This is a genomic window from Microvirga medicaginis (genome assembly GCF_052658925.1).
Map to the genome: position 1 here is coordinate 342053 of NZ_JBQWEL010000002.1, position 97754 is coordinate 439806.

Genomic DNA, 97754 nt, shown 5'->3' on the forward strand with positions numbered 1-97754 from the left:
CGATGCCGGCACGGACGGCGGTTTCGGCTTCCGCACGAGAATCCTTGCCCTCATGGCGCGGGTCGAAGCGCGTGTAGAAGAGCTTCACGATGTTTTTCGTGATGTCGGGATGACGGGCCAGCGTGCTCGCCAGGTAATCCTGCGCGTAAGCCACCTGGATCTGACGCAAGTACCGGCCGAGCGTCCTCACCATCGCCACATCGCGCCAGCCGAGGCCCGCTTCGAGCACGAGCCGGTTGAAGCCGTCCGATTCCGCAAGGCCGCGGAACAGAGCCAGCAGAGCCGCTTCGATGAGCGTCTGGATCTCGTCGATCTTGATCGCGCCGCCGGCCGAGCGCTCCAGCGCCATGTCATGGAGCCACACGCGATCCATGCCGGTCACACCGGCCGAGACCACGCGATAGGTTCGCTCGTTCACGACGCGGAAGCCGAGATTTTCGAGCAGCGGCACACGGTCGGAAAGCGGCAGCGCCGCGCCGCGCGAGAACACCTTCAGGTTGACGCGGATCTCGTCATCGCCTTCGCGGCGATAGAGATCGACCGCACGGGGACGCGCCTCGGAGAGCTGCTCCAGGAGTGCGATGTCCTTGATCGCGTGCTCTGCTCCGAAGGCCTCGCGATAGGCGGCGCTGAAGGCATCGGCATAGCGGGCGGCCAAGGCACGGGCGCGAGCGCCGCCGATGGTTTCGTCGAGCTCATCACGCAGGGCGTCGCCCCAGGTGCGCACGATGCTCGAAATGCCTTTTTCCAGCGTTTCGCGGGGAACCTGCGGGGTCTGACCTTCGTCGCGCCCGATGATGTAATGGGTGCGCGCCAGCGGGCCTTCCGGATAGGCCGGATAGGAGGCGGAGACGCGTCCCTCGTAGATGCCGGCGAGGAACTGGCCGATGCGCTGGCGCACGCCCGTGTCGTAGCGGTCCTTCGGCACGAAGACCATCACCGATACGAAGCGATCGAATTCATCCGCACGCGCCAGCGCCCGCACGCGCGGACGCTCCGACAGACTCATGATGTCGATGGCGAAGTGGTAGAGCGTTTCCTCGTCGATCTGGAACAGCTCGTCGCGCGGATAATTCTCGAGAACGTTGAGAAGCCCGCGTCCCGAGTAGCTCGAAGGATCGAAGCCGGCACGGGCAATCACCTTCGCCACCTTGTGGCGCAGATACGGCACTTCCGCCGTGGTGTTGGTGTAGGCGCTTGCCGTGAAGAGGCCGACGATGCGCAGCTCGCCCTGCAGCCTGCCGTCCGCATCGAAGAGTTTGACGCCGATATAATCGAGGTGCGCGCGGCGATGGACGCGGGATTTGACGTTGGCCTTGGTGATGATGAGCGCCTTGGGCTGCGCGAGAAAGGCGCGGATTTCCGGCGTCATCGCCACAAGCTCGCGGCCGCGGCGCAACACGCGCACGCTCGGATCGCGCAGGAGGCCGAGGCCCGATCCTTCCACGGGATCGGCAGCCGTGTCGTCCTTCGGCAGGCGATATTCGCGAAGTCCCAAGAAAGTGAAGTTGTCGCGGGCGATCCAGTCGAGGAAAGCCACCGCTTCCCTCACCTCGTCGTCCGGCAGCGGCGGCGGGTTGAGGCGGTAGTTCTGAACGATTTCGGTGACGCGGGCGCGCATGCCGGGCCAGTCGTGCACGGCGAGCGATACGTCCTTATGGACGCGGCGCATGGCCTCGATCAGGCGGCTGCGGGTCTCGGCATCGTCGATGCGCGGCAGATGAACGTGAATGAAGCTCTCGCGCTTCACGCCATGGCGCACAGCGGCCGTGGCCTCGCCGACGAGGCGAACGAGGCCGCCACTGGCATCGCGCTCCACCGCGAGAATCGGGTGCGCCACGAGATAGGGGTCGTAGCCCTCATCGACCAGCTCGGCGAGGGTCGAATCGAGCAGGAAGGGCATGTTGTCGTTGACGATTTCGAGAATCGTCACATCGCGGCGGCGGCCCTCGCGCTCGACCTCCAGGTCGATGAGGCGGATATCCTCGCCGCCGCCTATACGCGGCGCCCTGAGATGTTCATAGGCCGCAGCAGCCAGTTCCGCGAGAGCCGCGGGCGAATAGGCGGCGAGATCTTCGGATGGCACGCGCCCATAAAGATCGCGGACAAAGGTGGGGGGAATGGCTTTGTGCCCGGCTTCCAGAACCGCAACGGCCTCGGCCGTCAGTTCGCTTCCGCTGGTCGGCGTTTCCAGCTTCATGCGCGTATCCTCTTATGATCGTTGCGCGAGCGTTGCCACAGAGTGACAGGCCGCGCAACAAAACCGTGCGGTTCTGCACATGGCAGGGTTAAGTTTCTGCAGAACACAGCAATTTTATGCTGCCTCGGCCTCTTGCGACGACAGATTCGTGTCTCCCCAATGTTTTAGGGCCAGGAGCACGGGCTCCAAGCTTTGCCCCCGCGTGGACAGCGAATATTCGACTCGCGGCGGGACCTGCGCGTAAACCACGCGGACGATCAGCCCATCGGCCTCCAGCTCACGCAGCTGATGAGTGAGCATGCGCTGCGTCACGCCGGGAATGAGGCGACGCAATTCGTTGAAACGCAAGGTTCCCCGCAGCAGCTTGTAGAGAACCACGATCTTCCACTTCCCGTCGATGAGGCTCAGGGCCCGCTCGACGGAACAGCCGGTCGAGGCCTGGGCCTTCTTCACGACGCGGGGCATCACGGTATCCTTTTTGACACTATGGGCTTTAATTGTGCGTTCTTGCGAGCTTAAACCCTATGCTCAACTATGTCCCTACCAAAAAGGAGACATGCCATGCGCGCTGTTGGTTACCAGCAATCCTTAGCCATTACGGACGAAGCTTCCCTGACCGATATCGAGCTGCCCCGCCCGGAACCCGGCGCACGGGATCTTGTGGTCGAGATCAAGGCGGTTTCCGTGAACCCCGTGGATACCAAGGTGCGCATGCGGGCGGTGCCCGAGCCGGGTGCCTACAAGGTCCTGGGCTACGACGCCTCCGGCATCGTCCGGGCAGTCGGATCGGAGGTTTCGCTGTTCAAGCCGGGCGATGAGGTGTTCTATGCGGGCGCCATCACCCGCTCGGGCACCAATGCCGAATTTCATCTGGTGGATGAGCGGCTCGTGGGTGCAAAGCCCAAGTCCCTGAGCTTCGAGGAAGCAGCCGCCCTTCCGCTGACCACTCTCACGGCCTGGGAAACCCTGTTCGACCGCCTCGACATCAAGCGCCCGGTGAAGGGCGCCGCCAACGCCATCCTGATCGTCGGCGCAGCCGGTGGTGTGGGCTCCATCGCCGTGCAGCTTGCGCGCAAGCTCACGGACGTGACGGTGATCGCCACCGCCTCGCGCCCGGAGACCCAAGCATGGGCCCGCGAACTCGGCGCGCATCACGTGATCGATCACTCGAAGCCCATCGCCGAGCAGGTCGAGGCTTTGGGGATTGGCGCTCCCGCCTTCGCCTTCTCGATCACGAATACGGATGTGCATTTCCCCGAAATCGCGAAGGTCATCGCCCCGCAGGGACGCTTCGCTCTGATCGACGATCCGAAGACGCCGATCGATATCAGCCTCTTGAAGGGCAAGAGCGTGTCGATTCATTGGGAATCCATGTTCACACGCTCGACCTTCCAGACGGCGGACATGGAGCGCCAGCATGAGATCCTGAGCGAGGCCTCGCGCCTCGTCGATGCCGGCACGATCAGAACGACGCTCGCCGATGTGCTGGGTCCGATCAATGCGGCCAATCTCAAGAAGGCGCATGCTTTCATCGAAAGCAACCGCGCCAAGGGCAAGATCGTTCTGTCGGGGTTCTGAAAAAGAAAAAGGCCGCCTGGAAAGGCGGCCGATGTCTCGAGGGTTGGTGGCCCGGCTCTCCAAAAGCCTGGAGGGCTGGGGGGCTGACGTGTCCAAGCCGATGGTCGAACCGGGCCGTCGAGGCAACTTGAGTATTTACCGTACCCAGTGAGGCACCTTAGGGGCGTGATTGCGGCAGGAATAAGATTTGCAAAAGAAGCGGTGATTCATTTGACCGCGACGGCTTGATCGATTCCTTAGCCGGACCCATCATCAGGTTTAAGTGAACCACGGATGGGAGATTTCATGAGCGAGGGTGACGTCTCAGAGCCGCTGCGCGGCGGCTCGATGCAGGGCTCGGCTCACATCGTGCCCTTCCCCGCCGCGCCGAAACAGGTGGCCTTCGACCGTGCCGAGTTGCAGACCATTCTCAATCTCTACGGCCGCATGGTGGCCGCCGGCGAATGGCGGGATTACGCCATCGATTTCACGCCCGACAAAGCGGTTTTCTCGATCTACCGACGCACCTCGGAAATGCCTCTCTATCGCATTGAAAAGGATCCCAAGCTCGCGAAGAAGCAAGGCGCCTATTCGGTGATCGTCTCGACAGGCCTGATCCTCAAACGCGGACACGAACTCGATCGTGTGCTGCGCGTGCTCGACAAGCCGAAAGTGGTGTCGAATTAAGTCTCCACATCTCGAGGCATGGCAAGAAGCCGCAGGCTCGAAGCGAAACGCCGAAGGCTCCGATCCAGAGAATCGGCCGGATGCCGACGAGATCGGCCATGGTGTGAAACTATCTGATAGGCCGGGTGGGCGGCTCGGTCGTGCCACGTCCGAGGGGGCGCTGCATGAGCACGGTGGAAAGCCAGCGCCCATGCTTGTAGCCGATGCCCTTGATGATGCCGGACAGCTCGAAGCCGAGGCTCCTGTGCAGGCCGATGGATCCCTTCGATTCCTCATCGCCGATCACGGCCACCATGAGCCTGAAGTCCCGCGCCTCGCATTCCTTGATCAGCTCGGTGAGCAGCGCACGCCCGACGCCCTGCCCTTGAGCGGACGGAGCGATATAGATCGAATCCTCCACCGTGGAGCGATAGGCAGGCCTCGTGCGGTAAGCGCCTGCATAGGCATAGCCGAGGATCTCGCCATCGCGCTCAGCCACGAGATAGGGATAGCCGCCCACGAGAACAGCCGCGCGGCGGCTGGCCATCTCCTCTTCGCTGGGCGGCTCGAGCTCGAACGAGGCCGTGCCGTTAAGCACCGCATAGGCATAGATGGCGGCAATGGCGGGAATGTCGGTTTCAACCGAGGGGCGGATGAGGAGGCTCATGCCCCATTGGTAGGATGAAGCCTTGCCGTAGGCAATCCATCAATAAAAAGCCCCAGCTTCGGGGCCGGGGCTTGAAGATCATGCGATCGGTTCGCTCTTACTCGTTGCGGTTGCCCAGCAGCGAGAGGAGGAACTGGAACATGTTGATGAAGTCGAGGTACAGCTGCAGCGCACCGTAGACCGACACCTTGGCGGCGGCCTCGGTGTCATAATTGCCGTACAGGTACATCTCCTTCAGCTTCTGCGTGTCGTAGGCAGTAAGGCCTGCGAAAAGCAGAACGCCGATCACGGAAATGCCGAACTGCATCGCGCTCGAGGCAACGAAGATGTTCACGATCGAGGCGATGATCAGACCGAACAGGCCCATGATCAGGAACGAGCCCATGCCCGACAGGCTGCGGCGGGTGGTATAACCCCACAGCGACAGCGCGCCGAAGGACGCCGCGGTGATGAAGAACACCTGCACGACGCTCGCGCCCGTATAGCGGAGCAGAAGCGTCGAGAGCGAGGCGCCCATCACCGCCGCGAAGGCGAAGAAGGTGCCGCGCGCCGTGGCGGCCGACATGCGGTCCATGCGGAACGAGAAGAAGAAAATGAAGGCCAGCGGCGCCAGCGCCACGACCCACATCAGAGGGGTGCCATACAGAACGCGTCCAAACTCGGTGAGCGCCATGCGGCCAGCGCCGTCCGTGGTCACAGCCAGCATGTTCACGCCCAGCGCGACGAGAGCCGAGATGGCCAGACCCAGGATCATGTTGTTGTAGACGCCGAGCATGAAGGCGCGCAGGCCCTGATCGACCTGTGCCGCCGTCCGGGCAAAGCCGGTGCCATAGGCGGTTTGGTTTTGCTCATACGGTTGCATCGGAGTCCTTTCTCACGGTGTCCCGTTGATGTTCCCTCGAAAGGCTGGGGAGTCAGCCCTTGGCCGCCGCGATTCCCGGCGACAGAGAAAATATGAGAGGACGGCCCCGGCTTCGCAAGGGGCAACGTCAAGCTTCAAATATTTGTGAAAAGAATTTTCAAGGAGCAGAGTAGATGCTGCTCCTCATTCGTTTTCCGCCGCTCCTTTATGACGCTGGACTTGGCCCGAACCGTTAAAGATTTCTCAAGTATTGCGCCGGTTTTTGACTGAGGATGCGCCACGTTCCCATCAGTCCCAGGCCGACCGTCACCAGAACGGCCAAGGCTGATGCCAGGAGCGCACCCGACAAATCTAAGCTAAAGCTTAAATTCATGAGGCGGGTCACGATGAAATAGGATGCGATCCCGCCCGCCAGGAGCCCGAACACGGCCGTCGCCAGGCCCAGGAGCCCGTATTCGAAAGCATAGGCCGAGAGCAGCCGGGACCGGGTGGCGCCCAGCGTCTTCAGCACCACGGCGTCATAGAGGCGCACCCGGTGACCAGCCGCAAGCGCACCCGCGAGGACCAGAAGGCTCGCGATCAGCGCAATCGAGCTTGCGCCCCGGATGGCCATGATGAGCTGCGAGACGACGTCGTTCACGGCCTCGAGCGCATCCTTCACCCGCACGCTCGTGACCATGGGAAAGGCTTGGGCGGAACTTCGCAGGATCCTGGCGTCGGTCGCCGCATCGGACCCGTTCGGGAAGGTGACGGTGGCCAGATGCGTGTGCGGCGCCCCGGCAAAGGTGTTGGGCGAGAACACCATGACGAAGTTGATGCCGAGCGAACGCCATTCGATCTCGCGCAGATTCGCGATGGTGGCGGTGATGTTGCGGCCGAGCACGTTGACGGTGATCTCGTCGCCCATCTTGAGGCCTAAGCCTTCGGCGATCTTGTGGTCGAAGGAGACGAGCGGCTTGCCGCGGTAATCGTCAGGCCACCACTCGCCCTGCACCAGCTTCGAGCCCTCGGGCGGCGTCTTCGCATAGGTGATGCCGCGATCGCCCTCCAGCACCCAGGAAATGTCCTCAGGGGCCTTGACCTCGGACACGGGCCGCCCGCCGAGCGTCACGAGGCGTCCGCGCATCATGGGCACACGCTCGATCTGTGCATCTTTCGCCTGTTGCTTCAGGAATCCTTCGAACGCATCCGCCTGCTGGTTCGGAATATCGAGGAAGAAGAAGCTCGGCGCGTGTTGCGGCAGGCTCTGGGTCAGCTGCTTCGTCAGGTTGGTGTCGATGAGCGAGAGCGTCACAAGGAGCGTGATGCCTAAGCCCAGCGAGAGCACGAGGGACGGCGTGAGCGCACCGGGACGGTGGATATTGGCCAGAGCCAGACGCAGAGCCGTGCGGCGGGGGCGCGGGAGACGGCGAGCGAGCGCCATCAGCCCCAGCGCCACGATGCGCAGCAACAGGAAGGAGCCTGCCGCAGCCGCCACGAACATCAATGCGATGCGCCGGTCATAGGCCGCGACAACCGCGAGAGCCACGAGGGCGACGACGGAAACGCCGAGCGCCGCGAGATAGCGCCTGCGCGGCCAGCGCCGCTCGGGATCGATCTGGTCGCGAAACAGGCCGGACACCGGCACGTCATGCGCGCGACCAAGCGGTGCGATGGCAAAGACGAGAGCGGTGAGCACACCATAGAGAAGCGCGATTCCAAGTTCCGCCACGGCGATGACCGGCTGGATCGGAATCGGCAGCAGATGACCGAAGAGGGCGGTGATGATGAACGGCAGGGCCGCGCCGATCGCTAGACCGATCGCGATGCCGAGGGCCGCGATCAGCATCACCTGCGTGAGATAGAGCATCACCACCTGCCCGCCGGGCGCGCCAAGGCTCTTCAGCGTGGCGATGGAAGCGCGCTTGCGGTCCACGAAACCGCGCACCGCATTGGCGACGCCGACGCCGCCGACGAGCAGCGCCGTGAGGCCGACGAGGGTCAGGAACTGCGTGAAGCGCTCGATGTTCTTGGCAAAGCGGGGATCGGCATTGAGCCGCGTGCGGATATTCCAGCCGGCCTCGGGCAGGGTGCGGTTCGCCTCGGCCTGGATCTCAGAAAACCCCTCTTCCGTGGACAGGGCCTGCGGCAGGGTCAGCCGGTAGGTCCAGCGCACGAGGCTGCCGGGCTGGATAAGGCCGGTAGCCTTCAGGGCCTCCTGCGACACCATCAGGCGCGGCCCGAAACCGATGCCGTCCGCGATCTTGTCGGGCTCGGAGACAAGGCGCGCGCGCAGTTCCACCGTCGCGCCGCCAATCGTGACCCGATCACCCACCTTCAGGTCCAGGCGCGCCAGCAGCGCCGGATCGACGGCTGCGCCGAAAGCGCCCTCGCGCTGGGCGAACACGTCCGAGGGTGACAGCTGAGGATCCGTTTCGAGCGTGCCGACCGTGGGGTAGCCCGCATCGACCGCCTTCAGCTCGACGAGGCCGGAGCCCTTCTCGCCCGCAACCGCCATGGCGCGCATGGTGGCAACGACATTGATTTGGCCCTTGGAGGCCAGGAACGCCCGCTCAGGCGCGCCCGCCTCCCGCTGGAGAAGCGAAAAGGCCATGTCGCCGCCGAGAATCCGGCGGCCCTCGCGGGAAATCCCCTCCGTCAGCGAGCGCGAGAGGGAGGAGACGCTGGCAATCGCAGCCACACCAAGCGCGATGCAGGCGAGAAAGATCCCAAAGCCCTTCAGGCCTCCGCGCAGCTCACGCAAGGCAAGGCGAAGAAGAAGCGGCAGGGAGGAAGAAGGTGGCTTGCGCCGCTGCGGCGTCGTCAGGGTGCCGTGCATGGGACTTGCCCCCTTCAAGCCACGGCCGAGGCTGCGTCGGCCTCTACCTGACCCGAGCGCAGGCGCACCATGCGGTCGCAGAGGCGGGCGAGGTTGAGATCGTGCGTCACGAGCACCAGGGTCGCACCGCGGTCGCGTTTCAAGGCAAAGAGCAGGTCCACGATGGACTGCCCCGTAGTCTCGTCGAGATTGCCGGTGGGCTCGTCCGCCACGAGGATCGCGGGGTTCGGCACGATGGCGCGGGCAATCGCCACGCGCTGCTGCTCGCCGCCGGAGAGCTGCGCTGGGTAGTGATGGAGACGAGAGCCTAGGCCGACCGCCTTGAGCTCGGCTTCCGCCCGCTCAAAGGCATCGTCCTCACCGGCCAGCTCCAGGGGCAGCGCCACGTTCTCGAGCGCCGTCATGGTGGGCACAAGGTGGAAGGACTGGAACACGATGCCGATGCGCCGGCCTCGAAAACGGGCGAGCGCATCCTCATCGAGGCCCGACAGATCGGTGCCGTCGACGATGACCTTGCCCGAATCAGGGCGCTCGAGACCCGCCATGGTCATGAGCAGGGTGGATTTTCCCGAGCCCGAGGGGCCGACGAGACCAACCGCTTCTCCCCTGTCGACGCCGAGCGAAATCCCTTTGAGGATATGCACCCGCGCGGCCCCGCGCCCGAGGCTCAAATCGACATCGTGAAGCGCGATGGCCTTGTCCTTCATGCCCGTTCATCCGATCTGTTGGAGACTTGTCGAAGACGTTGTCTAGTCCTGCATAGATGGGAAGCCTATCAATGAAGCGCCAATCAGGCCCGTTCATGACGATCATTTTTGCGTGTGCGGCGGCCCTTGCCGCCATGATCGCCCCCTCCACCGCGCCTGCTCAGAGCAAAACGCTGCACCTCGTGGCCTTGGGCGACAGCCTGACGGCCGGCTACGGCCTGCCCCAGGAAGCCGCCTTCCCGGTGGTATTGGAGAAAGCCCTCAAAGCCAGGGGCTACAAGGTCGAGATCGCCAATGCGGGCGTCTCGGGCGACACCTCGTCCGCAGGCCTCGACCGGCTCGACTGGTCCATCCCCGACGGCACGGATGGGGTGATCGTGGAGCTTGGCGCCAACGACATGCTGCGCGGTCTCGATCCGGCCGTCACGCGGAAGTCCATCGAGACCATCGTGGAGCGTTTGAAGGCCCGGAACATCCCCGTGATGCTCGCCGGCATGTATGCCTCCCGCAATCTGGGTCAGGACTACATTCAGAAATTCGATACCATCTATTCCGACATTGCGAAGAAGCACGACCTTGTGCTCTATCCCTTCTTCCTTGACGGGGTGGCCGGCGAGCGATCCTTCATCCTGCCCGACGGCCTGCACCCGACGGCGAAGGGAGTGGAGATCATCGTCGACCGCATTCTGCCCACAGTCGAAAGCTTTCTCACCCGCCTGACCCAGCGCTGATCGTCGTCAGCGCCTCGAATTTCCCACAAACGCGGTGGCCTCATCCGCCGCGAGGAGCCTTGAACATGGAATATCGCCGCCTCGGCCGCACCGATCTCAATGTCAGCCTCATCTGCCTCGGCACCATGACCTGGGGCCAGCAGAACACCGAGGCCGAGGGCCATGAGCAGATGGATTATGCCCTCGACCAGGGCGTCAACTTCTTCGACACCGCCGAACTTTACTCGATTCCCCCGCGGCCTGAGACGCAAGGCTCAACGGAGCGGATCATCGGCTCCTGGTTCAAGTCGCGCGGCACCCGCGACAAGGTGATTCTCGCCACCAAGGTGGTGGGCCGTTCCGACAGCACCTGGTTCCGGAACGACGGCTCCAAGGCCGAGCTTTCCCGCAAGCAGATCGAGGAGGCGGTGAACAAGAGCCTGAAACGGCTCCAGACCGATTATATCGACCTCTACCAGATCCACTGGCCCGACCGCCCCATGACCTGGGGCGCGAACCCGACCATCTACAGGCACCAGGAAGGCGATTCGCACCCGATTGCCGAGACCGTCGAAATCATGACGGACCTCGTGAAGGCCGGAAAGATCCGCCATTTCGGCCTCTCCAACGAGAGCGCCTGGGGCACCATGACCTTCCTCAAGCACGCCGAGGCCAAGGGCCTGGCGCGGGCGCAATCGGTGCAGAATGCCTACAACCTGCTCAACCGCACCTACGAGGTGGCGCTCGCCGAGGTGAGCATGCGCGAGAATGTGAGCCTGCTCGCCTATTCGCCGCTGGCTCAAGGCTATCTGACCGGCAAGTATCTCGACGGCGCCCGCCCACCGGGAGCACGCACTACGCTCTTCGAGCGTGGCCAGCGCTATGAGAACACAACGGCGGAAGCGGCCATCCGCAAATATCTGGCACTCGCCAAGGAATTCGGCCTGGATCCTGCGCAGATGGCGCTGGCTTACGTGAATTCCCGCCCCTTCGTGACGTCCAACATCATCGGCGCGACGTCCATGGCGCAGCTGAAGACGGACATCGCCTCCATCGCGGTCAAGATCACGCCGGAGCTGGAAAAGCGCATCGACGCCATCCACATCGAGCACTGCAATCCCTGCCCTTAAGCCTTTTGCCTCCGAAGGACAGCCGGAACAAAGCCGGCTGGTCCTTCGTCTGTTTCTCAAGGCGTAAGCCAAAGCTCGGGAGGAACCGCATGCCACGTCTGTTTACCGGCATCGAGATTCCCGCAGAGATCGGCTTGGCGCTGTCCACCTATCGCGGCGGGTTGCCGGGCGCGCGCTGGGTCGATCCTGAAAGCTATCACATCACCTTGCGTTTCATCGGCGATGTGGACGAGCGCGTGGCCGATGACGTGTACTCGATCCTCGGCGATTCCCGCTGGCGCGAGCCTATCCCGATCACCATCGACAGACTCGGTACCTTCGGTGGATCCAAGCCCCGCACCGTGTTCGCTCATACCTCCGACAACGGCGAGCTCGCCGATCTGCAGGCCGAGCAGGAACGCATGATGCGCCAGATCGGCCTGCCCCCCGAGGCCCGCAAGTTCACGCCGCACGTCACGCTGGCGCGCCTGAAGAACGTGTCGCCCATCCATGTTGCGGATTACATGGCGACCCGAGGCCATTTCCAGAAGCTCACCTTCACCGCGAGCCGCTTCGTGCTCTATTCGTCGAAGGCGTCCGTGGGCGGCGGACCATATATTGTCGAAGCGGCGTACCCCTTAAGCTAGCTCGACGGCGACGCTCCGAACCGCTACGCCAAGGCTCATGGCAGCCCTCATCTTTCTCACTCATCCCGAAGTCGCCATCGATCCGCAGGTGCCCGTCCCCCGCTGGCCCTTGAACGACACGGGCCGCCAGCGCATGAGCCGCTTCGCGGATGCGCTCTCCGGCACGCGGCTTTCCTCCATCCATGCCAGCACGGAGCAGAAGGCGATGGATGGGGCCGCCATCGTCGCGGAGCGTTTCGGCCTGCCCTATCAGACTCACGAGGATGTCGGTGAGAACGACCGTTCGGCGACGGGCTATATCGCGCCGCCGGAATTCTGGGTGGTGGTGGACGCCTTCTTCGCCAATCCTCACGAGAGCATCCGCGGCTGGGAGCGCGCCATCGATGCACAATCGCGCATCGTCGATGCCGTGAGGCGGATCGCGGCGGAGGATGACGGCCCCGGCGATACCCTCGTCGTCGCCCATGGCGGCGTCGGCTGCCTGCTCATGGCTCATCTGCAGCAGGTGGAGATCGGGCAGGAAAGCCGCCCCCGGCATTCCGGCGGCGGCTGTTTCATCGTGGTCGACCGCGAGACGCTTTCGCTCAGGCAGGATTGGCGCACCATCGAGGAAGCCGCCTTTCCTTTGGGCTGACATTTTAGACTTTGATCTTGCTTCGCGACGGGCTGAAGGATAGCCGTCCCCTTCATCCATGACATGAAGGACAAGAGCGATCCGATGAACGGCGCGCGCCTGGCAAAAATCATTCCCGGAACCGCCTTGTGCTTCAGCGTCTCTGCTGCCGCTCTCGGCCTGCAGATGCTCGAAGAGCACTGGACGGGCCGCCCCTGGATCGAGGCGCTCGTCATCGCGATCCTCATCGGCACGATGTTGAGAACCCTGTGGACCCCTGATGCCCGATGGATTCCCGGCATCGGTTTTTCCGCCAAGACATTGCTCGAGATCGCGGTGATGCTGCTGGGTGCATCCATCAGCTTTCAGGCGGTGCTGGAAGCAGGTTTAAGCCTCATTCTCGGTATCGCCGTGGTGGTGGCTCTTGCCATCGGCGCGAGCTACGGCCTGTGCCGCCTTTTGGGCTTGCCTTGGCGCATGGCGATCCTGGTCGCCTGCGGCAACTCGATCTGCGGCAACTCTGCCATCGCGGCCGTGGCGCCCGTGATCGACGCCAAGCCTGAAGATGTGGCTTCCTCCATTGCGTTTACCGCCATTCTCGGCGTGATCGTCGTGCTCACCCTGCCCCTGCTGATGCCTCTGTTCGGGCTTTCCCTCACCCAATACGGTGTGCTTGCGGGCCTCACCGTCTACGCGGTGCCGCAGGTGCTCGCGGCGACCGTGCCGGTGAGCATGGTCAGCACGCAGATCGGCACGCTGGTCAAACTCGTGCGCGTGCTGATGCTGGGACCTGTGGTGATTGCACTGTCGCTGAAAATGGGCCGGGAAACGGCCGCGAAGAGCCTGCCCCTGAACCGATTCGTGCCCTGGTTCATCATCGGGTTCCTGGGACTGGCGGCGCTCCGCTCGCTCGGCGTGATCCCTGATGCGATCCTCGGCATCGTCACGCCGACGGCGACCCTGCTCACGGTGATATCCATGGCGGCCCTGGGGCTCGGCGTGGACCTGAAGATCCTCGGCCGGGTCGGCGGGCGTGTGACCCTGGCGGTGACGCTCTCGCTTCTCGTGCTGATCACGATCAGCTTAGGGCTCATCCGGCTGCTTGGGCTGGCCTGAGGGCTTGAAACATCTCACGCGTGCTTCATCACTAAGCCATCCGTCATTCAGAAACGAAGCCGCCATGCCCCGCTTGACCGAACCCGAACGCCAGGAGCTTCTCTCCGCCCTCGACGGCTGGACCCTCGTGGAGGGCCGGGATGCCATCCATAAGCGCTTCGTGTTCGACGATTTCAACGCGGCGTTCGGCTGGATGACCCGCGTCGCGCTCATCGCCGAACAGAAGAACCACCATCCCGAATGGTTCAATGTCTACGACAAGGTGGACGTGACGCTCTCGACGCATGATGCAGGCGGCCTCACGCGCCGCGACATCGAATTGGCGCAGCGCATGGACCAGCTGGCAGCGGGCCTGACGAAGAGCTGAAGCGCCCTATTTCGGCTGCATGCGCAGCGCGCCGTCGAGGCGGATGCCCTCGCCGTTGAGCATGTCGTTCTCGATGATGCTCTTGACGAGCTGCGCATATTCCTCCGGTCGCCCGAGGCGCGAGGGGAACGGCACGTTGGCTTCCAGCGCCTTGCGGTAATCCTCCGCGATTCCTTCGAACAGCGGCGTGTGGAAGAGGCCCGGCATGATCGTCATCACGCGGATGCCGAATCCCGACAGATCGCGCGCGACCGGCAGCGTCAGCGCGAGCACACCGCCCTTGGAAGCGGAATAGGCCGCCTGCCCGATCTGGCCATCCTGGGCTGCGACCGAGGAGGTGTTGACGATGACGCCGCGCCCGCCGTCCGGCGTCGCGGGTTCGAGCGCCGCCATGGCGGCGGCGGATTTCGAGATCATCGCATAGGTGCCGATGAGGTTGATCTCCACCGTCTTGCGGAAGCTCGCAAGATCATGCGGGACGAGCTCACCCGTCTCGCGCTTCTTCGTGACCGTGCGGCGGCCGGGCGCGACACCGGCGCAGTTTACGAGAATGCGTTCGACGCCGTTCTTCCCGCGCGCCATCGCGAGGCCGGCATCGATGGAAGCCTCGTCCGTCACGTCCACGCGGGCGAACAGACCGCCGATTTCGCGGGCAACCGCCTCGCCCCGCTCCGCGTCCCTATCGAAGATGGCGACTTTCACGCCCTGTGCCGCAAGCATGCGCGCCGTGGCTTCACCGAGGCCCGAAGCGCCTCCCGTGACGACGGCTGCCATCAATTTGTCGAGCTTCATGGGTTTTCTCCTCCCTTGAGGATGCTTGTAGGCAATCCTTACATAAGTGGATACCTAGACTGTCGAAGGAGCGGAGGAGCATGAGCGAGCCTTTCATCAAGCCTTTCACCAGGGCCGAGATGGACGCCATGCGCGCGGCCACCCATCAAGAGGAGAGCCTGAGACGGCGGTTCTGGGACAAGCTGAAGCGCGTCGCGGGCAAGATCCCCTTCGCGGAGGACCTTGTGGCCGCCTTCTATTGCGCCACGGACCCCAAGACCCCGAGCCGCGTGAAGCTGATCCTTTTGGGTGCCATTGGCTATTTCGTTCTGCCGCTCGATGCGGTGAGCGACCTGTTGCCCCTCATCGGCTTTGCCGATGACGCCGCCGTGCTGGCTGCGGCCATCACGCAGGTCGCAGGTTCCATTACGGAAGAGCACCGGGCCAAGGCGCGGAAATCCCTAGGGGAAGTTACCTCCGAGCAGGGATGAACAGTGGACGTCAATGAGATTATATTCATAAGAAAGAATATTGGCTTATTGCAACATTATATTTTTTCACTTAGAAGAGACTTGTTCATCAGAAGTTATTTCAACATCTCGCTTTTGAACAAAGAACAGCCTTTTCAAGGACAACTCGGCGGGCCGCTTGCGGCCCATTATTTTTGGTCCCGAGAAATGCCGCGTTTCGACGCATCGCCAACGGACGGGGACCGGGCTACGGCATGGTGAAGAGTTCTTAACCATCCTCCATTATTGTCCGCCCCATGACGACAGCATCCCTCCAGCGCGGCATCGCCGCAGGCATCCTTTCCGCCATTCTCGTCCTCGGAACCGGGCCTGCAGCTCTGGCTCAGCCCCGCCCGGCGCAGAAGCCTCCTGCGGCCAAGACGGCTCCTGCGGCCAAGCCGGCCCCTGCCAAGCCGGCGGCTGCGGCATCGAAGGCCAAGCCGGCGGCCACGACCAGCAAGGCCACTTCGGCCGCAAAGCCGGCCGCTGCAGCCGCTGCAGCGGGAGCTGGCGCCGCGGCAGTTGCGGCCAAGCCTGCCCAGGCCGCCACGGGTCCGGGCGGAGCCTCGTTGGTGACGTCCTACGGCGACTGGGGTGTCTACACGGCCCAGGCCGGACGCTCGAAGATCTGCTACGCCCTCAGCCAGCCCCAGGACCGGATGCCGAAGAACCTGAACCGGGATCCGGCCTATCTCTTCGTGTCCTTCCGCCCGGCGGAGAACGTGAAGAACGAGGTCGCCCTGGTGCTCGGCTTCGCCGCCAAGGAGAACGGCCCGGCGGAAGCCGCTGTCGGCAACACGTCCTACGCGCTGATCACCAAGGCCTCCAATGCCTGGCTGAAGAACCCCGCCGAGGAAGGCCAAGCCATCGCCTCCATGGCCCGCAGCGGGACGATGATTGTGAAGATGCAGTCCGTCCGCGGCTCCAGCTTGACGGACCGTTATTCGCTGAACGGCTTCAACAAGGCCCTGGAGCACGCCCGCAAGGAATGCGGCGTCTAAAGCCCGTATGCCCTTGCAAATTGTGCCAACGATGAGCATTTCCCGGGCCTCGCGCCCGGAATTCTGCTTTTCGGCTCACGGTTTCGGCGCAATCGTGCTATAGGCACGCCCGATCCCAACAACGAGGCTTGAGATTTCCCATGGCGACGGCGCTCGACATCGCCAAGCGTAACCCCAATGCGGCTCCTGTGGCCGTGAACGATGCCGCACGCGCGGCCGGGTCGACCGCTTTGTCCATCGAAAAGACGGCTGAGATGCATGTGGCGGCGGGAGCCGCCCCCGGCGGAGCCTCGCTCGTCGGCCTCACCCGCGACCAGCTGAAGGATTCGCTTTCAGCCATCGGCGTGCCCGAGCGCGAACTGAAGATGCGCGTCGCCCAGCTCTGGCACTGGATCTATTTTCGCGGGGCCAAAGACTTCTCCGAGATGACCAATGTGGGCAAGGAGCTGCGCGCCAGATTGGCTGCCGCCTATACGCTCGCCCGGCCGACGGTCGTCTCCGAGCAGGTGTCGAAGGACGGCACCCGCAAATGGCTGATCCGCATGCCCTCCACCGGCCCGCTCGACAAAGGCGCGGAGATCGAGTGCGTCTATATTCCGGAAGTCGATCGCGGCACGCTCTGCGTGTCGAGCCAGGTCGGCTGCACGCTGACCTGCTCCTTCTGCCACACGGGCACGCAGCGCCTCGTGCGCAATCTGACCTCCGCCGAGATCGTGGCGCAGCTCATCGTGGCGCGCGATGCCATCGGCGACTGGCCCGGAGCCATCGCGCCGGAAGGGGCCTTCGTTCCCACCGATGGCGGACGCTTCGTGTCCAACATCGTGTTCATGGGCATGGGCGAGCCGCTCTACAACATCGACAACGTGATCGACGCCATCGGCGTCCTGTCGGACAACGAGGGCCTCGGCCTCTCGCGCCGCCGCATCACCGTCTCCACCTCCGGCGTCGTGCCGCAGATGGAGCGGCTCGGCGCGGAAGCCAACACCATGCTGGCGATCTCGCTCCACGCGGTGCGCGACGACCTGCGCGACGTGCTGGTGCCGATCAACCGCAAATACGACATCAAGCAGCTGCTCGATGCCTGCCGCGCCTATCCCGGTCTGTCGAACGCCCGCCGCATCACCTTCGAATACGTGATGCTCAAAGGCGTGAACGACTCGGACGCCGATGCGCGCGAGCTCGTGCGCCTGCTCAAAGGCATTCCGGCGAAGATCAACCTGATCCCGTTCAACCCCTGGCCCGGCTCGAAATACGAGTGCTCGGACTGGGAGCGGATCGAGCGCTTCTCCGAGATCGTCTACCGCGCGGGATACGCCTCGCCGGTGCGCACCCCCCGCGGCCGCGATATTCTGGCCGCCTGCGGCCAGCTCAAGAGCGAGACAGAGAAGCTGCGCGCCCGCGCCCGCATGATGGCCGAACAGGGCATCGGGGCCGAAGGCGTCTACGCGCTGGGAGATGGAGAGTAAGGCTGTCCCATCCCAAGCCCAATCCCAAGCCCCTTGCCCCTATAGGTCTCTTCGCATAGCGGACACCTGAGGCGGGTCATGCTATAGCCAAGCCATGATCCGCTGGCTTCTGCTCATTCCCTTCGCGTTGCTCATCGCCGTCGGCATGAGCAGCCTGTTCTTCTTCGTCGCCTCGATGGTCGATCCGCTCATGGCGACGCTCACTGGGGAGACGCTGTTCGTCGGCTTCTGGAACCTCGTGGATGCGGTGTTTTCCAGCGACGACCCCGGTCCCATCGTGGCCGATGCCATGCTCACCGTGGGGCGGATCATGTTCACGCTGCTCGTTCTGCCGCCTTTGGTGATCGCCGTGATCAGCGAAGTTCTGAAAATGCGCAGCCTCATCTGGTATGTGCTCGCCACCGGCGTGCTGACGGCGGCGGTGCCGTGGATTTTGCGTGGCGCGGCGCGGGTTCAGAACCCCGACGAATTGCATGTCAGCGCGATTCTCGGCCTCACCGGCGCGGTAGCGGGCTTCATCTACTGGGCGATCGCCGGACGGGATGCGGGCGGCCGCTCCCCTTCTACCTCGCAGATGCCGTCAGAATCTTGACCGCGAAGGCTCCGAACAGGCCCGCAATGGAATAATCGATTCCCCGCATCACCTTGGGGTGGTTGCGCAGGAGCGCGATCACCTTCTCGGCGCCCAGGATCATGATGGCGCCCATGGGAGTGCTGAGCGCGATGAAGTAGAGGCCGAGGAACAGGAGCTTGTCGGAGGCGTGCGGATCGGCCGAATCCACGAATTGCGGCAGGAAGGTCACGAAGAACAGAACCACCTTCGGGTTCGTGAGATTGATGCCGACGCCCACGAAGAAGGTCTTCCAGAACGAGACTTCGACGCGCCCCTCCTCCTTCACCGACAAAGCCGAACCATTGCGTACGGCATCGAAAGCAAGCCACAGGAGATAGAGCGCGCCGACGACTTTGAGGACCGTGAAGGCCGTCACGGAAGCCGCCAGCAGGGCCGAAAGCCCCAAGGCCGCGAGCAGTGTGTGGACGCAGCACCCCGCCATGGCGCCCAGCATGGAGGCCATGCCGGCCTTGCGCCCGCCGGACATGGTTTTTGCCAGGAACAGGCTCATATCCGGCCCCGGCGTGATGAACAGCACGAAGCAGGCGAGCGAATAGGCGAGCAGGGTACTCAGATCGGGCAGGAAGGTCATGGAGGTGAGCCTCGTCGACGGCTGCCGGATCATGCCTCATTCGCCTGTTTACGGCTAGAGCATCGGACCCAAAGTGGACACCACTTTTGGGATCAATCCGATGCTCTTTCTTGATAAGCGCATCGTCTGCGCGGAAAACCGGGTCCACTTTTCGCTGACGCGGCCCTTCGGGTCACTGACGCGGCCCTTCGGGTCACTGACGCGGCCCTTCGGGTCCGCACGAGATGCGCTCGTGAAAACCGCCTTGTTGAAACACCATACTTGCCCCATGTGTTGAACCCGGCCAAGTTTGTGGAACTTATAAAAACGCAAGAAGGACAGTCATGAAGGCTTCGCCCCTGTGGACCCGGATCCGCATTGCCCTGACCGGGTTAACGCTCGCCCTCGGCCTGTCCGCCTGCGGGATCAACAACGTGCCGACCTATGAGGAACAAGCCAAGGCTGCCTGGAGCGAGGTGCAGAACCAGTACCAGCGCCGTGCCGACCTGATCCCGAACCTGGTGGAGACCGTCAAAGGCTTCGCCCAGCAGGAGCGGGAGGTGCTGACCCAGGTGACGGAAGCCCGCGCCAAGGCCACCCAGGTGCAGGTTGATGCCTCCACGGTGACCGATCCTGAAAAATTCCGCCAGTTCCAGGAGGCGCAGAACCAGCTCTCCGGCGCCCTCGGCCGCCTGCTCGCCACCGTCGAGCGCTATCCCGAGCTGAAATCCAACGCCAACTTCCTGGCGCTCCAGTCGCAGCTGGAGGGCACGGAAAACCGCATCGCGGTGGCGCGTCGCGACTACATTGCGGCCGTGCAGGCCTACAACACGGAGCTGCGCACCATTCCGGGTCGCTGGATCGCTGCGGTCATTTATCCCGACGCCAAGCCCATGGAGACCTTCACGGCCACCACCGGCTCCGATCGTCCGCCGCCGGTGAAGTTCTGATCGATGACGGACGCGCCGATCACTTCCCTCCCCCTTGCGGGGAGGGATCGAGAGTGGGGGTCGCAAAGTCAGAGCGCGGGACCGGATCCCGAAATCGGCAAGGTTTCTACAGCGCCGGACTCTCCACCCCTCTCACCCTGTCGCACCACCCCCACCCCTGCCCCTCCCCGCAGGGGGGAAAGGATTTCGGTGGTGCTCTTTCTCACTTTCTTCCTTCTCTTCCCGCTCGCAGCCCTCGCCCAAACCTTCCCGCCCCTCACCGGTCGCGTGGTCGATACGGCCGATCTCCTGAAACCGGAGGAGCGGGCGGCGTTGGAGTCCAAGCTCAAGGCGCATGAGGACAAGACCTCCGATCAGGTGGTCGTCGCCACCGTGCGCTCCCTCGAAGGCACGAGCGTCGAGGATTACGCCAACCGCCTCTTCCGCACCTGGCAGCTCGGGCAGAAGAAGAACAACAACGGCGTGCTGCTGCTGGTCGCGCCCAACGAGCGGAAGGTCCGCATCGAGGTCGGCTATGGGCTGGAGGGCGCACTCACCGATGCACTCTCGAAGGTGATCATCGCCACGGCGATTGCCCCGCAATTCCAGAAGGGCAATTTCGCAGGCGGGATCGATGCCGGCATCGATGCCATTCTCTCCATCCTCACAGGCGACGCGGAGCAATGGCAGCGTCGGGCCGAGCTGCGCGAGGATCAGACCTCGAGCATGGATACGATCATCACTTTCCTGATCATCGCCTTCATCGTCTTTCAGATTTATCGCGCCATGCGCGGGGCCGGCAGGCCGGGCGTCTACCGCCGTCGCCGCAGCTCCGGCCCCTGGATCATCCCCACGGGAGGCGGCTGGTCCGGCGGTGGAGGCTGGTCGGGCGGTTCCGGTGGAGGCTTTTCGGGCGGGGGCGGCTCGTCGGGCGGCGGCGGAGCCTCGGGGAGCTGGTAGATGATTTCGGAACACGATCGATACCGGCTCTCGACAGCCATTCACGAAGTGGAAAAAGGCACCGCGGGCGAGATCCTTGTAATCGTGGCGCGTCAGGCCAGCGCCTATCGTGCGATCCCGGCCCTTTTCGCCCTCTTCGTGGCGCTCCTCGTGCCCTGGCCGCTGATCTGGTTCACGAGCCTCGGGCCCTCACGGATCTTCCTGATCCAGCTCATCGTCGCTCTTGTGCTGAATGCCGTGCTGGCTTGGCCGCAGATCCACCTGGCGCTGATCCCGGGCGGCATCAAACGCGCGCGGGCCCATGAAGCGGCTTTGCGGGAATTCGTGAGCCATGGGCTCTCGCGCACCCAAGGGCGGACGGGCGTGCTGATCTATGTGGCGGCGGCCGAGCATTATGCGGAGATCATCGCCGATATCGGCATCGCCGACAAAGCCGGCCCCGCCGTGTGGCAGGAGATCATCGCGGAGCTGATCGAGGCGATCCGGGCGGAGAAGCCTGGCGACGGCCTCATCCGGGCCGTGCAGCGTGCCGGCGCGATCCTCGCAGAGCATGCACCGCCTCAGGTGCATGATGCGAACGAGCTGCCGGACAAGGTCGTGATTCTCTAGCGCATCGTGCGGACCCAGCGGGCCGCGCTAGCGAAAAGTGGATCCGGTTTTCCGCTATCAACGATGCGCAGCTTGAAGAGGGGGCATCGAATCAATCCCAAAAGTGCAGATCCACTTTTGGGTCCGATGCCCTAGAAATCAGAGGCCCGCGCTCTTTGCCGCCCCGAGAATGACGCTCGGCTTGTCGTCCTGCGAGGTCTGCAGCAGCACCACATAGCCATCGCCGCCGCCGCGGGCGGTCTCGACCGGCACCTCGAAGCGGGCGGAGCCGCCGTGCCATTCGCCGATGCGCTTCAGGCCACGCACCACATTGGCATAGGTGACCGTCTTGCCTTTGTTCTCGCCGCGCTCGATGGGGACGGTCTGCGAACGCAGCACCGGCAGCACCCACACCTGCGCTTCACGCTGCAGGGTTTCCCCCATCTCCGAGACGGATACGGTGACCATGCCATTCTGCTCGGCGAGCGTGACATCGACCGGAAGGGTTGAGCGGCCCTTCAGGGTCATCTGGATCGCCTTTTCGATCTTCACCTGGTCGGAGCCGATGCAGGATTTCTTCCCGTTCACGATCATCTGCGGCGTGAAGATCTGACGGTCGCTGCGGGCATGGGCATAGTTCTTCTGACGCGCCGTGAAATCGGCGTGGGCCAGCGTGTCCTTCCAGCCGAGATAATCCCAGTAGTTCACGGGAAAGGAGAGCGCCACGATATCGGGCTGCTTCGAATATTCGACCAGCAGCGCATCGGCCGGCGGGCAGTTCGAGCAGCCCTGGCTGGTGAACAATTCCACAACCGCGCGGGGCGGCTCCGCAAAAGCGGGCTGCAGGAGCGCGGCCAGGCCGGTCGCGGTCAGAAAGAGTTTCAGTCGAGACGCCATGATGCCTGCCATCAAACACCAAGGGCTGCTCAATGGGAACTCACGTTACCTTGAGCTTCGCTCCCGGCTTTGGCGGGAACCCGCCAGCGGCGGTGCATCCACAGCCATTGCTCGGGATACTCGCGCACCCATTGCTCCACCACGGAGGTCATGGCCTGCATGGCGCCTTGCACATTGATCTGCCCGTCAGGATCGCGGGGCAGGTCGAGCGGCGGTGTGAGCTGCAGGCGGAAGCGGTTATCGGCCAAGCGGATAACGCGCACGCCGTGGACCGGGCAGTCGAAGCGGCGGGCGAACTTGCCGAGGATCGGGTTCACCAGAGCCGGACGGCCCATGAAGTTCACGATCACACCCCGGGTGAAATGCTGGTCGATCAGCATGCCGAGGTGTCCGCCCTTCTCCAGCGCTCCCTGCATGGCGAAGGCAGCGCCCTGACGGGCCGCTTCCAGGTTGCCCATGGTCTCGCTGCGGATCTCATGCAGGACATGGGCGATGGCCGGATCGTTCGGCGCGCGGAAGACGGCCGTGGCATCGAGCCCGAAGCGGGCGGCGCAGATCGCGGGCAGCTCCCAATTGGCCAAATGGGCGGAGAAGATGATGCCGGGCTTGCCGTCGTCGCGCAATGCGAGGAAGTGCTCGATGCCGTCCACTTCCGTGCGGCCGGGTTCGGTCCTGTCCGGGTCGAAATCGAACAGGCGGCCGAGATGCGGATATTCGCCGCCCGTGCGGCCGAGATTGTCCCAGGCGGCGCGCGCCAGGGCCCTCACCTCGGCTTCGGGTTTTTGCGGATAGGCGGCCCGGATATTGGCCAAAGCCGTCCGGTGCGCCTTCAACAGCGGCCCGATGGTGCGGGCAAGCGCAGCACCAATGGCCCCCGAACGTTCCGGGCCGATGGCCCGCGAGAAGGCGAAGACGCCCCGCACGACGCCGACCATCACCGTCTCGGAGAGACGCGAAAGAAGGCTGCGGTGGCGGTGGCTCTGCTGCACGACAGGGGAATCCGGTAGGACAAGGAAAAAGGCTCCGCGTGTCTTTCGCGAGGAGCCCGTTTCGTCAAGATCTATGGTTGAAGGACTTTCCGTTCCAGGCGTCAGAAAGTCACGATGACCTTGCCGAAGACCTTGCGGCCTTCCAGCCGCTCCAGGCCCTTCTGGAAGTCGTCGAGGGTGAACACCGAATCGATCACCGGGGTCATGCCGCCCGCCATCTTCTCGAGGGACTGGGCGATGTTCTCGATGCGGCAGCCGAAGGAGCCGAAGATCCGGTACTGCTGCTGGAAGAGCTGCATCAGGTTCATGGTGGTGGATACGCCCGAGGTGGAGCCGCAGGTGACGAGGCGGCCGCCGCGCTTGAGGCAGAGCAGAGAACCGTTCCACGTTTCCGCGCCCACATGCTCGAACACCACATCGACGCCCTTGCGCTTGGTCAGCTGACGAACCTCGCCCTCGAAGCGTTCCTTCCGGTAATTGATGACGTAATCGGCGCCCAGAGCCTTCGCCTTCTCGCCCTTCTCGTCGTCACCGACCGTCGTGTAGACCGTGCAACCGATGGCCTTCGCCATCTTGATCGCCGCCGTGCCGATGCCGGAACCGCCCGCATGGATCAGGATCGACTCGCCCGGCTCGAGCTTCGCGTTGTCGAACAGCATGTGCTGCACCGTGCCGAAGCCGATGGGGGCGCAGGCCGCCTGCTCGAAGGTCACGCCCTTCGGCACCGGGATGACGAGGCGCTCGGGGCGGTTGATCAGCTCGCGGGCAAAGCCGTCGATATGAAAGCCCATGATGCCGGCGACGTTCTCGCAGAGATTGTCGCGGCCCTCCCGGCAGGCCTTGCAGTGGCCGCAGGTCTCGGCGCCATACATGGTGACCGGGTCGCCGACCTTGAACCGGGTGACGCCCTCGCCCACCGCAGCGATCTCGCCGGAAGCCTCGACGCCTACCGCCTGCGGCATCTTGCGCTTGGCAAAGGCCATGCCGCGGAAGCCCCAGACATCGAGATAGTTCAATGCCAGCGCCTTGACCCGCACCTGCACCTCGCCCGCGTCGGGCGGCGGCGGGACGTCGATCTCGGTGATGCGAAGGTCACGGTCGCCGAAAAGCTGAAGGGAGCGCATGCGCAAGATCCTAACCGGCGTCATCCCCGGCTTCGGGGATCCACGTCTTCAAGAGGGGATAAGGCGTGGATGGCCGGATCAAATCCGGCCATGACGGAGAAACTGTTGGCGCGGCTTAAAGTGTGCCGGAGCGAATGACAAGCTCCCGTATTGGCTCACACCTCAAGCTCAGGGCGGTTAAAACTCTCGACTTCCATGGAAAAACGCGGAAAAAGCGCATCATTCCGTTCCATGCTGGCGTCATGATGACATCACCCCCGACCGTTCTCGCCGATCTCGGTTCCCGCACCCTCATCATGGGAGTTCTCAACGTCACGCCGGATTCCTTCTCCGACGGGGGCCTTTTCTTCGATCTCCCCGAAGCCCTCGAGCATGCCAGGCGCATGGAGGAAGAGGGGGCCGACATCATCGATATCGGCGGGGAATCCACCCGTCCCGGATATACGCCGGTCGGCCCGGAGGAGGAACAGCGGCGTGTGCTTCCCGTGATCCGGGAACTCGCTCCGAAGCTCAAGGTGCCGATCTCGATCGACACCTACCGCGCCTCGACCGCCCGTGCGGCTCTGGAAGCGGGGGCCCGCATCGTCAACGACATCTGGGGCCTGCAGCACGATCCCGATATGGCTGCGGTCGTGGCGGAGCATGGCGCCCCGGCGGTGGTGATGCACAATCGCCCGGCGGCCGATGCGGCCACCGATATCGTGGCAGACATGCTCCGCTTCTTCGAGCGCTCGCTGAACCTCGCGCGGCAGGCCGGTATTCCGGACCGCCATATCATCCTCGATCCCGGCATCGGTTTCGGTAAGACAGGCGAGCAGAATATCGAAGTCCTCCGCCGCCTGCCGGAACTCAAGGCCCTCGGCTTTCCACTCCTCGTCGGTGCTTCGCGAAAGTCGGTGCTGGGACGCTTCTACCCTGCGGACGTTCCGCCGCGCGAGCGGCTGTTCGGCAGCATCGGCGGGCATGTGGCGGCCGTGGCGCTCGGTGCCGATATCGTGCGTGTCCACGATGTGAAGGCGCATGCGGAAGCATGCCGCGTGGCGGATGCCCTGCTAAGGAACGTGGCATGAGCGACCGAATCACCCTGTCCCGCTTGGCGGTCTATGCGCATCACGGCGTTCACGAGGAGGAGGCACGGCTGGGCCAGCGCTTCTATATCAGCCTCACCTGCGCGCTCGATCTCAAACCCGCCGGCGAAGCGGACGATTATGCGCAGTCCGTCTGTTATGCCGCCCTCGCCAAGGTGGCGCACGAGACTGCGACGACCCGGCGCTTCCGCATTATCGAGGGCCTGGCCGAGGCGATTGCCGCCAAGGTCCTGGAGACATTTCCGCGCATCGAGGACGTGACCGTGCTGGTCGAGAAACCGGAAGCCCCGGTGCCCTTCGTGATCGATGGCGTCTCGGTCGAGATCAGGCGGACACGCCATGGCTAGGGCCGCTTTAAGCCTGGGCGGCAATCTCGGCGACAAGCGCGCCAACATCGCCCAGGCGATTGCCGCACTCGAACGGAACGGCGTCACGGTCCTCGCCCGCTCCGCTGATTACCTGACAGAACCATGGGGGCCGGTGGAGCAGGACCGGTTCGTGAATGCCTGCGTCATGGCCGAGACCACGCTCGCCCCGGCAGCCCTGCTGTCTCTGTGCCTGCAGATCGAGCGGGAGCTCGGACGCATCCGCGAGGTGAAATGGGGGCCGCGCATCATCGATATCGATGTGCTGACCTATGATGATCTTGAGATCAACGAACCCGATCTGACCCTGCCGCATCCTCACATGCTGGAACGGCTCTTCGTCCTCGTCCCGCTTGCCGAGATCGCGCCCGATCTCGTGGTGCGCGGACAGCGGATTACGGACATCATCAAGGCGCTTCCGCCCGAGGACATGCGCAGGCTCGATTGAGCCCGCGTCTTCGGAATTACCGATGCACGCCCAGCATCGACGTGAGGCCGCCATCGATGGGCAGTACCGCGCCGGTGATGTAGGCGGCGGGTTCGCTCAGGAGGAAGGAGGCCAGGCCGGCGATCTCCTCCGGCTTCGCGAAACGCCCTGCCGGGATCTGCTTTTCCATGGCCTCGCGATAGGCCGCATAGGGAGCCATCATGTCCGTGTCGATGAAGCCGGGCGCGATCACGTTGACGGTGACGCCGCGCTTGGCTGTCTCGACGGAGAGCGTGCGGCAATAGGAGATGAGCGCACCCTTGGACGCCGCATAGGCAGCATTGCCCGGATTGCCCTGAAGCGCCGCCACCGAGCCGATGGCGACGATGCGGCCCCCTTTCGCTCGAATCATGCCGCGCATGAGGGATTTGGCGATGCGGGTGAGCGACCAGAAGTTCACCTGCATGGCGGCTTCGGCCTTGTCCTGCTGCATCATGGCGGCGAGCGCGTCATAGGGCTGGCCTGCGTTATGCACGAATCCGAAGAAGCTCTCGCCCTCCAGCATCTCGCAGAAGGATTCGAGCGCCGCCTTGTCGGCGAGATCGACCTCGTGCGCCTTGATGGCAAGGCCGGGATTGGCCTGCATCAGCTCGTCGGCCAGAGCCTTCGCGGCATCGCCCGACGAGCGATAGGTGAAATCGACATCGTGACCCGCCGCCACGAGCGAGCGCACGATGGCAGCGCCGACACCTTTGCCGCCGCCGGTGACGAGAACGCGCGTCATGTTTTCAAGCCCCCTTGGGCTCGGCCCCGAAGACGAGGCAGGTGTTCTGGCCGCCGAAGCCGAAGGAATTCGAGAGCACGTATTTCACTTTTTTGTCGCGCGCGACATTCGGCACCACATCGAGCGGGATCGCGGGATCGGGCACCTGATAATTGATCGTCGGCGGAATGCGGCCCGTCGCGATCGTGAGCAGCGACATCACCGCTTCCACGGCACCCGCTGCGGTGAGCGTGTGGCCGATCATCGACTTGTTCGACGAAATCGGAAGGCTGGCCATGCGCTCGCCGAACACGGCGGTGCAGCTCATGGCCTCCATCTTGTCGTTCTCCGGCGTCGAGGTGCCGTGCGCGTTGATGTAGTCGATCTCGTCGGGCGTGACGCCTGCATCATCGAGCGCCTGCCTGATCGCGGCAATCGCGGGCGAGCCATCCGGCGAGGAGCGCGTGCGGTGGAAGTTGTCGCCCTTCTCGCCGCAGCCGAGCACATAGCCGAGAATTTCGGCACCGCGCGCCATCGCGCTTTCCGCATTTTCGAGAACGAGCGCGGCACCGCCCTCGCCCATCACGAAGCCGTCGCGGTTCTTGGAGAACGGCTTCGACGCGCCTTCCGGATTCTCGTTCTGCGTCGAGAGAGCCGACAGCAGCGAAAAACGGATGAGCGATTCCGGATTCACCGAGCCGTCGGTGCCGATGCAGAGCGCCGCATCCGTTTCGCCGCGACGGATCGCCTCGACGCCGAGCTGGATGGCGGTGGCGCCCGACGAGCAGGCGGTGGAGAGCGAAATCGGCGAGCCCTTCGTGCCGAACTTATCCGCGACGCGGTCGGCGACCGTGCCGAAGATGAAGAGATCGTGCCACTTCTTAAATTCACCCGTGGCCGCGGCCTTCAGCAGATCCTTGTATGTGATGTCACCAGTCTGGCCCGAAGCCTTGGCGAGGGCCTCACGCTGCGGCCATTCCATCTCGACCGGCGGCACGGCGATGAAGAGCGCGCCGGGAAACTCGCTCGATGCAAGGCCCGACTGGCCGATGGCTTCTTCCGCCGCCAGCATTGCAAGACGCTCGGAGAGCATCGGCGCGCAGAAGGGCTCCACATCGATGAAATCGATGGTGCCCGCAATCGTGGTGCGCAGGCCTTCCGTGGGGAAGCGGTTGATGCGGTGAATGCCGGATTGTCCTGCCGTCAGCGCAGCCCAGGTCGCATCCTTGCCCTGGCCGAGAGAGGTGACCACGCCCATGCCGGTGACGGCAACGAGCGGACGGCCCTGTTTGTCGCGAAGCGCCATGCCGTTCTCCTCTTAAACCCTGGTGACGCGCAGGGCGCCTTCGCCGCGCCAATGGCCGACGGACGTGACGAGGGCGTCGCTCGCCTTACCGTTCGCGATGAGGCCTGCCGCCAGCGCCACACCTGCCGGGGCCTGGGCCTCCATGGTGTGGCCGATCACGTCGCCGCTTGCATGAACCGGAGCGCCCGGAGCGATATCCTTGAGAGCCGCCTGCTCTTCTTCCGTGATGCCCGTCACGCCTGTCGCTCCGGAAATCACCACGTCGGGCTTTCCATTGAGCTGCCTGGAAAGGCCATGAAGCGCCTGTTCGACGCTGCCGGGCTTGCGGCGTGAGCGGTCGGAGGCGACGCCCGCGAGGACCGCCAGCGGCCTTGCGCCGCGGGCCTGAGCGTGCTCACGGGATTCGAGCACCAGGAAGCAGGCTGCGGAACCGAGAATCATACCGCCGCCGTCAGCGGGGCGGTTCAGGACCGGCGCATAGGGCTTCTTCCAGAGGAAGCCGCCCATCTCGTAGATCAGCAGCACGTCAGGCCGCTCGGCATTGTAGGCGCCGCCGACGAGAAAGATGTCGTCCTGGCCCGCCGCAATGCGCTCCCTGGCGATGCGGATCGCGTCGACGCCGCTCGATTCCTCGCCCATGAAGGTGCGCGATCCGCCCGTGACGCCGTGGACGATGGAAATGTTGCCCGCGAGCAGGTTGGAGAGTTGCGCCAGGAAGAGCGTGGGGCGCAGGTCGCCCATCAGGCGCTCGTTGAGGAACACGCCCGGGTTCTCGGCCCTGCGAAGTCCCGTGAGAATCTGCCCGTCGACCGCATAATCGCGCTCGCCGCCGCCGGCTGCTACGATGAGCTGCATGCGGTTTTTGAGCTCCGCATCCTCCTTCGCGCCAGCCGAGTCGAGGGCAAGGCCTGCGGCATAGCAGCCGAGCCTCTGCCAGGCCTCCATCTGCCGCTGGTCGGATTTCTTCGGAATCTGGCGGTCCCATTCGAGCGCCTTGACGAGATGGACCGGGTAAGGCGCGAAGGTCTCGGCATCGGTCTTCGGTGCGCCCGAGAGCGCAGCGATGTGCACGTCCAGGCCCTCCCCGGCACAGGAGACGATACCAATTCCGGTGATGACGACGTCACGCATGAGAGCGCTCCTCCAACAGGCCGATGCGCTTGGCTTGCGCGCGCATCTGACCGTCCATGCCTTCGGGGAAGGGCATGATCCTGAACCGCAGCTCAGCATCGCAGATCGGCTTGCCCTCGGCCAGGATCTTGGCCTTCGTCACCGCGTAGCCCGAGCCTTCGTGCTCTAGCTGCGCCTGGACGGTGAGCACCGTGCCCGGGCCGACGAAGGTGCGGAAGCGTGCCTTGTCCACGGCCATGAGGAACGGCATGTGAGTAAAGCCCATGAGGCCCAGCACGAGATAGCCGGAGGCCTGGGCCATGGTCTCAGTGAGAAGAACGCCAGGGACGAGAGGATGGCCGGGGAAATGGCCCTCGAAGACGGGGCTTTCTTGTGGGACGGTGGACGTCACCTCGATCCGCTTGTTCTCGCGGTCGAGCGACACCACCCGGTCGATCATTTCAAAATACTCGAGGCGCATCCCGATCCTGGTCCCTATCGCTCCCGGCGGGTGGAACAGGAAAAGGAATCCATGAGGCGGGGCTCTTGAATGGATCGCCTCTCCGGACAGGCCTTTCGAAGCCTGCCCGCCGGGATAGCATTTTTGGAGTTTAAGCCTGCTTGGCGGCCACGAGCGCGTCAATCCGCGCCACGAGGTTCTTGAGAACGAAGTATTCTTCGGCCGGAGCCTTGCCCTCGTTCACTTCCTGGGTCCACTGCTCGAGGGGCAGCTTGATCCCGAAGGCCTTGTCGATGGCGAAGGCGATGTCGAGGAAGGCGAGCGAGTCGATGCCCAGATCCTCGATGGCGTGGCTCTCGGGCGTGATCTGATCGCGCGGGATGTCGGCGGTCTCTGAAATGATGCCGGCGACGGTCTCGAAGGTGGACGACATGACGCCGCTCTCCTGAAATGCTGCTCTCGACGACACCGCCGCTGCCGGACCACATGAGGCCCAGATCCAGCCGCTCTTCTCGTCAAGGAGGGTTGTATTGGAACGCACCCCTTACACGACGGGGACCTCAGCGGCAACAGATTGGTTGCATATCAGGCATCTTCAGGGCACGGCGCGGGGAGGAACCTGCGGCAAGGGTTAAGAGGACGGCCGATTGATTAATTGGCTGCCATGGTCAATAAGGGCCGCCTCACGGTCCGAGGGGCCTTGGTTTTCTCTTTAAAAGCGATACGCTTGAGACTGGATCAACGTGCTCAACAGGTTCCGCAGACCTGCCGTCCGCCGTGCCCGACGCATGGCCCGCATCGCCCGATGGAACAGGCCCATCGAGGGCAGTTTCGGCCGTCTGCGCGCCTGGATCAACATGCTGCTCATCGACCATGGCGTGTTCCGCCTGATCTATCTGAACAAGCACAGGGTTTCGGAACAGGTGTGGCGCACGGCCCAGCCCGCGCCGCACCAGATCGAGGCGCTCGCCAGGGAAGGCGTGCGCACCATCATCAACCTGCGCGGCGGGCGCGAGCACGGCTCCTGGCAGCTCCAGAAGGAGACCTGCGACCGGCTTGGCATCAAGCTGATCGAGTTCGTCGTCCGCTCCCGCGGCGCGCCGGACCGCAAAACCCTCCTCAACGCCAAGGACTTCTTCGACAGCGTGGAGTATCCGGCCGTGATACACTGCAAGTCCGGCGCGGACCGGGCCGGTTTCATGGCGGCGCTGTATCTCATCCTGCATGAGAGCCGGAGCGTGGACGAGGCCCAGAGCCAGCTCCACGTCCGCTACGGCCATTTCCGTTTCTCGAAGACCGGCATCCTCGATGCCTTCTTCGAGATGTATCGCCGTGAGGGGGAGGCCGAAGGCATGTCCTTCCTGACCTGGCTCGAAACCGTTTACGATGCCAAGGCCCTGGAGCGGGAATTCCGCCCCGGCTTCTGGTCCAACCTCCTGGTCGACCTGATCATGAGGCGGGAGTAATCGCGAGTGCCGTGCGATCCTTGTCGCCCCGCAGACAGGGATGACAGCCTCCGCACGGTACTTCAGGAAACCGCCAAGCTTATCTCGATATCGTCCGACAGCTGCAGGCGGTGCAGGCGGGCATAGGTGCCCCCCTTCGCGATCAGGGCCTCGTGCGGCCCCACTTCCACGATGCGTCCGGCTTCCATCACGACGATCATGTCCGCATCGCGCACGGTCGAGAGGCGATGGGCAATGACAAGGGTCGTGCGACCCTTCATGAGCTTGGCAATCGCAGCCTGGACCAGGCGCTCGGATTCCGAATCGAGGGCGCTCGTCGCCTCGTCCAGCAGCAGGATCGGCGCATTCTTAAGGAAGGCGCGCGCCAGGGAAATGCGCTGGCGCTCACCGCCCGAGAGGCGCCCGCCGCCGGTGCCGACGATGGTGTCGTAGCCCATGGGCTGCTTCATGATGAAGTCGTGTGCCGCGGCGGCCTTGGCTGCTTCCACGATCTCCGCCTCGGACGCACCCGGGCGGCCGAAGGCGATGTTGGCGCGGATGGTGTCGTCGAAGAGCACCACGTCCTGGCTCACGACGGCGATGGCCTGACGCAGGCTCGCCAGCGTCACGTCGCGGATGTCCTGCCCGTCGATGAGGATCGCGCCGCCATTCACGTCGTAAAGCCGCGGCACGAGGGACAGCAGCGTCGATTTGCCGGAGCCGGAGCGGCCCACCAGTGCCGTGGTGCGGCCAGCCTCGGCGACCAGATCGATGTGATCGATTGCCGTTATGTCGCCGTTGTAGGAGAAGGACAGATCCGAGAAGCGGACCTCGCCGCCTTTCAGCACGAGCGGCCTGGCATCCGGCTTGTCCTGGATCTTCGGGGCCTCGTCCATGATGGCGAAGGTGCGGTGGAGAGCCGCGGCCGCCTCCTGCAGGATGGCGTGGAGATTGCCGAGCGCCCGAATCGGCTGGGCGGCGATCAGCAGGGCGCTGACGAAACCGGTGAAATCGCCCACGGTGCTGTTCTGCGACAGGATGCGCTGGCCGATCAGCACCAGGACCGCAGCCACTGCCACGCCGCCGCCCACTTCGAGCAGCGGATCGAGCCGTCCGCGGGCATTGGCGCCCTTCATGCGAAGACGGCGGATTTCGTCAAAGGTGCTGGCAGCCCTGGCTTTGAGATAGCCCTCGAGCCTGTAGGTCTTGGCGAAACGCGAACCTGCCAGGCTCTCGGTGATAAGGCCTGCCATCTGGCCCGTCTGCTCCTGCGTGGATGCGGCGACGCGGCGCAGCTTGCGGCCGATCTTCTCCACCGGATAGACGAAGAAGGGCACGGTCAGGCCCGCCACCAGCGCCATCATCGGGTCGATCCAGACCATCGCGCCGACCAGCGCTAGAACGGTCGTGACCTCGCGCAGGAACACGGTGGAAAGGCGGGTGAGCGCCTCCTTGATGAAGGTGAAATCCGTGGTGAAGCGCTGGGTGAGCGCGGCCGGGCTCTCGCGCCCGATCTGGGCGAGATCCGCGTCGATCATGTGACCGTAGAGCTTGGTCTGCATGTCGGCCTCGATGCGCGTCACCACCTTGTTGGTGAGCACGGTCAGCGCCAGCAGCGAAAAGCCTTTCACGGATGTCACCGCAATCACGAAGAGCGGACCGAGATAGATCGCCGTCACATCCTTCGTGTCGAAGGCATCGAAAGCCGCCTTGATGAGCACCGGGTAAAGCCCGGTCGACCCTGCGACCAGGACCACGAATACGAGCACGGCCAGCAGCGTCTTTGCGTGCGGACGCATCCAGTCGCGCCAGAGGCGCCTGATCAGGGGAATGGTATTGCCTGTATAAAGGCTTTTGCGGGCCATAGCGGTGCTTGAGAATCTCAGTGACAGGCCGCGAGTTACCACGCAAAGCCCGTCACCGGCAAATCCCGCTCCGCCGCACCCACCTCATACTGCCTTCAGATAGCGCATGGGCCGGCCCGGTGCGATCATCTCGGCGGCGGCGATGATGCCCTGCGCGTCGATGCCGAAATGGCGGTAGAGGTCCTTGATCGTGCCGGTCTGGCCGAAATGCTCCACGCCGAGCGAGCGGGTGCGATGGCCCATGACGGAGCCCATCCAGGCGAGCGTCGCCGGGTGACCGTCGATCACCGTGACCAGCCCGCAATGGGGCGGCACGTCGGCGAGCAGGCGCTCCACATGGCTCCTGGCATGCACGAGGCCGCGCTCGCGTGCGCGCTGCGCCGCCGTCCAGCCCGCATTGAGGCGATCCGCCGAGGTAATCGCCAGCAGCCCGATGTCGCGCCGGTCCTCGGCCATGAGGCCCACCGCCTCGATGGCCTCCGGTGCCACCGCGCCCGTATAGGCGACGACGACCTGCGCATTGGGGCCGGGCTTCCTCAGCCAATAGGCGCCCGCCATGATGTCGTTGGCAAGCTCCGGCGTCATCTCGCGCTGCGGCTGTTCGAGACTGCGTGTGGACAGGCGCAGGTAAACCGAGCCGCCGGTCTCGTCGCGCAGCCACGTCTTCTCGTTCGGCTCGCCCTCGCCGTTGCGCTGCATGTAGTCGAAGGCCCAGCGCATGATGACGGCGAGTTCATCGACGAAGGCGGGCTCGAACGACGCGAGGCCGTCCTGCGCCATTCCGACCAGCGGCGTCCCGATGGATTGATGCGCGCCGCCTTCCGGCGCCAGCGTCACGCCCGACGGCGTGGCGACGAGCATGAAGCGGGCATCCTGATAGCACGCATAGTTCAGCGCATCCGCGCCGCGGTAGATGAACGGATCGTAGAGCGTGCCGATGGGGAGCAGCCGCTCGCCGAAGATCGAATGCGAGAGGCCCAGAGCGGAGAGCAGGATGAAGAGATTCATCTCCGCGATGCCGAGCTCCAGATGCTGGCCCTGCGGCGAGAATTCCCAATTGTAGGTCGAGGGAATCCGCTCCTTCTTGAAGGTATCGACCATGCTGTTGCGGGCAAAGAGCCCGCGCCGGTTCACCCAGGCGCCCAGATTGGTCGAGACCGTCACGTCCGGAGCGGTGGTGACGACGCGATCGGCGAGCGCATGGTCGGAGCGCGCGAGCTCGTTGAGGATGAGGCCGAAACCCTGCTGCGTGGACATGGACGGGTTCGCTGGGAACAAGAGCTTTTCCGGCACCGGCACCGTCGGCGCGGAATAACGCCGCCGCCCCTTCTGCACGAAGGGCACTGTCTTGAGGAATTCTTCAAGTTCGGCCTGCGGGATCGTCACGCCCTCGCACTTGTCCCATTCGTGACCCGGACGCACGCCCTGCCTCTCGCGCCAGGCCTCCATCTGCTTCGGCGTCAGGAGGCCGGAATGGTTGTCCTTGTGGCCAGCGAGCGGCAGGCCGAACCCCTTGATGGTGTAGGCGATGAAGCAGACCGGCTTGTCGTGGTGGCGCGCCTTCTCGAAGGCGTCCAGCAGGCTCGGCAGATCATGCCCGCCGAGATTGGACATGAGGCGGGCGAGTTCCTCGTCGGTGCGCTTCTCGATGAGGCGCGTGACGGGGCCCTGATCGCCGAGATCGTCGAGCAGACGCCTGCGCCAAGCGGCTCCGCCCTGGAAGGTGAGCGCGGAATAGAGCTGGTTCGGGCAGCAATCGATCCAGGCCTTCAGCTTGTCGCCGCCGGGCTCGGCGAAAGCCTCCTTCATCAGCGATCCGTATTTCAGGATCACCACCTCCCAGCCGAAATTGCGGAACAGCGCTTCGAAACGCTCCCACAGGCCTTCGCGGATCACGGCATCGAGGCTCTGACGGTTGTAGTCGACGATCCACCATGTGTTGCGCACGCCGTGCTTCCAGCCCTCCAGCAGCGCCTCGAAGATGTTGCCCTCGTCCATCTCCGCATCGCCGACGAGCGAGATCATGCGGCCTTCCGGATGATCTTGTCCCCAGCCATGAGCCTTCACGTAATCCTGCACGAGGCTCGCAAAAAGCGTCTGCGCGACGCCGAGACCCACCGAGCCCGTGGAGAAATCGACATCGTCCACGTCCTTGGTGCGGGAGGGGTAGGATTGCGCGCCTTTGTAGCCGCGGAAGTTTTCGAGCTTCTCGCGGGTCTGATTGCCGAAGAGATACTGGATCGCGTGGAAGATCGGACTCGCATGGGGTTTGACCGCCACCCGGTCCTCCGGCCTTAAGCCCGAGAAATAGAGCGCCGTCAGGATCGTGGAGAGCGAGGCCGAGGACGCCTGGTGCCCGCCGATCTTCAACCCGTCCTCGTTGGGACGCAGGTGATTGGCGTTGTGAATCGTCCAGGTCGAAAGCCAGAGCACCTTGCGCTCGAGTTCCTTCAGAATGCTCAGGTGCCGTGCGTCGGCCATGAAATCCTCCCGGGTTTGCCTGGATGTTTCACTTGCCCCATTTGGGCATGAACAAGATGGCACCAGGCTTCGTTGGTGTCTAAGCGTTATCAGAGGGCGGCCCCCGGTGCTACCGATCCGGAAGGCGCATGGGCTTCACGCATCCTCTTCTTCCTCTTCCGCAAAGTCGCCGCTCAGCCGCAGGCCGTCGATCCAGGTTTCGCCCTTCCGCTTGATGACCCGTCGCAGGGAGACGCCGCCATGACGCGCGATGGCCCCAGCGAGAGGCTCGGAATGGGTCACGAGCCACACTTGCGTGCGTTTCGAGGCCGCCACGATCATGCGCGCGAGCGCCTCGAGCAGATCGGGATGAAGGCTCGTCTCAGGCTCGTTCAACGCAATGAAGGGCGGAAGCCGATATGAGAGAAGCGCCCCGGCGAGCGCCAGGAAGTGAAGCGTTCCGTCCGACAGTTCGGAGGGCTGGAACACCCGTTTCGGATAATCGGGAAAGATCACGCCGAAGGTGGCATATCGATCAGGTACTGGAATGACGAGGCGCGCGCCGGGAAACGCATCGTCGAAGGCCCTATCGAGATCGACGGTGTCCTCACGAATATGGGCCAAGGTCGCGAAGACCGCCGCAAGATTAGAGCCGTCGGAGGAAAGCGTCGGTGAGGTTACCGCTAGACAGGGCTGGCGCAGAGAGGATCCGGCATCGGTGCGGAAACCGTGAAAGAATCGCCATTCCAGCATCGTGCGGCGGGCGAGGTGCAGATCGGAAAAGGCCGATGCGTCTTGCAGGGATCCAAGGGCTGTCTCGGAAGGCAAGATTTCGCTTCCCAATGGACGCTTAAGCCCCTCCTCGTCGAGGCAATGCCCTCGCAGACCCCGCCGCTCCAGGAGTGTCTTTGAACGTTTGCGCGCTTCGTAGACGAGAGTTTCTGCCTTGATCTGAGGCTCAAGCTGGAAGCCTGCACCTAGCAATTCGATCAACCCTGTCTCGACATTGTAATCCAGATTGTAATCGCTGGTCCCCTCTCCCGACAGGCGAACCCCGAGCCGAACCCGCACCGGATCCTTGGCACTGCGCTGGCCTGCCCAATAGACGGAATCGAAACCGCCTTCAGCAGCAAGATCGCGGGTGAGCGTGCCGGCGGCTGCCGATTGAAGGAGCTGGAGCGAGCGGTAGAGATTCGTCTTGCCCGTCCCATTCGCGCCCAAGAACACGGAGAGAGGCTCGACCGGAAAGCGGATATGCCTGAGGGAGCGATATCCGGCTGCAAAGACTTCTTTGATCGCGAGCATGGGCTGGACAGTTTGGCTGGGCACAATTGGCATGTGACCTTATCCGGTCCGGATGCGGCTCGCAAAAACGAAAAGCCCGCCTGACGGCGGGCCTTCGTGAAACTCTCAAAATTTGAGAGAAATTGGAGCGGGCGAAGGGATTCGAACCCTCGACCCCAACCTTGGCAAGGTTGTGCTCTACCCCTGAGCTACACCCGCGCTCCGCGATGCGCAAGGCATCGTTGCGAGGCCGCTGATTTGCCCCAAAACGATTCACATTGCAAGGGGTTTTCGCCAAACTTTTTGACGCGGCGCTTGAGCCTGCCTGTTCGGGCCGGTAGAAGCCCGGGGCACGTTGGAGTTACGAAAGCCTTGGTTCACCTCTCCCCCAAAGAACTCCTGGACCGCCTGGATGCGCTCGGTATTCCATCCGAAACGGTCGAGCATGAGCCCGTCTTCACGGTGGCCGAATCGAAGTCCGTCAAGGAGCAGGTCCCGGGAGCCCATTCCAAGAACCTGTTCGTGAAGGACAAGAAGGGACGCTTCTTCCTGATCTCCGCCAAGCACGACACCGCCATCGACCTGAAGCGCACCCATGAGGCCATCGGGGCCTCGGGCCGTCTCTCCTTCGGCTCCGCCGAGCAGCTGCGCGCCATGCTCGGCGTCGAGCCCGGCTCCGTCACCGCCTTCGCGGTGGTGAACGATACGGAAGGCAAGGTGACGATGGTGCTCGATGCCAACCTCATGGAGCATGAGCGGGTGAATTTTCATCCGCTGGTCAATTCCATGACCACCGGCGTCTCGCGGGACGATCTGGTGAAGTTTCTTCGCGCAACGGGCCACGACCCGATGATTCTTCACCTGCCGGAGCCGCCTTCGGAATTGCCAGAGAACGGTTAAGCTCCCATCTACGCCAAAAGCTTCTTCTCACGATAAGCCCTTCGAGGATCGCATGTTGACCGATAACCCCTCCCCCGGAATGCCGTCCGACGATCTCGTGAAGGACACCACCACCGCCAATTTCCGCCAGGACGTGCTGGCCGAATCGATGAACCAGCCGGTGCTGGTCGATTTCTGGGCGCCCTGGTGCGGCCCCTGCAAGCAGCTCACTCCGGTTCTGGAAAAGGTGGTGCGGGCTGCCGGCGGCAAGGTGAAGCTCGTGAAGATGAATATCGACGAGCATCCGCAGATCGCAGGCCAGCTCGGCGTGCAGTCGATTCCCGCCGTCTTCGCCTTCCAGCGCGGTCAGCCGGTGGACGGCTTCATGGGCGCCCTGCCGGAAAGCCAGCTGAAAGGCTTCATCGAACGCCTCGTCGGTCCCCTGGGTCCGGGTGCGGTGGAAGAAACTCTGGCCGAGGCCGACCAGCTCGTGGCGGCCGGCGACATGGGAGGCGCAGCGGAACTCTACGCCGCCGTTCTCTCGCAGGATCCCGAGAACACCACGGCGCTCGCCGCTCTCGTGAAGCTCCATGTGGAGGTGGGCGATCTGGAGGGCGCGAAGCGCTTCCTCGCCATGGCGCCGGCTGCCAAGGCGAACGATCCTGCCCTGGCAGGCGCGCGCGCAGCCGTGGAGCTCGCCGAGCAGGCAGGCTCGCTCGGCGATATGGCCGAGCTTCAACGCAAGGTCGAGGCCGATCCGCTCGATCATCAGGCGCGGTTCGACCTCGCAGTTGCGCTGAATGCCCGCGGAAAGCGCGAGGAAGCGGTCGATCACCTCCTTGAAATCGTCCGCCGCGACCGCAATTGGAACGACGATGGCGCACGCAAGCAGCTCGTTCAGTTCTTCGAGGCCTGGGGCCCGATGGACGAGATGACCATTGCGGGGCGGCGGCGGCTCTCTTCGCTTCTGTTCGCCTGACGCCTCTGAACGCCAACGGAGAGATCAGCATGGGAATGAACGCGGTATACCGGGGGCCGGACGATTGCCCATCGGTCATCCCGGTCTTTCCCCTGCCCGGCGCACTGCTTCTGCCGCGCGGGCAGATGCCGCTCAACATCTTCGAGCAGCGCTACATCGCCATGGTGGATCAGGCGGTCAAAACCGACCGCCTGATCGGCATGATCCAGCCGGATGCCGACAGCGATCCCAATTCCATGATCCCGAAGCTCTATTCCGTCGGCTGCGCCGGCCGCATCACGCAACTCGCGGAGACAGGTGACGGCCGCTATCTCATCACGCTGGTCGGCATCTCGCGCTATCGTGTGGAGGAGGAGCTGCCGCCCGTCGACCCGTTCCGCCGCTGCCGCGTGAGCTTCGAGCCTTTCGTGAACGACTTCACCGCGCGGGCCGGAGAGACGGAAGTCGACCGTGCCGGCGTGGTGAAAGCTCTGCGCGATTTCGTCGACGCGGCGCATGTGAAGGTGGATTGGCGCGGCATCGAGGAAGCCCCCAACGAGGCGCTCGTGAATGCGCTGTGCATGATGAGCCCCTTCGGCATCCGCGAGAAACAAGCCCTCCTCGAAGCACCGGATCTGAAAACCCGCGCGGAAGTTCTCATCGCGCTGACCGAGATCGAATTGGCGCGCGGCGGCGTCAGCTCCGATTCAACGCTGCAATAGGATCGATCATGTCTGCAGAGACGAGTGTTCCCCCTCAAGCCGATGCTCCCCAGCCTGTCGAGGCGACGCGCATCGACCCGAAGCTCCTCGAGCTTCTCGTCTGTCCGCTCACCAAGGAAACGCTGGAATACGATGCCGAGCGCCAGGAGCTCATCAGCCGCCGCGCGAAGCTCGCCTACCCGATCCGCGACGGCATCCCGATCATGCTGCCGGAAGAGGCGCGGCAGCTGACGGATTGAGGTCGAAGCATCGGCCATCCTGAGATATCCGTCATGGCCGGGCCTGTCCCGGCCATCTCGCTTCTGATGAGCGCTGGTTTCGCGGAATCGAGATCACCGGCACAAGGCCGGTGATGACGAAGAGGATGTCATCACCCCCTCCGTACAGTCGCCTCGGCCAGCGCCAGCGTACGCTTGGCCATCTCCGCATGAAGCCGCTCCACCATGCGGCCGTTGTGGCTGACGGCGCCCTTGCCCGCATTCTCCGGCAATTCGAACAGGGCCACGATGTCGCGCGCCTTTGCGACATCCTCATGGGAGGGCGCAAAGACTTCGTTCGCAGCCGCGATCTGATTCGGGTGAATCAGCGTCTTGCCGTCAAAACCGCAATCGCGGCCCTCGACGCATTCCGTGCGAAGGCCTGTCTCGTCCGACAGATCGTTGTAGACGCCGTCGAGAATGTCGATGCCGTAAGCACGCGCAGCGGCCAGCGCCGTCATGAGCCAGGGCATCATGGCCGCACGTCCAGGGTTGAGACGTGCGCGGGTATCCTTCGCGAGGTCGTTCGTGCCCATGACGAAGCAGGAAAGACGCGCGGTTTCATCCTGTGCGACGGCAGCAATGTCCTTCACCTGCAGGACCGCGAGCGGCGTTTCGATCATCGCCCAGATGCGCGTCTTCTCCGGCGCGCCGAGTGCGCTCAAGCGCCTGCCCACCTCCAGCAGGTCCTGGGGTGACGAGACTTTGGGAATGAGGATCGCATCCGGCACTGCCAATGCGGCCGCCGCCAGATCCGCCTCACCCCACGGCGTATTGAGCCCATTGATGCGGATCACGAGTTCCCGCGTGCCGTATTCGCCTGTTTTCACCGCCGCGCAGACCGCCTCGCGCGCGTCTGCCTTCAGGTCAGGCGCGACGGCGTCCTCCCAATCGAAGATCACTGCGTCAACGGGAAGCGTCTTGGCCTTCTCGACGGCGCGGGCATTGGAGCCCGGCATGTAGAGAGCGCTACGGCGGGGGCGGATCGCGATCATCATGGTTCCTCATAGACGCATTCGGTTTTAATCAGCCTCGAGAGATCGCGCAAAGGAGAAGCGGAGCGATGTGGGTTGCGGGCGTGGATGGCTGCCGGATGGGGTGGATCGCGGCGCTCATGCAGGTGGGTCATCCCGCCTCCGCCAAGATCGTCGTGGCGCCGACGCTCGCAGCCATCGCCGATGCGCCGGAGCAGCCCGCCGTGATCGCCGTCGATATGCCGATCGGCCTGCCTGAGCAAACGGAAGGCTCCGGGCGGATCCCGGAGCAGCTCGTCCGCCCGCTCCTCGGGCAGCGGCAATCCTCGGTCTTCGCCATTCCCTCGCGCCAGGCCGTTTATGCCGCGGAGTACGGCGAAGCCTGCAGGATCGCACTCGCCACCTCCGATCCGCCGCGAAAGGTTTCACGGCAGGGCTTTGGGATTTTCCCGAAGATTCGCGAGATCGATGCGCTGCTGCGGGCGCGGCCCGATCTGGTGGACAAGGTGTTCGAGGTCCATCCGGAGCTCGCCTTCTGGGCCCTGAACGGGGGCCTGGCTCTCGACCAGCCGAAGAAGGTGAAGAGCGTTCCCTTCGAGCCCGGCATGCGCCTGCGCCGGGCGCTTCTCAAGCAATCGGGGCTCCTGTCGGATGCTCTCATCGCCTCCCCGGCTCCGAAAGGCGCGGCGGCCGACGACCTGCTTGATGCATTGGCGGGGTTGACGGTGGCGCTCGATCTCGCGACAGGTGGAGGACAAGCTTTTCCCGACCCGCCCGGCCGTGACGCCTACGGCCTTCCGGTCGCCATCTGGACGCTCCGCAGGCTCTCATGACAATCACCCGCGCCGACATCGAAGCCGCTTACGCCCGCATCGCCCCTCATATCCGCCGCACGCCGGTGATGACCTTAGGCGGAGCCTTCGGCCATAAGGGCCTGGTGAGCCTCAAGCTGGAATTCCTGCAGCATGCAGGCTCCTTCAAGTCGCGCGGCGCCTTCAACACGCTTCTGTCGAATCCCGTTCCGGCGACCGGTGTTGCGGCGGCTTCGGGCGGAAACCACGGTGCAGCGGTGGCCTATGCGGCACAACAGCTCGGCGTGAAGGCCCGCATCTTCGTTCCCGACATCTCAAGCCCTGCAAAGGTGGCCGTCATCCGCTCCCACGGCGCGGAGGTCGTGATCGGCGGCGCGCGCTATGCAGATGCGCAGGAGGCCTGCGATGCTTACGTGGCCGAGACCGGTGCGTTGCGCATCCATCCCTTCGCCGCCGAGAGCACCATGATCGGTCAAGGCACGGTGGGCCTCGAATGGGAGCAGGACGGCCCCGCCCTCGACACCGTTCTCGTGGCCGTCGGCGGCGGCGGACTCATCAGCGGCATCGCGAGCTGGTGGGCCGGCCGCGTGAAAGTGGTGGGCGTGGAACCGGAAGGATCGCGGGCGCTCCATGCGGCGCTCCAGGCTGGAGGGCCCGTCGATGTGGACGTGGATTCGGCCGCCGCCGATTCGCTTGGCGCCCGCAATACGGGCGATCTCGTCTATTCCATCTGCAGCAGGACCGTCGATCATGTGGCCCTCGTCAAGGATGAAGCGATCCGCGCGGCGCAGGCGCTTCTCTGGCGCGATTACCGGATCGCGACGGAACCCGGTGGCGCAGCAGCACTGGCGGCACTGGTCTCCGAGGCTTATATGCCACGCTTGAACGAGCGGGTCGGCGTGCTCCTCTGCGGAGCCAATGTCGAACTCATTAAGCTCGCCCAACTCACACACATCTAAGCGAGGAAAGATCCATGTTTCCGCAGCGCCTGACCGACGGTTACCGTGCCTTTGTCGACGAACGTCTTCCCCGTGAACGAGGCCGCTTCGAGGCTCTGGCCGAAAAGGGGCAGTCGCCGGAAGTGATGGTGATCGGCTGCTGCGACAGCCGCGTGTCGCCGGAAGTCATCTTCGACGCGAGCCCGGGCGAATTGTTCGTGGTCCGCAACGTGGCGAACCTCGTGCCGCCGTTCGAAACCGGCGGCGATTATCATGGTACCTCGGCGGCCCTCGAATTCGCGGTGCAGGCGCTTCGCGTGAAGCACATCGTGGTTCTGGGACATGCCCGCTGCGGCGGCGTGCGTGCTTTCGCCGACGACAGCGCGCCTCTCTCGCCGGGCGATTTCATCGGCCGCTGGATGAGCCTGATCAAACCTGCGGGCGAACGCCTCGGCCCGCATGACGGCAACCTGGAAGAATACCTGCCGCGTCTCGAACTCGCTGCCATCGAGAACAGCCTGAAGAACCTCATGACGTTCCCCTGCGTGCGCATCCTGGTGGAGCGCGGGAAACTCGAGCTTCACGGCGCTTACTTCGGCGTGGCGACTGGCGTGCTGCTGGTGCGCGATCCTGAAACCGGAGAGTTCAAGCCCGCAGTGGAGGATGTGCCACAGCGCGTCTCCATGTTCGCCGCCCGCGATGCGGGACCGCTTTAACCGCAACGATTTCGGCACTGCGTGACGGGCCTGCACCGCACATAGGTGCCCGGAACGATTCGGCGTTCGCAGGGTTCACCCACAACACGGAGGTCGTGTTGGGAGTCGATCCGTGTTGGGTCGTGGCAAGGCTCATTCTGGCACCTGTGCCATTGCTGTCGCCAGTCTTCTCTGCGGATTGAATGCCGCAACGCTGCCACTGGACGCGCAGCCTTTTTCATTGCCGGCTGATCAGCCGGCAATGAATGAGCCTCGTGCGAATTTCGACGAGCGCTTCTTGCCCGATCTCAGGACAGAACCTTTTTTCACACGACCTGAGGTTCAAAACCTTCTCGCATCGCTGCCGCCATCCGCTTCTGCCGATGTGCTCGTTGCCGGTGCCGAGCCCGGCGCGCCGGAATCCGAAACGCAAGAAGGCGTGCCTGCCGAACCGCAACCGGCAGAAAACACGGCCTCCGTGACACCACAGAAACCAGATTCTGAGGTCACCGCAGCCGCTCCCAATCTCGAGATACAACTGCCGGAGCTTCCGCCCCCTCCGCCTCCTGCGGAGGTCGTCTTGCCGTCGGCGGAAGAGCTCGCGGCGGCGACATCACCACAGGCGCCTCCTCAAGCGCCATCGGCCATGTCCAGCGCGATCAGGCCGGAACCCGATCGTCAGGCTGAAACGTCGGAGCCGTCGATCTCTCGGCCGCGGGCCGAAAAGAAGACGAAACTGAAGAAGCAGGCAGAGCAGAGACGTGCCCGCGTGAAGAAGCAGATGACGGCCCCAAATGAGCCAACTGTTACCGGCACGCTTCCGAATTGCCGAGCGGGAGCTCCTTGCGTCTCGCAGAAGCAGACCTTCGCCATCTTTTTCGGCTTCATCGCGGGTGCGCTTCTGGGGGGCCCTATCGGTGCCATTGCGGGTGGAACATTCGGCGCCATCATGACGGCTCCCGATGCAGGGCCATCATCACGCTCCGCTCCGGCGCAGCGATGATGGCGGAGATTTTGCCTGAGATCAGAACGGGCGCCCTAAACTCAGCATTTCGTGAACCTGATAGGTCATGATCGCCAGAACCGCTGTGAGCCCGAGATAGATCAAACCGAATTCCACCCGCACCTTGTCGGGCACGGCGTAATAGGCGCGGTTCTCCTCTGCGTACGGATCGTAGGTCCACGCCCTCCACACCTGCGGCGCGGCGAGGAGGGCCACGATGAACAATGCCGGGCTCGGGCGATAGAACAGCAGCGCCACCATGAGCGGTGCGCCGAGGAGCCAGATGCGCGGGGAAATGATGGCCGTGATGCGCCCGCCGTCGAGGGGCGAGACGGGCAGAAGATTGAACAGGTTCAGGAAGAAGCCCGAATAGGAAATCGCCAGCAGGAGCCTGCTGTCCGTCTGGAGCGCCCAGAAATAGACCGCAAAGGCTGCGAGCGCACCGAGAAACGGGCCGGCGATGGCCACATGCGCCTCCGTCTCCACGTCGGCCGGCATGTCCTTCATGGTGATCCAGGCCCCGAGGAACGGGATGAAGGTCGGCGCGCCGACGGCAAGGCCCCTCTGCCGTGCGGCGACGTAATGGCCCATCTCGTGAACGAAGAGGAGACCCACGAAACCCACCGCATACCACCAGCCGAACACCCAGGCATAAGTCACCACCGACAGCAGCATGGTGCCGCCGGTGGTGAAGAGCTTGCCGAACTTGAGACCGGTGAGAAGGAGAAGCAGCAGCTTCATGGCGAGAGGTCGTCAGGAGCCTTGCGCCTGAACAGCTTCATGAATGTCCCGCCCAGAGCCATCAGGCCGACGACGATCACCTTGGCGAACTTGGCTGCGAAAGCGGCGATCACGGCAAGGAGCCCGAGCTTCTTGGCGGCCGCGCCCGCGATCAGGGCCGCAAGGCCGTATTCGGCCACATGGTCGGTGGATGAATCGAAGTCGCCGTAACCCTTTCCGCTCACATAACTGATCGACGCCAGAAGCTGCTGCGCAATTGTCTTCTCGGCCTCGATCTGTCCGGACGGGGTGATGAAGTTGAGGCTTACATAGCCTTCGCGGCCCAGCACATAGGTGTTGTAGTTGACGCTGGCCTCTTCCTCCTTGCCGCCCTTGTTGACGACAAGCGCCGACCAGATCAGGCGGTGCGTCTCGGCTTTGTAGACGGGCTTTTCCACCCAGCCCTTCATCTCGAGTTCGGGAAAGCCGCGAGCCGCGCGGTCCTGGTTGTCCTCTTCCGTTCCCTTGCGCAGCTCGTCGAGGAGTTCGTCGACATTCCAGTTCTTGGCATCGTCGTCCTTGATATAACCCGACTTCACGAAGCGCATTATGGCGATCCATTGCCCGCCATCTGCAGGAACGATCATGCCGATCTGGTCGGCACTCGGCGGGTTGCCGAAGGAGCGCAGAAACTCGCCCGCCTCGGGCTGCGGAATGAAGACGAACCCTGCCGGAAGGCTGACATGGATCTGGTCCGCGAGCGGCACGAGGGCCGGTCCTTCCTTCGCGACCTTCAGGGCCTTGTCCACGGCCTCCTGCTGCTGCTCGGCGATGGCCGGATTCTGTTCGGCATGAGTTGGGGTGGCGAGCGGTCCCGCAAGGCAGAACGGCAGAGCGAAGATGACGAAGCGTAAGAAGCGGCCAGCCATAGGAACCTCAATGCAATATCGTTGCATTTGCTGTGCCGTTTTTGCTCCCGCTTGGCAATATGAAAAAGGCGGCCCAAGGCCGCCTTTCGAACCGGATCGAGCCTGAACGAACTCAAGCGGCCTGCTTCTTCGCCTTGAGCAGGCCGCGGTTGGCCATGGCCTCGGCGATCTGCACGGCATTGAGGGCTGCGCCTTTCCGCAGGTTGTCGGAGACGCACCAGAAGGACAGGCCGTTCTCGATCGTGATGTCCTCGCGGATGCGGGAGATGTAGGTGGCGTCCTCGCCCGCCGCCTCGTGGGGCGTGATGTAGCCGCCGGGCTCGCGCTTATCGACCACCATGATGCCGGGCGACGAGCGCAGGATCTCGCGGGCCTCGTCCGCCGTGATCGGCTTCTCGAATTCCACGTTCACCGCTTCCGAGTGGCTGATGAAGACCGGCACGCGCACGCAGGTGGCGGTGAGCTTGATCTTCGGGTCGAGAATCTTCTTGGTCTCGGCCGTCATCTTCCACTCTTCCTTCGTGTACCCGTCCTCCATGAACACGTCGATGTGCGGGATCAGGTTGAAGGCGATGCGCTTCGGAAACTTCTTCTCCTGCACGTCCTGCAGGGAATAGAGCGCCTTGGTCTGGCGGTCGAGCTCGTCCATGCCGTCCTTGCCGGCGCCGGAGACTGACTGATAGGTGGCGACGACCACGCGCTTGATGGTGGCGCGGTCATGGAGCGGCTTCAACGCGACGACGAGCTGCGCGGTGGAGCAGTTGGGGTTGGCGATGATACCCTTCTTCATGTCGCGCAGCGCCTCGGCATTCACCTCCGGCACCACCAGCGGTACCTCGGGGTCGTAGCGCCAGGCGGAGGAGTTATCGATCACCACGGCTCCCTGAGCCGCGATCTTCGGCGACCACTCCTTCGACACCTCGCCGCCGGCCGACATGAGGCAGAGATCGACATCGGAGAAATCGTAAGAGTCGAGCGCTTTCGTCTTCAGGGTCTTGTCGCCGTAGGACACTTCCGTTCCCTGGCTGCGGCGGGAGGCCAGGGCCACCACCTCGTCAGCCGGGAAAGCCCGCTCCGCCAGAATGCTCAGCATCTCGCGGCCCACATTGCCGGTCGCACCCACGACGGCGATCTTGTAACCCATTGGATTTCTCCTGTTGTCGCCTCTCCCCGGGAAAATTCTTAAAACCCTTGTCGGGTGTCGCCTCTCGCCCCGACGGGAGAGAGGACCGGGGACGACGAGGCTTATGCGGCCGTCGTTTTCACGGCCGTTTTGGCGGTTTTCGTTTTGCTCGTCGTGAGGGTGAGCAGCGCCATTGCCTTCGTCCATTCGCAGGTCCGGTGCGGACCTGGATAAATTCACCAACACACCAAAGGTTCGCTCCCGTCAAGCGTTCTCTGCAAGAATCCGACGATTAACGGACAAGCTGAGAAATAAGCTTTCGTTTACCTTGCTTAGCAAAACCTTTCGAGGCTCAGGCAATGCTACGCTAGAACATGCTCATGACGGCCCAAAGATGGGTGTGTGAAGCGTGATGGCACGATCCGGTTATTCTGCATGGGATGAGGACGAGACGTTCTTCGACGAACGTCCGACCCGTCGCGCGCGGAAGAAACGCCTGCCCTGGTTTCGCATGATCCTCATGTCCTCCCTCATGATCGGGGGACTGGTTTATTTCGCGCAGCACGAGGGCACCAAGATGCAGGTGGCGGCCCGCAAGAGCGTGCCTTCCTCCGTCCTCATCGCGCCTGCTCCTGCCTGGGCTCCGATCGTCCCGACACCGGCCCTCTACATGATCGAGAGAGCCTTCGCTTCCCTGACCGTGGAGGCGCGCCAGCACACGAGCGGCGCACGAGAAGACACCCTGACGCTGGGCCGTTTCGGCGATGCCCGCCATGCCAGGCTCACCCTGACCCAAGCCTCGCCGGAACCGGCGCGCAGCTTCTTCGTCGATATCGTGCGCCGCGCGGCGGAAGTCGGGCTTGCGGTCTCGCGCGATGAGCAGAGTCGGTTGGTCGCCACCAAGTTCGGACCCGTGGAGGCCGCCGCCATGACGCTCGTCGGCAAAAGCGAACAGGAATGCCAGGCCTTCCGCTTCGCCGATCGCGATTCCGGCTTCGGCATCCAGGGCTGGCTGTGCGGTTCCGATGCTGCCGCTCTGGACGAAGCGCAGCTTGCCTGCTTCATCGACGGAATCACGCTGGCCGGTGCGGGCAGCCCTTCCCTGAAAGCCCTGTTCGTGCGCGCCGAGAAGAGCCGGTCAGAGGCTTGCGGCCCCGGAGCCCGTACCGCCTCGATCGGCGTCAGGACACCTCCCCGACCCTGATCGCCACCCGGTGCATGACGTTGCAGCCGTAGCCGTTCGGGTTCCAATTGATAGCCTGGAACGGCTGGGCACGGCCCCGTGAGTCGGTCGCGCGGGCGAAGATCTCGTAATGACCGTCTCCGGGGAGTTCGATGGCCGCGGCCCAGCGCACCCAATCATAGCGATTACGCGGCGGCGTCATCTGCGCGGGCACCCAGGTGGCGCCGCCATCGACCGAGCAATCCACGCGCGTCACTGCTTCATCTCCGGCCCAGGCGGCCCCCCGCACCGCGATGATTCGGGTGCCTGCCTCATAATGTGAACCATGGACCGGTGCCGTGATGATGCTGCGCACCGGCATCGATTCCAGAATCCGGGTCTGCCCATGCTTGCCGTCGGAGCCCGGAGGAAGCGGGTGGACCGGAACGCGGTAGGACAAGCCCGTCATGCCCGGACCGTCATGCTCCCGGTCACGGATCCAGATTCGTTTCAGCCATTTCTGGCTGAGCGACCCTGGCCAGCCCGGCACGATGAGACGCAAGGGCCCGCCATGGATGAACGGCAGGGGTTCGCCGTTCATGGCCCAGACGAGCAGGGTGTGCTCTTCCAAGGCTTTCGCGATCGGCACGCCTCGTGACATGGCCTGCCGCTCCAGACTGCCGGTCTTGTCGGGGTCGGCTCCGAAGTGGCCGGTGAAGAGCGCCGTGTTCTTCAGACCTGCCGCTTGCAGGACATCGCGCAGGGAAACTCCCGTCCATTCCGCGCAACCGGCACCGCCGTTGGTCCAGGGATTGCCTTCGGCTTTGGGCTCGAAGAAGGAGCGCCCGTTGCCGCCGCATTCGAGCACCATGCGAAATGTCTTGACCGGAAAACGGCTCTTCAGCTCGGCCACGCTCAGATCGAGCGGATGCTCCACTTCCCCATCGATGACGAAGCGCCACGCCTCCGGGTCTTCCACCCTTTCAGGCAAGAGACCATTGTTGCGGATGAAGAAGCGCGCAATCGGGGTCGTATCATCGTCGAGAAGCTCCTCCGGCGTCTCGGCGACAAGCGGCGTTTCCCCTAAAATCGTGAGGCGATCCTTCCCGAACTGGGCAAGTGCGTTCATCCGATCCTGCATGGCAATTCGCCCTCTCACCCTTTGGTGAACCTCGCAATTCCAAGGAACCAATTTAGGCAGGTCGCCTTGTTCTGACAGCCTTTGAATCTGTTCACGACGGCGCGGCGAAACCTGCCGGCGCCGACCCTGGAGATTTGCGAAATGCGCCGCTTCACTCTTATCGGTTTGAGCATGGTTGCAGCTCTCGGTGCTTTCTCTCTGGCAGCCGAAGCGCAAGCTCAGGACCGTCCCCTCGTCTTCCGCGTTCAGCCCCGCAGCTTCCTCGATCCTGGGCGCTCGGCTCCGGTGGGCTCGCTCAACCGCTACGCCACGCAGGGGCAGCTGTCGTACATGACGAACCCGCCGTGGAACAATCATCGCGACCGCTTCGGCGAGGGCGTGCTGCCGGATCCCATCGGTGGCCCCTTCGTCGGCGCCCGCAATCCGTTCCCGCCACTCGGCTTCAGCACGGATATCGAGACGACGGGTTCGATCCGCTGACAAACAAAAGCCCCGGCATGACCGGGGCTTTTTCATTCCTGACGCTTTTCGCCGAAGCTCTTAGGACAAAGCCTCCAGCTCCTTCACGATGGCATCGCCCACATCCTGCGTGCCGACCGCGTTCGTGCCGGGAGCCGCGATGTCCTTGGTGCGCGTGCCGGAAGCGAGCACGTTGGCGATGGCCTTCTCCAGACGATCCGCCTCCTCGACGAGGCCGAAGGAATAGCGCAAAGCCATGCCGAAGGAGCCGATCATGGCGATCGGGTTGGCAAGGTCCTTGCCCGCGATGTCGGGAGCCGAGCCGTGCACCGGCTCGTAGAGCGCCTTGCGCTGGCCGGTCTTCGGGTCTTCCGCGCCGAGCGAGGCGGAAGGCAGCATGCCGAGCGAGCCGGTGAGCATGGCGGCGATATCGGAGAGGATGTCGCCGAAGAGGTTGTCGGTGACGATCACGTCGAACTGCTTGGGCCAGCGCACGAGCTGCATGGCGCAGTTGTCGGCCAGCACATGCTCGAGCTCCACCTCAGGGAACTCCGCCTTGTGGATGCGCGTCACGGTCTGGCGCCAGAACACGCCGGTCTTCATGACGTTGAACTTTTCAGCCGAGGAAACCTTGTTGCGGCGCTTCTTGGCCAGATCGAAGGCGACGCGAGCGATCCGCTCCACCTCGTGCGTGGTGTAGACCTGCGTGTCGACGGCGCGCTGGGAGCCGTCCTCGAGCGTTACGATCTCCTTCGGCTCGCCGAAATAGACCCCGCCGGTGAGCTCGCGCACGATCATGATGTCGAGGCCTTCCACCACCTCGCGCTTGAGCGAGGAGGCATCGGCCAGGGCAGGATAGCAGATGGCGGGGCGAAGGTTCGCGAAGAGGCCCAGATCCTTGCGCAGGCGCAGCAGGCCTGCCTCAGGACGCACCGCATAGGGCACGTTCTCCCACTTGGGGCCGCCGACCGCGCCGAAGAGCACCGCGTCGGCTTCCTGAGCGCGGCCCATGGCAGCTTCGGAAATGGCCTTGCCATGGGCATCGTAGGCCGAGCCGCCGACGAGGTCCGTCTCGGTCTCGAAGCCGATGCCGCGCTTGCGGAACCAGCCCACGATCTTCTCGACCTCGCGCATGACCTCGGGGCCGATCCCGTCGCCGGGGAGAAGGAGAAGCTTGTGCGTTGCCATGGGGTGGGTCCCTTGTTGTGCGAAAATGGGTGCTGGTTCTTAAAAAGCCGAATGGCCCGCTTGGCAAGCGCTTCCCGCCTTCGCCGTTAGGCGAAGGGCCGCAGGAGAGGAGCCGCGAGAGAAGGGCTTCACCCCTCCTCCAGCCGCCGATCCCGGGGGGCGCGCACCACGGTGACCGAACAGGGAGCCTCCGCCACCACCTGCGACGAGACGCTGCCGAGATAGCGCCGCAGCGCCGAGGAGGCGCGGGCGCCGAGGACGATGTGATCCACATTGTTGTGGCGTGCGTAATCGATGAGCGCGGCGGCCGGGTCGATGGCCTCCAGCACGCTGTAGGTGATCCGCTCCTTCGGGATATCGAGGGTTGCGCCCCAATGCTTGAGCTGGACGAGGCGCTGGACATGGAGGCTGCGCCCCTCCTCGTCCTCCAGGACATCGACGGCGAGACGCGAGAGCTTGAGAACGTTCACACAGGCGACCCGTGCCTCCTGTTCCATGGAGATGATGCGCCCGATCAAATTGCGCTGCGCCTCGACCAGATCCGCGTTGCCGGGAGAGAGATCGATGGCGACGAGAATGATCGGCGCGCGGGAGAGCTGGCCCACGATGTTGGGCGTCTCCAAGGTCTTCGCCTTGCGGGCTTTGAGCCAGCGGCGAAACGTCTTCACGCCGCTGTCGCGCTCGAGCCGTTCGGCCCGCTCGGTGAGTGTCACCTGATCCGGGTTTTCGAGATCGAGCGCGAGCTGCGCTGCCGTGGCATAGCGATCGTTCGGATCGACCTCCAGGCAGCGCAGGATGATCTCCTGGAGCCAGGGCGGACAATCGGGATTCTTCGCGCGCGGCGGCACCGGATCGCGCCACAGGCGACGACGGATCTGGCCGCCTTTCGGCGTGCCGAAGGGGCGCTCGCCGGTGACGAAGAAATAGAGCATCACGCCGAGCGCGAAGAGATCGCTGCGCGGATCGGCGCGATCCTCCAGCACCTGCTCGGGCGCCATGTAGGGCGTGGTGCCGAAGGGCTCGCGGAACTCCTCCGCCAGAAGGTCGGGCAGCTGCTCGTGCCGCGCGAAGCCGTAATCGATGAGCACGGCCTCGCCGGTTTCGCGGAACATGACGTTGCTCGGCTTCACGTCGAGATGGATCACGTGCTGAAGGTGGAGGTCGTGCAGCGCGCGGGCGACCTTCGCGCCGATTGCCGCCACCTCGCGCCAGGGCAGCGGCACATCGGCAAGGCGCGCCTTCAGCGACTGTCCCTGGATGCGCTCCATGACGATATAGGCCTGCGGGTCGAGCGGGCCTGCCGCGACGAAGCGGGGCACGTGCCGGCCGCTCAGGCGCGGCATGATCATCTGCTCGGTCTCGAAGCAGACGATCGGGATCGGATCGTCGCTGTCGATGAGCATGGGGAATTTCATTACGAGAGCATCGGACCCAAAAGTGGAATCCACTTTTGGGCTCAATCCGATGCTTCCTTTTTCAAGGCTCCCTTTTTCAAGGGGCGTCGGATCGCCTTCGCGCTCCACCGACCAGATTTGGGCCATGCCCCCGGTGCTCAAATGCTCACGAAGCGTGAACCCGTCGATCGCCATGCCGGGTTCGAGGCGAAGCCGCATGCTCAGCGACCCTCCTCAAGGCGCTGGGCGAGCCGTTCGGGAAGGCCTGCCTCCCGCACCTTCCGCGCTGCTTCCGCAGCGTCGTATGGCACCCGGAAGTAGCGCAGGCTCTGACGCGCCGTGTCGAACACCGCATAGTTCGCCGCCGGCATTCCATCGCGCGGCTGGCCCACGGCGCCGATGACGGCAAGCCATGAGCGCGTGGCAAGCAGGGGAATCTCGTTGTCCGAAACGGGCGAGAAGGAGCCCACCTTCGCCGTGGTGCTCATGTGGTAGAGCATCGGCACATGCACATGCCCACAGAAAGTGATGTGAGCCTCGACCCGGCTGAAATGCCGTGCCGCTTCCAGCGTGTCGGTGATGTAGTGCCAGCTCCGCGGCGCATAGCCATTGGCATGGACGTAGAGAACGTTTCCCTCCTCATGGATCAGAGGGAGATCGGCCAGGAAGGCACGCTGCTCCATGCCGAGTTGACCGCGGGTCCAGCGGATTGATTCGCGGGCGAGGATGTTCATGTCCTCGTCGGCCCCATCGATCGCGGCGTCGTGATTGCCGAGGAGGGCGATAGCCCCCTGATCCACAAGCATCCTGACGGTATCGACGACCCAGGCCGGATCGGCGCCATAGCCGACATAGTCGCCGAGAAGAATGAATCTGTCGACGGAGAGCGAGCGCGCATGCGCCAGGCAGGCCGAAAAGGCCTCGCGATTGCCGTGAATGTCAGTCAGGAGCGCAATGAGCATGCGCGCACTAAACTCCCAACGTCGGCCTGCCGCAACCTATCCAATGGGCGGCTGCGAGAGCTGAATGTCTAAGCTGGCCGCCTCGTGAGCAAAAGAGCGATCCCGAAGCCGATCATGGTGGTGCCGGAAAGGCGATTGAGCCACCCGAACACGTTTCTGTTGCGCGACAGGCGGTTCAGACGGTGGCCGAGCACCGCATAGAAAAAGACGGCGACCACTTCAAGCGCCAGGAACACGGCACCCACGACAGCGAAGCTGAGCCAGTAAGCGCCGGGCTCGATGAATTGCGGCAGGAAGGCCGTGAAGATCAGGATCGCTTTGGGATTGCCGATCGCGGTCCAGAACTCCTGCAGCGCCAGCGCCTTGAGAGGCCGCCGGCTGCCGGATGTCAGAGGCGTCTCGATCGCGGCGCCGCCTCTCAAGATCCTGATGCCGAGCCAAATCAGATAGGCCGCACCCGCCCATTTCAGGATCGTGAACGCCGCTTCGGAGGCTGCCAGCACGGCTCCGACGCCAAGTGCCGTCAGCGCGATCATGACGGCGAAAGCCACAAGGCGGCCCGCCGAGGCCATCACGGCGGTGCGCACCCCATCCTGCAATCCATATGTCAGGGAGAGCAGGTTGTTGGGCCCGAACGCCATGTTGAGCGCAAAGCACGCGGGCACGAAGAGAAGCAGGACGCTCCAGGACATAAGCCGTTCATCCCCGCAGCGCTTCGAGCACCTTGCCGCCGGGCCGGCCGCGCGGTTCGAGACCGATGCGGCGCTCGACGTCCTTGATGGCTTCGCGGGTCTTGGCGCCGATCTTGCCGTCCGGCTCACCGACATCGTAGCCGCGTGCGGTGAGAAGCTGCTGCAGTTCGCGCCGCTGGGCGCGGGAAAGCGGGGGATCGTCGGTCGGCCAAGCGGTCCGGATACCGGGCAGACCTTTCAAGCGGTCGCCGAGCAGCGCGATGGCAAGACCGTAGGACTCGGCGGCATTGTAGGAATAGACCGCGTCGAAGTTCTTGGTGACGAGGAAGGCCGGGCCATTCACGCCGGCCGGAATGATGATGCCAGCCTTATAATTGCCTTGCACGGGCTTGCCGTCCATTCGGGTCACGCCCATGGCGGCCCAGGACGACACGGAACGCTTGTTCTTGCGGCCGGCCAAGCTCGCATTGAAGTTCTGCGGCAGGCGCACCTCGTAGCCCCAGGGCAGCCCGTTCACCCAGCCCGCCTTCTTGAGGAAGTTCGCCGTCGAGTGCACCGCATCGGGCACGGAGGCCATGATGTCGCGACGCCCATCGCCATCGCCGTCGACGGCAAGACGCTGGAAGGTCGAGGGCATGAACTGCGTATGACCGAAGGCACCCGCCCAGGAGCCGCGCAGGGCTGCCGGATTGATGTCCCCATCCTGCACGATCTTGAGCGTCGCCATCAGCTCGCCCTTGAAATACTCGTTGCGGCGTGGCGCATGGCAGACAAGCGTTGCGAGCGACTGCACCAGGGGCCGCCCGCCGATATCCTTGCCGAAATTGGATTCCACGCCCCACACGCCAGCAATCGCATAGCGGTCGACGCCGAAGCGTGCCTCGGCGGATGCGAGGGCCTGCCCCCATTGACGCATGGCGGCCTTGCCGTCCTGCACGCGTTCGTCATCCACCAGCGCCGCGAGATAGTCCCAGATCGGGGTCTTGAACTCCGGCTGGTTCTTCATGAGGTCGAGAATCGTCAGATCCGGCTCCACCCCGCGGGTGGCGATATCGAAGGCCTGGCCCGAGATGCCCTTGCTGGCGGCTTGGCCGCGCAAGGAGGACAGGCACGAGCGGAAATCCGCCTGAGCGAAGGCCGAAGGAGCGACTGTCAGCGAGAGGACGCCGAAGAGTACGGGAACGAGGATGCGTTTCATGCCAGCGACCTTGCAGGCAATTTGGTTAATCTTATGGAAACGGGGCTGCGGTGCCCCCTGCACCTTCCACGGATCAGTCCGGAGACGCCATCGACGAAGGGAAGATGTCATCCCCTCTCCCGCGCGGGAGAGGGGCAGGGATGAGGGTAGGCCGGTTCAGGATAGAGTACAGGTTTCCCGATTGAGCCCCGGGTTTTATCCCTCCCTCTTGTGGGGAGGGCCGGAGCCGGGTGCCGGCGCCTCCCGGATCCCAGGTCGCCCAGCCGCTCTCCGCGTCATGGCTTACTCTTCCCGTCATGGCCGGGCGTGTCCCGGCCATCCCGATTGGAAAAGCGCCGCACCGTAGCGGGACCCCGGCCCACGGCCGGGGATGACGCGAGAGGCTGCGGCAGGCGGGAGGGTGCAGCCGGAACATGTTCTCACTCTGTTCTTGACAATATGCCTAAACTGAGTTACATCTGCTGCATCCCGACCTGCCGGGGGCGCGCTCGCGAGGCGTCGTGACTGCGGGGTCGGGAGCGGTCCCGTGAGGAGATCCGACGCAGATCGACTCGACGGGAGGCCCAGGCTGTGCAAGTCGGGCTCGGATCGGTCACAAGCCGCCCGCAGGTCGAAACGCGACTGCTGCGGTGTCCGCTTGCGGCGGTTGACGGAGCCGGTGCCGCCTGTCCGCCTAAAAAAGCCGTGCGCGAGGAGCCGTTCGGTTCCACGCTTATACCTCAGATCGAGCCGGACCGCTCCTCGCGCCCCCTCGACCATTCACCCTCGGGCCGCCACCGGCCCCGAGGACAATGGCGCATGCCCGCAGGCTCTTTGACATTTCCCACCGACAGGCGCAGAGGCCTGGATTCTCTTCCCCTCCGATGGCTTTCGCCTTCTCCGGCCGGGCTCTCCGGCCGGAAATGACACTCTCCCCATCAGCCGACCGGACTTGATCCGGCCTTCATCGGGTGACAGGGCAGGCTTAAGCCCAGGCGCGCTCGGAGAGCTTCTTTTCGAAACCGTCGATGGCGGAAGCCTTCTCAAGCGTCAGGCCGATGCCGTCGAGACCATTGAGCATGCAGTGCTTCTTGAATTGGTCAATGTCGAAGGTGATCTTGCCGCCGTCGGGGCCGCGGATCTCCTGGTTCTCCAGATCGATCGTCAGCGTGGCGTTGGCGCCGCGGCTCGCATCGTCGAAGAGCTTTTCCAGGTCCTCGGGGCTCACCTTGATTGGCAGAATGCCGTTCTGGAAGCAGTTGTTGTAGAAGATGTCGGCGAAGCTCGTGGAGATCACGCAGCGGATGCCGAAATCGAGCAGCGCCCAGGGAGCATGCTCACGGGACGAGCCGCAGCCGAAATTATCGCCGGCGATCAGGATCTTGGCATTGCGGTAGGCGGGCTGGTTCAACACGAAATCCGGGTTCTCCGAACCGTCCTCGCGATAGCGCATTTCGGAAAACAGACCCTTGCCAAGCCCCGTACGCTTGATGGTCTTCAGGTACTGCTTGGGGATGATCATATCGGTATCGATATTGATGATCCGCAGCGGCGCCGCGACGCTTTCCAGCACGGTGAACTTATCCATGGTCGAAACTTCCTTCAGGCGGCAAAGGGCCGTCGTGAGGTGCCTCATATCAAAGGCTTTCCGAAAGGACCAGCCTCACCTTGGTCGCGCCCGGCAAGATTTTTTCTTCTGCCAAGCTCTTCGCGCAATCTTATGAGGCAGCCGCCTCGATGGCCTCCATGTCGTCGTCCGAGAGGCCGAAATGATGGCCGATCTCGTGCACCAGCACATGGGTGACGAGAGTCCCTAAGCTCTCCTCGTGCTCGGCCCAGTAATCGAGGATCGGGCGGCGATAGAGCCAGACCATGTTGGGAAACTGGCCCGTCTGCATCATCGCGCCGCCTTGAGCGAGACCGATGCCCCGGAAGAGACCGAGGAGATCGAAGGGCGTCTCGCAGCCCATGGCCTCCATGGTCTCGTCGTCGGGAAAATCCTCGACGCGGATGACGACGCCCTCGCAGAGGGCGCGGAACTCCTTCGGCAGGCGCGCATAGGCCGCTTCCGCGAGCGCTTCGAAATCCGCCAGAGAGGGAGCGTGAAGATGGGCCCAGTCGGTCATGGGCTTTAGAGAACGCCGAGCTGGACCAGGAGCCACAAGCCGAGGACGACGACGCCGACCAGCGACAGCCCGCGCCCGATGCGACGCCCCCAGAGCTCGACAGGATCCGTGCGGCCGTCCTCGGCCGTCCCCACGGCATCGCGGCCGCTGAAATGATCCTGCGCCTGCCGGCTCATGCGCGCGAGCGCGGAGGAGCCGACGGATTCCGAGTCGCGCCGTACACGCTCCAGCGCCTCACGGGCTTCGCGTTCGCGCTCCTGCTCGTTCATGAAAGGCTCCTCAAGCGTTCACCGGTCGCCAACCATAAGCCGCGGTGGGCCCGCGGCCAACGGAACACCTTGACGGCTGCCCCGTTGATAACCCCGAATAGGCAACTCGAAGTGAGGCAACAATGCGTAAAATTCTTGGTGTCCTGGCTCTCGCCGGGCTGACCGCGATGGGTGCCGGTGCGGCATCCGCTCAGGGCGTGGGTGTTCGTATCGGTCCGAACGGTGTTCGCATCGAAGAGAATCGTCCGGCTTACCGCGAGCGCATCATCGAGCGCCGGGTGGTTCGCCCGGCTCGTACCCGAACCGTATGCCGCACGGAATATCGTGAGCGCGTGCGCCCGAGCGGCGTCGTAGTGCGCCGCCCCGTAGAGATCTGCCGCCAAGTGGTGGGTGGCCGCCGGGTTTACGTGGACTAAGCGTCGGGTTCATCGAGGATGAAAAAGGCGACGGGCTGCAGCCCGTCGCCTTTTCGTTGATCTCGGAAAGTCTGATCAGCCGAAGGTGCGAATGTCGACGAACCGGCCTGCGATCGCCGCCGCCGCCGCCATGGCGGGGGAGACGAGGTGCGTGCGGCCCTTGAAGCCCTGGCGGCCCTCGAAGTTCCGGTTCGAGGTGGAGGCGCAGCGCTCACCGGGGGCGAGGCGATCCGCGTTCATGGCCAGGCACATGGAGCAGCCGGGCTCGCGCCAGTCGAAGCCCGCTTCCTTGAAGATCTTGTCGAGGCCTTCGGCTTCGGCCTGCATCTTCACGATGCCGGAGCCGGGCACGATCATGGCGTTGACGCGCTCGTGAACTCGTCTGCCCTCGACGACCTTCGCGACGGCGCGCAGATCCTCGATGCGGCCATTGGTGCAGGAGCCGATGAACACGCGGTCGAGCTCGATGTCGGTGATCTTCGTGCCGGGCTTGAGGCCCATATATTCCAGAGCGCGCCACTTGGAGAGACGCTTGTTCTCGTCCTGGATATCGTCCGGATTTGGCACCACGCCCGCGACCGAGATCACGTCCTCAGGAGACGTGCCCCAGGTAACGATGGGCGGGAGATTGGCGGCATCGAGCTTGATCTCGGTGTCGAAGAACGCGCCCTCGTCCGTACGGAGACTGTCCCAGTAGCGCACGGCCGCTTCCCAAGCCTCGCCCTTCGGAGCCTTGGGACGGTCCTTCAGATAGGCGTAGGTCTTCTCGTCGGGAGCCACCATGCCGGCGCGGGCGCCGCCCTCGATGGACATGTTGCAGATCGTCATGCGACCTTCCACCGACAGAGAGCGGATGGCCTCGCCCGCATATTCGATCACGTGGCCAGTGCCGCCGGCAGTGCCGATCTCGCCGATGATGGCGAGGATGATGTCCTTCGCCGTGACGCCGGGGGGCAGCTGCCCGTCCACGGTCACGCGCATGTTCTTGGCCTTCTTCTGGATCAGGGTCTGGGTGGCGAGCACGTGCTCGACCTCAGACGTGCCGATGCCGTGGGCCAGCGAGCCGAAGGCGCCATGGGTCGAGGTGTGGCTGTCGCCGCAGACGATAGTCATGCCGGGCAGGGTGAAGCCCTGTTCCGGGCCCACCACGTGGACGATGCCCTGACGGGTATCGAGCTCGTTGTAGTACTCGACGCCGAATTCCTTGGCGTTCTGGGCCAGCGTAGCAACTTGAGTCGCGGATTCGGGATCCTCGATGCCATGGGAGCGATCGGTGGTGGGCACGTTGTGGTCGACCACGGCCAGCGTCTTCTGAGGCTGGCGCACCTTGCGGCCGGCCGTCCGCAGGCCCTCGAAGGCCTGAGGCGAGGTCACTTCATGGACGAGGTGACGGTCAATGTAGAGAAGGCACGTCCCGTCATCCTGCTGATCGACGACGTGGTCGTCCCAGATCTTGTCATAGAGGGTACGGGCTTTGGCCATGAGTATCTTCCAACAGTGAAAAGGTCGTGGTCGTCTTCTAACGGCACCCGCGCAGAAGGAAAAGGTGTCCTGAACGCGCACCGCTTTGAAAGCATCGCATAGCTGATCGCCCGAACCGCGCAATAAAATTCTTTTGCATTGGGTGATCAGCAACGCTTATCGCCATAAACAAAAAGCGCGGTTCGCACCGCGCTTTTCGGGAAACTTGCTGAATGAAAGCCTTACTCGGCGGCTTCAGGGGCCTCGCGGCGCTCGGCGCGCTCGGCGATACGGGCCGACTTACCGCGACGGTCGCGCAGGTAGTAGAGCTTGGCGCGACGGACGGCACCGCGGCGCACGACCTTGATGGACTCGACATTCGGCGAATAGACCGGGAACACGCGCTCCACGCCTTCGCCGTAGGAAATCTTGCGGACCGTGAAGCTCTCCTGGAGGCCGCCACCGGAACGGGCGATGCAGACGCCTTCATAGGCCTGCACGCGGGTGCGCTCGCCTTCCTTCACCTTCACGTTGACGATCACGGTATCGCCGGGCTGAAAGTCGGGGATGTTCTTGCCGAGCTTGGCGATCTGCTCCTGCTCGAGCTGCTGGATGATGTTCATCGTCTTACTCCTGCCGTTGCATGGTCTTGAGACATGCTCAAGCCAGCGGGATTTCGGCGTCCTGTTTTAAGTTGAGGCGGGCGCTATACAGGAGTTTTCCCGCTTTGTCGAGCGCAGCCGTCCTTATTTTCCTTCCCTGCCTTGAGAGGCGAACAGGCGCCGCCGTGTCTTGGATCGATGGCACGGCGGCCTCTTCGAAAGAAAATAGGCCCTACTTCGTGGCTGGCGGAGCCATGGCGTTGATCTTGGTTGCCATGTCCATGCACTCGGCCTCTTTGCCTTGCTGATCCAGCTGCTTCGCCTGCTGGATCATCTGCATGGCTTGGTTATAGCCTTGGCTTTGAGCCGTGACGTTCGTGCCTTGCCCCGGGGTCGAGCTCGGCATCGTAGACCCTGTCGTCGCTGGCGCATCCATCGCCGGTCCCGCGCCTTCCTGTTTCGCCGTAATGGATTTCTCCAGAGAGGCGAGCCGATCCGTGCAAGGTCCTGCGAAGCCAGGGCTGGAAAGGACGAGCGCGAATGCTGTGCCAAGGAGGATTTTGCTGACCATAGCGATCTCCTGTGATCGAAGGCCCCGCTCTATCAACCCGCCTGTTTGGATCAACGTTCCGCCTGCGGTGCCGAGTCGATATGAGCGAAGAGATACCGCTCGAACCAAGCGGGAAAGGCCTGCGCGAGTGCCTTCGGGCCTTCGACCTTCAACCCCATTCGCTGCGCCTCGGCAAAATTGACGTCGCCTCGCCACCATGCAGCCAATGCCGGCAGGGTCGCGCGGACATTCAGAGGCTCGGGGAAGCCGGGATTATGTGTGCAGAGCGCAACCTCTCCTGCCTTCAGCAGCATGAAACGGGGTTTCTGCTGCCCGGAAATGTCGAAGCGCACAACCATCGGGTCCTTAGGGATGGCCTCGGAACGGACGCGTCTTTGCATATCAAAGAGCAGAGGCTCCGGATCGAGATCCTCGGCTTGCGCCTGCCGCGGCAGCCATCGCTGGCCCCAGCTGCCCAGGGCACTCACCAATTCTGCGAGGTCCCGGCCCGCCTCCGTGAGCACGTATTCGGGGCCTTGCCCATCCTCGATGCGTGTGACGGCTCCGACATGAATCAGTTCCTGCAGCCGTTCCGAGAGCATGGTGCGGGAGATGCGCGGAATACCGCGACGGATGTCGTTGAAGCGCCGGCTGCCGCAGAGGAGCTCGCGCACGACAAGCAACGTCCAGCGCCCGCCGATGGCCTCGTGAGCGCGCGCAACGGAACAGAACTGACCGTAACCCGACATGCGGGAAGCGCTAGCATGAGCCATTGAAGCGGAGAAGTCCGGATTTTGGACCTGACAGGACGATCACGCACGCCTATCGAAGGCTTCGGATCATCTCGCGATGGAAGTGCAGACCATGAGCGAAAAGCAGCGAAGCATACTCGACCGCATCGGCAACACGTCCCTGCTCGCCCTGCGCAAGATCGTGCCGTCGAACGGCGCTCGCATTCTGGTGAAGCTGGAGAACGAGAATCCGACGGGCAGCATGAAGGACCGCATGGCACTTGCCATGATCGAAGCAGCGGAGGCGGATGGACGCCTCCTCCCAGGAGGCCCGGTCGTCGAATATACCGGCGGCAGCACCGGCGTCTCCTTGTCTCTCGTCTGTGCAGTGAAAGGGCATCCCCTCCACATCGTCACGTCTGATGCGTTCGCGCGGGAAAAGCTCGATCACATGAGGATCTTGGGAGCAAAGCTCCAGGTCATTCCGAGCGACTCGGGGCGCATGACGGAAAAGCTCACCAAGGACATGATTGAGGCAGCCCGTGTCATCGCTGAGGATACGGGTGCCTTCTGGACCGACCAGATGAAGAACCGGGACCAGCTTGCCGCCTATCACACGATGGCTGATGAGATCTGGGCCCAGACAGACGGACGCATCGACGGCTTCGTCCAGAGCGTGGGCACCGCAGCCTCCCTTCGGGGCATCGCGGAAGGTCTGCGGCGGCATGATAAGCGCATCAGCATCGTCGCCGTGGAGCCCGCTGAATCCTCCGTTCTGTCAGGCGGTCCCTCAGGCGCACACAAGATCGACGGGATCGGCGCGGGCTATATCGTGCCTCTCTGGCAGGAGAGCATCGCCCAGGCAATCGAACAGGTCTCGACGGAAGAAGCGATGGCGATGGCTTTTCGGTTGGCGCGAGAGGAAGGTCTTTTTGCCGGAACGTCCACGGGTGCCAACGTCATCGCCGCCCTGCGGCTCGCCGAGCGATTGGGGCCTGGTGCCACCATCGTCACCGTGATGTGCGATACGGGGATGAAATATCTCAGAACCTATGGCGCGAAGCTCGAAGAGAGCTTTTGAGCGCTGACGAAGAAGAGCCGCTAGCGCTCCAGCAGATCCGGCCTTCTCTCCCGCGTGATTCGCTCGGATTCCTCTCGCCGCCAGCGCTCGATGGCGGCGTGGTTGCCCGACAGCAGCACGTCGGGAATCGTGCGCCCCTCCCATTCGCGGGGACGCGTGTAATGCGGATATTCGAGACGGTTCGATTCGAAGCTCTCTTCGGTGCCGGAGGCCTCCTTGCCCATGACGCCGGAAAGCAGCCGCACGCAGGCATCGAGCACGATCATCGCCGCCATCTCGCCGCCGGAGAGCACGTAGTCGCCGATGGACACTTCTTGTAAGCCGCGTGCTTCGATGACACGCTCGTCCACGCCTTCGAACCGGCCGCAGACGATGACGACGCCGGGACCGGCGGCGAGCTCGCGCACGTAAGCCTGCGTCAGCGGCTTGCCGCGCGGGCTCATGAGAAGCTTGGGGCGCGGATCATCGACAGGTATTGCCGCATCGATGGCATTGGCCAGCACATCGCAGCGGATCACCATGCCGGGTCCGCCGCCTGCGGGCGTATCGTCCACCGCTCGGTGCCGCCCGAGGCCGTGATCGCGGATGTTTTTCGTCGTCAGCGACCAGACACCACGAGAAAGCGCGTCGCCGGAGAGCGACAGGCCCAAGGGTCCTGGAAACATCTCAGGGTAAAGCGTGAGGATGGTCGCCGAAAAACTCACGCACGATCCTCGCCAGGTTCAGGTCTGCCAACTTCGAAGAAGTCATCCGGAAGTGCTGCAATGATGCGCTTTCCGGCGATATCGACCACGGGCACGAAGGCTTTCGTGAAAGGCAAAAGCGCGGTCGGGCCCTTTTGTGCAGGCGCGATTTCGAGAAGATCGCCGCCGCCGTAATTGGGCACGCCCACGATGGTGCCGATGGTATCGCCCGCTTCGTTCTGAACGGTTAAACCGATCAGATCCGCGAGCAGGAATTCGTCTTCTTCGTCTGGTAGCGGAAGCTTGTCGCGCTCCACATAGAGCTGCACGCGATTGAGGGCCTCGGAGGCTTCGCGCGTGGTCACCCCGTCGACGACTGCAATCAGCAGATCGGGCGCGCCGCCGGGAGCGGGACGGACATTTTTGAGAGTGTAGGTTTTGCCGTTCGCCGCAATGAGCGGCCTGTAACCGGCAATCGCCTGCGGATCGCCGGTATGGGATTTCAGCCGCACCTCACCTTTGAGGCCGTGAGCACGACCGAACTCGCCGACCAGGACGAGATCGTCCTGCATGTTTGCGGACGGGGTCTCCTGCCTCTGGCGAGGAAGAGGTTTGGAGGAGGGTGTGGGCGCGCCCTTCGACAGGCTGGCGCCAGCACCCCCACCCCTGCCCTTTTCCACCGCAAGCGGGGTGTTCCCGGTTTGCGGATTCTTCGAGGGATCTCGAGTAGACCCGAGATCCTTGGAAAAGGAAGAAGTGGAGCGCTGGTTGAAGCGCTCCTTCTTCGTCATGGTGCTTACGCAGCCTCGCCTTCGCCGGCAGCAGCCGCAGCAGCCTTGGCCTCAGCGCGCTCCTGGGCCTTCTTGCCCGGGACGGCCTTCTGCGGGTTGTTGCGGGCCGGACGCTTCAGGAGGCCGGCGGCGTCGAGGAAGCGCAGGACGCGGTCGGTCGGCTGGGCGCCCTTGGCGAGCCAGGCCTGGATCTTCTCGATATCGAGGATCACGCGGCCAGCGTCGTCCTTCGGCTTCATCGGGTCATAGGTGCCGACCTTCTCGATGAAGCGGCCATCGCGCGGGGAGCGCGAGTCGGCAACGACGATGCGGTAGTAGGGACGCTTCTTCGCACCACCACGGGTGAGACGGATCTTCAGGGACATGGGTAACTCCTTCTAGTGTCCTGTGATCAAACCTTGTGCCGTTCCAGATCGGTCTGAGACGACGAAACCTATTTCTTCTTCCCGAACGGGAAACCGCCGATGCCCGGAAGACCGGGGATCTTCGGCGTGCCGCCGAGCCCCGGCAGGCCCGGAACGCCCTTCGGCATGGGCGGGAGAGCCCCGCCGGCGCCGCCCGGAAAATCGGGGAGCTTGCCGCCCATCTGCTTCTGCAGCGCCTCGATCTGCTCCGGCGTCGGCTGGGGCATGCCGCCCATTCCGCCGCCGCCGATGCCGAACATCTTGCCGAGCGCGCCGGCCATGCCCTTGCCCTTGCCGCCGCCCATCATCTTCATGACATCGGCCATCTGGCGGTGCATCTTGAGGAGCTTGTTGATGTCCTCGACCTTCGCGCCGGAGCCTGCCGCGATGCGTTTCTTGCGCGATGCTTTCAGGATGTCCGGGTTGCGGCGCTCGGCGGGCGTCATGGAATCGATGATCGCGCGCTGACGCTTGATGATCCTGTCGTCGATGTTCGCGTTCTCGAGCTGCGCCTTCATCTTGGCGACGCCAGGAAGCATGCCCATCAAGCCGCCGAGGCCGCCGAGCTTCTCCATCTGGGAGAGCTGATCGCGCAGGTCTTCCAGGTCGAACTTGCCCTTGCGCATCTTCTCGGCCATGCGCTGGGCCTGCGCGGCGTCGAAGTTCTCGGCCGCCTTCTCCACGAGCGAGACGATATCGCCCATGCCGAGGATCCGGTTGGCGACGCGCGAGGGATGGAACTCCTCCAGCGCATCGACCTTTTCGCCCGTACCGATGAGCTTGATCGGCTTGCCCGTGACGGCGCGCATCGACAGAGCAGCACCACCGCGCGCGTCACCATCCATACGGGTGAGCACGATGCCGGTGACGCCGAGGCGCTCGTCGAAGGCACGCGCCGTGTTGACCGCGTCCTGACCGGTGAGCGCATCCGCGACGAGTAGAACCTCGTGCGGATTGGTGGCGGCGCGCACGTCGGCGGCTTCCACCATCAGCCCCTCGTCGACGGTCACGCGACCGGCGGTATCGAGCATCACCACGTCGTAGCCGCCAAGCCGCGCAGCCTCCATGGCACGCCGAGCGATCTGCACCGCCGTCTGGCCCGCCACGATGGGGAGCGTATCGACGCCGACCTGCTTGCCGAGCACGGCGAGCTGCTCCATCGCGGCCGGACGGCGCGTATCGAGCGAGGCCATGAGAACGCGGCGGTTTTCGCGATCCGTCAGGCGCTTGGCGATCTTGGCGGTGGTGGTCGTCTTACCCGAGCCCTGGAGACCGACCATCAGGATGCCGACGGGCGGAACCGCGTTGAGGCTGATCACCTCCGCGTCCGAGCCCAGCATCTCCACGAGCTGGTCGTGAACGATCTTCACCACCTGCTGGCCGGGGGAGACCGACTTGATGACCTCGGCACCGACCGCGCGGGCGCGCACCTTGTCCGTGAAGGAGCGCACGACCTCGAGCGCAACGTCGGCTTCGAGGAGCGCGCGGCGGACTTCGCGCAGCGCCGCATTCACATCCTCTTCCGTCAGAGCGCCACGGCGCGTCAGCGAATTCAGGATGTTGGAAAGTCTATCGGAAAGGCCTTCAAACATGATCAATCAATTCCTTTTGCGATGAGGGGTACATCGCGATCCGCCAAGGCCTTTTCAAAGTGATTGATTGCCGCTTCGAACTTGTCGCGGCAGTTAGGGTTGCAGAAGCCGACGACCTCGCCGCGATAGAGGGTGAGCGAATCCGCCGCGATCGGCTTTCCCGACCACGGGCAGGTCTCGTTGACCGCGTCCTCGATGCGCAATGTATCCTTCGACATTCATCCATCCTCTTTCGTCATGGCCGCACTTGATGTGGCCATCCACGTCTTCAACGGCGCAAGGCGTGGATGACCGGGACAAGCCCGGTCATGACGGGCGAGAGAAAGACCCAAAGAGAAACGCGCCCGAGGGCGCATCGCGCTGTCGGACGTTGACCTCCAGCCTCTCGGGCTGGTCGGCGGCTCAAAAGGGCTCGCTCTACAGATTTGCGGTCAGCCGATAGAGGAAAGGGGGGCAAGAGTCAAGAAAAGAGCGGAAAAGCATCAGCTTTCCGGGCCTTGTAGCAAGAAATACCGATCACCATGCTTAAAGGCTCCGCTTGTCTCGAAGGTCACGATGAACCGCCGCACCCTGCTGAAAACCCTGAGCGTCCCTGCCCTCGCCGCCACCGGAGTCTTCGGCTGGATGAGTGCCGCCCGCGCCACGAACCGCTATTACCAGGGGCCCGTGACCGACCATTTCGATGGGGTGCGGTTCTTCTCGCCCAACCAGCCGCAGGACAAGGGTTTTGCCGAATTGCTGCGCTGGCAGCTCGGCGGCGGGCGGAAGGAATGGCCTGAGAGCTTCCCGAGTCCCTTTCGGGACAAGCCTCCTGCCGCCGTGCAGAGCCTGCGCACGGTGCTCATCGGCCACGCCTCGTTCCTGATCCAGGTAACGGGGCTCAACATCCTCATCGATCCGGTCTTTTCGGAGCGGGCGAGTCCCGTCTCCTTCTCAGGTCCCAAGCGGGTCAACCCACCCGGCATCGCCTTCGAGGATCTGCCCCCGATCCACGCGGTGCTGATCACGCACAATCATTATGACCACCTGGACATCGATGCCTTGGGCCGCCTCTGGCAGCGCCATCGCCCTCGCTTCGTCGCGCCCCTGGGCAACGATGCGATCATCCAGGCCGGACACCCGGAGATCGCAGTCGAGACACGCGACTGGGGCGGATCGGTCGAGCTGGGCGACGGCGTCATCGCGCATCTGGAGCCCGCCTATCACTGGTCCGCACGCGGCATCAACGACCGGCGCATGGCGCTCTGGTGCACCTTTGTGCTCACGACGCCTCACGGCACGATCTACCACATCGGTGATACGGGCTTCGGCGACGGCAGAATCTTCCACGCCATGCGCGAACGCTTCGGCAAGATCCACCTCGCGCATCTGCCCATCGGCGCCTATGAGCCGCGCTGGTTCATGGAGCCGCAGCACATGAATCCGGAGGATGCGGTAAAGGCGTTCCAGATCATTGCGCCGGACCAGGCGCTCGGCCACCATTGGGGCACGTTCCGCCTCACCAACGAAGGCATCGAGGAGCCGCCATCCGATTTGGCCAAGGCGCTTCAGGCGGCGGAGATTCCACCGGACCGGTTCAGGCCCTTGCGGCCGGGCGAAGCATGGACCCCGTCAGGGTGAGCATCGGCTCCTGCAGATCGCATGGCTTCTCAACCAGACAGGCGACGCCCGAATCCAGCAGCTCCTGCCGGGATCCATAACCCCAGGTCACCCCTATGGCCGCAATGCCGTTCGCGCGCGCACCGATGGCATCGTGCTCCCTGTCGCCGATCATGACCGCCGTCGCGGGATCGAACTTCTCCCGGTCGAGAATATGGCGGATCAAGTCGCGCTTGTCGGCGTTCCGGTTGTCGAGCTCGGAGCCATAAACCTCGCGAAAGAACCGCGACAGGCCGAAATGGTCGATGATCCGCTTTGCGAACACATGAGGCTTGGACGTGGCGACGAAGAGCCGAAATCCGGCCTCCTGAAGAGCCGCAAGGGTTGCCGGAATGTCCGGATAAACCTCGTTCTCGAACAATCCGACTTCGCTGAAGCGCTCGCGATACAGGCGCACCGCCTCGGGAGCGTTCTCGACACTGCCGAGGAGCTTTGTGAAACCTGAAATCAGCGGCGGCCCGATCATCCATGTCAAAGCATCCGCTTCAGGCACGGAGCGGCCCAGCCTTTCGAGCGCATACTGGATGCAGCGGGTAATGCCTGCCTTAGGGTCGGTCAGGGTTCCGTCGAGGTCGAAAAGAGCGATCATCACTTGGGAATCACTTCGGGAGTCACTTGGGCTGAACGTAGATGTTCACCTCGAAATCCGTGTCCTGAGAATCCGTGAAGTCGCTCACGTATTCCTCGATGAAGGCATCCTTGGCAACGATCTCCTTGATGTCGAGATAGGCCGTGATCGTCTCGTAGGTGCCGTCGATCTCGTCATAGGCATCCTTGTGCACGAACCGGAAGGCCTTTCCTTCCGGCGTCTTGCCGAACTTGATCTCAGGGGTCAGCTCGGTCTTGCCCTCGGGGACCTGCGCGATCGGAATCATCGCCTCGAACTTGAACCCGTTGTCGTCCGTGTCGACGAAGATCGCGAGCGGACGGCCCGCAGGGGCAATGCCTGCCTTCTTCAGCTCGCCATCGAGCTTGGCGATGGCGTTCTTGAGGCTGTTGAACGCCTCGTCCCAGGTGCTGGTGCCGGAGAGCATCACCGTAGGCTTTGCGGTGAGCACGCCCTCTTCCACGCCGGCGGGATCGCTCGGATTGGGGAAGAGCGTCGTGCGGGCCGTCTGCTGGGCCGGTGCAGCAGGTGCGGTCGGAGCAGGAGCAGGAGAAGCCGGAGCAGGTGCAGGCTGTGCCGTCGTGGGCTGCTGCGGCTGGGCTGGGGTCTCAGAGGTCGAGGGAGCCGGGGCGCTTGAAGCCGGTGCCTGGATGGCTGGCGCTGGATTGGCCGGAGGCGTGCTCGCGGCTGGAGGTGTCTGCGCCAGAGCCACGCTCGAGCAGAGGGCAAGCATAAGAACAAAATGAGAAGGGCGCAGCCGCATGGAAGAAAGCCTTGAGCCTCGAATCACGAAATGGTGACGAGCCGGAGCATAAGAGGGTTTTAGTCCAGCCGCGAGGTACTCCGGTCCCCCCTGTGGAGGACGGATGGAAGCAGGCCCCTTCCTAGCACCTGCATAAAAAATCCTCTGGGCCACCGGCTTGGCCGCTCTCAACCAGTCTGAAATCGTGGCTATGATCCCGCTTCCACTGCGCAGGGCTGTTTCAGGAATGGAAGAATTTTTGATCTTTGCCGGAATCGGCTTCCTGGCCCAGCTGGTGGATGGGGCCCTCGGCATGGCCTTCGGCGTGCTCTCCACCACGAGCCTCCTGGCCTTCGGCGTTCCGCCGGCGACAGCCAGTGCCGTGACCCATGTGACGGAAATCTTCACCACGGCGGCTTCCGGCGCCTCCCACGTCTTCCACCGTAACGTCAATTGGCGACTCGTGGCACGGCTTGCCCCTGCCGGCATGGTCGGCGGAGCCATCGGGGCCTTTGTCCTCTCCCACGTCGACGCGAAGATGATGCAGCCCGTGGTCTCGGCCTATCTGATGATGATCGGCCTCTACATCGTCTTCAAGGCCTTCCGCCCTCTCTGGCCACGGGAGGTGCAGGACTGGCTCGTGCCGTGGATCGGCGGCGGAGGCGGCCTGCTCGACGCCATGGGCGGGGGCGGATGGGGCCCCATCGTCACAAGCTCCCTCATCGGGCGCGGCCATGCGCCCCGGCACGTGATCGGCTCGACGAACCTGACCGAATTTCTGGTCACGATCGTCATTTCCGCCACCTTCATCCTGACCCTGGGCTGGTCGGAACTGAGGTCGGCTGCCGGCCTCATCCTCGGCGGCGTGCTGGCAGCTCCCTTGGGCGGTTTTCTGGTCAGCCGCCTGCCGACACGCCCGCTCATGGTCGGCGTCGGCCTGATCATCGTCGCGACCAGCATCCCCCGGATCCTGCCGGCTCTCTAGGGCTGTTTCCATTCCCGGTGGGAACAGTCCTCTTCTTTGCTGTACCGCATTCTTGAACGGCGAACCCGATCCACCTCGCCGAAAATGCTCTAACGATATTGCCGCAGGCAGTCTTCTTCCCTCTCGCGATTCCTCACGTTTTCAGCCATATACGGCCTATGAACACCCTTTCGAACCACCGTTTTCTCAAGATGAACGGCCTCGGCAACGAGATCACCGTGCTGGACCTGCGCGGCTCACCCCATATCGTGAGCGCTGCGGAAGCGCGCGCGATCGCGGCCGATCCACGCTCGCGCTTCGACCAGCTGATGGTGCTGCACGATCCGGTCTCCCCCGGGACGGATGCCTATATGCACATCTACAACACGGACGGCTCGGAATCCGGTGCCTGCGGCAACGGCACCCGCTGCGTCGCCTGGGCGATGGTGGCGGATTCGATCATGGGCCGTCCGACCCACGAGGACCTAGTGCTCGAAACCAAGGCCGGTCTGCTGCCGGTGACGCGCCTGTCCGACACGGTCTTCACCGTGGACATGGGCCCGCCGCGTCTGAGCTGGAACGAGATTCCCCTGCGCGATCCCGTTTCCGACACCCGCGCCATCGCGGTCGACACGCAGATCCCGGACCATCCCGAGTTGCAGGACCCGTCGGCTGTCAGCATGGGCAACCCGCATGCCATCTTCTGGGTGAAGGACGCACAATCCTACGACTTGGCCGCCATCGGCCCGAAATTTGAACACGACCCGGTCTTCCCCGAACGCGCCAACATTTCCTTCGCTGAAGTGGTGAACCCCGAACACATCGTGCTTCGCGTCTGGGAGCGCGGAGCAGGCGCCACCCGCGCCTGCGGCTCGGCCGCCTGCGCCACGCTCGTGGCAGCGGCACGCAAGGGAATGACAGGCCGCAAGGCCACGATCTCGCTTCCCGGCGGCGACCTCGTGATCGAATGGCGCGAGAGCGACGATCATGTGCTCATGACCGGCGAGACGGAGCTGGAGCACGAGGGCTTCTTCTCCCCTGCCCTGTTCGCGGGGGCAGCCTGATGAGCGTCGAAGTCGTCACCTTCGGCTGCCGGCTCAACACCTACGAGTCGGAGGCCATGCAGCGCCACGCGGAGGATGCGGGCCTCGGCGAGGTCGTCATCGTCAACACCTGCGCCGTCACCTCCGAGGCGACGCGTCAGGCGCGCCAGTCGATCCGCAAGATCGCGCGTGAAAAGCCCGATGCCCGCATCATCGTGACGGGCTGCGCCGCGCAAGTGGAGCCCGAGACCTTCGCCTCCATGCCGGAGGTTGCTCAGGTCGTCGGCAATCATGAGAAGATGAAGGCCGAGACCTGGGCCGGCATGCGCGATTTCGGCGTGGGTGCGACCGAAAAGGTTTTGGTCAACGACATCATGGCGGTGAAGGAAACGGCTGTGCATCTCATCGACGGCATGCGCGGACGCACGCGCGCCTTCGTGCAGGTGCAGAACGGCTGCGATCATCGCTGCACTTTCTGCATCATCCCGTATGGTCGCGGCAATTCCCGCTCAGTACCCATGGGCGCGGTGGTGGAGCAGGTGCGCAATCTCGTAGAGCACGGCTCGCGCGAGGTGGTGCTCACCGGCGTCGACATCACGAGCTACGGAAAAGATCTCCCGGGCGAGCCGAAGCTCGGTTCTCTTGTGAAGGGCCTGCTGCGCCACGTGCCGGAGCTGGAACGCCTTCGCATCTCCTCCATCGACTCCGTGGAGGCGGATCACGATCTCCTCGATGCGATTGCTAGCGAAAGCCGTCTGATGCCGCATCTGCATCTCTCGCTGCAGGCAGGCGACGACATGATCCTGAAGCGCATGAAGCGCCGTCATCTTCGCAATGACGCGATTGCCTTCTGCGAGCAGGTGAAGCGCCTTCGTCCCGACATGGTCTTCGGCGCCGACATCATCGCGGGTTTCCCGACGGAAACGGAAGAGATGTTCTCGCGCTCCCTCGACATCGTCGACGAGTGCAATCTCACGCATCTTCACGTCTTCCCCTTCTCAGCCCGTCCCGGCACGCCCGCCGCGCGCATGCCGCAGGTTCAGCGCGACATCGTGAAGGACCGCGCCCGACGCCTGCGCGAAAAAGGCGAGGCTGCGCTGGTGAAGCATCTTGGTGAAGAGGTGGGTGCTCGCCGCAATGTGCTGATCGAGACCAATCAGCTTGGCCGCACGGAAGGCTTTACGCTCGTGCGCTTCGCTGGCGAAGTGACGCCCGGCACGATCGTACCGGTCACCATTACCGGGCACGACGGAAAGGAATTGCTGGCGGCTTAAACTGCGCCACCGCAGGCCCTCACCCGCTCGCGCATATGCTCCGGCACCGGCGCTTTCACGAGAATCGGCGGCTTCTTCGGATAGAGCGGCACCGTGATGCTGCGGGCATGGAGATGCAGGCCCGGACCATTGAAACGCGGGGCCGTGCCGTAGATCGGATCGCCCAGGATCGGGAAGTTCATGGCCGCGCAATGGACGCGCAGCTGATGGGTGCGGCCCGTGATGGGGCGCAGTTCGAGCAGCGTGAGGCCTTCCGCGCGGCCCAGGACCCGCCATTTCGTCAGCGAAGGCTGGCCCTTCGGATCCACCTTCATCCACCAGCCGCGATCCGGCGATTTCGGCGCAAGCGGGAGATCGATCTCGCCTTCATCTCCGTGAGGCCCGCCCTCGACCACGGCCCAATAGACCTTGTCGACCTCGTTCTTGCGGAAAAGCTCGTTGAGGCGGGCGATGGCCTTCGGGTGGCGGCCCAGCACGAGACAGCCGGAGGTGTCCTTGTCGAGCCGATGTGCGACTTCAGGCCGCCGGGGCAGGCCGAAACGCAGGGCATCAAGGTGATGAAACAGGGTCTCCCCGCCCTTGGGGCCGGGATGCACCGGCAGACCGGCGGGTTTGTCGATCACGAGCATCAGGGCATCGCGATAGAGCAAACGGCTTACTATCTCTTCCGCATTCATGATGCCTCGGCTATCGAGGCACAGGCACTAAATCAAGCACCAGCGTTCACGAGGCAGCTAAGACCCATGGCCGAAACGAAGCCCGACAAGCCCGGATTCCTGTCCCGTCTCTTCGGGCGTAAGGCGGAGACTCAGCCTGAGACTCCTCCCCAGACGCCACAGGCAGGCGGCGAACCGGAGGCCATGCCCTCCCCGCCTGCCACGGGCGCGGATGATCTGACGGCTGCCCCGCCGACCGTCACCACGGCCTCTCCCGAGACGCCCGAGGAGCGCAAGGTCCCCGTCGAACTCGCCGGGGCCGATTTGCAGCCCGTCGAAGGCGTCGAGCCGGAAGGCGGCAATCCGAAGGAGCCGATCCCGCGCATCGAGACGGAGGCCGGACCGCAGCCGCGTCCCGATGTCGCCGAGGCTGACAAGTCCGTTGCAGCAGCCCCCGAAGCCAAGCCGGCACTGGCGGAGAAGCGGGGCTGGTGGCAGCGCCTGACGGAAGGCATGCGCCGCACCTCCTCGTCCCTGTCGGAGAGCGTCACTGGCCTCTTCACCAAGCGCAAGCTGGACGATGCCACGCTTCAGGATCTGGAGGATGCCCTGATCCAGGCCGATCTCGGCGTGCCCACCGCCATGCGCATCACGGAAGCGATCTCGGCCGGGCGCTACAACAAGGAGATCTCGCCGCAGGAGGTGCGCACCATCCTCGCGAGCGAAGTGGAGAAGACGCTGCAGCCCGTGGCCCATGCGCTGACCATCGATCGCGCGAAGAAGCCCTTCGTCATTCTCATGGTCGGCGTGAACGGCGCGGGCAAGACCACCACCATCGGCAAGCTCTCCCAAAAATTCCGGCAACAGGGTCTCAAAGTCATGCTGGCAGCGGGCGATACTTTCCGCGCTGCCGCTATCGAGCAGCTGAAGGTCTGGGGCGAGCGGGTCGGCGCGCCGGTCCTCGCCCGCGAGCAAGGCGCGGATGCGGCCGGTCTCGCCTATGATGCGCTTCAAGAAGCCAAGGCGAACGGCACCGACGTGCTGCTCATCGACACGGCAGGCCGACTGCAGAATAAGGCGGGCCTCATGGCCGAGCTCGAAAAGATCGTGCGCGTGATCAAGAAATTCGACGAGAGCGCCCCCCATGCCACGCTCCTCGTGCTCGATGCGACGGTCGGCCAGAACGCGGTGAGCCAAGTCGAGCTGTTCCAGAAGGCGGCGGGCGTCACGGGCCTCGTCATGACCAAGCTCGACGGCACTGCGCGCGGCGGCATCTTGGTGGCGCTCGCCGCCAAGTTCGGCCTGCCCGTCCACTTCATCGGCGTCGGCGAGGGCGTGGAGGACCTGGAGCCTTTCACCGCAGGGGATTTCGCCAAAGCCATTGCCGGGTTAGAAGCAACATCATGACCGACGAAAAGCGCCTCCCGCCTCTTCTCAAGCTCGCCCTCGAACTCGGGCCGCTCGCTCTCTTCTTTATCGCGAATGCCTATGCAGGCCGGTTCGGCTTTGCCGAGAACCAGCGCATCTTCGTGGCAACCGGTCTTTTCATTGGCGCGACATTGGTGGCGCTTGGCGTCTCATATGCACTTTTGCGCAAGCTGCCGATCATGCCGCTGGTCTCAGGATTCGTGGTGGTGGTGTTCGGTGGGCTCACGCTCTTCCTGCAGGATGAGACGTTCATCAAGCTCAAGCCCACCATCGTGAACACGATGTTCGGTGTGATCCTTCTCGGCGGCCTCTATTTCCGCAAGCCCCTGCTCGAGATCGTGCTCGACAGCGTGTTCGATCTCACTGAGGAAGGATGGCGCAAGCTCACGCTTCGCTGGGCGCTCTTCTTCTTCGCGCTCGCCGCGCTTAACGAGATCGTCTGGCGCACGCAGAGCACGGATTTCTGGGTGAGCTTCAAGGTCTTCGGCATCATGCCGCTCACCATCGCCTTCGCTCTCGCGCAGACGCCGCTTTTGTTGCGGCATGAAGCCAAGAAGACGGAAGAAGCGTAAGAACCCCGCGTCATCACCGGCCTTGTGCCGGTGATCCATGGCTCCATGGCTCCATCCCTCTGTCCTCATCCTGAGGAGCCGCTGAAAGCGGCGTCTTGAAGGATGGTCCTGTGCACTCTGAAAACGCCCTCGTCCTTCGAGACGGATCGCTCACGCGATCCTCCTCAGGATGAGGGCTGCGTGTCTCAAAAGCGAGATGGCCATGACGAGAGAGGACAAAGCCTCACTCCGCGGGCTTCAGCAAGACGACGTTGCGGGTGACGCCGCGCAGGGGCTCGTGCGCCACCTCGACCCAGGAACCTTCCTCGCCCGCCTCCTGCACCGTTTCCGCTGAGGCCAGCAGGTCGCAATCCGTGCTCTTCGTGGCCTGCTCGATGCGCGAGGCAATGTTGACCGTCTCGCCGACGACCGTGAATTCGAGGCGGCTCTCGTCACCCACCACGCCGCAAAAGACCTCGCCCGTGTGAATGCCGATGCCGACGCGCACGGGCGGATCGAACTGCCGCTTGATGTTCCAGCGCTCGATCAGGCGAAGCAATGTGCGTCCGCAGGCGAGCGCGCGGCGCGCATCGTCATCGCCTGCGCCCGGCACGCCGAAGAGGATCAGCGCGCCGTCGCCCGTGAACTTGTCGATGACGCCGCCATGGCGGCTTGCGGCTCTCAGCACACGACGGCGGAACGACGTAATGAACACGGCGAGCTGCGCCGGGTCCATGGTCTCGCCGAGAGACGTGGATGCGCGCATGTCCACGAACAGAATCGTGACGCGGGCACGCCGCCCTTGCCTCAACGATGCGAAAGCCTGTTCCGTGAGAACGGGTGCGAGCTCGCGCGGCAGATAGCGCGTGAGATTGACGCGCAAGGTGGTCTCGCGCACCGCTCGCTCCAGCAGCACGCGGCCTTGACGCGCCACGAGAACGAGGATCAGCGCGAGTGACAGGATCATGGCGAGGCGAACCAGGTTCGCCTGTTCGGAAAACACGGCGTTGATCTGTGACAGATCTTCCCGTCGCTCGTCAGGAGTCAATGCCTCGCCGCCGAAGGCGAGCAGCGACAGGCCCGCCACGTAGATGAGCGCGACCAGGATCTGCAGGCGCGGCTGATAGTGAATGGCGACTGCGGCAAGCGTGATGGGGACCACCCAGGCAACCGGAAAGACGGCAAACAACCCGCCAGGGATTCCTAAGCCCCAATGGCTGTAGGCGAGATTCCCGAGGACCAGCAGCGCATCGAGCACGGCGGTAAAAACGGGGAGCTGCTCCACCGCGATGCGTTTCGAGGCGAGCCAAGCGCTCCCCCAGCCTGAGACCCCGAAGAGAGCCAAGGTCATCTCCGCCGCGGTGATCTGCTTCGTGGCCATCGGATTCACAAGCTGAACACCATGGGCGGCGAGCAACACCGTCATGAGCAGAATGCCCGCGACGACCACGCGGACCATGCCGGCCCGCTGCAGGGCGCCCGTATCCGCCTCGCGGATCAGCCGGGTCGTTGCGTCGCTCAGTTCCCGTGAACCCCGCCGGTTGCGGAGGGAGACCCAGGCGGATCGGATGCGCGAAGAATGGTCCACGGGGTTCTTTTCGTTCTGGCTTATGGTTATCAACGGCAAGTGCCTGAAGACCGAGTTTGCTGGTCAAATCAGGCCAAAGATTGCCGCCAAAGGAATAAATGGCTCATGACCGAGACCTCTCAAGCCATCGAAATCTATGTGGATGCCGATGCCTGCCCTGTGAAGAACGAGGTCTACAAGGTTGCCGAGCGCCACCGGGTGAAGACCTTCGTGGTATCGAACAGCTTTCTCATGGTGCCGCAAAGCCCGCTGATCGAGCGCGTCGTGGTGAGCTCCGGCTTCGATGCGGCGGATGACTGGATCGCGGAGCGGGCGCGCCGCGGCGCCATCGTGATCACCGCCGATATCCCGCTGGCCCATCGCTGCGTGAGCGCAGGCGCGGACGTGATCGGCCCCACGGGCAAGCCCTTCACGGAGGCCTCCATCGGCATGGCGCTCGCCACGCGAAACCTCATGGAAGACCTGCGCGCCATGGGCGAAGTCACGGGTGGGCCGAAGCCGTTCTCGCAAAAGGACCGCTCGGCCTTTCTCTCAGGCCTCGATGTGGCGATCAACCGCCTCAAGCGCGCGGGATTTGGCTCAGGCGCTCCTTGAAGCCTGCAATATTTTCCGGCGTCAGCGGGCCGATATGCTTGTGGCGGATCATGCCGTCCGGGCCGACGATGAAGGTTTCCGGCACGCCGTAGACGCCCCAATCGATGGAGGCGCGGCCGTTCGGATCGACGCCGACGGCGGCGTAAGGATTGCCGAGCGCGCCGAGGAAGCGGCGGGCGTTGTCCGGATTGTCCTTCTGGTTGATGCCCACAAGGCGCACGGACGGGTCCTTCGCAAGTTCCACGAGCAGCGGATGCTCCTGTCGGCAGGGCGCACACCAGGAGGCCCACACATTCACGATGGTGACGCGACCCTTCAGGTCCTCATTGGAAAAGCCCGGCACGGGCTTGCCGTCGGCCATGAGGCCTTCGAGCGGCGCGAGGCTGAAGGTGGGCACCGGCTTGTTGAGAAGCGCAGAGGGGAGATCCGCGGGATTGCGGCCCGAGGTGAGTTGTACGAAGAACAGACCGGCCAGGATGACGAAAACGACGACTGGCAGGATGAAGATCAGCCGCGAGCGCGGTGCGGTTGCCTCAGCCACGGCGCGACCTCCGGCCGACGCCACGGGATTCGAGTTCGGCGAGCGCACGCACCTGCGCGCGATGGTCGATCACGGCGCGAAGGGTCAGGCCTGCGATCACGAGCGCCGTGAGGGCATAGGAAAAGACGATGAAGAAGGTATGCGTCATCAGGCAGCCTGGGCGTCGAGGCGCTCGGCCTCAAGGATTGTGAGCGTGCGCACGCGACGGCGCAGAATTTCCGTGCGGATGCCCGACAGATGCAGGGCAATCCCGATGAAGGTGAAGGCCAGCGCCATCACGAGCAGCGGCACGAGCATGGAGCTGTGGATCGTCGGGCCGCCGAGGCGGAACACCGAGGCCGGTTGGTGCAGCGTGTTCCACCAATCGACCGAGAACTTCACGATCGGCACGTTCACAGCACCGACAAGCGTGAGGATCGAAACGGCGCGCGCCGCGCGGTTCGGCTCTTCGATGGCGCGCCAGAGCGCGAGAATGCCGAGATAGATGAGCAGCATCACGAGCATGGAGGTCAGCCGCGCATCCCATTGCCAATAGGTGCCCCACATGGGCTTGCCCCAGAGCGAGCCGGTGACGAGGCAGATGAGGGTGAAGGCCGCGCCGATGGGCGCCGCCGCCTTCTGCGACACGTCGGCCAGCGGATGCCGCCACACGAGCGTGCCCAAGGCAGAGCTTGCCATGATCATGTAGAAGAACAGGGACAGCCAGGCCGCCGGCACGTGAATGTACATGATCTTCACCGTCTCGCCCTGCTGGTAATCGGCGGGCGCGACGAACCAGATCAGATAGAGGCCCAAGCCGAGCAGCAGCACGGCCAAGCCCGTGACCCAGGGCAGAAGGGTGCCGCTGAGATTCATGAAACGGGTGGGATTGGCAAGCTCACGGATCATACGCACGATGTAGCGGCCCTTAAGCACGCCTGCAACGAGGAGCGCTATCTAAGCTGAATAACGATTTCGCCAGAATGGCAGTTCTTTAGTCGCCAAGGACGCATTCCGGCAATCCGGTATTGTCCTTAAAACCCTCCCGGGCTTTGCCTTTCATTCGCCATGGGAAGGTCTATGGTCATCTGCATCATTGTTGCGGAGAAAACCATGCGTCTTTCTGCCTTCAGCCTGATGGCCCTGAGCCTCACCGTGCCAGAGATTGCGCAAGCGCAGGAGATGCTGTTTCGCCTGCCCGCTGCCTGCGAGGTTGGGCGCACCTGCTTCATTCAGCACTACGTGGATCACGACACATCCCCTGGATCCCAGGATTACCGCTGCGGGACGCTGACCTATGATGGGCATGACGGCACCGATATCCGCCTTCCGACCACGGCAGCGCAAAAAGCAGGAATCGACGTCCTGGCCGCAGCGGACGGCAAGGTTCTGCGCACCCGCGACAGCATGGAGGACATCTCCGTCTCCGGTCGAGGCCGCGAGTCGGTCGAGAACACCGAATGCGGGAACGGAGCCCTCGTCGATCACGGCCATGGCTGGCAGACCCAGTACTGCCACATGGCAAAAGACAGCCTTGCCGTAAAGCCCGGCGATACGGTGAAGGCCGGCGACAGGATCGGGCGGATCGGCCTGTCCGGCGCAACCGAGTTTCCGCATCTCCATTTCACTGTCCGCAAGGACGGCGAGGTGGTCGATCCCTTCACCTCCGGCCCCGCCAGCCAAGCCTGCGGAGCCGGGCAGCAAGCCTCGCTCTGGGAACCTTCGGTGCAGAGTGCCCTCGCCTATCAGGCCGGCAGCGTGCTGAACAAAGGATTTGCTCCGGGCCCGGTAACGATGGAGGCGATCGAATCGGGCGCTTCGGAACAGAACACGCCCACTACCTCCTCTCCTGCCCTCGTGGCCTTTGTGCGCGCCATCGGCCTGAAAGGCGGCGATGTGCAGGTCCTCACACTCTTCGATACCGACGGAAAACCGATTGCCCAGAACAAGGCCCCGCCGCTCGACCGCGACAAGGCGCAATGGATGATGTTCGCCGGCATCAAGCAGCCTGCAGGCGGCTTCCGGCCCGGCCTCTACCGCGCAATCTACCGCGTGGAGCGGGACGGTAAGCCCGCCATCGAGCAGGCCTTCGGGATTAGCTTGAGGCTGTAACGATAGGAGAAGGAAGTCCCTCGTGCACCGCGCGGCTGTCCGCTGGCGCCTCCTCGCGCTCGTTCAAGCCGTAATCGCGGATCACGCTCGCGACGCGCAGGCGATAGTCCCTGAAGGTCCCGGTACGACCCTGGCTTTGCGTGGCGCGATGGGAGGGCAGGTTGCGCCACGCCCGAACCGCCTCCTCGTCGCGCCAGAACGACAGCGACAGGAGCTTGCCCGGCTCGCTGAGGCTCTGAAAACGCTCGATGGAGATGAAGCCGTCCATCGCGAGCAGGTCAGAGCGCAGCGCCGCTGCGAGATCGAGATAGTGGTGCCGGCCATCCTCGCCGGCCGGCCAGACTTCGAAGATCACCGCGATCATGGCCGGACGAGCTCCGAATGGGGCACGGAGGCGAGCCGCAGGAAGATTCGGTCCTCTTGGCGGATGAACTGCTCCTTCTGAGCGAATTCGTAATTGGCACGACCCAATGGATCGTTCCTGAGGCGCTCGCGATAGGCCTCGTACTCGGCCAAGTTTTTGATGTTGTAGACGCCGTAGGCGACGGTGCTGGAGCCCTCGTGCGGTGCGTAATAGCCAATGAGATCGGCGCCGCAGCGGGGAATGGCCTGCCCCCAGGTGCGGGCATATTCCTCGAAGGCCGAAACTTTGAAGGGGTCGATTTCGTAGCGGATGAAGCAGGTGATCATCATTCGGCATCCTGGTTGATGTGCAACGCGATCCGTCTTAGCCGATTGTTCGACGCCAATGGTTCGGCTATGATCGAAGTATGAAAGAAGGTCCCGTCATCGCCCCCGTGGCCTCGCTTCTCGGCGATCCGGCCCGTGCCAATATTCTCACCGCCCTCATGGATGGGCGGGCACTGACAGTGAGCGAGCTGGCCGAGGCGGCCGGCGTCACGCTCCAGACGGCAAGCGGCCACTTGTCCAAACTCGAGGCGGCCAACCTGCTGATTGCGGAGAAACAGGGACGACACCGGTATTATCGCCTCTCGGGTCCGGACGTGGCCGAGGTCCTGGAAGCTCTGATGGGATTGGCCCAGCGCACAGGGGCAACGCGTGTGCGGACCGGCCCGAAGGATGCGGCGCTCAGATCGGCCCGCGCCTGTTACGATCACCTCGCCGGCGAACGGGGCGTGGCTCTGCTCAGGGGAGCCCAGCGGCAGGGCCTTATCGAAGACGGGCAGGATTTGGCCCTTACGACCAAGGGCCGCGCTTTCTTCGTCGCGTTCGGAATCGATCTGGCAGCATTGGAAAAGGGGCGTCGCCCTGTCTGCCGCGCCTGCCTCGATTGGAGCGAAAGGCGCAGCCATCTCGGCGGCGCCCTAGGCGCAGCATTGCTCTCCCGAATGATCGAGAGACAATGGGTCCGACGCGAGTCCGGGCGCGTGCTGACTTTCACCTGCGAAGGCGCAGACGCATTCAACGCGGCGTTTGGCCCGGCGGCCTGCTGAGCGCCGTCTTACTCCCCCGACCGCAACGCCGCTGCCGCACCGACCGTGCCGACGACCGCGGCAATCAGAGACAATGCGATGAGAATCAGGAACGGCGTCGCAAAGGGCACAGTCCCGCCCAAAGCCGCATTCGCCGCGGAGACGCCGAAGATCAGGGTTGGAATCATGAAGGGCAGCACCAGGATTGCGAGGATCAGGCCGCCGCGCCGCAGCGAGGCCGTGAGCGCCGCGCCTACCGCGCCGATGAAGGTGAGCGCGGGCGTGCCGACGAGCAGGGTCGCCACCATGGCGAGCATGCCCTCGGGCGAGAGCGCCACGAGGAGACCGAAGAGCGGCGTGGCAACCGCGAGCGGCAGGCCGGTTGTGAGCCAATAGGCCACCACTTTTGCGAGAACGATCAGCTCAAGCGGGGCGGGCGAGAGACGCAGCAGTTCTAGCGAGCCGTCCTCCTGGTCTGCCTGGAACAGCCGGTCGAGGCCGATCAGCGTCGCGAGCAAGGCCGCGATCCAAAGAATCGCCGGGCCGATTCGCGACAGCAGGTTGAGATCGGGGCCGAGCGCGAAGGGAATCAGCGTCACGATCATCAGGAAGAAGATGAGCCCCATCACGCCGGAGCCGCCCACGCGCGCGGCGAGTTTCAGGTCGCGGAGCAGGAGTGCGCGGAAGGAGCGGGTCACGGCACGTCTCCCTCGATCCGGGCGGATTGGCGCTCGATCCGGATCTCTTTCGGTTCGGAGAGAAACAGCGGCGAGTGGGTCGTGGCGGCGATCATGCCGCCTTGTGCGCGGTGATTCTCCAGGAGTTGGCGAAGGGTCTCCTGCGAGGCGGTGTCGAGCGCCGAGGTCGGCTCGTCGAGGAGCCACAAGGGGCGATGCGCCACGAGAAGGCGGGCCAATGCCACGCGATGGCGCTGCCCCGCCGAGAGATAGCCCACCGGCAAACGAGCCGCATGGGCAAGACCCACGGCCTCCAGCGCCTCACGGGCGGACAAGGCGGGGTCGCCCAGGAAGTCACGGGCGAAGTCCAGGTTCTCCTGGGCCGTCAGCGCGCTTTTGAGCGCATCCCGATGGCCGACGTAATGAAGGCATTCGGTGAGGCTGCGCTCACCCGCTCCTTCCCAGATGATCTTTCCGCCGGCGGGATGGAGACGCCCGGCGAGCAGCTCCAGCAGGGTCGACTTCCCGGCCCCGTTGCGCCCGGTGATCACCAGGGCCTCACCGGACAGAAGGGTGAACGACACGCCCGCGAAGATCCGGCGCCCACCTCGGTCACAGGCCAAATTGTTAACGCTCAGACGCAAACTCGTCCCCTACTTTGGGAGCACTGCCCTCTTTGCACCCCAGAACCGTTCTAAACCGTGTAGCGGGATGGTTGGAAATGATCTATAGCACCCTCGGCTGCGCCGCGCGCCAAGGCGTCCAATCCGCCTCGCGCGCTTTTCCCCTGTCCGGGCGCCCCCGGAGCGGCGCGCGCTTTTCGCGCTTTCGGCCGAACAAACTGTTCGTTCGTAACCCAATGCACGCGAGGATTCGCCGTGACGCTCAACAACAGCTTCAATGCTCGCCAGACACTCCATGTCGGTGACAAGACCTATACCTACTACTCCCTCGTCGAGGCCGAGAAGAACGGTCTCACCGGCGCCTCGAAGCTGCCCTTCTCCATGAAGGTGCTGCTCGAGAACCTGCTCCGCTACGAGGATGGCCGCACGGTCACCAAGGCCGACATCCAGGCCGTGGCCGCTTGGCTCCACAATAAGGGCAAGGACGAAAAGGAAATCGCCTATCGTCCCGCCCGCGTCCTGATGCAGGACTTCACCGGCGTTCCGGCCGTGGTGGATCTCGCCGCCATGCGCGACGCCATGAAGAGCCTCGGCGGCGATCCGCGCAAGATCAACCCGCTCGTGCCCGTCGATCTCGTGATCGACCACTCGGTGATCGTGGACGAGTTCGGCACCCCGAAGGCCTTCGACCGCAACGTGGAGCTGGAATACCAGCGCAACGGTGAGCGCTACCGCTTCCTCAAATGGGGCCAGACCGCATTCGAGAACTTTTCCGTCGTTCCTCCCGGCACCGGCATCTGCCACCAGGTGAATCTGGAGTTCCTTTCGCAGACCGTGTGGACCCGCAAGGACGCCGGCAGCGGTGAGGAAGTGGCCTATCCGGACACCCTCGTCGGAACCGATTCGCATACCACCATGGTCAACGGCCTCGCCGTTCTCGGCTGGGGCGTGGGCGGCATCGAGGCTGAGGCCGCCATGCTCGGCCAGCCGGTCTCCATGCTGATCCCCGAAGTCATCGGCTTCAAGCTGACCGGCAAGCTGAAGGAAGGCGTGACCGCCACCGACCTGGTGCTCACCGTCACCCAGATGCTGCGCAAGAAGGGCGTCGTCGGCAAGTTCGTGGAATTCTACGGCCCGGGCCTCAACGACATGTCGGTGGCCGACCGTTCCACCATCGGCAACATGGCTCCGGAATACGGCGCGACCTGCGGCTTCTTCCCCGTCGACCAGAAAACCATCGATTATCTTCGCACGACCAGCCGTACGGACGAGCGCGTGGCCCTCGTCGAGGCCTACGCCAAGGCCCAGGGCATGTGGCGCACGGCCGAGACGCCGGACCCGGTCTTCACCGATACCCTCGAGCTCGACCTCGGCGACGTGGTTCCCTCGCTCGCCGGCCCCAAGCGTCCGCAGGACCGCGTGACTCTCGACACCTCCAAGACCGAGTTCCTCGGCGCCATGGAGAAGGAGTTCCGTAAAGCGCAGGAAATCGGCAAGCGCGTGAAGGTGGAAGGCGCCAACTACGATCTCGGCCACGGCGACGTGGTGATCGCGGCGATCACCTCCTGCACCAACACCTCGAACCCGAGCGTGATGATCGGCGCAGGCATTCTCGCCCGCAATGCCGTGAAGAAGGGCCTGAAATCAAAGCCGTGGGTGAAGACATCGCTCGCGCCCGGATCGCAGATCGTCGAGGAGTACTTCAAGAAGGCCGGTCTTCAGGAGAGCCTGGACGCCCTGGGCTTCAACCTCGTCGGCTTCGGCTGCACCACCTGCATCGGCAACTCGGGTCCGCTGCCGGAGAACATCTCGAAGGCGATCAACGACAACGACCTCGTGGCCGTGTCGGTGCTCTCAGGGAATCGCAACTTCGAAGGCCGCGTGAATCCCGACGTGCGCGCGAACTACCTCGCTTCGCCTCCGCTGGTGGTGGCTTATGCGCTCGCCGGCTCCATGCTCGTGGATCTCACGAAGGATCCGCTCGGCTTAGGCTCGGATGGTCAGCCGGTGTACCTGAAGGATATCTGGCCGTCTTCGACGGAAGTGCAGGAGTTCATCGACCGCACGATCACGAGCGAGCTGTTCAAGACCCGCTACTCGGACGTGTTCGCCGGTGACGCCAACTGGAAAAAGGTCACCTTCGAGCCGGGCCTCACCTATGAGTGGCCGCCTGGTTCGACCTATGTGCAGAACCCGCCTTACTTTGAAGGCATGACCAAGGAGCCGAAGCCGGTCACGGATATCGTGAACGCCCGCATCCTCGGCCTCTTCCAGGACTCGATCACCACCGACCACATCTCGCCTGCGGGCAACATCCGCGCCGCCTCGCCGGCCGGTGAGTACCTGCAGTCGCATCAGGTCCGCGTTGCCGACTTCAACCAGTACGGCACCCGTCGCGGCAACCACGAGGTCATGATGCGCGGCACCTTCGCCAACATCCGCATCAAGAACCAGATGGTGAAGGATGAGAGCGGCCATGTGGTCGAGGGCGGCTACACCATCCACCAGCCCTCCGGCGAGCGGATGTTCATCTACGACGCCGCCATGCGCTACAAGGACGAGGGTGTTCCGCTCGTCGTTCTCGCAGGCAAGGAATACGGCACCGGCTCGTCCCGCGACTGGGCGGCCAAGGGCACGAGCCTGCTCGGCATCCGCGCCGTCATCGCCGAGAGCTTCGAGCGCATCCACCGCTCGAACCTGGTCGGCATGGGCGTGGCTCCCTTCGTGTTCGAAGGCGACACCTCCTGGGCGTCGCTGGGCCTGAAGGGCGATGAGACCATCACCATCAAGGGCCTTGCCGGCGACCTGAAGCCACGTCAGCGGATGGAGCTGGAGATCACCTCCGCCGACGGCACCGTGAAGCGCGTTCCGGTGATCTGCCGCATCGATACGTTCGAGGAAGTCGAGTACTTCCGCAACGGCGGCATCCTTCAATACGTCCTGCGCCAGCTCGCAGCGTAAAGCGTAAAACAAACCGCCCGCTCTTCGGACGAGGAGCGGGCGCACCGAACAGAAGCCCCGGGTGATTCAGCGATCACCCGGGGCTTTTCTGAGATGACGATGGAATCGTTGTAGGCTTTCCCCGTTGGCAAAGAGTCACGTACCGCTGCGCAGCAGGTGGAATACTATTGGTCCATCGCGTTCATGCCCTGCGGCTGCTCCAAAGGAGCTTGCGGCGTTTTGGCCGGTGCCCCGATGCACCTTATTTGGACTAAATAAAGCCACGCTTTGCCGATTTGGCTCTTCGCGCTTATTAACGCCCCATTAACCATAATCCGGCGAAGCTGTTTTCATTGCTTCTCAAGACATTGCCGCGAGCCATGAGCGACCTTCTCGTCAGTATCCGTCACGCCAAGCCCGATGATGCCCCAGCCCTTTCCAGGGTGTTCGATGCCGCATGGCGCGAAGCCTATCTCGGCATCATCCCCGGCGTGATCCTCGACAAGATGTTTGCCCGCCGCGGCGAGCGCTGGTGGCGCTCCACCGTGACCCGAGGCCGGCCCCTCGTGGTGCTGGACATCGGCCAGGGGATTGCCGGTTATGCGTCCTACGGCCGCTGCCGCGACCGGTCGCTGCCGGCGGACGGCGAGATCGATGAGATTTATCTCCTGCCGGAATATCAGGGGATCGGGCTTGGGCGGCGGCTGTTCAAGGCGGTTCTCAACGATCTGCGTCACAGCGACATGCCCCGGGTGGCCGTGTGGGCCTTGGCCGAGAATGAGCGCGCCTGCGCCTTCTATGAGGGACTTGGCGGGCGCAGCATCGCCCAGGTGAAGGAGAGAATCGGCGGCACCCCCCTTGCCAAAGTCGCCTATCTCTTTCGCTAAAAACCCCTTTTTGCTTCTTGTTGCGGGCGCGTAGTCCGGCTAGGAAGCGCCCAAGCCTCAGCGAGCGGCATCCAGATCCGTCAAGCCTGACCGCTCCGGGGCTTCCTTTTGCTGCATTGATCAGTGAAGAAGCATTGCCTTCACTGAGACAATGTCTCGAGCCTTGTTCCGGAGAACAGTTCCATGCGCCTTGACGCGATCCCGACTGGAAAGAACCCGCCTGAGGACGTGAACGTCGTCATCGAAGTGCCGCTCGGCGGCGAGCCCATCAAATACGAGATGGATAAGGAGTCGGGCACGCTCTTCGTTGATCGCTTCCTCTATACCGCCATGCGGTATCCCGGGAATTATGGCTTCATCCCGCACACGCTGTCCGGCGACGGTGATCCGTGCGACGTGCTCATCGCCAATACCCGCGCCATCGCACCTGGCGCCGTCATGAACGTGCGTCCCGTCGGCGTGCTCGTGATGGAGGACGACGGCGGCCAAGACGAGAAGATCATCGCGGTCCCGTCGAGCAAGCTCACCCAGCGCTACGACCGGGTGCAGAACCATACCGACCTGCCGGAAATCACCCTCAAGCAGATCGAGCACTTCTTCGAGCATTACAAGGATCTCGAGCCCGGCAAGTGGGCCAAGATCATCCGCTGGGGCGACGCAGCCGAAGCCCGCCGCCTCATCGTCGAAGGCATCGAGCGCGCCAAGAAGAAGTAAGCTCCTGAAATCGAAATGGCCGGAGGAGGCTCCGGCCATTGCATCTTGAAAGTCCGGTTCTGCGAGCCGGGCTTTTTAATTGGGACATCCTCAGAAGATGATGAAATCCTTGTATGTCAGGGCCAGGTTCTTGTCGATCGTCGCGAACTGAACCGCCTTGGCGGCGCCGGTTCCATCCGGATCATAGAACAAGGCCCCCGCCGACTTGTAATAGATGATCCGATCGTACTTGTCCTTCACATGGTCCCCCACCACGAATGCATTGGACGACAAAGGGCCCTTGGCGATCTTGGTGAAGATCGACCGGGACAGCTTGATCGTGTCCTCTGATTTGAAATCAGCGATATACTGGATGTTCGCGCTCGCCAATGACGCGGTGAACACGAAGGTATCACTTCCGGCGCCGCCATACAGAGCGTCTCTGCCGGTGCCGCCGTAGAGGACATCGTTGCCGTCGCCGCCAAAAAGGCTGTCGTTGCCCGTGCCGCCATAAAGCGTGTCGTTGCCGGTGCCTACCAGTCCGGTGCCGGCAGCCCCATCTCCGCCGATGACGTAATCGTTGCCGGCGCCGCCATCGATGAGATCATTGCCCTTCCGGCCGAATGCCTGGTCGTTTCCGCCAAGGGCATAGACCCTGTCGTTGCCGTATTCGCCGACAACCTGCTCGCCGGCATTCGTTCCGTAGCGGATGACGGCGGCGTCCTCGTATACGTTGATGAGCTTGATCACCACATCTTTCGTGGCTGTACCGACCATGGCCCCGTCGCTGAGATTCTTGATTCCGTCGCTCACTTGGACCTTGATGGTAAAGGTGGCGTGCGTGTCGTAATCGAGGAGGTCCTTGTTCTTGACGCGAATGGTCTTCCCATCGGCATCCAGCTTGAAGACGCCTCCGGCATCGTCGATGAGGGTGTAGGTCAGCGCATCGCCATCGGCATCGGTGGCGGAGAGGACGCCGACCGCCGTGTCGACGGCGCTGTTTTCAGTCACGCCGCTGCCCGAGATGCTGACGGTGGTGGGAGCTGCAGAGTTGGTGAGAGCGTAGATCGCAGGGGCGATCGTGTCGTTACCCAGGAACTTCAGAAGACGGATGCCCTTGAGGCTGTCCTCGCCGCCCGCACCGACGATGGTTTCGCCGCTCTGCGCCCCCTCGATGGTATGCTTGACCGTGAATAGGGTATCCTCGGTGCCGGTCGTTGCGGAGATGATATAGTTGCTCCTGGAGCCCGTGAAGACAGCCATGTCGTTGCCATCGCCGCCTTCCAGGCTGTCATTGCCGTCGCCGCCCCAAAGGGTATCGTTGCCGGCATCGCCGATCAGCCTGTCGGTGCCAAGTCCACCGATGAGACTGTCATTGCCGGTGCCGCCATTGAGGCTGTCGTTGTCCGCGCCACCGTCAAGCGTATCGTTGCCGTCGGAGCCCTCGAGCGTATCGGTGCCGCCATGACCGTTGATGCTGTCATTGCCACTGCCGCCCCAAATCCTGTTGGTGCCATCGCTGCCGTCAATGGTATCCCAGTTGCTGCTGCCGTTGACGTTTTCGATGTCCTTTACCGTGTCCCAGCCGAAACCTGAGGTATTTTGGGACACGCCATTGAGCCGAAGGTCCAGTCTGACCGCAGCCGTCCCGTAGTAATTGGCCGTATCTTCGCCCTCGCCGCCGTCGAGCGTGTCATTGCCGGCACCGCCTTCGAACGTATCGTTGCCGGCGCCACCTTCGAGCATATTGTCGGCGCTGTTGCCTTTGAGCCAATCGGTGTTGGCACCGCCAAGGATGTTCTCGATGCTGACCAGCGTATCGGAATCGAACCCGCCGCCAATGGCCTGCTGGCCGGTTTGGGAGAGATCCACCGAGATAGCGCCCGTCGCACCCGAATAATCGACCGTGTCGCTGCCCGCGCCGCCATCCATGAAGTCGCTGCCCGTTCCGCCGACGAAGACCTCGGAACCCGCACCGCCATAGGCCCTATCGTTACCGGCACCCAGCACGATCTTGCCGATGATGGTGCCGCCGCTGCCGTCATAGATGTCGTCGCCGCTGCCCAGGTCGATGGCGATACCCTCAGGCCCCGTGGAGCGGATCAAACCGGCATTGACCACCCTGTCGTTAGCGGAACCGCTCACGACGGCCTTTCCGGACGTGATGATCGTACCGGTGTTCAGCACCTCTAGCTTGCCATTGGCGTCCATCTTGATGCCGGTCGCGCCGGTGATGGTGCCCTGGTTCGTGACGAGGCCGTCTCCGCCATTGGCGAAATGGATGCCCGCACCCGTCACCGACGAGATGAAGCCGCCGGCGTTGAAAACCCTGTTCGGGCTCGCGGTGGTGCCGACCGCCGCAAAATTGATGCCGTCGTTCTGACCGCGAATGGTCACGCCGGGAATGATCGTGATGTCCTGGATTCCGGTCGCGTTGATCGCGTTGCCTCCCGTCGTGCCGTTATAGGTCGTCACGCCGAAGAAGGCGGTTCCATCGTTCAGGATCACGCTTCCGTCGGCGGCATAGGTAGGGAGATTGGAAGGATCGAAATAATAATCGGCCATGGGTCTCTTCCGAAGAGCAAAGAACTGATGGTCGATATTGATATGTTATTTCGTCATAAACGGAAAGGGCCAAGATCGGACTTTTCCGCCGCACCTTTGCAGATTTGAAACGTCCTTCGATGCACTCCTGAGCATTGGAAAGAGAAACTGCCGCTCCAATCGCTGAGAGGAGCGTTAATAGAGAGTAAATCTACGATCTTCCCTTAAGGCGTGCCCTAACATCACGGAGAAGGCGACCCCCGTCCCGCTCAGAGCGCTTCGCCTTTCAGAAGGCGCGGCGCATTCTCTCTCCTCAGGCCCGCCGCCTCGCGAATGAAGAAGCGTTTCAAGCCCGGCATCCGGTCGACAAGCCCCAGGCCGAAATCGCGGATTAGGCGCACCGGCAGAAGATCGTTGGAAAAGAGCCGGTTCAAACCGTCCGTCATGATACCCATCGCCGTGATATCCGCCCGGCGGGCACGCTCGTATTGCATGAGCACATCGGCGCTGCCCGGATCCTGGCCCAGACGCATGGCGTCCGTGATGATCTCCGCCAGCGCCGCCACATCGTGCAGGCCGAGATTCAGGCCCTGACCGGCGATCGGGTGAATGAGGTGAGCCGCATCGCCCAGGAGTGCGAGGCGTTCGCCCACGAAGCAGCGCGCGACACCGAAGGCCAGCGGATAGGCCTGAGGCTTGGTCTCGAACGCGATCCTGCCGAGTTGCAGCCCGAAACGCTTCTCGAGCTCCGCCTGCAGGTCCTCAGGGTGCGATTCCAAAAGCGCCGGCACGTTCCCGCTGCGCTCGCTCCAGACGATGGAGGAGCGGTGCTGCACGGTGCCGTCAGGGCGCACCTCGTCCTTGAGGGGCAGGATGGCGAAGGGGCCGGCAGGAAGGAAATGCTCCACCGCCCGGCCCTCGTGATCGCGCTCATGCGAGATCGTCGCGACAATGCCGGATTGGTTGTAAGGCCAGAAGATCCAGCCGATACCCGCCTGCTCGCGCAGGCGCGAGCGCGCGCCATCGGCTGCAACGAGAAGCGCTGCAGAGATCGTCTCGCCTCCCGCCAGCATCACATCCGTTCGCGCGCCTCGGGTGGAAAAACTCTTCACGCCCTCGGACCTTAAGCTCACGCCGATGTCCCGGCAGGCATCGAGCAGGAGCGCGGTCAGGTCGCCGGACGTCACCATATGGGCGAAAGGCTCGCCCTCCACCGCACCCTCGAAGGTGAGAAAGGTGGGGCGCACCGGGTCCTGCAAGCCGGAATCGGTGATCACCATGTCGAGGATCGGTTGCGCCTTGTCAGCCATCTTGTCCCAAAGGCCCAGCGCCTCGAACATCCGCCGCGCCGACGCCGCGATGGCAAAGGAGCGCCGGTCGCCGTGCGGATCGCGGGCAAGCGCCGGATCGCACATGACCACATCGACACCATCCTCCAGCGCGCGTTTGAGGGCGAGCGAGAGGGACAGACCGGCCAATCCGCCGCCTGCGATGACAATGCGCGACCGCTCCATGCCCGCTCCTGCACCCATCATTTTCTCCTCAACTCAATCTGTCTCGAACGTTATACGTTGGGTGTCAGCGATCCATTGACCAGCGTCAAGCTTGACCTTCGCCCGCTGCTCGCTGATGGATGATGCTTCCCTTCGATGAGGATGACCGATTCATGTCCCGCGCCGTGACCGACCTTCTCTCCATTCTCGACCTCGAACAGCTCGAAGTGAACCTGTTTCGCGGCCAGAGCCCGAAGAGCGGATGGCAGCGCGTCTTCGGCGGGCAGGTGATCGGCCAGTCGCTGGTGGCCGCCACCCGCACCGTGGACGAGCGCCATCCTCATTCGCTCCATTGCTATTTCATGCTCCCGGGCGATCCCAAGGTGCCGATCATCTACGAGGTAGACCGGATCCGCGACGGCAAGAGTTTCACAACCCGCCGTGTGGTGGCGACGCAGCATGGCCAAGCCATCTTCGCCATGTCCGCCTCGTTCCAGATCGATGAAAGTGGCTTCGAGCATCAGGCCGAGATGCCGAAAGTGCCCGGTCCCGACGAACTTCCCTCCGAGGAAGAGGTCAAGGGCGGTCTGCTGCTGCAGATGCCCGAGCCCATGCGCACCTACTACGAGCGCGAGCGTCCGCTCGAGATCCGCCCCGTAGAGATCAAGCGCTACACCTCGCGCGAACCCGGAGAACCGCGCTTCCACGTGTGGATCAAGACCACGGGCCGCCTGCCGGACGATCCGGCGATCCACCAATGCGTCCTGGCCTATGCCTCGGACATGACGCTCCTCGATACGTCTCTTTTTCCTCACGGCCGGACCGTGTTCGATCCCACGATTCAGGCGGCGAGCCTCGACCACGCCATGTGGTTCCACCGGCCCTTCCGGGCCGACGAATGGCTGCTCTATGCCCAGGACACGCCCTTCGCCGGCAGCGCCCGCGGCTTCTCGCGCGGGCTGATCTTCAAGCAGGACGGCACCCTCGTCGCCTCGGTGGCTCAGGAAGGCCTGATCCGCGACCGCTCTGCCTAAAATGGCATTTGCTTAAAATTTAAGCAATCAGGGCAATTTCTGGCCATTCCGCACCTGCCTCCGAAAGAGGCAGGGCCGCAACCTCGTGCCTGAGCAGGCTTGGCACGATCATTGCATATCCCCTTCCCGACACCGCCTTCAGGGGCGGGTTCATGTGGAAACCATGGCCTGACATTCCAGGCCAGCGTCTCAAAGGGGGCCAGACCCATGAAAATCGTGATGGCGGTCATCAAGCCGTTCAAGCTGGAGGAGGTGCGTGATGCACTCACCGCCCTCGGCGTGCACGGCCTCACCGTGACCGAGGTGAAAGGATACGGACGGCAGAAGGGCCACACGGAAATTTATCGCGGCGCCGAATATGCCGTGAGCTTTCTGCCGAAGCTCAAGATCGAGGTGGCGGTGGCGACAGACCTCGTGCCGCAAGTGATCGATGCGATCACGGCAGCCGCGCGCACGGGCCAGATCGGCGACGGCAAGATCTTCGTCACGCCCATCGAGAAAGCGGTCCGCATCCGTACGGGCGAGACCGATTCCGATGCCCTTTGATGCTCACCCCTTCCGTTCTCTTCGGAGTTTGAATTCGATGAAGTTCCGTCCTCTCTTCCTGACCGCGCTCGGCGCGCTGGGGCTCGGCCTCCTGGCGGTCGATCCGGCTCTCGCACAGGATGCCGCTGCAGCTGCTCCCACCGTCGACAAGGGCGACACCGCCTGGATGCTCGTCTCCGCGCTGCTCGTGATCCTCATGACGATCCCCGGCCTCGCGCTGTTCTATGGCGGCCTCGTGCGCACCAAGAACATGCTCTCCGTGCTCATGCAGGTCTTCGCGGTGTTCAGCCTCGTGGCCATCCTGTGGGTGTTCTACGGCTATTCGCTCGCCTTCACCTCCGGCGGCGAGGGAACGCTGGGTGCCATCATCGGCGGCTTCTCAAAGGCGTTTCTCGCCGGCGTAACGACGGATTCCACCGCCGATACCTTCACGAAGGGTGTCGCCATTCCGGAATTCACCTTCGTCGCCTTCCAGCTGACCTTTGCGTGCATCACCCCTGCCCTGATCGTCGGCGCCTTCGCCGAGCGCATCAAGTTCTCGGCGGTGATGCTGTTCAGCGGCCTCTGGGTAACCTTCATCTATCTGCCGATCGCACACATGGTGTGGTTCTCCGAAGGCTATCTCTTCGGCCTCGGCGCTCTCGACTTCGCGGGCGGCACTGTCGTGCACATCAACTCCGGCGTGGCCGGTCTCGTCGGCGCTCTCATGGTCGGCAAGCGCATCGGCTATGGCCGCGACCTGATGGCTCCGCACTCGCTCACCCTCACATTCGTCGGCGCATGCCTTCTATGGGTCGGCTGGTTCGGCTTCAATGCCGGCTCCAACCTCGAGGCCACGGGCGGCGCGGCCCTCGCTCTGCTGAACACCATCGTGGCTCCGGCTGCGGCAGGCCTTTCCTGGATGACCGTTGAGGCCATGGGCAAGGGCAAGGCTTCACTGCTCGGCATCGCTTCGGGCGCTGTCGCTGGCCTGGTCGCCATCACGCCGGCTGCGGGTCTTGCCGGTCCAATGGGCTCCATCGTGCTCGGCTTGGTTGCCGGTGCGGCCTGCTATTTCGCCGTGACAGCCGTGAAGAATGCGCTGGGCTACGACGATGCGCTCGACGTGTTCGGTATCCACGGCGTGGGCGGCATCATTGGCGCCGTTGGCACCGGCATCGTGGCCGCTCCCTCGCTCGGCGGCTATGGCGTCGGCGAATACAGCATCTCCGGCCAGCTCGTCACGCAGGTGATCGCGGTGGCCATCACCCTGGTGTGGACCGGCATCGGCTCCGTGATCCTCTTCAAGATCGTAGACCTGATCACGGGCCTGCGCGTCACGCAGGATGCCGAGCGCGAGGGTCTCGACCTCGCTGATCACGGCGAGCGCGCCTACAACTACTAGAGCTTCGGACGAGAAAAGTGGACTTGCACTTTTGGGATCCATCCGATGCTCCTTTCCATAGAGAGCGCATCGTGCGGAAAACCGGGTCCACTTTTCACTGACGTGGCCCTTCGGGTCGCTAGCGCGGCCCGCTGGGTCCGCAAGATGCGCTAAGCCGGCATAACCTGCATCGTCCGAAGGCTTGAGACCCTCCGTCGGGCGATGCGTCAACGAAGCCTTCCAGAGGCTCGAAACGGAAAGCCCCGGTCTGGAAAGCCGGGGCTTTTCTCGTATCCGATGTCATTCCCGGCTGGAGCGCAGCGGAGGGAGAGGGAATCCACTCTCATGCGCAACACCGGGAATCCCTTTCCCGCGCTTCACGTGTCGGGGATGACGAGGAGGCGCAATGGCGATGGTCTTCACCCGTTCTTGATCAGCTGCTTCAGCTTCGAACGCCGGATCTCGGCCGTCTCCTGAAAGTTCGACGTGCCGTAGAAATCGCCCTTGCTGTCCATGAGGAAAATCGTGGCGGAGTGATCCATGGTGTAGCCGTTATCGGTCGGTACCTTGCGGTAATAGATCTTGTACGCCTTCGCGACGGCTGCGATCTCTTCCTCCGTCCCGGTCAGCCCCACGATGCGCGGATCGAATGACGAGAGATAGGTCTTCATCAGTTCCGGCGTGTCCTGCGCGGGATCGACGGTAATGAAGGCAACCCGCAGCTTGTCGGCATCCGAATCTAACGACGCCAGATCCTGTGTGAGATCATAGAGCGTGGTCGGGCAGACTTCCGGACAATGGGTGAAACCGAAGAACACCACGAAGGGTTTGCCCTTCAGATCCGCATCCGTGAACGGCCTGCCCTCGTGCGAGGTCAGACGGAACGGCCCGCCGATGGGGACACGTCCGGCACTCTGCTGCTGTTGCGGCTGGAAGATGAACAACGCGGTGGCAAGCAGGATGCCGAGGCCTGCGAGAAACACCACGAGCGGGATAAGAAGAGAGCGTTTGAAAGCCATCGTTCGACTCCTTGCTAGTGCTTGTGTTCCATCGCAGAGGGAGCAGCACCGCCCATGCCGCGCACCGTGTATTCCACGTCGACGGTTCCGGCCTTCTCGAAGACGAGCGTGCCCTTCACAATCTGACCTTCCTTCAAAGGCTCCTTCAGATCCATGAACATGAGATGGCCTGCGCCGGGCTTCAGCTCCACGGTCGCGCCGGGCTTGATCTCGAGCCCGCCCGCAACCTGCTTCATGCGCATGATGTCGCCTTCCATCGTCATCTCGTGCACTTCAACGCGCGAAGCGTTGGGGAAGGAGCCGCCGATCAGGCGGTCGGCTTCCTTTCCGTTGTTGGTGATGCGCAGATACCCACCACCCACCTGCGCGCCGGCAGGCGTTGCGCGCGACCAGGGTTGCTCGATGGTGAGCGTGCCGACTTGCTGCGCCACTGGCGATGGGTTTGCTGCGGCGACGATCTTCACGCCCGGTGCAGGCGAAGCGAGATGATGCGAATCCTCGCCGGCGGCAGGGACCTGCACCCATTCCTCGGTATCCTTCTCGCATTCCTGCACCACCGGGAAGTAGACCGTCGCGCCCGGCTGGAACGCATCGGTGAAGCGCGCCTGGAATACGAACTCGTCATAGAAGCCATCGTCGAGCGAGCCGGTCCAGACGATGTCGGTCACGCCTTCGGAGACGGTTTCGCCATGCACCTGATAGGCACGCACGTAAGAGCCCTTCGTCGTCTCCAATTTCCAACCCGCCTTCGGCATGGGTTTGACGGCGACAATACCTTCGGGAATGCGCACGCGTACCTTCAGGGTAGGCTGACCATCGCAGCCGTGCGGGATGCGCAAGACCGCCTTGAATGGAGAATTCGGCGTGGTCTGCGCCGTCTCGAAGGAGACATGGGCGAGAGCAGGCGCGGAAAGGCTGACGAGAGCGGCGACAAGCGCACCGCGGGAACGAGACGACGACATGGAAATGACCTGTGAGATTCGCGTGATTGTTGAAGAGGCAATCAGGCGAGGCGCGGCGGCGCGCGCGATCCGACAGGCAGAACGCTCGATGAAAGGCGTGCCTGGAGAGAACCAACCGGCACGCGCACGCTGAGGGCAACAGGTCCGAGCCGTTCGGCCGGGACCGTCTCGGGAGCAGGCCCGGCCGGTCCCGCGCCATGGCAGCTCAGGGTGCAGCACAGACCGTCATGCGTTGTGGCAGGGCCGTGATCGGGCTGGGTCCGCCCATCCTGAAGGCAGAGAATACCCTGGGGACCCGCCGCTTCCGCCGCATGGGCCGCACCGCTGAGCGAGACGAGAACCGTCTGCAGCACGAGCGCATAGGCCATCAGCGCCGTGAGAACGGCGCGCTTGAAAGCCGTGATCGTGCCCTTGCGCATCATGGCCGGGACACTGGTCTCTCCCGCCCCTGCCGTCAACTGCGCAAAAGCCCTCGGGCATCGGACCCGAAAGTGAATTCCACTTTCGGGACTCCATCCGATGCTCACTTTAACCGTGCCTCGTGAGGAAAACCGAGGTCGCTTTTCACACGAATCGCTAGGGTTAATAGGCCCTTAACCCACCCCCTCTAAACTCCCAGCAAGATTGTCTCATTTTATCTGGTTTTCAGAGTGGTTTGATGCGTACGGCACGCCGTTCCTCCTCTTCCGCCTATGACGGCCTTTTCAGCGGCTTGCGGGCCTTCATCGCCCGCCGGACGCAGGAATTGACCGGCCTGTGCCTCGTCGCCGTCGCGGGGGCGGTGGCAGTGGCGCTTGCCACTTGGTCAGTGGACGACCCAAGCCTCAACAACGCCACCGATCTTCCTGTTCACAACCTGCTCGGCTGGCCGGGTGCCATCATCGCCGATCTGCTGATGCAGTTGTTGGGCCTCGGCGCCATCGCCGGGGTGTTGCCGCTGGCGCTCTGGGGCTGGCGTCTCATGAAATCGGGCGAGCTCGGCCGCCTGCAGCTGCGCTTTGCCCTGTGGGTGATGGGCGTGGGCGCCGCCACGGCGCTCGCGAGCGCCATGCCGGCCACCGACCGCTGGCCCCTGCCGACGGGCCTCGGCGGCGTCGCGGGCGACGCGATCCTCACCGGCGCCAAAGCCATCACGGGCCTGTCCAATGGCTCGGCCAGCGCCGTTCTCGGCTTCCTCTTCGCCGGCATCGCTATTTTGAGCCTCACAGCCGCCTGCGGCCTCAGCCCCAATGAGGAGCGCCACCACGAGGAACCCGAGGAAGAAGAGGCTCCACGCCCGGTCAGGCGCCGTCAGATCGCCGATTGGGACGAGGCTGAGGAAATCACCCACGACGAACCCGGCTGGGGCATCGTGTCCCTCGGTGCGCTCGCCCACGGCGTCATGAGCCTTCGGGCCACGGCGCGCCGCTGGAGCGAGAAGCGCCACGCGCCGGCCGAAGACGAGGATTTCGAGCCCGCACCGCAGCCCCGTCGCGCCAATCGGGACGGCACCATGCGTCGCGAGCCCGTGCTCGATGCACCCCCTGCCCGTGCCTCGCGAACCGCACCTGCGGCAGCTCCGGCTGACGAGGACGAGGACGATTCGTATGACGGCGAGCCCATGGCACAGCCGGTGCCTCGCGCCGCCATGCGCCCCGAGCCCGTCTCGGCCCGCGTCGGGCCTGTCCCCGCCGCGCCAAGGCCCGGCAAGCGCATGGCGCGTGAGGCGCAGCCTTCGCTTCTCGACGAAGAGAAATACCAGCTGCCGCAACTGAGCCTGCTCGCGGAGCCCAAGAAGGCGTCGGCTCCCTTGATCTCGGCGGAGGCGCTGGAGCAGAACGCCAATCTGCTCGAGGGCACGCTGGAGGATTTCGGCGTCCGTGGCGCGATCACGAAGGTGAG

At 63.7% G+C, this 97754-nt stretch carries 104 protein-coding genes and 1 tRNA gene (1 of these 105 cut by a window edge); 47 read left to right on the forward strand and 58 right to left on the reverse strand.

Annotation, left to right across the window (positions count from 1 at the left end):
* Both ACUXUR_RS04660 and ACUXUR_RS04665 read right to left on the reverse strand, forming a co-directional pair.
* A protein-coding gene (locus ACUXUR_RS04660) for an NAD-glutamate dehydrogenase (RefSeq protein ID WP_445501168.1) crosses the window boundary here: on the reverse strand, nucleotides 1-2200 show its 5' portion. Its footprint begins 2639 nt before the window's first position; the window shows 2200 of its 4839 coding nt (coding positions 1-2200); it begins with the start codon at nucleotides 2198-2200; the stop codon falls past the left edge of the window.
* Between the two features lie 114 nt (nucleotides 2201-2314).
* Nucleotides 2315-2665: a winged helix-turn-helix transcriptional regulator gene (locus tag ACUXUR_RS04665; protein WP_445501169.1), complete on the reverse strand. Its 351-nt coding sequence runs from the start codon at nucleotides 2663-2665 to the stop codon at nucleotides 2315-2317.
* Between the two features lie 96 nt (nucleotides 2666-2761).
* Between ACUXUR_RS04665 and ACUXUR_RS04670 the strand changes: the two genes are divergently transcribed.
* Nucleotides 2762-3778: a zinc-binding alcohol dehydrogenase family protein gene (locus tag ACUXUR_RS04670; RefSeq protein ID WP_445501170.1), complete on the forward strand. Its 1017-nt coding sequence runs from the start codon at nucleotides 2762-2764 to the stop codon at nucleotides 3776-3778.
* A gap of 285 nt (nucleotides 3779-4063) precedes the next feature.
* A complete protein-coding gene (locus ACUXUR_RS04675) occupies nucleotides 4064-4444 on the forward strand; it encodes a DUF2794 domain-containing protein (protein ID WP_445501171.1) in 381 nt (126 codons plus the stop codon).
* A gap of 109 nt (nucleotides 4445-4553) precedes the next feature.
* Here the strand turns inward: ACUXUR_RS04675 and ACUXUR_RS04680 are convergent, their stop codons facing one another.
* The 4 genes from ACUXUR_RS04680 to ACUXUR_RS04695 all read right to left on the reverse strand — a co-directional run bounded on the left by ACUXUR_RS04680 (nucleotide 4554) and on the right by ACUXUR_RS04695 (nucleotide 9477).
* Nucleotides 4554-5090 (reverse strand): GNAT family N-acetyltransferase, encoded by a 537-nt coding sequence (locus ACUXUR_RS04680; protein WP_445501172.1) that lies wholly within the window; start codon nucleotides 5088-5090, stop codon nucleotides 4554-4556.
* A 97-nt stretch (nucleotides 5091-5187) separates the two neighbouring features.
* A complete protein-coding gene (locus ACUXUR_RS04685) occupies nucleotides 5188-5952 on the reverse strand; it encodes a Bax inhibitor-1/YccA family protein (protein WP_445501173.1) in 765 nt (254 codons plus the stop codon).
* Between the two features lie 232 nt (nucleotides 5953-6184).
* Complete coding sequence (locus ACUXUR_RS04690; RefSeq protein WP_445501174.1) at nucleotides 6185-8770, reverse strand: ABC transporter permease; 2586 nt, start codon at nucleotides 8768-8770, stop codon at nucleotides 6185-6187.
* Nucleotides 8771-8784: 14 nt separating this feature from the next.
* Nucleotides 8785-9477, reverse strand: a complete 693-nt coding sequence (locus ACUXUR_RS04695) for an ABC transporter ATP-binding protein (protein ID WP_445501175.1) — start codon at nucleotides 9475-9477, stop codon at nucleotides 8785-8787.
* 71 nt (nucleotides 9478-9548) lie between these two features.
* Between ACUXUR_RS04695 and ACUXUR_RS04700 the strand changes: the two genes are divergently transcribed.
* The 6 genes from ACUXUR_RS04700 (at nucleotide 9549) to ACUXUR_RS04725 (ending at nucleotide 14039) form a co-directional block, all read left to right on the forward strand.
* Nucleotides 9549-10208 carry an arylesterase gene (locus ACUXUR_RS04700; RefSeq protein ID WP_445501176.1) on the forward strand — a complete coding sequence of 220 codons (660 nt, stop codon included), beginning with the start codon at nucleotides 9549-9551 and terminating at the stop codon, nucleotides 10206-10208.
* Nucleotides 10209-10273: 65 nt separating this feature from the next.
* Nucleotides 10274-11317, forward strand: coding sequence for an aldo/keto reductase (locus ACUXUR_RS04705; RefSeq protein WP_445501177.1), 1044 nt, complete (start codon nucleotides 10274-10276; stop codon nucleotides 11315-11317).
* 89 nt (nucleotides 11318-11406) lie between these two features.
* On the forward strand, nucleotides 11407-11943 hold the full coding sequence (gene thpR / locus ACUXUR_RS04710) for an RNA 2',3'-cyclic phosphodiesterase (protein ID WP_445501178.1): 537 nt from the start codon (nucleotides 11407-11409) through the stop codon (nucleotides 11941-11943).
* A 37-nt stretch (nucleotides 11944-11980) separates the two neighbouring features.
* The gene (locus ACUXUR_RS04715) at nucleotides 11981-12577 is read left to right on the forward strand and encodes a histidine phosphatase family protein (protein WP_445501179.1); all 597 of its coding nucleotides are present in this window, start codon (nucleotides 11981-11983) and stop codon (nucleotides 12575-12577) included.
* Nucleotides 12578-12661: 84 nt separating this feature from the next.
* Nucleotides 12662-13672 (forward strand): YeiH family protein, encoded by a 1011-nt coding sequence (locus tag ACUXUR_RS04720; protein WP_445501180.1) that lies wholly within the window; start codon nucleotides 12662-12664, stop codon nucleotides 13670-13672.
* Nucleotides 13673-13736: 64 nt separating this feature from the next.
* On the forward strand, nucleotides 13737-14039 hold the full coding sequence (locus tag ACUXUR_RS04725; protein ID WP_445501181.1) for a 4a-hydroxytetrahydrobiopterin dehydratase: 303 nt from the start codon (nucleotides 13737-13739) through the stop codon (nucleotides 14037-14039).
* Nucleotides 14040-14045: 6 nt separating this feature from the next.
* On the opposite strand, the gene ACUXUR_RS04730 is transcribed toward ACUXUR_RS04725, so the two are convergent.
* A complete protein-coding gene (locus tag ACUXUR_RS04730) occupies nucleotides 14046-14831 on the reverse strand; it encodes an SDR family NAD(P)-dependent oxidoreductase (protein ID WP_445501182.1) in 786 nt (261 codons plus the stop codon).
* 119 nt (nucleotides 14832-14950) lie between these two features.
* Between ACUXUR_RS04730 and ACUXUR_RS04735 the strand changes: the two genes are divergently transcribed.
* From ACUXUR_RS04735 to ACUXUR_RS04750, 4 genes are all read left to right on the forward strand, one after another.
* A complete protein-coding gene (locus ACUXUR_RS04735; protein WP_445501273.1) occupies nucleotides 14951-15301 on the forward strand; it encodes a YkvA family protein in 351 nt (116 codons plus the stop codon).
* Between the two features lie 275 nt (nucleotides 15302-15576).
* Nucleotides 15577-16320, forward strand: coding sequence for a hypothetical protein (locus tag ACUXUR_RS04740; protein WP_445501183.1), 744 nt, complete (start codon nucleotides 15577-15579; stop codon nucleotides 16318-16320).
* 140 nt (nucleotides 16321-16460) lie between these two features.
* Nucleotides 16461-17786, forward strand: a complete 1326-nt coding sequence (gene rlmN, locus ACUXUR_RS04745) for a dual-specificity RNA methyltransferase RlmN (RefSeq protein ID WP_445501184.1) — start codon at nucleotides 16461-16463, stop codon at nucleotides 17784-17786.
* A gap of 94 nt (nucleotides 17787-17880) precedes the next feature.
* Nucleotides 17881-18378: a hypothetical protein gene (locus tag ACUXUR_RS04750; RefSeq protein WP_445501185.1), complete on the forward strand. Its 498-nt coding sequence runs from the start codon at nucleotides 17881-17883 to the stop codon at nucleotides 18376-18378.
* Here the strand turns inward: ACUXUR_RS04750 and ACUXUR_RS04755 are convergent.
* Nucleotides 18350-18991: a LysE family translocator gene (locus ACUXUR_RS04755; protein WP_445501274.1), complete on the reverse strand. Its 642-nt coding sequence runs from the start codon at nucleotides 18989-18991 to the stop codon at nucleotides 18350-18352. The two genes, ACUXUR_RS04750 and ACUXUR_RS04755, sit on opposite strands and share 29 nt — an antisense overlap.
* A 323-nt stretch (nucleotides 18992-19314) precedes the next feature.
* Between ACUXUR_RS04755 and ACUXUR_RS04760 the strand changes: the two genes are divergently transcribed.
* From ACUXUR_RS04760 to ACUXUR_RS04770, 3 genes are all read left to right on the forward strand, one after another.
* Complete coding sequence (locus tag ACUXUR_RS04760; protein ID WP_445501186.1) at nucleotides 19315-19920, forward strand: LemA family protein; 606 nt, start codon at nucleotides 19315-19317, stop codon at nucleotides 19918-19920.
* Nucleotides 19921-20112: 192 nt separating this feature from the next.
* Nucleotides 20113-20859: a TPM domain-containing protein gene (locus ACUXUR_RS04765; RefSeq protein ID WP_445501187.1), complete on the forward strand. Its 747-nt coding sequence runs from the start codon at nucleotides 20113-20115 to the stop codon at nucleotides 20857-20859.
* Nucleotides 20860-21468 carry a TPM domain-containing protein gene (locus ACUXUR_RS04770; RefSeq protein WP_445501188.1) on the forward strand — a complete coding sequence of 203 codons (609 nt, stop codon included), beginning with the start codon at nucleotides 20860-20862 and terminating at the stop codon, nucleotides 21466-21468. It abuts the gene before it with no gap.
* A gap of 138 nt (nucleotides 21469-21606) precedes the next feature.
* Here the strand turns inward: ACUXUR_RS04770 and ACUXUR_RS04775 are convergent, their stop codons facing one another.
* The 3 genes from ACUXUR_RS04775 to ACUXUR_RS04785 form a co-directional block, all read right to left on the reverse strand.
* Nucleotides 21607-22344: a DUF1223 domain-containing protein gene (locus ACUXUR_RS04775; protein ID WP_445501189.1), complete on the reverse strand. Its 738-nt coding sequence runs from the start codon at nucleotides 22342-22344 to the stop codon at nucleotides 21607-21609.
* A gap of 29 nt (nucleotides 22345-22373) precedes the next feature.
* Nucleotides 22374-23333, reverse strand: coding sequence for a lipid A biosynthesis lauroyl acyltransferase (locus tag ACUXUR_RS04780; RefSeq protein WP_445501190.1), 960 nt, complete (start codon nucleotides 23331-23333; stop codon nucleotides 22374-22376).
* A gap of 101 nt (nucleotides 23334-23434) precedes the next feature.
* Complete coding sequence (locus ACUXUR_RS04785) at nucleotides 23435-24457, reverse strand: zinc-binding dehydrogenase (RefSeq protein ID WP_445501191.1); 1023 nt, start codon at nucleotides 24455-24457, stop codon at nucleotides 23435-23437.
* Between the two features lie 242 nt (nucleotides 24458-24699).
* On the opposite strand from ACUXUR_RS04785, the gene folP reads away from it, so the two are divergent.
* From folP to folK, 3 genes are read left to right on the forward strand one after another with little or no spacing between them, the layout of a single operon-like run.
* Nucleotides 24700-25527, forward strand: a complete 828-nt coding sequence (gene folP / locus ACUXUR_RS04790) for a dihydropteroate synthase (RefSeq protein ID WP_445501192.1) — start codon at nucleotides 24700-24702, stop codon at nucleotides 25525-25527.
* Entirely contained in the window at nucleotides 25524-25892 is a 369-nt protein-coding gene (gene folB, locus ACUXUR_RS04795; RefSeq protein ID WP_445501193.1) for a dihydroneopterin aldolase, read from the forward strand. The genes folP and folB overlap by 4 nt, the downstream gene beginning before the upstream one ends.
* Nucleotides 25885-26358, forward strand: a complete 474-nt coding sequence (folK, locus tag ACUXUR_RS04800; RefSeq protein WP_445501194.1) for a 2-amino-4-hydroxy-6-hydroxymethyldihydropteridine diphosphokinase — start codon at nucleotides 25885-25887, stop codon at nucleotides 26356-26358. Before folB ends, folK begins: the two co-directional genes overlap by 8 nt.
* Before the next feature lie 16 nt (nucleotides 26359-26374).
* On the opposite strand, the gene ACUXUR_RS04805 is transcribed toward folK, so the two are convergent.
* The 5 genes from ACUXUR_RS04805 to ACUXUR_RS04825 form a co-directional block, all read right to left on the reverse strand.
* Nucleotides 26375-27121 (reverse strand): SDR family NAD(P)-dependent oxidoreductase, encoded by a 747-nt coding sequence (locus ACUXUR_RS04805; protein WP_445501195.1) that lies wholly within the window; start codon nucleotides 27119-27121, stop codon nucleotides 26375-26377.
* A 4-nt stretch (nucleotides 27122-27125) separates the two neighbouring features.
* Nucleotides 27126-28406, reverse strand: a complete 1281-nt coding sequence (locus ACUXUR_RS04810; RefSeq protein ID WP_445501196.1) for a beta-ketoacyl-ACP synthase — start codon at nucleotides 28404-28406, stop codon at nucleotides 27126-27128.
* Between the two features lie 12 nt (nucleotides 28407-28418).
* A complete protein-coding gene (locus ACUXUR_RS04815; RefSeq protein WP_445501197.1) occupies nucleotides 28419-29537 on the reverse strand; it encodes a beta-ketoacyl-ACP synthase in 1119 nt (372 codons plus the stop codon).
* Nucleotides 29530-29997 carry a 3-hydroxyacyl-ACP dehydratase FabZ family protein gene (locus ACUXUR_RS04820; RefSeq protein ID WP_445501198.1) on the reverse strand — a complete coding sequence of 156 codons (468 nt, stop codon included), beginning with the start codon at nucleotides 29995-29997 and terminating at the stop codon, nucleotides 29530-29532. Before ACUXUR_RS04820 ends, ACUXUR_RS04815 begins: the two co-directional genes overlap by 8 nt.
* A gap of 130 nt (nucleotides 29998-30127) precedes the next feature.
* Nucleotides 30128-30409 (reverse strand): acyl carrier protein, encoded by a 282-nt coding sequence (locus ACUXUR_RS04825; RefSeq protein ID WP_047190190.1) that lies wholly within the window; start codon nucleotides 30407-30409, stop codon nucleotides 30128-30130.
* Nucleotides 30410-30719: 310 nt separating this feature from the next.
* Between ACUXUR_RS04825 and ACUXUR_RS04830 the strand changes: the two genes are divergently transcribed.
* Nucleotides 30720-31442 carry a fused DSP-PTPase phosphatase/NAD kinase-like protein gene (locus tag ACUXUR_RS04830; RefSeq protein WP_445501199.1) on the forward strand — a complete coding sequence of 241 codons (723 nt, stop codon included), beginning with the start codon at nucleotides 30720-30722 and terminating at the stop codon, nucleotides 31440-31442.
* 62 nt (nucleotides 31443-31504) lie between these two features.
* On the opposite strand, the gene ACUXUR_RS04835 is transcribed toward ACUXUR_RS04830, so the two are convergent.
* From ACUXUR_RS04835 to ACUXUR_RS04850, 4 genes are all read right to left on the reverse strand, one after another.
* A complete protein-coding gene (locus tag ACUXUR_RS04835) occupies nucleotides 31505-33286 on the reverse strand; it encodes an ABC transporter ATP-binding protein (protein WP_445501200.1) in 1782 nt (593 codons plus the stop codon).
* An 84-nt stretch (nucleotides 33287-33370) separates the two neighbouring features.
* Nucleotides 33371-35767 carry a transketolase-like TK C-terminal-containing protein gene (locus tag ACUXUR_RS04840; RefSeq protein ID WP_445501201.1) on the reverse strand — a complete coding sequence of 799 codons (2397 nt, stop codon included), beginning with the start codon at nucleotides 35765-35767 and terminating at the stop codon, nucleotides 33371-33373.
* A 135-nt stretch (nucleotides 35768-35902) separates the two neighbouring features.
* Nucleotides 35903-37051 carry an AAA family ATPase gene (locus ACUXUR_RS04845; protein WP_445501275.1) on the reverse strand — a complete coding sequence of 383 codons (1149 nt, stop codon included), beginning with the start codon at nucleotides 37049-37051 and terminating at the stop codon, nucleotides 35903-35905.
* A gap of 123 nt (nucleotides 37052-37174) precedes the next feature.
* Nucleotides 37175-37249: transfer RNA gene (locus ACUXUR_RS04850), tRNA-Gly, on the reverse strand.
* A gap of 153 nt (nucleotides 37250-37402) precedes the next feature.
* On the opposite strand from ACUXUR_RS04850, the gene ACUXUR_RS04855 reads away from it, so the two are divergent.
* Genes ACUXUR_RS04855 through ACUXUR_RS04870 form a run of 4 tightly spaced genes read left to right on the forward strand, consistent with a single transcriptional unit; the run spans nucleotide 37403 to nucleotide 39828 of the window.
* Nucleotides 37403-37930, forward strand: coding sequence for a prolyl-tRNA synthetase associated domain-containing protein (locus ACUXUR_RS04855; protein WP_445501202.1), 528 nt, complete (start codon nucleotides 37403-37405; stop codon nucleotides 37928-37930).
* A gap of 52 nt (nucleotides 37931-37982) precedes the next feature.
* Nucleotides 37983-38888, forward strand: a complete 906-nt coding sequence (gene trxA, locus ACUXUR_RS04860; protein ID WP_445501203.1) for a thioredoxin — start codon at nucleotides 37983-37985, stop codon at nucleotides 38886-38888.
* A 29-nt stretch (nucleotides 38889-38917) separates the two neighbouring features.
* Entirely contained in the window at nucleotides 38918-39589 is a 672-nt protein-coding gene (locus ACUXUR_RS04865; RefSeq protein ID WP_445501204.1) for an LON peptidase substrate-binding domain-containing protein, read from the forward strand.
* Nucleotides 39590-39597: 8 nt separating this feature from the next.
* Nucleotides 39598-39828 carry a Trm112 family protein gene (locus ACUXUR_RS04870; RefSeq protein WP_445501205.1) on the forward strand — a complete coding sequence of 77 codons (231 nt, stop codon included), beginning with the start codon at nucleotides 39598-39600 and terminating at the stop codon, nucleotides 39826-39828.
* 131 nt (nucleotides 39829-39959) lie between these two features.
* Here the strand turns inward: ACUXUR_RS04870 and ACUXUR_RS04875 are convergent, their stop codons facing one another.
* A complete protein-coding gene (locus ACUXUR_RS04875; RefSeq protein ID WP_445501276.1) occupies nucleotides 39960-40841 on the reverse strand; it encodes an HpcH/HpaI aldolase/citrate lyase family protein in 882 nt (293 codons plus the stop codon).
* A gap of 68 nt (nucleotides 40842-40909) precedes the next feature.
* Between ACUXUR_RS04875 and ACUXUR_RS04880 the strand changes: the two genes are divergently transcribed.
* From ACUXUR_RS04880 to ACUXUR_RS04895, 4 genes are all read left to right on the forward strand, one after another.
* Nucleotides 40910-41653, forward strand: a complete 744-nt coding sequence (locus ACUXUR_RS04880; protein WP_445501206.1) for a DUF429 domain-containing protein — start codon at nucleotides 40910-40912, stop codon at nucleotides 41651-41653.
* Nucleotides 41650-42591 carry a threonine/serine dehydratase gene (locus ACUXUR_RS04885; RefSeq protein ID WP_445501207.1) on the forward strand — a complete coding sequence of 314 codons (942 nt, stop codon included), beginning with the start codon at nucleotides 41650-41652 and terminating at the stop codon, nucleotides 42589-42591. Before ACUXUR_RS04880 ends, ACUXUR_RS04885 begins: the two co-directional genes overlap by 4 nt.
* Nucleotides 42592-42605: 14 nt before the next feature.
* Nucleotides 42606-43286, forward strand: a complete 681-nt coding sequence (locus tag ACUXUR_RS04890) for a carbonic anhydrase (RefSeq protein ID WP_445501208.1) — start codon at nucleotides 42606-42608, stop codon at nucleotides 43284-43286.
* 241 nt (nucleotides 43287-43527) lie between these two features.
* A complete protein-coding gene (locus ACUXUR_RS04895) occupies nucleotides 43528-44268 on the forward strand; it encodes a hypothetical protein (RefSeq protein WP_445501209.1) in 741 nt (246 codons plus the stop codon).
* A gap of 21 nt (nucleotides 44269-44289) precedes the next feature.
* Here the strand turns inward: ACUXUR_RS04895 and ACUXUR_RS04900 are convergent, their stop codons facing one another.
* From ACUXUR_RS04900 to ACUXUR_RS04910, 3 genes are all read right to left on the reverse strand, one after another.
* Nucleotides 44290-45009 carry a site-2 protease family protein gene (locus tag ACUXUR_RS04900; RefSeq protein WP_445501210.1) on the reverse strand — a complete coding sequence of 240 codons (720 nt, stop codon included), beginning with the start codon at nucleotides 45007-45009 and terminating at the stop codon, nucleotides 44290-44292.
* Nucleotides 45006-45917, reverse strand: a complete 912-nt coding sequence (locus ACUXUR_RS04905; RefSeq protein ID WP_445501211.1) for a DUF2167 domain-containing protein — start codon at nucleotides 45915-45917, stop codon at nucleotides 45006-45008. Before ACUXUR_RS04905 ends, ACUXUR_RS04900 begins: the two co-directional genes overlap by 4 nt.
* A 112-nt stretch (nucleotides 45918-46029) precedes the next feature.
* On the reverse strand, nucleotides 46030-47061 hold the full coding sequence (locus tag ACUXUR_RS04910) for an aspartate-semialdehyde dehydrogenase (RefSeq protein ID WP_445501212.1): 1032 nt from the start codon (nucleotides 47059-47061) through the stop codon (nucleotides 46030-46032).
* 388 nt (nucleotides 47062-47449) lie between these two features.
* On the opposite strand from ACUXUR_RS04910, the gene ACUXUR_RS04915 reads away from it, so the two are divergent.
* Complete coding sequence (locus ACUXUR_RS04915) at nucleotides 47450-48244, forward strand: hypothetical protein (protein ID WP_445501213.1); 795 nt, start codon at nucleotides 47450-47452, stop codon at nucleotides 48242-48244.
* Here ACUXUR_RS04915 and ACUXUR_RS04920 read toward each other — a convergent pair.
* Nucleotides 48222-49331 (reverse strand): sulfite oxidase, encoded by a 1110-nt coding sequence (locus ACUXUR_RS04920; protein WP_445501214.1) that lies wholly within the window; start codon nucleotides 49329-49331, stop codon nucleotides 48222-48224. The two genes, ACUXUR_RS04915 and ACUXUR_RS04920, sit on opposite strands and share 23 nt — an antisense overlap.
* Nucleotides 49332-49484: 153 nt before the next feature.
* Here ACUXUR_RS04920 and ACUXUR_RS04925 point away from each other — a divergent pair, with 153 nt between their 5' ends.
* On the forward strand, nucleotides 49485-49823 hold the full coding sequence (locus ACUXUR_RS04925) for a hypothetical protein (RefSeq protein WP_445501215.1): 339 nt from the start codon (nucleotides 49485-49487) through the stop codon (nucleotides 49821-49823).
* 60 nt (nucleotides 49824-49883) lie between these two features.
* On the opposite strand, the gene leuB is transcribed toward ACUXUR_RS04925, so the two are convergent.
* From leuB to ACUXUR_RS04965, 8 genes are all read right to left on the reverse strand, one after another.
* Complete coding sequence (leuB, locus tag ACUXUR_RS04930) at nucleotides 49884-50990, reverse strand: 3-isopropylmalate dehydrogenase (RefSeq protein WP_445501216.1); 1107 nt, start codon at nucleotides 50988-50990, stop codon at nucleotides 49884-49886.
* 128 nt (nucleotides 50991-51118) lie between these two features.
* The gene (locus ACUXUR_RS04935; protein ID WP_445501217.1) at nucleotides 51119-52603 is read right to left on the reverse strand and encodes a serine/threonine protein kinase; all 1485 of its coding nucleotides are present in this window, start codon (nucleotides 52601-52603) and stop codon (nucleotides 51119-51121) included.
* A gap of 2 nt (nucleotides 52604-52605) precedes the next feature.
* Nucleotides 52606-53346 (reverse strand): metallophosphoesterase family protein, encoded by a 741-nt coding sequence (locus ACUXUR_RS04940; RefSeq protein WP_445501218.1) that lies wholly within the window; start codon nucleotides 53344-53346, stop codon nucleotides 52606-52608.
* 68 nt (nucleotides 53347-53414) lie between these two features.
* The gene (locus tag ACUXUR_RS04945) at nucleotides 53415-54038 is read right to left on the reverse strand and encodes a LysE family translocator (RefSeq protein ID WP_445501219.1); all 624 of its coding nucleotides are present in this window, start codon (nucleotides 54036-54038) and stop codon (nucleotides 53415-53417) included.
* A gap of 7 nt (nucleotides 54039-54045) precedes the next feature.
* Nucleotides 54046-55236: a lytic murein transglycosylase gene (locus ACUXUR_RS04950; RefSeq protein ID WP_445501220.1), complete on the reverse strand. Its 1191-nt coding sequence runs from the start codon at nucleotides 55234-55236 to the stop codon at nucleotides 54046-54048.
* A 964-nt stretch (nucleotides 55237-56200) separates the two neighbouring features.
* Nucleotides 56201-56803 (reverse strand): 3-isopropylmalate dehydratase small subunit, encoded by a 603-nt coding sequence (gene leuD, locus ACUXUR_RS04955; protein WP_445501221.1) that lies wholly within the window; start codon nucleotides 56801-56803, stop codon nucleotides 56201-56203.
* Nucleotides 56804-56933: 130 nt separating this feature from the next.
* Nucleotides 56934-57341 (reverse strand): metallopeptidase family protein, encoded by a 408-nt coding sequence (locus ACUXUR_RS04960; protein WP_445501222.1) that lies wholly within the window; start codon nucleotides 57339-57341, stop codon nucleotides 56934-56936.
* Nucleotides 57342-57346: 5 nt separating this feature from the next.
* Nucleotides 57347-57610, reverse strand: a complete 264-nt coding sequence (locus tag ACUXUR_RS04965; RefSeq protein ID WP_445501223.1) for a hypothetical protein — start codon at nucleotides 57608-57610, stop codon at nucleotides 57347-57349.
* A 122-nt stretch (nucleotides 57611-57732) separates the two neighbouring features.
* Between ACUXUR_RS04965 and ACUXUR_RS04970 the strand changes: the two genes are divergently transcribed.
* The gene (locus ACUXUR_RS04970) at nucleotides 57733-58026 is read left to right on the forward strand and encodes a hypothetical protein (protein ID WP_445501224.1); all 294 of its coding nucleotides are present in this window, start codon (nucleotides 57733-57735) and stop codon (nucleotides 58024-58026) included.
* A 75-nt stretch (nucleotides 58027-58101) separates the two neighbouring features.
* Here the strand turns inward: ACUXUR_RS04970 and leuC are convergent, their stop codons facing one another.
* The 4 genes from leuC to ACUXUR_RS04990 all read right to left on the reverse strand — a co-directional run bounded on the left by leuC (nucleotide 58102) and on the right by ACUXUR_RS04990 (nucleotide 61412).
* Nucleotides 58102-59508 (reverse strand): 3-isopropylmalate dehydratase large subunit, encoded by a 1407-nt coding sequence (leuC, locus tag ACUXUR_RS04975; RefSeq protein ID WP_445501225.1) that lies wholly within the window; start codon nucleotides 59506-59508, stop codon nucleotides 58102-58104.
* A gap of 221 nt (nucleotides 59509-59729) precedes the next feature.
* Nucleotides 59730-60110, reverse strand: coding sequence for a 50S ribosomal protein L19 (gene rplS, locus ACUXUR_RS04980; protein WP_445501226.1), 381 nt, complete (start codon nucleotides 60108-60110; stop codon nucleotides 59730-59732).
* A gap of 211 nt (nucleotides 60111-60321) precedes the next feature.
* Nucleotides 60322-60660 (reverse strand): hypothetical protein, encoded by a 339-nt coding sequence (locus ACUXUR_RS04985; protein ID WP_445501227.1) that lies wholly within the window; start codon nucleotides 60658-60660, stop codon nucleotides 60322-60324.
* Between the two features lie 50 nt (nucleotides 60661-60710).
* Complete coding sequence (locus ACUXUR_RS04990) at nucleotides 60711-61412, reverse strand: winged helix-turn-helix transcriptional regulator (protein ID WP_445501228.1); 702 nt, start codon at nucleotides 61410-61412, stop codon at nucleotides 60711-60713.
* A 91-nt stretch (nucleotides 61413-61503) separates the two neighbouring features.
* On the opposite strand from ACUXUR_RS04990, the gene ACUXUR_RS04995 reads away from it, so the two are divergent.
* Nucleotides 61504-62451, forward strand: coding sequence for a PLP-dependent cysteine synthase family protein (locus tag ACUXUR_RS04995; protein WP_445501229.1), 948 nt, complete (start codon nucleotides 61504-61506; stop codon nucleotides 62449-62451).
* A gap of 20 nt (nucleotides 62452-62471) precedes the next feature.
* On the opposite strand, the gene trmD is transcribed toward ACUXUR_RS04995, so the two are convergent.
* The 5 genes from trmD to ACUXUR_RS05020 form a co-directional block, all read right to left on the reverse strand.
* Nucleotides 62472-63155, reverse strand: coding sequence for a tRNA (guanosine(37)-N1)-methyltransferase TrmD (trmD, locus tag ACUXUR_RS05000; protein ID WP_445501230.1), 684 nt, complete (start codon nucleotides 63153-63155; stop codon nucleotides 62472-62474).
* The gene (rimM, locus tag ACUXUR_RS05005; protein WP_445501231.1) at nucleotides 63152-63706 is read right to left on the reverse strand and encodes a ribosome maturation factor RimM; all 555 of its coding nucleotides are present in this window, start codon (nucleotides 63704-63706) and stop codon (nucleotides 63152-63154) included. Before rimM ends, trmD begins: the two co-directional genes overlap by 4 nt.
* A gap of 224 nt (nucleotides 63707-63930) precedes the next feature.
* Nucleotides 63931-64290 (reverse strand): 30S ribosomal protein S16, encoded by a 360-nt coding sequence (gene rpsP / locus ACUXUR_RS05010; protein WP_445501232.1) that lies wholly within the window; start codon nucleotides 64288-64290, stop codon nucleotides 63931-63933.
* A gap of 68 nt (nucleotides 64291-64358) precedes the next feature.
* Nucleotides 64359-65921, reverse strand: a complete 1563-nt coding sequence (gene ffh / locus ACUXUR_RS05015) for a signal recognition particle protein (RefSeq protein WP_445501233.1) — start codon at nucleotides 65919-65921, stop codon at nucleotides 64359-64361.
* Between the two features lie 2 nt (nucleotides 65922-65923).
* On the reverse strand, nucleotides 65924-66139 hold the full coding sequence (locus tag ACUXUR_RS05020; RefSeq protein ID WP_445501234.1) for a glutathione S-transferase: 216 nt from the start codon (nucleotides 66137-66139) through the stop codon (nucleotides 65924-65926).
* Between the two features lie 337 nt (nucleotides 66140-66476).
* On the opposite strand from ACUXUR_RS05020, the gene ACUXUR_RS05025 reads away from it, so the two are divergent.
* Complete coding sequence (locus tag ACUXUR_RS05025; RefSeq protein ID WP_445501235.1) at nucleotides 66477-67541, forward strand: MBL fold metallo-hydrolase; 1065 nt, start codon at nucleotides 66477-66479, stop codon at nucleotides 67539-67541.
* Here the strand turns inward: ACUXUR_RS05025 and ACUXUR_RS05030 are convergent.
* Together ACUXUR_RS05030 and ACUXUR_RS05035 are read right to left on the reverse strand one after the other, a co-directional pair.
* Nucleotides 67498-68169 carry an HAD family hydrolase gene (locus tag ACUXUR_RS05030; protein WP_445501277.1) on the reverse strand — a complete coding sequence of 224 codons (672 nt, stop codon included), beginning with the start codon at nucleotides 68167-68169 and terminating at the stop codon, nucleotides 67498-67500. The genes ACUXUR_RS05025 and ACUXUR_RS05030 overlap by 44 nt on opposite strands.
* Before the next feature lie 22 nt (nucleotides 68170-68191).
* Nucleotides 68192-68899, reverse strand: a complete 708-nt coding sequence (locus ACUXUR_RS05035; RefSeq protein ID WP_445501236.1) for a GyrI-like domain-containing protein — start codon at nucleotides 68897-68899, stop codon at nucleotides 68192-68194.
* 277 nt (nucleotides 68900-69176) lie between these two features.
* Here ACUXUR_RS05035 and ACUXUR_RS05040 point away from each other — a divergent pair, with 277 nt between their 5' ends.
* From ACUXUR_RS05040 to mtaB, 3 genes are all read left to right on the forward strand, one after another.
* Nucleotides 69177-69914 (forward strand): sulfite exporter TauE/SafE family protein, encoded by a 738-nt coding sequence (locus ACUXUR_RS05040; protein ID WP_445501237.1) that lies wholly within the window; start codon nucleotides 69177-69179, stop codon nucleotides 69912-69914.
* Between the two features lie 158 nt (nucleotides 69915-70072).
* The gene (gene dapF, locus ACUXUR_RS05045; RefSeq protein ID WP_445501238.1) at nucleotides 70073-70957 is read left to right on the forward strand and encodes a diaminopimelate epimerase; all 885 of its coding nucleotides are present in this window, start codon (nucleotides 70073-70075) and stop codon (nucleotides 70955-70957) included.
* Nucleotides 70957-72210 (forward strand): tRNA (N(6)-L-threonylcarbamoyladenosine(37)-C(2))-methylthiotransferase MtaB, encoded by a 1254-nt coding sequence (gene mtaB, locus ACUXUR_RS05050; RefSeq protein WP_445501239.1) that lies wholly within the window; start codon nucleotides 70957-70959, stop codon nucleotides 72208-72210. The genes dapF and mtaB overlap by 1 nt, the downstream gene beginning before the upstream one ends.
* Here the strand turns inward: mtaB and ACUXUR_RS05055 are convergent.
* Nucleotides 72207-72887 (reverse strand): RluA family pseudouridine synthase, encoded by a 681-nt coding sequence (locus ACUXUR_RS05055; protein WP_445501240.1) that lies wholly within the window; start codon nucleotides 72885-72887, stop codon nucleotides 72207-72209. The two genes, mtaB and ACUXUR_RS05055, sit on opposite strands and share 4 nt — an antisense overlap.
* A gap of 66 nt (nucleotides 72888-72953) precedes the next feature.
* On the opposite strand from ACUXUR_RS05055, the gene ftsY reads away from it, so the two are divergent.
* The gene (gene ftsY / locus ACUXUR_RS05060) at nucleotides 72954-74273 is read left to right on the forward strand and encodes a signal recognition particle-docking protein FtsY (RefSeq protein WP_445501241.1); all 1320 of its coding nucleotides are present in this window, start codon (nucleotides 72954-72956) and stop codon (nucleotides 74271-74273) included.
* Nucleotides 74270-74866 (forward strand): septation protein A, encoded by a 597-nt coding sequence (locus ACUXUR_RS05065; RefSeq protein WP_445501242.1) that lies wholly within the window; start codon nucleotides 74270-74272, stop codon nucleotides 74864-74866. Before ftsY ends, ACUXUR_RS05065 begins: the two co-directional genes overlap by 4 nt.
* Before the next feature lie 223 nt (nucleotides 74867-75089).
* Here the strand turns inward: ACUXUR_RS05065 and ACUXUR_RS05070 are convergent, their stop codons facing one another.
* On the reverse strand, nucleotides 75090-76433 hold the full coding sequence (locus tag ACUXUR_RS05070) for an adenylate/guanylate cyclase domain-containing protein (RefSeq protein ID WP_445501243.1): 1344 nt from the start codon (nucleotides 76431-76433) through the stop codon (nucleotides 75090-75092).
* Between the two features lie 105 nt (nucleotides 76434-76538).
* On the opposite strand from ACUXUR_RS05070, the gene ACUXUR_RS05075 reads away from it, so the two are divergent.
* Entirely contained in the window at nucleotides 76539-77027 is a 489-nt protein-coding gene (locus tag ACUXUR_RS05075) for a YaiI/YqxD family protein (RefSeq protein WP_445501244.1), read from the forward strand.
* Here ACUXUR_RS05075 and ACUXUR_RS05080 read toward each other — a convergent pair.
* From ACUXUR_RS05080 to ACUXUR_RS05090, 3 genes are read right to left on the reverse strand one after another with little or no spacing between them, the layout of a single operon-like run.
* Nucleotides 76993-77568: a DsbE family thiol:disulfide interchange protein gene (locus tag ACUXUR_RS05080; RefSeq protein WP_445501245.1), complete on the reverse strand. Its 576-nt coding sequence runs from the start codon at nucleotides 77566-77568 to the stop codon at nucleotides 76993-76995. The genes ACUXUR_RS05075 and ACUXUR_RS05080 overlap by 35 nt on opposite strands.
* Nucleotides 77561-77716 carry a heme exporter protein CcmD gene (gene ccmD / locus ACUXUR_RS05085; RefSeq protein ID WP_445501246.1) on the reverse strand — a complete coding sequence of 52 codons (156 nt, stop codon included), beginning with the start codon at nucleotides 77714-77716 and terminating at the stop codon, nucleotides 77561-77563. The genes ACUXUR_RS05080 and ccmD overlap by 8 nt, the downstream gene beginning before the upstream one ends.
* The gene (locus ACUXUR_RS05090) at nucleotides 77716-78456 is read right to left on the reverse strand and encodes a heme ABC transporter permease (protein ID WP_445501278.1); all 741 of its coding nucleotides are present in this window, start codon (nucleotides 78454-78456) and stop codon (nucleotides 77716-77718) included. Before ACUXUR_RS05090 ends, ccmD begins: the two co-directional genes overlap by 1 nt.
* 204 nt (nucleotides 78457-78660) lie before the next feature.
* On the opposite strand from ACUXUR_RS05090, the gene ACUXUR_RS05095 reads away from it, so the two are divergent.
* Nucleotides 78661-79659, forward strand: coding sequence for a M23 family metallopeptidase (locus ACUXUR_RS05095; protein ID WP_445501247.1), 999 nt, complete (start codon nucleotides 78661-78663; stop codon nucleotides 79657-79659).
* Here ACUXUR_RS05095 and ACUXUR_RS05100 read toward each other — a convergent pair.
* Complete coding sequence (locus ACUXUR_RS05100; RefSeq protein ID WP_445501248.1) at nucleotides 79643-80023, reverse strand: antibiotic biosynthesis monooxygenase family protein; 381 nt, start codon at nucleotides 80021-80023, stop codon at nucleotides 79643-79645. The genes ACUXUR_RS05095 and ACUXUR_RS05100 overlap by 17 nt on opposite strands.
* The gene (locus ACUXUR_RS05105; RefSeq protein WP_445501279.1) at nucleotides 80020-80349 is read right to left on the reverse strand and encodes an NIPSNAP family protein; all 330 of its coding nucleotides are present in this window, start codon (nucleotides 80347-80349) and stop codon (nucleotides 80020-80022) included. Before ACUXUR_RS05105 ends, ACUXUR_RS05100 begins: the two co-directional genes overlap by 4 nt.
* 80 nt (nucleotides 80350-80429) lie before the next feature.
* On the opposite strand from ACUXUR_RS05105, the gene ACUXUR_RS05110 reads away from it, so the two are divergent.
* Nucleotides 80430-81113, forward strand: coding sequence for an ArsR/SmtB family transcription factor (locus ACUXUR_RS05110; protein WP_445501249.1), 684 nt, complete (start codon nucleotides 80430-80432; stop codon nucleotides 81111-81113).
* Nucleotides 81114-81121: 8 nt separating this feature from the next.
* Here ACUXUR_RS05110 and ccmB read toward each other — a convergent pair whose 3' ends face one another.
* Nucleotides 81122-81790 (reverse strand): heme exporter protein CcmB, encoded by a 669-nt coding sequence (ccmB, locus tag ACUXUR_RS05115; protein ID WP_445501250.1) that lies wholly within the window; start codon nucleotides 81788-81790, stop codon nucleotides 81122-81124.
* Entirely contained in the window at nucleotides 81787-82413 is a 627-nt protein-coding gene (gene ccmA, locus ACUXUR_RS05120) for a heme ABC exporter ATP-binding protein CcmA (protein WP_445501251.1), read from the reverse strand. Before ccmA ends, ccmB begins: the two co-directional genes overlap by 4 nt.
* Before the next feature lie 234 nt (nucleotides 82414-82647).
* On the opposite strand from ccmA, the gene acnA reads away from it, so the two are divergent.
* The 3 genes from acnA (at nucleotide 82648) to ppa (ending at nucleotide 86933) form a co-directional block, all read left to right on the forward strand.
* Nucleotides 82648-85353, forward strand: a complete 2706-nt coding sequence (gene acnA / locus ACUXUR_RS05125; RefSeq protein ID WP_445501252.1) for an aconitate hydratase AcnA — start codon at nucleotides 82648-82650, stop codon at nucleotides 85351-85353.
* Between the two features lie 359 nt (nucleotides 85354-85712).
* Nucleotides 85713-86219 (forward strand): GNAT family N-acetyltransferase, encoded by a 507-nt coding sequence (locus tag ACUXUR_RS05130; RefSeq protein WP_445501253.1) that lies wholly within the window; start codon nucleotides 85713-85715, stop codon nucleotides 86217-86219.
* A gap of 183 nt (nucleotides 86220-86402) precedes the next feature.
* A complete protein-coding gene (ppa, locus tag ACUXUR_RS05135; RefSeq protein ID WP_047192514.1) occupies nucleotides 86403-86933 on the forward strand; it encodes an inorganic diphosphatase in 531 nt (176 codons plus the stop codon).
* Nucleotides 86934-87023: 90 nt separating this feature from the next.
* Here the strand turns inward: ppa and ACUXUR_RS05140 are convergent, their stop codons facing one another.
* Both ACUXUR_RS05140 and ACUXUR_RS05145 read right to left on the reverse strand, forming a co-directional pair.
* The gene (locus ACUXUR_RS05140; RefSeq protein WP_445501254.1) at nucleotides 87024-89477 is read right to left on the reverse strand and encodes a calcium-binding protein; all 2454 of its coding nucleotides are present in this window, start codon (nucleotides 89475-89477) and stop codon (nucleotides 87024-87026) included.
* A 248-nt stretch (nucleotides 89478-89725) separates the two neighbouring features.
* Nucleotides 89726-90988, reverse strand: coding sequence for a ubiquinone biosynthesis hydroxylase (locus tag ACUXUR_RS05145; protein ID WP_445501280.1), 1263 nt, complete (start codon nucleotides 90986-90988; stop codon nucleotides 89726-89728).
* 134 nt (nucleotides 90989-91122) lie between these two features.
* Between ACUXUR_RS05145 and tesB the strand changes: the two genes are divergently transcribed.
* The 3 genes from tesB (at nucleotide 91123) to ACUXUR_RS05160 (ending at nucleotide 93913) form a co-directional block, all read left to right on the forward strand.
* On the forward strand, nucleotides 91123-91983 hold the full coding sequence (gene tesB / locus ACUXUR_RS05150; protein WP_445501255.1) for an acyl-CoA thioesterase II: 861 nt from the start codon (nucleotides 91123-91125) through the stop codon (nucleotides 91981-91983).
* A 207-nt stretch (nucleotides 91984-92190) separates the two neighbouring features.
* On the forward strand, nucleotides 92191-92529 hold the full coding sequence (locus tag ACUXUR_RS05155) for a P-II family nitrogen regulator (RefSeq protein ID WP_445501256.1): 339 nt from the start codon (nucleotides 92191-92193) through the stop codon (nucleotides 92527-92529).
* Between the two features lie 37 nt (nucleotides 92530-92566).
* Nucleotides 92567-93913 carry an ammonium transporter gene (locus tag ACUXUR_RS05160; RefSeq protein WP_445501257.1) on the forward strand — a complete coding sequence of 449 codons (1347 nt, stop codon included), beginning with the start codon at nucleotides 92567-92569 and terminating at the stop codon, nucleotides 93911-93913.
* A 398-nt stretch (nucleotides 93914-94311) separates the two neighbouring features.
* Here ACUXUR_RS05160 and ACUXUR_RS05165 read toward each other — a convergent pair whose 3' ends face one another.
* The 3 genes from ACUXUR_RS05165 to ACUXUR_RS05175 are packed head-to-tail and all read right to left on the reverse strand — an operon-like array spanning nucleotide 94312 to nucleotide 96295.
* Nucleotides 94312-94911: an SCO family protein gene (locus tag ACUXUR_RS05165; protein WP_445501258.1), complete on the reverse strand. Its 600-nt coding sequence runs from the start codon at nucleotides 94909-94911 to the stop codon at nucleotides 94312-94314.
* Nucleotides 94912-94925: 14 nt separating this feature from the next.
* Nucleotides 94926-95873, reverse strand: coding sequence for a DUF1775 domain-containing protein (locus ACUXUR_RS05170; RefSeq protein WP_445501259.1), 948 nt, complete (start codon nucleotides 95871-95873; stop codon nucleotides 94926-94928).
* Nucleotides 95874-95914: 41 nt separating this feature from the next.
* The gene (locus ACUXUR_RS05175) at nucleotides 95915-96295 is read right to left on the reverse strand and encodes a hypothetical protein (protein WP_445501260.1); all 381 of its coding nucleotides are present in this window, start codon (nucleotides 96293-96295) and stop codon (nucleotides 95915-95917) included.
* A gap of 236 nt (nucleotides 96296-96531) precedes the next feature.
* Between ACUXUR_RS05175 and ACUXUR_RS05180 the strand changes: the two genes are divergently transcribed.
* Nucleotides 96532-97754, forward strand: a 1223-nt coding sequence (locus tag ACUXUR_RS05180; RefSeq protein WP_445501261.1) for a DNA translocase FtsK 4TM domain-containing protein, incomplete at its 3' end; no start/stop codon positions are given.

Bases quoted from the DNA above. Each gene is read 5' to 3' on its own strand.
- ACUXUR_RS04665 (WP_445501169.1), bottom strand. From the start codon at position 2,665: ATGCCCCGCGTCGTGAAGAAGGCCCAGGCCTCGACCGGCTGTTCCGTC.
- ACUXUR_RS04670 (WP_445501170.1), top strand. From the start codon at position 2,762: ATGCGCGCTGTTGGTTACCAGCAATCCTTAGCCATTACGGACGAAGCT.
- ACUXUR_RS04675 (WP_445501171.1), top strand. From the start codon at position 4,064: ATGAGCGAGGGTGACGTCTCAGAGCCGCTGCGCGGCGGCTCGATGCAG.
- ACUXUR_RS04680 (WP_445501172.1), bottom strand. From the start codon at position 5,090: ATGAGCCTCCTCATCCGCCCCTCGGTTGAAACCGACATTCCCGCCATT.
- ACUXUR_RS04685 (WP_445501173.1), bottom strand. From the start codon at position 5,952: ATGCAACCGTATGAGCAAAACCAAACCGCCTATGGCACCGGCTTTGCC.
- ACUXUR_RS04690 (WP_445501174.1), bottom strand. From the start codon at position 8,770: ATGCACGGCACCCTGACGACGCCGCAGCGGCGCAAGCCACCTTCTTCC.
- ACUXUR_RS04695 (WP_445501175.1), bottom strand. From the start codon at position 9,477: ATGAAGGACAAGGCCATCGCGCTTCACGATGTCGATTTGAGCCTCGGG.
- ACUXUR_RS04700 (WP_445501176.1), top strand. From the start codon at position 9,549: ATGAAGCGCCAATCAGGCCCGTTCATGACGATCATTTTTGCGTGTGCG.
- ACUXUR_RS04705 (WP_445501177.1), top strand. From the start codon at position 10,274: ATGGAATATCGCCGCCTCGGCCGCACCGATCTCAATGTCAGCCTCATC.
- thpR (WP_445501178.1), top strand. From the start codon at position 11,407: ATGCCACGTCTGTTTACCGGCATCGAGATTCCCGCAGAGATCGGCTTG.
- ACUXUR_RS04715 (WP_445501179.1), top strand. From the start codon at position 11,981: ATGGCAGCCCTCATCTTTCTCACTCATCCCGAAGTCGCCATCGATCCG.
- ACUXUR_RS04720 (WP_445501180.1), top strand. From the start codon at position 12,662: ATGAACGGCGCGCGCCTGGCAAAAATCATTCCCGGAACCGCCTTGTGC.
- ACUXUR_RS04725 (WP_445501181.1), top strand. From the start codon at position 13,737: ATGCCCCGCTTGACCGAACCCGAACGCCAGGAGCTTCTCTCCGCCCTC.
- ACUXUR_RS04730 (WP_445501182.1), bottom strand. From the start codon at position 14,831: ATGAAGCTCGACAAATTGATGGCAGCCGTCGTCACGGGAGGCGCTTCG.
- ACUXUR_RS04735 (WP_445501273.1), top strand. From the start codon at position 14,951: ATGGACGCCATGCGCGCGGCCACCCATCAAGAGGAGAGCCTGAGACGG.
- ACUXUR_RS04740 (WP_445501183.1), top strand. From the start codon at position 15,577: ATGACGACAGCATCCCTCCAGCGCGGCATCGCCGCAGGCATCCTTTCC.
- rlmN (WP_445501184.1), top strand. From the start codon at position 16,461: ATGGCGACGGCGCTCGACATCGCCAAGCGTAACCCCAATGCGGCTCCT.
- ACUXUR_RS04750 (WP_445501185.1), top strand. From the start codon at position 17,881: ATGATCCGCTGGCTTCTGCTCATTCCCTTCGCGTTGCTCATCGCCGTC.
- ACUXUR_RS04755 (WP_445501274.1), bottom strand. From the start codon at position 18,991: ATGACCTTCCTGCCCGATCTGAGTACCCTGCTCGCCTATTCGCTCGCC.
- ACUXUR_RS04760 (WP_445501186.1), top strand. From the start codon at position 19,315: ATGAAGGCTTCGCCCCTGTGGACCCGGATCCGCATTGCCCTGACCGGG.
- ACUXUR_RS04770 (WP_445501188.1), top strand. From the start codon at position 20,860: ATGATTTCGGAACACGATCGATACCGGCTCTCGACAGCCATTCACGAA.
- ACUXUR_RS04775 (WP_445501189.1), bottom strand. From the start codon at position 22,344: ATGGCGTCTCGACTGAAACTCTTTCTGACCGCGACCGGCCTGGCCGCG.
- ACUXUR_RS04785 (WP_445501191.1), bottom strand. From the start codon at position 24,457: ATGCGCTCCCTTCAGCTTTTCGGCGACCGTGACCTTCGCATCACCGAG.
- folP (WP_445501192.1), top strand. From the start codon at position 24,700: ATGATGACATCACCCCCGACCGTTCTCGCCGATCTCGGTTCCCGCACC.
- folB (WP_445501193.1), top strand. From the start codon at position 25,524: ATGAGCGACCGAATCACCCTGTCCCGCTTGGCGGTCTATGCGCATCAC.
- folK (WP_445501194.1), top strand. From the start codon at position 25,885: ATGGCTAGGGCCGCTTTAAGCCTGGGCGGCAATCTCGGCGACAAGCGC.
- ACUXUR_RS04805 (WP_445501195.1), bottom strand. From the start codon at position 27,121: ATGACGCGCGTTCTCGTCACCGGCGGCGGCAAAGGTGTCGGCGCTGCC.
- ACUXUR_RS04810 (WP_445501196.1), bottom strand. From the start codon at position 28,406: ATGGCGCTTCGCGACAAACAGGGCCGTCCGCTCGTTGCCGTCACCGGC.
- ACUXUR_RS04815 (WP_445501197.1), bottom strand. From the start codon at position 29,537: ATGCGTGACGTCGTCATCACCGGAATTGGTATCGTCTCCTGTGCCGGG.
- ACUXUR_RS04820 (WP_445501198.1), bottom strand. From the start codon at position 29,997: ATGCGCCTCGAGTATTTTGAAATGATCGACCGGGTGGTGTCGCTCGAC.
- ACUXUR_RS04825 (WP_047190190.1), bottom strand. From the start codon at position 30,409: ATGTCGTCCACCTTCGAGACCGTCGCCGGCATCATTTCAGAGACCGCC.
- ACUXUR_RS04835 (WP_445501200.1), bottom strand. From the start codon at position 33,286: ATGGCCCGCAAAAGCCTTTATACAGGCAATACCATTCCCCTGATCAGG.
- ACUXUR_RS04840 (WP_445501201.1), bottom strand. From the start codon at position 35,767: ATGGCCGACGCACGGCACCTGAGCATTCTGAAGGAACTCGAGCGCAAG.
- ACUXUR_RS04845 (WP_445501275.1), bottom strand. From the start codon at position 37,051: ATGCTCGCGATCAAAGAAGTCTTTGCAGCCGGATATCGCTCCCTCAGG.
- trxA (WP_445501203.1), top strand. From the start codon at position 37,983: ATGTTGACCGATAACCCCTCCCCCGGAATGCCGTCCGACGATCTCGTG.
- ACUXUR_RS04865 (WP_445501204.1), top strand. From the start codon at position 38,918: ATGGGAATGAACGCGGTATACCGGGGGCCGGACGATTGCCCATCGGTC.
- ACUXUR_RS04870 (WP_445501205.1), top strand. From the start codon at position 39,598: ATGTCTGCAGAGACGAGTGTTCCCCCTCAAGCCGATGCTCCCCAGCCT.
- ACUXUR_RS04875 (WP_445501276.1), bottom strand. From the start codon at position 40,841: ATGATCGCGATCCGCCCCCGCCGTAGCGCTCTCTACATGCCGGGCTCC.
- ACUXUR_RS04880 (WP_445501206.1), top strand. From the start codon at position 40,910: ATGTGGGTTGCGGGCGTGGATGGCTGCCGGATGGGGTGGATCGCGGCG.
- ACUXUR_RS04885 (WP_445501207.1), top strand. From the start codon at position 41,650: ATGACAATCACCCGCGCCGACATCGAAGCCGCTTACGCCCGCATCGCC.
- ACUXUR_RS04890 (WP_445501208.1), top strand. From the start codon at position 42,606: ATGTTTCCGCAGCGCCTGACCGACGGTTACCGTGCCTTTGTCGACGAA.
- ACUXUR_RS04895 (WP_445501209.1), top strand. From the start codon at position 43,528: ATGAATGAGCCTCGTGCGAATTTCGACGAGCGCTTCTTGCCCGATCTC.
- ACUXUR_RS04900 (WP_445501210.1), bottom strand. From the start codon at position 45,009: ATGAAGCTGCTGCTTCTCCTTCTCACCGGTCTCAAGTTCGGCAAGCTC.
- ACUXUR_RS04905 (WP_445501211.1), bottom strand. From the start codon at position 45,917: ATGGCTGGCCGCTTCTTACGCTTCGTCATCTTCGCTCTGCCGTTCTGC.
- ACUXUR_RS04910 (WP_445501212.1), bottom strand. From the start codon at position 47,061: ATGGGTTACAAGATCGCCGTCGTGGGTGCGACCGGCAATGTGGGCCGC.
- ACUXUR_RS04920 (WP_445501214.1), bottom strand. From the start codon at position 49,331: ATGAACGCACTTGCCCAGTTCGGGAAGGATCGCCTCACGATTTTAGGG.
- ACUXUR_RS04925 (WP_445501215.1), top strand. From the start codon at position 49,485: ATGCGCCGCTTCACTCTTATCGGTTTGAGCATGGTTGCAGCTCTCGGT.
- leuB (WP_445501216.1), bottom strand. From the start codon at position 50,990: ATGGCAACGCACAAGCTTCTCCTTCTCCCCGGCGACGGGATCGGCCCC.
- ACUXUR_RS04935 (WP_445501217.1), bottom strand. From the start codon at position 52,603: ATGCGGCTTCGCCTCGAACCCGGCATGGCGATCGACGGGTTCACGCTT.
- ACUXUR_RS04940 (WP_445501218.1), bottom strand. From the start codon at position 53,346: ATGCTCATTGCGCTCCTGACTGACATTCACGGCAATCGCGAGGCCTTT.
- ACUXUR_RS04945 (WP_445501219.1), bottom strand. From the start codon at position 54,038: ATGTCCTGGAGCGTCCTGCTTCTCTTCGTGCCCGCGTGCTTTGCGCTC.
- ACUXUR_RS04950 (WP_445501220.1), bottom strand. From the start codon at position 55,236: ATGAAACGCATCCTCGTTCCCGTACTCTTCGGCGTCCTCTCGCTGACA.
- leuD (WP_445501221.1), bottom strand. From the start codon at position 56,803: ATGGATAAGTTCACCGTGCTGGAAAGCGTCGCGGCGCCGCTGCGGATC.
- ACUXUR_RS04960 (WP_445501222.1), bottom strand. From the start codon at position 57,341: ATGACCGACTGGGCCCATCTTCACGCTCCCTCTCTGGCGGATTTCGAA.
- ACUXUR_RS04965 (WP_445501223.1), bottom strand. From the start codon at position 57,610: ATGAACGAGCAGGAGCGCGAACGCGAAGCCCGTGAGGCGCTGGAGCGT.
- ACUXUR_RS04970 (WP_445501224.1), top strand. From the start codon at position 57,733: ATGCGTAAAATTCTTGGTGTCCTGGCTCTCGCCGGGCTGACCGCGATG.
- leuC (WP_445501225.1), bottom strand. From the start codon at position 59,508: ATGGCCAAAGCCCGTACCCTCTATGACAAGATCTGGGACGACCACGTC.
- rplS (WP_445501226.1), bottom strand. From the start codon at position 60,110: ATGAACATCATCCAGCAGCTCGAGCAGGAGCAGATCGCCAAGCTCGGC.
- ACUXUR_RS04985 (WP_445501227.1), bottom strand. From the start codon at position 60,660: ATGGTCAGCAAAATCCTCCTTGGCACAGCATTCGCGCTCGTCCTTTCC.
- ACUXUR_RS04990 (WP_445501228.1), bottom strand. From the start codon at position 61,412: ATGGCTCATGCTAGCGCTTCCCGCATGTCGGGTTACGGTCAGTTCTGT.
- ACUXUR_RS04995 (WP_445501229.1), top strand. From the start codon at position 61,504: ATGAGCGAAAAGCAGCGAAGCATACTCGACCGCATCGGCAACACGTCC.
- rimM (WP_445501231.1), bottom strand. From the start codon at position 63,706: ATGCAGGACGATCTCGTCCTGGTCGGCGAGTTCGGTCGTGCTCACGGC.
- rpsP (WP_445501232.1), bottom strand. From the start codon at position 64,290: ATGTCCCTGAAGATCCGTCTCACCCGTGGTGGTGCGAAGAAGCGTCCC.
- ffh (WP_445501233.1), bottom strand. From the start codon at position 65,921: ATGTTTGAAGGCCTTTCCGATAGACTTTCCAACATCCTGAATTCGCTG.
- ACUXUR_RS05020 (WP_445501234.1), bottom strand. From the start codon at position 66,139: ATGTCGAAGGATACATTGCGCATCGAGGACGCGGTCAACGAGACCTGC.
- ACUXUR_RS05025 (WP_445501235.1), top strand. From the start codon at position 66,477: ATGAACCGCCGCACCCTGCTGAAAACCCTGAGCGTCCCTGCCCTCGCC.
- ACUXUR_RS05030 (WP_445501277.1), bottom strand. From the start codon at position 68,169: ATGATCGCTCTTTTCGACCTCGACGGAACCCTGACCGACCCTAAGGCA.
- ACUXUR_RS05040 (WP_445501237.1), top strand. From the start codon at position 69,177: ATGGAAGAATTTTTGATCTTTGCCGGAATCGGCTTCCTGGCCCAGCTG.
- dapF (WP_445501238.1), top strand. From the start codon at position 70,073: ATGAACACCCTTTCGAACCACCGTTTTCTCAAGATGAACGGCCTCGGC.
- mtaB (WP_445501239.1), top strand. From the start codon at position 70,957: ATGAGCGTCGAAGTCGTCACCTTCGGCTGCCGGCTCAACACCTACGAG.
- ACUXUR_RS05055 (WP_445501240.1), bottom strand. From the start codon at position 72,887: ATGAATGCGGAAGAGATAGTAAGCCGTTTGCTCTATCGCGATGCCCTG.
- ftsY (WP_445501241.1), top strand. From the start codon at position 72,954: ATGGCCGAAACGAAGCCCGACAAGCCCGGATTCCTGTCCCGTCTCTTC.
- ACUXUR_RS05065 (WP_445501242.1), top strand. From the start codon at position 74,270: ATGACCGACGAAAAGCGCCTCCCGCCTCTTCTCAAGCTCGCCCTCGAA.
- ACUXUR_RS05075 (WP_445501244.1), top strand. From the start codon at position 76,539: ATGACCGAGACCTCTCAAGCCATCGAAATCTATGTGGATGCCGATGCC.
- ccmD (WP_445501246.1), bottom strand. From the start codon at position 77,716: ATGACGCATACCTTCTTCATCGTCTTTTCCTATGCCCTCACGGCGCTC.
- ACUXUR_RS05090 (WP_445501278.1), bottom strand. From the start codon at position 78,456: ATGATCCGTGAGCTTGCCAATCCCACCCGTTTCATGAATCTCAGCGGC.
- ACUXUR_RS05095 (WP_445501247.1), top strand. From the start codon at position 78,661: ATGCGTCTTTCTGCCTTCAGCCTGATGGCCCTGAGCCTCACCGTGCCA.
- ACUXUR_RS05100 (WP_445501248.1), bottom strand. From the start codon at position 80,023: ATGATCGCGGTGATCTTCGAAGTCTGGCCGGCCGGCGAGGATGGCCGG.
- ACUXUR_RS05105 (WP_445501279.1), bottom strand. From the start codon at position 80,349: ATGATCACCTGCTTCATCCGCTACGAAATCGACCCCTTCAAAGTTTCG.
- ACUXUR_RS05110 (WP_445501249.1), top strand. From the start codon at position 80,430: ATGAAAGAAGGTCCCGTCATCGCCCCCGTGGCCTCGCTTCTCGGCGAT.
- ACUXUR_RS05130 (WP_445501253.1), top strand. From the start codon at position 85,713: ATGAGCGACCTTCTCGTCAGTATCCGTCACGCCAAGCCCGATGATGCC.
- ppa (WP_047192514.1), top strand. From the start codon at position 86,403: ATGCGCCTTGACGCGATCCCGACTGGAAAGAACCCGCCTGAGGACGTG.
- ACUXUR_RS05140 (WP_445501254.1), bottom strand. From the start codon at position 89,477: ATGGCCGATTATTATTTCGATCCTTCCAATCTCCCTACCTATGCCGCC.
- ACUXUR_RS05145 (WP_445501280.1), bottom strand. From the start codon at position 90,988: ATGGGTGCAGGAGCGGGCATGGAGCGGTCGCGCATTGTCATCGCAGGC.
- tesB (WP_445501255.1), top strand. From the start codon at position 91,123: ATGTCCCGCGCCGTGACCGACCTTCTCTCCATTCTCGACCTCGAACAG.
- ACUXUR_RS05155 (WP_445501256.1), top strand. From the start codon at position 92,191: ATGAAAATCGTGATGGCGGTCATCAAGCCGTTCAAGCTGGAGGAGGTG.
- ACUXUR_RS05160 (WP_445501257.1), top strand. From the start codon at position 92,567: ATGAAGTTCCGTCCTCTCTTCCTGACCGCGCTCGGCGCGCTGGGGCTC.
- ACUXUR_RS05165 (WP_445501258.1), bottom strand. From the start codon at position 94,911: ATGGCTTTCAAACGCTCTCTTCTTATCCCGCTCGTGGTGTTTCTCGCA.
- ACUXUR_RS05170 (WP_445501259.1), bottom strand. From the start codon at position 95,873: ATGTCGTCGTCTCGTTCCCGCGGTGCGCTTGTCGCCGCTCTCGTCAGC.
- ACUXUR_RS05175 (WP_445501260.1), bottom strand. From the start codon at position 96,295: ATGATGCGCAAGGGCACGATCACGGCTTTCAAGCGCGCCGTTCTCACG.